Origin of the sequence: Nocardiopsis coralli, assembly GCF_014892575.1 — a bacterium.
Lineage (GTDB): Bacteria > Actinomycetota > Actinomycetes > Streptosporangiales > Streptosporangiaceae > Nocardiopsis > Nocardiopsis coralli.
The window spans coordinates 1-112,772 of the sequence record NZ_JADBGI010000019.1 but is presented as its reverse complement, the minus strand read 5'-3'; the positions used below and the strand labels follow the sequence as shown (position 1 = coordinate 112,772).

The following is a 112,772-nucleotide window of genomic DNA, read 5'->3' as shown; positions in this document are numbered from 1 at the left end:
CGCGGCGGGCACGTCACCGTGGTCGGCGCGTCGATGCTGGTGGACGAACTGCATGCCTCGGGGATGAGGCTCCCCTTCCCCCGGGGAGGCTTCGAGGGGTGGGCGCGCTACAAGGGGCTCCTGGAGTGACTCCCATTTTCCTCCCGGGGATGCACGATTCTCCGAACGTGCGTCAGTAGGGGCGTCGACCACGTCCTGATCGAGAGTTCCGGGGCCGGTGTCGGGGACGGCCTCAGCGGGTGCGTTCGTCGACGTAGTGCTCGACGATGTCGCAGCAGTACTGCATCTCGTCCATGAGCCGGCGGCCCTCGATCAGCAGGATGCTGTACGGCTGCGTGAGGTCGTCGAACGGGGGCGGATCCCCCTGCTCCGGGGGATCGGTGAGGGCATCGAGATGCTCCTGGGCCTTCGACACCGAGCGGCGCAGACTCTCCTCCTGTTTGCCGAACGAGTCCTCGTCCAGCTGGGACAGAGCGCGGGCGAACTCGCCCAGCGCCCCGACCAGCTCGCCGTAGCGGGCGAAGAACCCCTCGTGGGCCGGCCGCTCGTCCTTGTCCGCCCACAGGTGCAGTGCGCGGGCGAGCGACGAGACATGCGACGCGGCCCGGCCGAGCGCTTCCACCAACTGCCCGTAACCCTCGAAGCTCGCGTGGGAACGGTGCTTGCGCAGGAACCGGGCCGGGTTGATCACGAGCGACTCGCGTGCGGCACGCACGGAGACACGCGCCTGCTCGACGCTCGACTGCATGGAGTTGGCCCGGTTCCGCCACGAGGAGGTCTGCCGCTCGCCGAGCTCACCGTCCTCCAACTCCCGGGACAGGTCCCCGAGCAGGTCGCACAGCGAGTGCGAGAGCGCGCTGATCGACCACTCGACACTGCGGTGCCGCATCGGGGGGAATACGACCAGGTTGACCAGGGTGCCGACCACGCACCCCACGGCCACCAGGGCGACGATCTCGCCCAACTGCTCGAGCCGACCGGTGAACCCCGTCGCGGTCAGGAACGTGGAGAACGCGAAGAAGGCCGCGGTGGGCACCTGCGGCCCCTGTGCCCCCAGGAACCGCAGATGCCCGATGGTCAGGGTGATGAGGGCGACGACGGCGAAGGTGAGGACGTCGGGGCCGGCCGTGAACGCGAGGAAGGCCTGGACCCCGACGCCGAGCAGGACCGCCCCGATGTATCGCAGCGACTGCACCGCCGACCGGTAGACGGTGACCTGCATCATCAGCACGGCCGTGAACGGTGCGAACGCCGGCATCTGGGCACCGATCAGTTCCTGCGCGATGTACCAGGAGACCGAGGCGGCCAGCGCACCCTTGAGCACGCCGAGCACGGTGTTGAATTCGTGGCTGCCGGACCGTCGTGCGCGCACCAGCCAGGCTCGTGCGGAGGACGTGCGTTCGGACAGGACTTCCTGCGGGTTCATGGGGAGGTACTGCCCATGAACACCGCCTGTGAATTACCGGAACCTCACGGACGGGCCGCGGTGGCCTCCTCGATGGCCGCCTCCATGATGTCGAGGCCGGCGTGCAGGTCCTCCTCGGCGATCGTCAACGGCGGGGCGATCCGGAAGATCCCGCCCATGCCCGGCAGCTGCACGATGTTCACGTGCAGCCCGCGCTCCAGGCAGGCGGCGGTGACCGCGCGCCCGAGCCCGTCCGCAGGCGCCTTCCCGGTCTTGTCCTCGACCAGCTCGATCCCCTGCAGCAGCCCGCGCCCGCGCACGTCACCGACGTTCTCGAACCGCTTGCGCATCCCCTCCAGACGTTCGGTCATCACCGCTCCGAGGGTGCGTGCGCGCTCCACCAGGCCGTCGCGCTCCAGCACGTCCAGCACGGTCAGCGCGACCGTCGCCGCCTGCGGGTCCGACACGTGGGTGGTGAAGAACAGGAACCCGCGTTCGTGGCACACCGCCTCGATCTCGTCGGTGGTCATCACGGCGGCGACGGGCAGCCCGGCGCCGAGCGTCTTGGACAGCGTGAGCAGGTCGGGCGTGACCCCGTGGTGCTCGAACGCGTACATCGCACCGGTCCGCCCGAGCCCCGTCTGCGCCTCGTCGGCGATGAGCAGCATGCCCCGCGCGCGGCAGTGCTCCTGCAGCCGGGCCAGATAGCCCTCGGGCAGGTCGATGATGCCGCCCGACGACAGGATCGGCTCGATCATGCACGCGGCCAGGCTCCCGGACGACTGCTGGTCCACCATCTGGAACCCGTGGTCGAGCTCGGTCTGCCAGTCGTAGGAACCGTCCGCGTGCCGGAACGGCGACCGGTAGGAGTTGGGCGTCGGCAGCGTCAGGTTCCCGGGCATAGGCGGCCCGTACCCGCGCCGGCCCGCGGAGAAGGTCGCGGCCGCCGCACCCGAGGTCATGCCGTGCCACGAACGGTCGAAGGAGACGACCTCGTACTTGCCCGTGTACAGCTTGGCCATCTTGATCGCGGCCTCGTTGGACTCCGCGCCGGTGCTCAGCAGCAGCATCCGGCTCAGGGGATCCGGGAGGCTGTCGGACAGCCGCCGCGCCAGCTCCACGACGGGTGTGCTGAGCATCCCGGAGTAGAGGTGGTCGAGCGTGGACACCGACTCGGTCACCGCGCGCACGACGTCGGGGTGGGAGTGGCCGAGCAGCGAGCTCATCTGCCCGGACGTGAAGTCGAGGATCGCGCGCCCCTCGGAGTCGTGCACGCGCGCACCCGCGGCGCTCTCGATGCGGCGCGGGCTGAAGGGGTTGCCGTACCGCACCAGGTGTGCGTCGGCCTCGGTCCAGAACGTGCGGTCGTCCATCGTGGCTCCTGTCCGGGGTGGCTGGGACGGCTGCCCCCACAATAGACCTAATGGTTTAGGACAATAACCGCGGGATCAGTGCCCACACCGGTGGGTGCATCCGAGGGCGGTACCATGCCAGTCGTCCGACCGGGGGTGATGCAGATGCCAGGCCGCATACACGTGAGCCACCACTCCGACGTGCCCGTCTATCGGCAGATCGTCGCCCACCTGTCCTTCATGATCGAGGCCGGCGACCTCGCGCCCGGTGAGACCCTGCCCAGCGCGCGCCTGCTCGCCGACAACCTCCGCATCAACCGCAACACCGTCGCCCGCGCCTACGCCGAGCTCGCCTCCCTCGGGCTCGTCGAGAGCCGGGGACGCAGCGGCACCAAGGTGCTGGACCCCGGCCCGGAACGGCGGCGCGCCCCCGAACACACCGAGGCCCGCCGCGTGCTCTCCGACGCCGTCGACCGGTGCCTCGCGCTCGGCGTCTCCCCGGACGCCGTCCGCTCCCTGACCGCCGACCTCCTGGCACGCGCCGAACCCGTCGGCATCGACGTCGCCTTCGTCGAGTGCAACGCCGACCGTGCCGACGCTTTCGCCCGCGACCTGCAGGAACACCTCGGGACCCCGGTCCGCCCGCTCGTGCTCGGCGACCTCGACCCGGAGCAGCACCCGGCCGACCTCGTGCTCACCACGTTCTTCCACCTCGCCGAGGTCCGCGCCCTGTGGAGGGGCACCGGCAGCGAGGTGATCGCCCTCGTCGTCGCGCCGCACGTGCGGACCCTCGTGCAGATCGCGTCCGTGCCCAAGGACCGCACCGTGGGGATCCTCTACTCGACCGAGGACCAGGCAGCGAGCATCCGGGACTCGCTCGCGCAGTCCGGCATCGACAACGTCGCGGTGCTGAGCTCCCCCGACGACCCGGCCCTGGCCTCCACCGACCTCGTCGTGGTGCCCAGCGAGACACCCGAACTCCGGGCCGGTGTCGAGGGCAGGGCCGAGATCATCGAGTTCGGCAACGTCCTGGACGCCGCCTCCCTGCGCACCGTCACGCAGGTGGTTGCTGACCTGCGGTCAGAGCCGGCCCCGACCGCCGGGTCCGCCACCACACCACGGCCGTGATCGCCAGCATCAGCACGCACGGCAGCAGCATCGCCGGGGAGCCCGCGCCCACCGAGCGGTCCATGCCCTCGGCCAGGTCGGTGCGGGTGACGACCACGAGCAGGAACGCGATCGTGTTGTTGACCGCGTGCACGACGACCGCGATCTCGAGCCCGCCGGTCCGCCACGTGATGATCGCCAGGGTCGCGCCGAGCACGAAGTAGTACAGGTTGAGCCACGGGTCGGCGGCCAGGTGGACCAGCATGAACACCAGGCTCGAGACGACCACGCCGAGCGTGAGCGCCGCGCCCGGTCCGCGCCCCCAGCTCGCCGCGATCCGGAACGCCAGGCCGCGGAACCCGTACTCCTCGCCCGCCGACTGGAGCGGGGTGAACACGACGATGACCATGAACATCAGGAACAGGTCGAACGTGGTCCACGGAACCGTGTCGTACGGCATGAGCTGCGTGAACACGCCCATGTAGACCGCCCACACCGGCAGCAGGATCACCAGCGACCGGCCCATCAGGTCGAACCGGAAGAGCGACCGCACCGAGTGCAGGGACGCGCCCTCGACCTTGTAGAGCCAGCGCTGGATCAGCATGCTCCACGGGATGAGCAGCGCGAGGGAGAACAGCCCCGCGCCCAGTTGGACGGGGGTGAGCGCCGCTTCCTGCGGGGTCGCGTCCGGGTCGTCGAGGCCGAACGCCATCTCGATCACGGACGCCACGGCCCCGAGGGCAAGGGCGAAGACGAGCATGCCACCGAGCAGGAGCACGAGGGCGGCGATGCCCCGCCCCACCCGGCGCTTGTCGGAGGCCAGGACCCGGTGGTACTCGACGCCCGGCGGGGGCGGCTGCGGTCCGCGGGGCCGGGGCGGTGCCGGAGGCGGTGTCTGCGGCGGAAGGGGCGGCGGGTGTCCGGGGTCCCCCGGTGTTCCGGCGTATCCCTGGTGGGGCGGCGGGTGCTCAGGGCCTCGCGGGGGAGGGTTCTCGCTGTTCATGCCCCGAACCTACGGTCCCGCGCCCCGACCGCGGCAGTGCCGCGCATCACCGCTTTTCCCTGCACCGCGCACGGACGGGGCGATGACATCTGTCATCCGCGGTCTACGGCGGGCCGTCCTTCGAGTGGACCCCGCCGGGGTGAGGGACCAGGTGGCGGCGTTCGGAGCTGTACCGCCCGGTGCCGGCCACCACGATGTCGACAATCTCCACCACGTGGACGAAGAACATCTGGAGGGCGGCGATCTCCTCGGAGACGTCCGGGAACAGCTCGCGCAGATCACCGAAGGACCGCAGGTGATCGGCCACGTTCTCCGGTGTCACGTGGAGGACGAACGGCGGATCGTGCTCCTGGCCCTTGAACCGGTGCATCAGGATCCCGGCCCGGTCGGGGGAGTACTCCGCTGAGTCCCCGTTGCTGTTGAGCCTGCTCAGGAGCTCGTCGAAGAGCTGCTGGTCGTCCATGGTCGCCTCCCCGCGGTGGTCCATACCCGTCTTCGGCGCCCCCGGAATCCCCGGTCCGGGGGCGCGTCCTCCGGGCCCCGGAGCCTACTGGCGGGTGACGGCCGAAGCACCACCGCGCAGAACGAACTTCTGGATCTTGCCCGTCGCGGTCTTGGGCAGCTGCTCCACGAACTCCACCTGCGTCGGGGCCTTGAAGTGCGCGAGGTTGTCGCGCGCGAAGGCGATGATCTCCTCCTCCGTCGCGGACTCCCCCTCGTGCAGCACCACGCTCGCGCGCGGCGTCTCACCCCACCGCTCGTGCGGCACTCCGACCACGGCGGCCTCCAGCACGGCCGGGTGGCGCAGGAGCACACCCTCGACCTCCACGGACGAGATGTTCTCCCCGCCCGAGATGATCACGTCCTTGATCCGGTCCTGGATCTCCGCGTACCCGTCCGGGTGCACGACGGCGGCGTCACCGGTGCGGAACCACCCGTTGCCCATCGCCTTCTCCGTCGCCTCCGGGTCGTTGTAGTACCCGGCCATGACGACGTTGCCGCGCACGGTGATCTGGCCGACGGTCTCGCCGTCCCACGGCACCTCCGCGCCGTCGTCGCCGACCACGAGCAGCTCCCCGGAGGTGATGAGCTCGACCCCCTGGCGGGCCTTGAGGGTGCCCCGCTCCTTGGCGTCCAGCCCCCGGTGCTCGGGCCGCGGTTCGCACACGGTGATGAACGGCGCCGTCTCGGTCAGCCCGTACACGTGGGTGACGGTCCAGCCGAAGCCGTCCTCCAGGCGTTCGATGGTGTCGGCGGCTGGGGAGGCCCCGGCGGTCACCACCTGCACGCCCGGGGGCACCTCGCCGCGCTGCTCCTCGGAGGCGTTGGAGAGCATGATGAGCACGGTCGGCGCCGCGCACAGCCAGCCCACCTCCTCCTCCCGGATCAGCTCGAACGCCTTGGCCGGGTCCATCGCCGGCAGGCACACGTGCGTGGCGCCCACGGCGGTGACGGTCCAGGTGTAGGTCCACCCGTTGGCGTGGAACATCGGGAGCGTCCACAGGTACCGGTCGCCCACGTCCATGCGCAGGTGCAGCAGCGTGCCCACGGAGTTCATGTACGCAGCGCGGTGGGTGATCATCACACCCTTGGGGCGGGCGGTGGTCCCCGACGTGTAGTTGATGGTGAGCAGGTCGGTCTCGGAGATCTCCGGCGCCGTGTAGTCCGGGGAGGCCTCCGCGACGAGCGCCTCGTAGTCCTCCCACCCCGGCTTGGCGCCCTCCAGCGCCACGAACCGCTCCACGTCCGGCATCCGGTCACGCACGCTGTCGACGGTGTCGAGCTGGTCGGCGTGCGCGCACAGCACCTTCGCGCCCGAGTGGTTGACGATGTAGACGAAGTCGTCCGCGGTGAGCCGGAAGTTCACCGGGACCAGCACCGCCCCCAGCTGCGGGACGGCGTAGAACGACTCCAGCTGCGCGTGGGTGTTCGGGGCGATGTAGGCGACCCGGTCCCCCTTGGCCACACCCATGCCCTGCAGCACGGAGGACCATCGGTCGCAGCGGTCGAAGAACTCCTCGTAGGTCAGCCGTAGGCCGCGGTCGACGACGGCTTCCCGCCGGGGGTGCAGTCGCCGGGTGCGGCGGGCGAACTCCAGGGGCGTCAGTGCCAGCTCCATGGTGCCTTCTCTCTACATCCGCGCTGGTGGCAGGTCGAACAGGCGGGCGCCGTTGTCGTGCAGCACCGCACGCAGCCAGTCCCGCCCCAGGCCGAGGCGGGTGAGTGCGCGCAGTTGGTGCAGGTAGGGGTAGGGGATGTTGGGGTAGTCGGTGCCCAGCAGGACACGGTCGCCGAGCGCGCGCAGCCGGGGGAGCTCGTCCTCGGGGAACGGCGCGGCGCGTTCGGTGAAGTCGGTGAAGACCATCGTGGTGTCGAGGTGCACCCGCTCGTACCGTTCGGCGAGGTCCAGGAACGCGCCGTACTCGGGCGACCCGGCGTGTGCGACGACGGCGGTCAGCCGCGGGTGGCGGCGCAGTACCTCGGCGAAGGGGCCCGGTCCGGTGAAGGGGCCGGCGAGGGGGCCGGAACCGCAGTGCACGACGACCGGGACCCCGGACTCGGCGAGCACACCCCACACCCGGTCCAGGTGCGGGTCGCGGGGGTCGTAGGCGCCGACCTGGAGGTGCGCCTTGAAGACACGCGCGCCGTCGGCGACGGCCTGCTCGGTGTAGTCGCCTGCGCCGGGTTCGGGGTAGAAGGTGGCGCCGCGCAGGCATTCGGGGGTGCGGGCGGCGAAGTCGGCGGCCCACCCGTTGAGCCAGCGGGCCATGCCGGGGCGGTGGGGATAGAAGAGCGAGGTGAAGCGGCGGACCCCGAAGGAGCGCAGGCGTTCGACGCGGGTGTCCTCGTCGTCGCGGTAGGTGATGGGCCAGACGCCGTCGCCGAGGGCGTCGAAGTAGGCCCACACCTTGCGCAGCACGTTGTCCGGCATGAAGTGGGTGTGCACGTCCACGAGCCCGGGCAGCCCGAGGTCCTCCCACACCCCGCGCACGGCGGCGCGTTCTTCGGTGTCGGCGATGACCGTTGAGTGTGTCACGGGCCACACCCTAAAGGCTGCCCCGCCGGTGCGCTACGAGCGGGTAGGGCACTGTGCGGGGTCAGATGGCCAGCAGCAGGACACCCGCGACGACGATCGCGGAGGCGGTCACCCGGACCGCCCCGAAACGCTCCTTGAAGAAGAGCGCGCCGAGGATCGCCGCGAAGATGATGCTGGTCTCGCGCAGGGCCGCGATGCCGGCGACGGCCCCGGAGAGCTGCGCCCACAGCACGAGCCCGTAGGCGGCGGCGCTGATCGCCCCGCCCAGGAGCCCGATGCGCCAGATGGGCCGCATCTGCCCCCACAGATTCCCGCGCCGCCGGGCCAGCGCGACGAGGAAGAAGACCGGTCCCTGCAGCATCATCACCCAGGTGATGTAACCGACCGGGTCCTGGGTCAGGCGCACCCCGTAGGCGTCGATGACCGTGTAGGACGCGATCCCGAGCCCGGTGGCGAAAGCGGCCAGCAGCCCGGGCAGGTGCTGCCTCTTCGGTACGCCCCCGGCCAGGACCAGCGTCATGAGGCCGACCGAGACCACGATGACGCCGGCGAGCTCGTTCGGGGGCAGGCGTTCGCCCAGGAACACCACCCCGATGAGCGCGACGACCCAGGGCGCGGTGCCGCGGGCCAGCGGATAGACCTGCCCGAACTCCCCGGTCCGGTAGGAGAGCATGAGCAGGCCCAGGTACACCAGGTGGGCGGCGACCGACGCGGCCAGTACAGGCCAGGCCTCGCGGGGCGGAAGGCCCACGAACAGCAGCAGGGGAGCGGTGCCCACCATGCCGCCGAGCCCGATGAGGGCGAAGCCGAGCAGGCGGTCGCTGATGGCGTGGGCGACGGCGTTCCAGGCGGCGTGCAGGAGGGCGGCCACGAGCACGGCGGCCACGACGGGTGCGGTCATGGGGCCAATCCGGGAGAGCGGGGGACGATCGGGTGACCAGGCCACCCTAGAGACCCGTGGCCCGACCCGCCCGACCTGCCCCCGCCGGACTCAGTTCCCCCGGCTGCGGGTGTTCGCCGGGGTCACACGGTCGTTGCGCAGGTGTTCGTAGACGATCGAGGCCCGCACGTCGGCGACCTCGGGGCGTTCGGTGAGGCGGTCGACCATGAACGCGTACAGGGCGTTGTTGTCCGGCAGGGCCACGTGCACGAGGAAGTCCTCCTGCCCCGAGGTGACGAAGAGCGCCAGGGTCTCGGGCAGCGACGACACCCAGTCCCGGAAGTCCTCGATGCGGCTCCGCGAGGGGCGGTCGAGACGCACGGTGATGAGCGCCTGCACCGGGCGGCCGATGCGCTCGAGGTCCACGTCCAGGATCGAGCCGCGGATCACACCCTTCTCCCGCAGCGCGCGCGTGCGATCGAGTGTCGTCGTGGGCGAGGCGCCGACCGCGGCGGCCACGTCCCGGTTGGTCTTCCGTGCGTCCGACTGGAGTTCGGCCAGAATCGCCGTATCAAGTTCGTCGAGATCAGGCATGTGCGCATTCTACCCGTACGAAATACGGATGTTTGTGTATACACCCGGAGTGCGTCTAGCATTTACGTGAAAAGGTCGTATTTGGCTCGCCAGGAAGAGACCCTTCCGAGGCAGGCAACGGTGCCGCCGGTCGACCCCGACGTGATGCAACGGAGCATCGACAAACCCAGGGATGTCCGTCGTCGCCATGAGACCTTCCTCCGCTGCGGCCGCCGACCGACCGTCGGCACGGGCCGCCACCGCGAACACCCCGCCGACCACCGCCGCACCGGGAACCCTCCGGGGACGTGTACTCGTCCTCGCCGCCATCGCCTGCGCGGCGCTGAACCTGCGCCTGGTGGTGACGTCGCTGTCGCCGCTGCTGACCACCGTCGGCCGCGAGCTCGGCTTCGGCGCCACCGTCATCGGCGTGTTCGGAACCCTGCCGCTGGTGGCCTTCGCCGTGTTCGGCCTGGTCACTCCGGCCATCATGCGCCGCCTGGGACCCGAGGCCACCGCCGTGCTCAGCATGTCCGTGACCGCCGTGGGCCAGGCGCTGCGTGCCTTCGCACCCGACACCGGGACCCTCCTGGTGCTCACCGGGGTCGCACTGGCCGGCGCCGCCCTCGGCAACGTGGTCCTGCCGCCGCTCATCAAGCAGTACTTCCCCGACCGCCTGGCCGCCCTCAGCACCGTCCAGCTCGTGGCCATCCACATCGGTGCGCTCTTCCCGCCGCTGGTGGCCGTCCCCCTGGCCGAGGCCGTCGGGTGGCGGTTCGCGCTCGGTGTCTGGGCCGTCATCGCGATGGTCGCCGCCGTGCTGTGGACCGCCCAGCGGCGCGGGCCGACCGCGGTCGAACAGCGCTCCGGTGCACGGAAGGTGCCCCCGGCGCCCGCCCTGGCCCGCCCGGTGTGGCGCGTCGGCATGGCCTGGCGCACCGCCCTGCTCTTCGGCATGGTCAGCTGGAACGTCTTCACGCTCTTCACCTGGCTGCCCCGCCTGCTCACGGACGCGGGCCGCACCGAGGCGCACGCCGGCGCGATGGTCTCCCTCATGGTCGGCACGGCACTGCTGTTCGGCCTCGTGGCGCCCACCCTCGTGGTGCGCTCGGCCAACACCTTCCCGATCGTGGCCGTGGGCCTGTTCGGGTTCGCCGCCGGTTACGCGGGCATCGCCCTCGGCCCGGCGTCGCTCACCCCGCTGTGGACGGTCCTGCTCGGCACCGGGTGCGGGCTCTTCGTGGTCACCATGACCATGATCAACACCCGCAGCACCACACCCGGCGGGGCGGCGGCGCTCTCCGGGTTCGTCCAGGGTGCCGGCAGCGCCATGGCCCTGGGCGGTCCGCTCCTGTTCGGCCTGCTCGGAGAGGTCACCGGGACGTGGACGCCGTCCTACGTGCTCGTGGCCGGCGGGTCCCTCGCGGCCGCCGTGGCCGTGGCCTGGGTCGAGCGCACCCCGTGGACGGTGGAGGCCGCCGCGGAGGGGCACGCCCGTCCCCGTTCCTGACGGGGTCCCGGGAAGGACACCGAGGACGTGACGGCGGCAAGGTTCGCTCAGAAGCCCATTGAGCGCATAATGGTCACACAGGCCTTGCCCCTCAGCCATGGTTTCCAGGACCCCTTCCTCCTGGAGCCCCTCCCGGGCCCGTTCCCGCTCAGTGCCCGGTGATCCCTCCTCGTGAGTCGGCGGCCGAGGCGCCGGGGCCTCTCACGGCCGTGTCTCGGCACGCAGGCAGCGGGGGGATTCAGGGATGACCACGGACGGACGGCGACCCCATTTCCACTGGACGGGCCTCGGCCGCCGCCACCCGGCCGCCCCGGACACCGAGCCACCGCTGCTCCGCAACCGCGACTTCCAGGCGCTGTGGGTGAGCCGCTTCTTCGCCGGCCTGGGCAAGGAGAGCGGGGAGGTCGCCTACCCGCTCCTGGTGCTGCTCCTTGTCGGCTCGGCCACCCACGCCGGTGCCATCGGCGCCGCCCAGATCACAGCGGCGATGGTCGCGGCCGTGGCCGGGGGGTCGGTCGCCGACCGCTGCGACCGCCGGTACGTCCTGCTCGTCTGCGACTTCGGCCGTCTCGCGCTGCTGGCCGCGTTCGCGTGCCTGGTCGTCTCCGACACCGCGACCGTGCCCGTCGTGGCGGTCGTCGCGGTGTTCTCGTCCCTGCTCATGGGCGTGGCCAACCCGGTCGCGATGGCCGCGGTCAAGCAGCTCGTCCCGCCCTCCCAGGTGGCCGAGGCGGCCGCGCAGAACCAGATCCGCTTCTTCTCCACCACCGCTCTCGGGCCGCCGGTCGCCGGCGGCCTCTTCGGCCTCGGGCGGGCCTTCCCTTTTGTCGCCGAGGCGCTCAGTTACCTCGTCTCGGCCGTGCTCGTGCTGTGCATCCGCCGCCCCATGCAGGCCCGCACGTCCGGGGGACCGAGCCCCTGGGACGCGTCCTCGGTCGTGGGCGGGTTCGGGGTGATCGCCCGCAACCGGCTCCTGCGACCGCTCATGGCGTGGATCGTCGGCTTCAACCTGGCGTTCACCAGCACGGGGGCGATCCTGGCGATCATCGCGACCGCGGAGAGCAAGGGCGCGGACGACTTCACCATCGGCCTCACGGTGTCCCTGGCCGGTTCCGGAGGGCTCGTGGGCGCTCTCGCCGCCGGGGCCGTGGTGCGGTTCCTGCAGCCCTCGACGGTCTTCCGGCTCGCCGCCTGGGGCGCCCCCGTGTGCGCGGTCGCCCTGGCCCTCACCCCCGGGGTGCTGAGCCTCGGGCTGTTGGTGGGGGCGGTCTTCGCGATCGTGCCCGCGGTCAACGCCGTCTTCTACGGGTACGTCGCCACCTCGGTCCCCGACGGGATGCAGGGGCGTGTCCTGGGCGCGGTGTCGTTCCTGTGCCTGGTGTCCCAGCCGGTGGGGATCCTCGGCGTCGGCGTCGTCTTCGACATGGCCGGCCCGACCGTGGTGTTCCTGTCGATGGCCGGGGTGTCGGGGCTGGCCGCGCTGATCAGCCTCACACCGAGCATGCGGAACCTGCCCCGACCCGAGGACGTCACCCCCGCCTGAGCGACGGGGGTGACGTTCTGTCCGGTCGGTCCGGCCCGGTCAGTCCTGGCCGGGCTCCTCGTCGAAGGGCATCGCCATCATCGGGTCGTCCGTGGGCTGCTCGGAGCCGCCCTCGGGCTCCACGGTCACCGCGACGCCCTCGGTGTCGGGGTCCTCGACCGAGGCGAGCATGGGGGAGACCTCGCCCTCGTCGCCGACGTCCAGCACACCGGCCGAGTACACGGACCCGTCATCGCGGGTGAGCCAGAGCTGGTAGTCCTCGTCCGGGAGTTCCTCCAGGCCGTGGGCGCTGAAGACGACCTCGCCGCTGCTCGGCGAGCTCACCACCGTGGCCGAGACCTCCTCGTTCACCTCCGCGGAGGTGGTCACCGCGTCCGGGGCGGAGAGCACCGCGGCGATCTGGCGCTCGTTCTCCCGCAGCTCCTGCACCTGGCGGACCTGGTCGAAGACCACCCCGCCCAGCGCCAGGATCGCCACCAGGCACGCGGCCAGGGCCAGACTCGTGCCCCAGCCCCAGCGGCGCGGGGGTTCGGCGATCCGGGCCGGCGGCGGGGCGAGCTGGCGGGTCCGGGAGATCTCCGCCATCACCTTGGCGCGCATTTCCTCCGGTGGCGGGCTCGCGGCCGCCGACGCCAACCGCGCCGTGGTCTCGGCGAACCCGCGCACTTCCTGGACACAGGCGTCGCACTCGGCGAGGTGGTCCTCGAAGCGGACGCTCTCCTCGGGGGGCAGGGCGTCCAGGGCATATGCACCCGAGAGTGTGTGCTGGTCCTGGCTCAGTGTCTTCTTCACCAGTCCACCCCCAGGCAGTCTCGAAGTCGGATCAAGCCGTCCCGCATCCTCGTCTTGACGGTACCGAGCGGAGTGGACAGCAGGCGGGACACCTCGCGATAGGTGTAGCCGCCGTAGAAGGCCAGCCGCACGGACTGGCCCTGCAGTTCGGTCAGGGTCTCCAGGCACCGCCGCACACGCTCGCGCTCCATGCGGTCGGTCACCTCCTCGGAGACCTCGTCGTAGGGGCGTGTGCCGTCGGCGGTGGCGGCCCGCTGCTCACGTTCGGCCCCTGCCTGCTCGGAGCGGACGCGGTCCACGGCCCGCCGGTGGGCGAGGGTCATGACCCAGGCCTGGGGACTGCCGCGGCGCTCGTCGTAGCGGCAGGCGGAGCGCCACACCTCGACCAGCACCTCCTGGGACACCTCCTCGGACTGGGCCGGGTCGCGCAGGACCCGCCGCACCAGCCCGTAGACGGTGGGGCTCACCAGGTCGTACACCTTCCCGAACGCGTCCTCGTCGCCGCGGGCGACCAGACGCAGCAGCTCGGTGAGCTGCTGGGCGGGCGGTGCATGAGCCTTCGCCCCGACCCTGTGCGGGGTCACGGCTTCCTCGTCCATCCGTTCTCTTCCTGATCGGCGTGGTGGAGGTCCGGGGCCTGGACCTCTGGGGACCCGGGTGGTCCGGCCTCACCGCACGGGCCACCCGGGCGACTGTGTGCGTCCGGCGCGGGACCTACTCCATGTCCTCGCCGCCTTCTTCCCCGTCACCCGGCATGAGGACGGAGTCGATGATGTAGACGTTGGCGTTCGCGGTCTGCACGTTGCCGCAGACGACCTGGGCCTCACCGTCGACGGTGAAGTCCTCGCCGGCGCCCTCGGTGGTCACGTCCTCGCCCTGGAGCGAGGTGAACGTGCCGTCCTCGAGGTCGGCGGGCTCGTGCTGCCCTTCCACCACGTGGTAGGTCAGCACCTCGGTGAGCTGCTCCTGGTCCTCGAGCAGCGCGTTCAGGTCCTCCTCGGGGATCTCGTCGAACGCGTCGTTGGCGGGCGCGAAGACGGTGATGTCCTCGGCGGAGTTGAGCGTGTCGACCAGGTCGGCCTCCTCGACCGCCTCCACGAGCGTGGACAGCAGCGGGTTGTTGGAGGCGGCGGTCGCCACGGGCTCCTCGGCCATGCCGTCGAAGCTGCCGGCGCCCTCCTCCGGGACGTCCTCGCAGCCGGGACCGAAGTTGACGGCCGCCTCGTCGCCGCCGCCGTTCTCCTCCTGGCCTTCCATCCCGTTCTCTTCGGTCTCCTCGGTACCACCGGTGTTGGTGTCCTCGGCGTCCTCACCACCCATGTCGCCACCACAGGCGCTCAGGCCGAAGGCGAGGGCGGCACTGGCGGCGGTCACGGTCAGTGTGCTCTTGCGGATCATTGTTCTCTCCTTCATCGGTGCTGAACAGCGTTCTCGGTGGTTCGTGTCGGGATCGGCCGCCGACTACTCGGCCGTGAACCGGATGCGGTGCCAACCGGTGGCCCCGTCGGGCAACGGGTCCACACGTTCGGCGGGTTGGGTGAAGCCGGTGCCGTCGGTCGCGCGGACCTCGGCGCTGTGCATGCCCGGCTCCAGGTCGGTCTCGGCGATCCACTGCACCCAGGTGTCCAGTCCTGGAACCCGGGCCAGCTCCGCCTCCTGCCAGTCGCCGTCGTCCACTCGGACCTCGACGGCGTCGATGCCGCGCGTCTGGGCCCAGGCGACGCCGGCGAGCGTCACGTCGCCTGAGTCGACGCGCCCCAGAGGGGCGGGCACGTCGACGCGGGACATGGTCTTGATGGGGGCGCGCACGCCCCAGTCGCGCTGGGCCCAGTACGCCTCCTCGTCGGCGAACCGGGTCAGCTTGATCTCGGTGACCCACTTGGTGGCGCTGACGTAGCCGTACAGGCCGGGCACGACCATGCGCGCGGGAAAACCGTGCTGGTGGGGGAGGGGAACCCCGTCCATGCCCACGGCCAGCAGGGCGTCGCGGCCGTCCATCACCGTCTCGGTGGGTGTGCCGCAGGTCCAGCCGTCCTGGGAGGTGCTGAGGATCTGGTCGGCGCCCGACTGCACCCCGGCCCGGCGCAGCAGGTCGGCCAGGGGGAACCCGAGCCAGCGGGTGTTACCGACCAGGTCGCCGCCGATCTCGTTCGAGACGCAGGTGAGCGTGATGTCGGCTTCCTTGAGCGGCATCGACAGCAGCTCGTCCATATCGATCTCGAAGGGGCGGTCGACCATGCCGTGCACCCGCAGGGTCCACTGGGTGGAGTCGAGCCGCGGCACGGTCAGGGCCGTGTCGATGCGGTAGAAGTCCTGGTTGGGGGTGGTGAAGGGCGACAGCCCGGGGACCTGCAGGTCCACGCCGCGGGGCAGGGCGGGCAGTGGATCCTGGGCGGCCGGGAGGGAGAGGGACTCACGCGATCCGGGCCCCTCCAGGACCGACGGGAGCCAACGGCCGAGGGCACCGGCGGTACCGGACGCGGCCAGCACGCCGGCCGCGGTGAGGACGAAACCACGCCTTCCCTGTCCTCGGTCCGGTCCCGGGGCGGGCACATTCGCCCCGGTCTCCGGCGGTGTCCCCGGTTCTCCCCTCTCCCGGCCCCGCGGCGTCCCGGGCAGGCTCCGAAGGAGCAACCCGAGGGCCGCGGCCCCCGCCGCCACGGCGACGACGACGGGCACGAAGGCCCAGGCGTCGTCGTCACGGCGGAGGAACAGTGCGAGCGCCCCTGCGGCGCCGAACAGGAACAGCCCGGCGAACGCCGCCGGGGGCCGCCGCAGGGACACGACACCGAGAAACGCACCCGCGGCCACCAGTACTGCCACGACACCCGCCATCAGCACGAGCTTGTCGGCGGTGCCGAACAGCTCGATGGCCAGCTCCATCGCGGCCGGGGGACTGTTGTCCACCATGGCGTCCCCGACGGCGACCACGGGGGACGTCGTCCGGGCCAGTGCGGCGGTCAGTTCTGCGGCCCCCAGGGCCGCCCCGACCGTGAGCAGCCCGACGGCGATCCCCGTGGCGGTGGTCCGCCCGGGTGCCTTGGGTGCGCTCTCGCGTGTCTCTGTGCTCACGTGAGGTATTCGCGGCGGCGGGCGGGGCGGATGGGTCCGATCCCGAACTTTTTTCCGCCGACCGCGGACGGCCGCCGATCCGGACGCCCCCTGCCTGGTCGGAGCGCCCGCCTTGTCGTGCTCGTGGCACGGTGGGCCTCTTGTGGCGGCGGGGGGAGCGGTGCCATGTTCCGGTCGCGTGCGCGAGTGCAGGAGGATATGGCAGATACGTCCTCAGACACGATCGGAGTTCCCCCACATGGCGCGGAAGACACCCCTCGCAGTGGTCGCGCTGATGGTCTCGGGCAGCCTCCTGCTGACCGGTTGCACCGCCGTCTCGGACTGGTGGTCGGACACCTTCGAAGACGGCCCGCCGACGGTCAGGGAGGATTTCCCCTACGTCCGCGAGGGCCGCATCTTCCAGGACACCGGACAGGACGTCGAGACGACCTTCTCCGTCACCTCCCTGGAGCGCACCGACGACTACACGGTCATGCGGTACGAGGTCACCTACGACGACGACTTCACCGGGGCCAACCGCAACCTCAGCATGGCGCACACCCTGGTCGACCCCATGTCCGGTCGTGTGTACCGGCAGTTCCTCGACGACGAGGGCCTCAAGTACGGGTCGGAGAGCCCCAACGACGACGGCCTGTACCCGGTGCACGACGGCGTCACCAACGAGTTCATCCGCTACTTCCCCCGCCTGCCCGACAGCGTCGAGCAGGTCACCTTCGTCGGCAGCGGCCTGGGCGCGATGACCGGGATCCCCGTCCAGGACGTGGAGGAGGAGACCCCCGCCCCCGAGAACCCCAACGCCGACGACCACCTCACCCCCGACAGTCCCCCCTCGGGCGGTGAGAACATCACCTTCGAGAACCGCCCGCCGGACGACGACGCCCTCGCCGACGACGGCTGGGTGCAGAGCTTCGTCGACTCCGACGTCGCCTCCACCACGCGCGACGGCGACCGGGAGATCATCTCCCTGCACTCCGACGTGATGTTCGAGTTCGACCGCTCCGACCTCACCGGGGACGCCGAGGACGTCGTGCGCCGCGCCGCCACGACCCTCGCGCAGAACGTCGACCCCGACGAGCCGACCATCACCGTCATCGGCCACACCGACGGCATCGGCGACGACGCCTACAACGACAACCTGTCGGTGGAACGCGCCGAGAGCGTGCGCGACATGCTCGCCGAGGAGCTCGGCACCGACTACGACCTCGAGGTCGAGGGCCGCGGCAAGAGCGAACCCATCGCCCGTGAGGGCGGCGCGGACGACGACGAGGCACGGGCCCGGAACCGGCGCGTGGAGTTCTCCTACGTCTTCGACCCCACCGTGGACGCCTCGGAGGAAGAGGCCTACGACGACGACGGCCTCGGCGCGGCCCAGCGCAACGTCACCTGGCCGGCGCCCTACAGCGACGACCCCGGCCCGGTGGTCGACGAGGGCGAGGCCGACGGCGTGGAACTGGAGATCCACCCGCTGCGCCGCGACGGCGCCTACGTGATCGGCACGTTCACGCTGACCAACACCACCGACGAGCCGACCGTGCCGGAACTGGGCGGGTCGGAGAACATCGCCGGCGGCCCGGAACAGTTCAACAAGGGCACGCTGGGCGGGTTCCAGCTCGCCGAGCCCGACAGCGGGCTGACCCGGTACGTGGCGCAGATGGACTTCGGCGAGGGGCGCCACAGCAGCTTCGCCGAGGAGGTCCACATGCTCCAGCCCGGCAACACCTACGAGCTGGTCGCGGTCTTCCCCGCACCGGCCGTGGAGGTCGAGGAGATGAACCTGCGCGCCGGCCCGTTCGGCGAGTTCGAGGAGATCCCGGTCGAGCACTGAGGCCTCCGCACACAACGCGGCCCCGTCCCTGTGGGACGGGGCCGTTCGCCGTTCGGGCGGGGCGATGTGTCAGGCGCGGGCGTTCTCGGCGGCCTGGAGGACCACGCGCTCGAGGTCCTCGCGGTCGACGTCGGCGCCCGTGACGATCGCCGTCACGTAGAACTCGTCCGGCAGCTCCAGGTACAGGTGCGTGGAGGAACCGTCGACGGCCCCCACGTACTCCAGGTCGCCGCCCAGGTCGTCGGACTCGTCGGTGTGGTAGGTGTCCACGTCCACGTCGATGTCCACGTCCCAGTTCATCTCCTCAGCGTCACCCGGGACCGAGATGACGTCGGGGTTGGCGCTGGGGTCGGCGCCCTCGGTGAAGACGACGGTGAGCGTGCCGGACCCGGCCTCGCCGCCGCTGAGGGTGCAGGCGACTTGCGCGGCGCCGTCGATGTCGTCGATCTCGCCGCTCTCCTCGGACAGATCGGTGCCCGGGGCCAGCGCGCCGGCGGCCCCCGCGACGTCGGCGGCCTCGCAGGACTGCGGGAGGGCGTACCCGGAGGCCTGCTCCTCGTCCTCACCGTCCTCGTCCTCGCCGCCCTCCTCCTCGTCCTCGGGGGAGGGGCTCTCGCTGGGGTCGGGGGACTCCTCGCTCGAGAAGAAGTCGGGGGTGTCGAAGTCGAGGTCGATGTCGCTCCCCTCGCAGCCGGAGAGGAGGACGACGGCGGCGACGGCCGCGCCCAGGGGCGCCAGGGGGGTGGACGGGATCAGTCGCATGGGTGGCCTTCGGGTCGGGAGAGTGCCGGGTGGGGGAAGCCGCCCCGGCGGGGGACACACGTAACTCTAGGCAACGTCGGCCCGTGCGGGGATGCGCCATTGGGCCGGGCGCGTGTGCGGACCGTGCCGAGCTGCGCGCGAAGGGGTCATCGCCTGATCCGTATCCCGAATAGTGCATTCGCCGGAATCCCGCGCCGTTTTTCCTGTTCTGTCGTTCTCCGTGGCCTTCTGATTTCTTTCGTCGGTATCTTGTGTCGGGCGTCGATCCCCTCGCCCCGCCCCCCGCCGCAGCACATTCGCAGGAGCAATGCACATGCTCGACTCGGACGTCCGCCTGGAGTGGTTCGTCTCGTTCCTGGCCGTGATCGAGACCGGCAGTTTCGTCGCGGCGGCGGAGTCCACCCGCAGATCGCAGCCACGCGTGAGCCAGCACGTGGCGGCCCTGGAGAAGTTGATCGGCCAGCCCCTGTTCGACCGCAAGAAGCGCCCCGTCCAGCTCACCGACGCGGGCCGCGCTCTGGCCGTGCAGGCGCGCCACGTCCTGCGGGCGCTGGAGGAGGCCGAGTCGGCCATGGCCCCCTGGCGGGGCGGCACCCGCGGCATCGTCAGCCTGGGCTCCTATCCCAGCGCCAGCGCGGCCTTCGTCCCCGGGCTGCTCAAGGGGCTGGCCGCCACCGACCCCGACATCAAGGTCGTCATCTCGGAGCACGCCACCCTGGAGCTCGACGACCGCCTGGTCTCGGGCGGGGTCGACCTGTACCTGCGTCCGATGGCGCCCCGGCCGGCCTCCGCCTCCGTGGCGAGCCTGCCCCTGTGGCGGGAGCCGCTGGTGGTCCTGCACGCCGAGGGCCATCCGCTGGCGGAGTTGCCCGATCCGGTGCCGTTGGCGGCCGTGGCCGACCACCCGGTCGTGTCGATAGGGCGCCTGGGTGAACCCGAGACGGCCGAGTACGAGGCCCACCAGCTCTTCCAGGAGCACGGGCTGACCCTCGACCCGGTTCAGGCCACCAACCAGCCGCAGACCCTGGTCTCCCTGGTCGCGGAGGACATCGGGGTCGGGGTCACCAACGGGCTGGCAGCGTGGACCTCCGACACCACCGGGGTACGGGTGCGCCCCCTGGACGGGCCCCACGAGCGCAGGGTGGCGGTCTGCTGGGACTCCACCCGGCCGCTCACCCCGGCGGCCCGCAGCATCCTCAGGACCATCGTGGAAAGCGACACCCCGGCCGGAACGACCAGAATTACCCCGAACGGGCATGAACAACCGGACCGAGTATTGGTTCCACGAATAATCGCATAAGAGAATGGCGCTTCACGTGCCGAGTGCGAACCGGTACGGTCACCACCGAAGCCGTGAAGGGTATCCCGGCAGGTTCACGAATGCCGGACCCGTACGCGCATCCCCACACCGTCCCCCCCCCGAGCGGAGCCGACGGGCGTACCGGCGCGTTCACCCCAGGACGCCGACCACCCGCTCGTACGAGGGCAGCCACCCCCGCGTGATCGGAAATACCTGATGTTGCGACACCCCCACAGCACCCTGGCCATGGCCGGAACCGCCCTCCTGTTGCTGCCGGCATGTAGCGGCGGCGCCACCGTCGACGAGGACGTGGAAGGGGCCGAGGGTGCCGCAGGCGGGTCGGTGAACGCCGGGTACGTCTCCGCGATCGACCAGATCGGACTGCCGGTCGGGACCGAGGTCGGTTTCTTCGAGGACGAGAACCTCGACGTCACCCTCGCCGATCCCTTCCCCACCGGGGTGGACGCCATCAACGCCCTCGAATCGGGGGACGTCGACATCATCCAGGTCGGGGTGCCCGCCCTCGCCGCCGCGGAGGAGGGCGTCGACCTGGCCCTCGTCGGCAACTACACCGGCTCGGCCTCCCAACGCAGCATCGACGAGACCGCCGCGATCGTCGCCGCCGACGGTGTCGAGGTCGACCCCGAGGACCTCGGCACCCTGGAGGACCTCACGATCGGCACGACCTTCGGCTCCATCAACCACCTCTACCTCCTCGGCGTCCTCGAGGACGAGCGCATCGACCCCGAGGACATGGACCTGGTCAACACCGACCCGCCGGACATGGCCGTGGCCCTGGAGACCGGCGGCATCGACGCGGCCGTCATCTGGGACCCCTGGCCCATCACCATCACCGACCAGGTCGACGGCGCCGAGGAGGTGCTGCGGGGCGGCAGCTACATCCCCTTCGTCGGATACATCGCCACCAGCCCCGAGTACCTCGAGGAGAACCCCGAGCAGGTCGAGTCCTTCCTCCGCGCCCGCGCCGCCAGCGACCAGTGGATCCGGGACAACCCCCAGGACGCCGCCGACTCGGCCGCGCGCTGGCTCACCGGAACCGAGGAGCAGGTGGCCCGGGACGCCATGGAGTACAACATCGAGCAGCTCGACCCCCGGTTCTCGGCCTGCAACTACCTGGCGATGGACACCGTCGCGCTCCTGCTGGAGTCGCAGGGCGAGCTCGAGTACGACATCGACATCAACGAGCTCTTCGAGCCCGGTCCGATCCTCCAGGTGGAGGAGGACCACCCCGAGCTGTTCGACGGCCTCGAAGAGGTCCCCGACGGCGCGCAGATCGACGGCGACTACACGTTCGTGCGCGAGGTCGCCCAGGAGGACTGCGCCGTATGACGCCCGGGCCGGCGGGCAGTGCTGTGAGGGGCGCTGCCCGCCCCGGCGGGGCCCGGCCCCGATCCGGGCGGACCGGCGGCCGGGCCCGCGCCCTCTTCCGTTTCCTGCTGCCGCTCGCGGTGCTGACCGCCCTGTGGGCGCTGGTGGTCGAGGTCACCGGCGTTCCGATGCGGGTCTTCCCACAGGTCACGGACGTGGCTGCTGCCATCAGGGACATGGCCCTCAGCGGTGAGCTGGTCCAGCACCTGGGTGCGAGCCTGCGCCGGGTCCTGATCGGCAGCGTGATCGCGATCGGCACGGCCCTCCCGTTCGGTATCGCCCTGGGCGCCAGCCGTGCGCTCTCGGCCTTCTTCTCGCCCCTGCTGCGGTTCTCCGTGGCCCTGGCCGGCATCGCGTGGATCCCGATCGCGACCCTGTGGATCGGGTACGGCGACGGTGCGGTCATCTTCATCGTGTGGAACGCGATGTTCTTCGCGCTGGCCTACAACACCATGCTCGGCGTGCGCCGCATCCCGACCTCCCTGCTGCGTTCGGCCCGGTCCCTGGGGGCGGGGCGCTGGCGCATGTTCTGGGAGGTGCTGCTGCCCGGAGCCATGCCCAGCATCGTCAGCGGGCTGCGCGTCGGCCTCGGTTACGGATGGCGCGGGCTCGTCGCCGCCGAGATCATCGCCACCAGCGCCGGCCTCGGGTACGCGCTCTTCCTCGCCCAGTCGACCTTCTCCACCGACGTCATCATCGCCTCGATGGTGATCATCGGGGTTCTGTGGCTGCTCACCGACCGGCTCCTGCTCGCCCCGTTGGAACGCAACACGGTCGAGCGCTGGGGCATGGCGGGGGGTGAGCGCTGATGGCCGTGCGTACGCCCCGGACCCGCCGCCCCGTCCCGGTGCACCGCCGCGTGTGGGCCCGCCTCACACGCAGCCCGGCGTTCCGGACCCTCGGCCCGTTCGTGCCCGTGGTCGCCCTGTGGTGGATCCTGGCCGAGAGCGGACTGTTCCCGCCGGCCTTCTTCGTCGGACCGGACGTCGTGGCGGCCGAGTTCGTCGAGATGGTCCGCAAGGGCGTCCTGCCCGGCTACCTCTCCGACTCCCTGGAACGCCTCGTGTACGGGGTCGGGTTCGGGCTGCTCATCGGCCTGCCCATGGGTTTCCTGACCGCGATGTCGCTGCGCGTGCGCAGGGCGCTCTGGCCGATCCTGCTGTTCTTCCAGGCCATCGCCGACATCGCGTGGCTGCCGATCGTCATCGTCTGGTTCGGCTTCAGCCTCACCGCGGTCACGTTCGTCATCGTCTACACGATCATGTTCCCGCTCATGCTGAGCGTGGTCTCCGGCGTCGAACAGGTGCCCCGGGAACTCGTCCGGGCCGCGCGCAGCCTCGGCGCGGGCCGGACCCGGGTGTTCTTCGAGGTCGTCGTCCCGGGCGCGCTTCCGTCCATCGCCACCGGCATCCGGACCGGCCTGGGGTACGGATGGCGGGCCCTGGTGGCCGCCGAGATCATCGTCGGCACCAGCGGGATCGGCTTCATGATGTTCGACGCCCGCCGGGTGGGCGACGTCAGCCAGGTGTTCCTCGGGATGATCGTGCTCGGGGTCCTCTGGTACATGCTCGACGCGCTGATCCTGGCGCCGTTCGAGAAGGCCACCGTCGAGCGGTGGGGGATGGTGCGCAGCTTGGAGGAGGGCGACAGATGACCGCGCTGGTGATCGAGGGCCTGGAGAAGGTCTACACGGACGCGTACAGCGGCGAGGAGGTCGTCGCGATCGGGGACGTCTCCTTCACCGTGGAGCAGGGCGAGTTCGTGTCCGTCCTGGGCCCCAGTGGCTGCGGGAAGACCACCGTGCTCAACGCGGTCGCGGGGTTCGTGGACCCCACCGGCGGAGAGGTGCGGGTCGACGGGCACGAGGTGCGCGGGCCCGGGCCGGACCGTGGTGTGGTCTTCCAGAGCCACGCCCTGTTCCCCTGGAAGACCGTGCTCGGCAACGTCACCTTCGGGCTGCGCGTCCAGGGCATTCGGCGGCGGGAACGGGAGGAGCGCGGACGCGAGTTCCTCGAACTGGTCGGGCTGGACGGGTTCGAGCGGCGCTACCCGCACGAACTCTCCGGCGGTATGCAGCAGCGCCTGGGCGTGGCCCGGGTGCTGACCAACGAACCGGCCGTGATGCTCATGGACGAACCCTTCGCCAGCATCGACGCCCAGACCCGGCGCAGGCTCCAGGAGGACCTCACGCGCATCTTCGAGAAGCGGCGCCCCACGGTCTTCTTCGTCACCCACGACATCGACGAGGCCGTGTTTCTGTCCGACCGGATCGTCGTGCTCTCCCACCGCCCCAGCAGCGTGCAGGAGATCGTGCCGGTGGACCTGCCCCGGCCCCGCACCTGGCGCGCGGCGGTCGACGCACCCGCCTTCAGGGACACGGTCGCGCGGATCAACGACCTGCTCCGTGTGGACGAGGACCCGGAGGCCGGGGAACCGGAGCCGGCGGGTGGTGGGGCCGGTGCCTGACCGCTCGTTGCTGTCCCGGGCCGTGCGCAGCGCGACCCTGCGGCGGATCGCCGTCGTCGTGCTGCTGGTCCTGCTCTACCAGGCGTGGCTCGGACTGCAGTCCTTCGGCAAGGTCGAACCAGGCGTGGGCGAGGACCCCGACCAGCTCGGCAGGTTCGACGTCGACGTCGTGCTCGGCTTTCCCCCCGAGCGCTACCACCTGCTCAAACTCCAGGACCACGGCCGTATCGCGGGCACCGGCGACACCGTCGTCCACCTCAGGGGTGTCTCGCCCGCTGGGGTGGACGCGCTCACCCGCGAGTACTGGATCGACGGGATCGCCGTCCCCGAGGAACCACGATGACCGCCGCGGTCCGCAGCGCCGCGGACCGGGGACGCCGGCCCGCCCCGGGGCGTCCGTCCGAGACCCCCACGGGTCTCCGCCCCGGGGTGTCCCGGACCCGACGTGAGGAGCCACGTATGGACACAGCAGAGCAGCAGAGCCCCGACGACGGCGGGGTCGGCACCGCGAAGGAGGCCGGGGCCGTCGTGGTGCTCGGCGGTACCAGCGGGATCGGTGCGGCCGTCGCCGCACGTTTCGCCGCATCGGGCGCACGGGTGTGCGCCGCCGGGCTGCTGCCGGGGCAGGGGGAGGGCCCGCCGGACGGGCGCGTGGACGTGACCGAGCTCGACGTGACCGCCGAGGACGCCCTGGAGGACTACCTCGCCGGGATCCCCCGCATCACCGCGCTCGTCAACGCCGTCGGCACGATCCGCCGCCGCGAGGAGTTCGACCCCGCCGTGTTCGCGCACGTGGTCGAGGTCAACCTCACCTCGGTCATGCGCGCCTGTGTGGCGGCACGCCCCGCCCTGGCCGCCGCGGGAGGGAGCGTGGTCAACGTGGCCTCCATGCTGAGCTTCTTCGGCGGCCCCCTCGTGCCCGGCTACAGCGCCAGCAAGGGCGGCGTCACCCAGCTCACCCGCTCCCTGGCGGTCGCGTGGGCGCGCGACGGCGTGCGCGTCAACGCCGTCGCGCCCGGGTGGATCAGCACCGACCTGACCGCGGGCGTCCGTGAGGATCCCGAGGCCGAGGACCGCATCGTCTCCCGCACGCCCATGGGCCGGTGGGGCCGCCCCGAGGAGGTCGCCGGGGCCGTCGAGTTCCTGTGCGGACCCGACGCCGCCTTCGTCACGGGCGCCGTCCTGCCCGTGGACGGCGGCTACCTCGCCGCCTGACCTTCCGTCCGTACCGACCTCTGCCCACGACAGCCACCCGCAAGGAGGAACCCGGTGCCGAACAACGCCCCCGTCATCACCCCGTCGAGCGGTATCCCCGCCGAGATCGCCGTCCCCGCGGTGCCCGACGACCCCCGTGTGTGGGTTCCCCAGGCGCCCGACGTCTGGTTCCGCCCGCTCATGCTCAACACCGTCACCGGCCAGTGGTGCAACCTGCTGAAGGTCACCGCCTCGGGTGTGGTCTCGCGCCACCGCCACCCGGGCGCGGTGTTCGGGTACGTCATCGAGGGCAAGTGGCAGTACCACGAGCACGACTGGGTCGCCGAGGCCGGGCACTTCGTCTACGAGCCGCCGGGGGAGATCCACACCCTGGAGGTGCCCCCGGACTGCGACCACATGGTCACCTTCTTCAACATCACCGGCGCCATGGTCTACGTCGACGACGACGGGGCCCAGACCGGGTACGAGGACGTCTTCACCAAGATCGAGATGGCCCGCGCCCACTACGAGCGCGAGGGGCTCACCGACCTGCTGGACACCCTGATCCGCTGACGGCGAAGGGCCGGGCACGGCCGCGGACGGTCGTGCCCGGCCCCTCGCCGGGTGGTCGGGTCAGAAGTTGATCATGTGCCCGGCCAGGCCGTGCACAGCCTCCTTGACCGCCTCGCTCAGCGTCGGGTGCGCGTGGATGTTGCGCGCGACCTCGTGCACCGTGAGGTCCCACTGCTGGGCCAGCGTCAGCTCCGGCAGCAGCTCAGTGACGTCCGGGCCGATCATGTGCGCGCCGATGATCTCCCCGTAACGCGCGTCCGAGAGCACCTTGACGAACCCGCGGCTGTCGCCGAGCCCGTGCGCCTTGCCGTTGCCCATGAACGGGAACTTCGCGACCTGCACGTCGTACCCGGCCTCGCGCGCCTCGCTCTCGCTGTAACCGAAGGCGGCGATCTGCGGCTGGCAGTAGGTGGCGCGGGGGATGAACCGGTAGTCGATCTCCTGCGTCTCGGCGCCCCCGATGGTCTCGGACGCGACGATGCCCATCGCCTCCGCGGTGTGCGCCAGCATGAGCTTGGCGGTCACGTCGCCGATCGCGTAGATGTGCGGGACGTTGGTGCGGCCCCTGCCGTCGATGGCGATGGCGCCGCGTTCGGTCAGCTCCACCCCGGCGCGGTCCAGGCCGAAGCCCTCGACGTTGGGGGAGAAGCCGATGGCCTGCAGCAGCTTGTCGGCCTCCAGGGTCTGCGACTGGCCGTCGGTCGTGGTGACCTGGACCTTCACCCCGGACCCGGTGTCCTCGACCGATTCCACCCGGGTGGAGGTCATGACCTTGACCCCGAGCTTCTTGAACGAGCGGCCGAGCTCCTTGGAGACCTCCTCGTCCTCCAGCGGCACGATCCGGTCGAGGAACTCCACGACGGTGACGTCCACGCCGTAGTTGGCCATGACGTAGGCGAACTCGACACCGATCGCGCCCGCACCGGCGATGACGATGCTCCCGGGCAGCTTCTCCTCGAGGATCTGCTGCTCGTAGGTGACGACCCGCTCGGACAGCTCGGTCCCGGGAAGGAGCTTGGTGGAGGAGCCCGACGCGATGATCGCGTTGTCGAACGTGACGGTCTCGGTGGACCCGTCCTCGCCGCGCACCTCGACCGTGTGGTCGTCGGTGAACGTGCCGCGGCCGTTCAGCTGGGCGATCTTGTTCTTCTTCATGAGGAAGTGGATGCCCTTGACCCGGCCGTCCGCGACCTCACGGCTGCGGCTGTGCGCCTTGCCGTAGTCGAACCGCACCGACCCGTCGACCTCGATGCCGAAGGTGTCGGCCTCGTTGTGGAACAGGTGCGCGAGCTCGGCGTTGCGCAGCAGCGCCTTGGAGGGGATACAGCCCACGTTGAGGCAGACCCCGCCCCAGTACTTCTCCTCGACGACGGCAACGTTCAGCCCCAGCTGAGCGGCCCGGATCGCCGCGACGTACCCACCCGGCCCAGCACCGAGGACCACCAGATCGAAGTGTCGCTGTCCCATGACGGGATCTCCTTGAGTGTCTGCGTTACGCACCCGGCGCAGCCGACCGGCCCCGGGGTGTCGGATTGCCGGTCCCAGGCTAGTCCGACACCCCTGGCCCGCGAGTGACCATCAGCAGCGGAGGGGTCACTTTCGGTCGAGGCGCTCGGTCTCGGCGTCGTAGGCCTCGGCCGCCTCGGCCAGGGCAGCCGCCTTGCGCCTCTTCGCGTCGCGGGAGGCCAGGTAGCTCGGGAGCATCGCCATCGCGAAGATCAGCGCGACCATGATCCAGGTTGCGTACCGGTCGACCAGGAGCACCAGGTCCACCCCGGTCTGCCCCGACGAGAAACCGATCCAGGCCACCGCCGCCGTCACCATCAGCGCGCCCAGGGCGTCCAGCAGCAGGTAGGTGCGCAGCCGCATCCCGCTGACCCCGGCCATGATGTGCGGGACCCCGCCGGGCACCCCCGGCAGGTAACTGAACAGGATCACCAAGCGCATGACCCAGGGGTTCATGGACTCCATGCGCTCGACGAAGCGCCGGGCCCGCTCACCCTGCACCAGGAACCGCACGATGCCGTGGCCCCAGCGGCGGCCCACCCACCAGAACAGCCAGTCGATCTTGATCTTGCCGATGACCCCGGCCAGCACCACGATCCACAACGTCTCCTGGCCGATGCTCGCGAGCGCACCGCCCGCACCGATGGCCGCGTAACTACCCGTGATCAGGGCCAGTGGTACCGGGTGGTCGGCGATGAAGAGGGGGCGCAGCGGCATCGTGAGCAGGAAGAACGCCGGGATCACCACGGCCAGCCAGAGCAGGACCTTGTCCTGCCGCTGCGCCTTGCCCTTCCAGGGCTTGAGGTCGCGCAGCTTGGCCTGGGCGCGTTCGTTCTCCTCCGCCTGCCACGCCTCCTCGGCCGCGCGCAGGGCCTCGTCGCGGGAGGGGCGGGGGGTGGTGCTCTCCGTCGTCATGTCCACCATCCTGGCTCCGGCCGAGGGGCGCGGAACAGACACCGCCGTCACGACCTGCGCGTGTGTTGTGCGGGGCAGGGACCATGACAGCTGTCATACCGCGCCGGGCGCTCACCGACCGGGAGGCTGCGGCCACCTCCACGACGGGGCCCACGACCAGCTGTCCGCGACACCCTTCGGCAGCGGTGGGAGGAGCGGGGCGCCGGGGGCGTCCTGGGGCTCGGGTTCCGGTTCCGGTACGTTCCGCGCCGCCGGTTCCGGGGCGGGTTCGGGTTCCGTTGCCGACCGGGCCGCCGGGGCCGGAACGGGCTCGGGAAGCGGGGGATCGTCGTCCAGCTCCTCCGGTTCCGCGGGCTCCGTGTGCGCGCCGAAGGGGCCCGGGCCGAACGCGTCGGGGTCGGCCGGCGGGTCGGTCAGCTCCGGCGGTAGGGCCGCGAACTGGGTCGAGATCGGGCCGGAGTCGGCCTCGGCGAAGTGCGCGGCCACACCGAAGTGCAGGGGCGGGTGCGGATCCCCGTCCTCCTCGCGTTCGATACCGGGCGCCTGCGGGTGGCGCACCGACCCGGCCGGGTGCATGCGCGACCACCAGGCCGTCGCCTCGTCCGCGGTGAGCTCGTCGACCACCTCGAGGGAACCGGGGATGCGCGGGTGGCGCCGTCCGGCCCGCCACGAGTGCGACAACGACTGCGGCTCCAACACCAGGACCCGCTCGCCGTCGACCACGGGGATGTCGGCCGGGACCGCGTCGTTGCCGACCCACTCGCCGTTGCCGCCCACCAGGTCCCACTCGCCGGTGACCACGTCGGCCAGCGGGTCGGCCGTGCCGTCCAGGCACGCGGCTGCCCATCTGGGGTCCGGGCGGGTCCCCGGCAGGCGGCGGCCCTCCTTGCCGACGAGCGCGTCCGCGAGCAGGGTGTGCAGCTGGAAGTTGTCGCCCAGGCCGTCGACGCGCACCCGGAACCCGCGCCACGACGCCCGGTCCAGGACCAGCAGGTACTCGACCTCGGCCATGCGCAGGAGCTCGCCCAGCTCGACGAACTCGTGCAGCCGGATGGAGAGCGCGTGCACGATCTGCGTGAGGCCCTCGAGCGCGCCCGCGTCCGCGCGCACGGCCGCGCGCACCCCGGTGTCGCTCAGCATCGCCTTCGCGGCCAGGCCGTAACGCAGGGAGGTCCACCAACCGATGGTGGCCAGGGGCGCGTTCTCGCCCAGGACCTCCTCGACGCGCTTCTCCTGCGTGCCGGAGACCTCCCCGGGCTCGGGCAGGCGTCCGCCCCCGGTCTTGTCCCAGGCGTGCATGAAGGCGACGGCGGCCTGCCCGTAACTGCCCAGCTGGCGCAGGACCTCCAGGCCGACCTGGCCGGCGGGGGCGCCGTTCTCGACGAGGGCACCGGCCAGCACGGACAGGTCCGCGGCGATGCCGGCGGCCTGTTCGCAGTCGCTGAGCACGGGGGCGAGGGCCTCCATCGCGTGGCCCAGCTCTTCGTGCGGCACCTGCGTGGAGAGCCGGAACACGTCGTGCACGGCCTCCGGGAAGTCCGGGGCCTGGGCGGCGGCGGTGTCGAGCACCCGTTGGAACGCGGATCGGAACTCTTCAGTCACGCCGAAATCCTTCCACATCCGGCGCGTCCGTCCGAAGTCGCAGGTACCCCGACGGCCGGAGGAGCCCCAGGTGGTACCGGGTCCCGAGGTCGTGGAGGGCGGAACCGGGAGAGGGCGAGGGGCGTCGGTGCTACCCGAGAACCGCCACCGACCCCCGGCCAGAACGAAGGACCCCCGGCCCCACATGAAGACCGCACCCCTGGCCGCCCTCGCCGTCGCAGCCGTCGCCCTCACCGGCTGCACGACCCTGGGCGGCGGCGAGTACGACCGCATCCCGAACTACAGGGTCGACGCCGAGGTCGGCCCCGACGGCGACGTCGCCATCACCGAGACCATCACCTACGACTTCTCCGACGAACCCAGCCCCGGGCTGTACCGGGAGATGCCGGTGACCTTCCAGGAGGAGGACGGCACCCGGCGCCCCGTGGAGGTGCACGGCGTCGAGGTCGTCAGCCCTTCCGGCGCGCCCACCGGGATCCGGGAGTCGGAGACCAGCAACGGTTGGTACACGCTCCGGGTCGGTGACACCTCCGACCAGGTCACCGGCGAGCAGACCTACGAGCTCTCCTACACCCTCACCGGCGCGGTGACCGAGGACGGCCAGGGCCGGCCCGAGCTGTACTGGGACTTCATCGGCACCGGGTGGTCGGTCCCGATCGACTCCGCGCAGGTCACCGTGGACGCGCCCGGCATCGAGGACGTCCAGTGCGCGGTCGGCGACGAGGAAGAAGGCTGGGAGGAGGACTGCGGGACCTCCGAGCACAGCGGTGAACGGGCCGAGTTCGCCGCCGACGACCTCGGGTCCGGAGCGGCGCTGACCGCGGCGGTGCGGATGCCCGAGGGCGCTGCCGAGACTTCCGACGCGACGACGTCCGCGCCGCTCCCGCGCTGGCTCACGCTCTCCGGTGTCGCCTGGCTCGTCGGGTTCGCCGCCGCCGGTGCCGCGCTGCTCTGGTTCCGAGGGATGCGGGACCGCAGCGTGCGGGAGAAGGCACGGCGCACGTGGCCCGCCGGGGTGCCGCCGCAGCTGTCCGCGGCCGCCGCCGGGTACCTGCTGCGCAACGAGAAGCTCCACCCGGATCACGTGCTGGGCGCGCTCATGGAGATGGAGGAGAAGGGGCTCCTGTTCTCCCGTCCCCACCCGACGCGGCACGGGGACTACACCTTCGAGCCCGGCCACGCGCCGGCCGTGCCGCCCGCCCCCGCCGAGCGGGTGTTGCTCGAGGTGATGTTCCGGCAGGGGTCGGCGCCGGTGGACCTCGACGTGCTCGCCGGACGCCTCGACACCGCGACCGCGCGGAACCTGGGGCGGATGTTGCGGGAAGAGGGGCACCGCCTCGGGCTGTACCGCGACAACGCCAGGTACCAGGTGCACACGCTGGTGATGACGCTGATGCTCTTCGGTGTGTTCCTGACCCCGCCGCTGCTCAACGACACGTTCCACCTGGGCATGGGGCAGCTGACCGCGATCGGGGCGGTCCTGTTCGGGCTGTGCCTCTTCGGTGCGCTGCTGCCGTCGGGTGTGACCCCGTACGGGCACAACGTGACCCGCGACCTGGCCGAGGTGAAGCACAACCCTGCCGGGAACCCGGCGGGACCGGTGGACCCGCGGGCCGCGTGGGCCACGGGCCTGCGGCCGTCGGTGCTGCTGGCCGTGGGCGCGCCGATCCCGGTGCCGCCGGGGATGCAGGCCATGCGGCCGGCGTTCCACCAGGACGAGGCCTACCGCAGGCGGTGGACCTCGCGGCTGCACTCGAAACTGACCCCGTCCTCCGGGCCGTCCGGCGGCGGAGGCTCCTCCGGAGGCGGCTTCTCCGCCGGCGGCGGTGGCGGTGGCGGCGGCGGAGGCCGCGGCTGACCCGACGCCCGTACGGGAGCGGCCTTCGGCCGACGCGGGCGACTGCCCGCGTTCGCACAGGGTTGGTAGCCATGGGGCGGGAGCACCCATGCGCGCAGGGGCCGGTTTCCACTGGGGGACGGGCTGCGCGCATGCGCTCGGGGCCGACGGTCCTCGACGTCTGTACCTTGCCCCGGTCCGGTCCGGGAAGGAGCGCGGTGGACCGGGGCGATGATCCTCGGCCCGCTCTACCCGTCGAACTCCCGCAGCACCCGGAACTCCACCCCGGCGCGGGGCAGCCGGTCGATGAGCGCCTGACCCATCGCGACCGCCGTCGTGACCTGCCCCGAGGTCTCGGGAAGGTTGTCCTGCCACAGGCACAGCGCCGACTCCGCGAGCATCCCCGACGTCGCCCGGTACCCCGGCTCACCACCGGAGACCAGCGTGTGCACCCGGCGTCCGCCACCGGAACCGGCGAAGTGCACCGTGAACCACCCGTCGGTGAGCTGCTCCTCCGTCGGCCCCTCGCCCGGCGCGCGCAACGCACCCAGGCGCTCGCGCAGGGCGGGCACCTGAGCCGCGGCCATCACGCCGGCCGCACCGCCCACGGCCCCGACCGCGCTGGTCAGGTGCCGGAACGCCGCGTAGTGCCCGTACGTGAACTCCGGCCCGTAACGCTCCAGCGCCGCCGCGGACGACACGACCACCTTCGGGTCGAGGGTCGGCAGCGGGGTCGTCCACCCGCGCGCGAGCCTGGTGCGGGGCCGCCCGCTGCGGTCGATCCGCACACGGCGCCCCTCGGGACGCCCTTCCAGCGCACGCCGTTCCTTCGACGCCTCGACCATGTCCTTGGGGTCGCCGAACGCACCCAGGGCCGAGTGCAGCGTTCCACCGGACGCCGTCCCGCGCGCCCGTACGAAACCCTCCACGTGCAGCGGGACGTCCTCGGGCAGGTGCCCGACCGTGAACAGCGTCCCCAGGTCGTGGGGGATCGAGTCGAACCCGCACGCGTGCACGAGCCGCGCCCCGGTCCGCTGCGCCGTGGCGTGGTGCCGCACGTACATGCGGTCCACGAACGCGGGCTCCCCGCACAGGTCGACGTAGTCCGTGCCCTCCTCGGCGCACGCGGCCACCAGGGGCTCCCCGTACTGGCTGTAGGGCCCGACCGTGGTGATGACGACCCGCGCCGAGGCCGCCAACCGGCGGATCGACCCGGGGTCCTCCACGTCGGCCAGCAGCAGGTCGGGCTCGGGCCGGTCCGGCGCGATCGCGGCGAGCTCGGAGCTCAGGGCCTCCAGTTTCGTGCGGTCGCGCCCTGCCAGGGCCCAGCGCAGCTCGCGCGGGGCGTGGGTGGCGAGGTACTCGGCGGTCAGCGCTCCGGTGTACCCGGTGGCGCCGAACAGGACGATGTCGTGACCGCGGTCCACGGTGGTCCAACCTCTCGCGAAGGGGGTGACGTACGCAGGCGCCAGTGTGTCAGGTCCCGCCGTGCCGCCACCGCCCCCGGTGCCCCCGGACCCCTACGCGAACTCGTCGAGCAGCTGGGCGCACCGGATCAGGCCCAGGTGCGAGTACGCCTGCGGGTGGTTGCCGAGCGCCCGCTCGGTCACCGGGTCGTACTCCTCCGGGATCAGCCCCGTCGGCCCGGCCGCGTCGACCAGGTGCTTGAACAGCTCCTCGGCCTCCGCGCGCCGCCCGGTCAACAGGTAGGCCTCGATCAGCCACGTGGTGCACAGGTGGAACCCGCCCTCACCGCCGGGAAGCCCGTCGTCGCGGTGGTAGCGGTACACCGTCGGCCCACTGCGCAGATCCGCCTCGATCGCCGTGACCGTGGCCTGGAAACGCTCGTCGGCGGGGTCGATCAGCCCGGACAGCCCGATGTGCAGCGACGCCGTGTCCAGGTCCTCGCCCTCGTAGGCGGTCGTGTAGGCCTGCGCGGTCTCGTTCCAGCCGTGCTCGAGCACCTGGTCGGCGATCTCCGCGCGCAGCGCCGGCCACGAGGTGTCGGCGTCGCGCCCGTACTGCTCGGCGAGCGTCAGCGCGCGGTCGAGCGTCACCCAGCACATGACCTTGGAGTAGACACGCTGCCGCGGCTCGTCGCGCTCCTCCCAGATGCCGTGGTCGGCCTCGTGCCAACGCCGGGCCACCGCCTCGGCCATGGAACGCACGAGGTCCCAGTCGCGGTCGGTGAGGTGGCCGCGGGCCTGCGAGAGCTTCGAGATGAGCTCGACGACGGGACCGAACACGTCCAGCTGCACCTGGTGGTCGGCGAGGTTGCCCACCCGCACCGGGCGCGAACCGGCGTACCCGGAGAGCGTGTCCACGACCTCCTCCGGGCCCAGGTCGGTGCCGCGCAGCGAGTACAGCGGGCGCAGCATCTCCGGGCCGGGCAGGGAGTCGACGACCCCGTGCACCCACTCCAGGAACGCCTCCGCCTCGTCGGTGGAGCCCAGGCTCACCAGCGCCTGCACGGTCATCGAACCGTCGCGCAGCCAGCAGTACCGGTAGTCCCAGTTGCGCACGCCGCCGATCTCCTCGGGCAGCGACGTGGTCGCCGCGGCCATGACCCCGCCGGTGGGGGTGCACAGCCCGCGCAGGGTGAGCGCGGAACGGGCGGCCAGGCCCTGGGCGGTCCCGGGGAGCGTGAGCGTGTCCAGCCACTCGGACCAGTGCGCCCCGGAACGCTCGCGCCGCTCGGCCTCGGTGGTCACGACCGCGTCCAGGGACTCGGTGCCGCAGCGCATCTCGAGCACGACCGGGCGCTCCGACGACGGGTGCACCACGGCGCGGGCGGTGTCGTTGGCGCCGTCGTGCTCGACGGTCCACTCCACCCCGGGAGAGCGCACGACCAACGGGTACTCGGCGCCCTCGACGCGCAGACCGCCCTCGACGGGGGTGATGCGCACGGACGCGCGCCCGAAGTCGGGGCGCGGCGCGAACTCGACGGAGGCGGGCGTGACGCCGCTGATGACCCGAACGAGGTCGGTGCGGCCGGCGGGGGTGTGGTGGGCGAGGTAGTCGGTGACCTCCAGGCGCGACCAGCGGGTGCGCACGGTCATCGTCCCGTCCAGGTACCGCTGCCCGAGCGGGCGTCCGCCGTGGGTGGGTGTGACGGCGAACCGGCCGGCCTGGCGCCCGCCGATCACCTCGGCGAACAGGGCGTCGGAGTCGGGTTCGGGGTGGCACATCCACAGCAGGCGCGCGTCCGGTCCCACGAGCGCGACCGACGACCGGTTGGACAGCATCGACATGCGCTCGATCGGGGTGGGCCGCTCACCGAAGACCCAGGACCGGCGCTCGTCAGCGAGGGAGGCCAGCAGCGCCGCGGCGGTCCGGGCGTCGGCGACCCGGTGCGCGGCGGCCGTGTACTCGGGGCCCACGCGCACGCCCGCGTCGGCGCCGGTGAGGTTCAGGAAGACGGGCTCCTCGCCCTCGCCGCCGCCGATGTACAGGATCGCGGTGGCCTCGGTCTGCTCGCGCAGGAGCTCCAGGGCCGCGGCCTTGTCGGCGGGCGGGGCGTCGGGGCCCTCACCGGAGTGGTCGGGGTCGATGGTGAGGTCGGTGTCGAACTCGGTCCCGTGCGCGCCGACGAGGCGGACCTCGGAGGGCAGGCGGGAGAGCACGGCCAGGTCGCTCAGGGGCCGTGCGGAGACGACGGCGCACACCGTCCCGGGCAGGTCGGCGAGCTCACGCAGGGCGCGGAGCGCCTCGGGGACGGGACGCCGGCGGTCGTCGTCCACGGGGGCGAGGGCGCCGTCGTAGTCGCAGGCCACGAGCAGCCGGGAGGTGCGGGCCAGCGCGGAGACACGTCGTCGCACGTCGAGCGGCATGGCCTCCGGAGTGGTGCGGGCCGATTCCTCGGTCCGGTTCGGAGCCGTCTCGACCGCCTGGGTGAGCGTCACGTTGCCTCCTCCGTCGGTCCATACTTGACCTGGGGACATGGGTGATCTGTGGGATTGCCGCGCAGATGGTGCCGGTTCGTACGGAACTGGTGTGAAGAACGTAGACCCAGGGCTTGTGGCGCGGGACGTGTACTCCGTGGGACGGCGTTGTGCCGGGAATGGGCCTGTTCCACACGAAGCCAAGGCGAGACTACCCGCGCTTTACGGGTCTCGGGTCCATCGGTGGCCGATGATGCGGATCACGAATAGGGACTGATTTGTCCCCGAAAGTACCGCCGCCCGGCCAGGGCCCACCACACCCCCGGACGCACGACGGCCCCGTCCGCACTCCCCGGCCCGGACGGGGCAGAGAACGTGGACGGGGCCGTCTCACATCGGCAGGGGCCTCAGACGGGCTTGCGCAGGTGGTGGACGAAGGCGGGCGGGACGTTGGCGTAGACCTTGTCCGACCGCACGCCGTAGCGGTCGATCCAGTCCTGCACGACCCAGCTGGTGCGGGCCTGGCGCAGGTAGTCCTCGCGGCGGGCGATGACCGCCTTGACCTCCTTCGTGTACAGGTACCCGTAGAAGGACAGGTAGCCGCCCGGCTCCAGGACGGAGAAGTAGTAGTCCAGGATCCCCTCGACGTCCTCGGCTGCGAAGTTGGCGAACGGCAGCCCCGAGGTGATGACGTCGTAGGTGCGGTCGGTGCCCATCTCGTCGACCATTTTGGCGTGCACCGTCGAGTTGGCCTCGATGCGCGCCAGGTCGGGGTCGGTGGTGAGCAGCTCCTCCAGGTGGGCGGCGAACTCCGGGTTGGACTCGACCAGGTCGGCGGTGTCACCGGGGATCATCGCGTCGGCGAGGCCGCGTGTGATCGCGCCGGTGCCGGCGCCCACCTCGAGGATGCGCAGGGGCTGCCCCGGCACGGGGCGCTCCCTGACGTGCTCGGCCATGGCGTGGGCGAGGGCGGGGCTGCTGGGCACGACCGAGCCGGTCGCCTTGAACGTGCGGAGAGCCTGACTGAAGAAGAGCCTGGTGTCTCGCAGGCGCTCGTCCAACCGGAGGGCGGAGCAGGATCCGGTGGGGCTGTGTGTCTCGGACATACCCGCACGCTAGCGCCTGCCGGGGTCCCGGGGGTAGCGGCGTAGGGCGTGTTCTGCCCGGGAACGGCCTCCCCGGCCTGTGTGAAGGCCCACCGCACCCCCGGGAACCGTCGCCGGTGGGACGGGGCCCGTTCGGTGGAACCCTTCCGCCGTTTCCCTAGGGTGGGCGCATGAGTCAGAGCAGCCCGGCCCCGCCCACCCGCCCCTGCACCGCCCTGGTCACGGGCGCCTCCACCGGGATCGGGGCGGAGTACGCCCGCCGCCTCGCCCAGCGCAGCTACTCGCTCGTCCTGGTCGCGCGCCGGGCCGAACTGCTCGAGGCCCTCGCCGAGGACCTGCGCGCACGCTGCGGGGTGGCCGTGGAGGTCCTGCCGGCCGACCTCGGTTCCGTGGAGGACACCGAACGGGTCGCCGAACGCCTCCGTGTGGAGCCCGGCGGCGACCTCGCCCCCGTCGACCTGCTCGTCAACAACGCGGGGCGCGGCGACGGCGGCCCCTTCACCGAGCAGGACCCTGACGACATGGACGCCATGATCGACATCAACGTGCGCTCGGTGCTGCGCCTGACCCGGGCCGTGCTCCCGGTCCAGATCGCCCGGCGCGCGGCGGGGGAGACCGACGGGCTCGGCGTCATCACCGTGTCCTCCCTGGCCGGCGAACCCGTGGTCAACCCCGGGGGATCGGTCTACGGGGCCGGGAAGAAGTTCCTCACCCTGTGGAGCGAGAGCGTGGCCGCCGAGGTGCGGTCGGCCGGGGTGAGCGTGACCGTGGTCCTGCCCGGGTTCGTGCGCACCGACATGACCCGCGGGGTACAGGAACGCGGTCTCCCCGAGGTCGCGTTCGTGCCGAAGGAACACATCGTGCGCGACTCCCTCATCGCCTGGGCGGCCCGGCGCCCCCGCGTCGTCCCCGGGCTGCAGTACAAGACCGGCGACGGGCTCCTGAAACTGCTGCCCCGGTGGCTCGTGCGCGCCGTCGCGCGGCGTATGGCCTGACGCCGGGCCGGGGACGCGGCGGACCGGTGTCCACATGCCGGGACACCGGGGGGTCGGTGGACACTGCGGTCACCGTGACGTCCTAGGCTGGAGGTGCACTGCCGGTCGAGGAAAGAGACCATGAAGACCTTCGAAGAGCTGTTCGCCGAGCTGTCCGAGAAGGCACGCTCCCGCCCCGAGGGGTCCGGGACCGTCGCCCAACTCGACGCCGGTGTCCATGCCATCGGCAAGAAGGTCGTCGAGGAAGCCGCCGAGGTCTGGATGGCCGCCGAGTACGAGTCGGACGAGCAGGCCGCCGAAGAGATCTCGCAGCTCCTCTACCACCTCCAGGTTCTGATGCTGGCCCGCGGCCTGCGCCTCGAGGACGTCTACAAGCATCTCTAGGCCGGTGCCGTGGGCACCGGCCGAGCGACGTCCCGAACACCGCAGAACCGACCGAGGAAGCACACCGACATGCCCGAGATGCTGCGAATCGCCGTGCCCAACAAGGGCCAGCTCTCCGAACCCGCCGTGGAGATGCTCCGCGAGGCCGGGTACCGCCAGCGCAGGAACAGCCGCGACCTGGTGATGGTCGACCCGGACAACGAGACCGAGTTCTTCTTCCTGCGCCCCAAGGACATCGCCGTCTACGTCGGCGAGGGGATCCTGCAGGCCGGCATCACCGGCCGCGACATGCTCCTGGACTCCCAGGCACCCGTGGACGAGGTCCTCGCGCTGGGCTTCGGCGGGTCCACGTTCCGCTTCGCCGCGCCCGGCGGCGGTGACATGACCATGGAGGACCTCCAGGGCAAGCGCGTGGCGACCTCCTTCGACGAGGTGCTGCGCTCCTTCCTGGCCGAGCGCGACATCGACGCCCGGGTGATCCACCTGGACGGCGCCGTGGAGAGCTCCGTCAAGCTCGGTGTCGCCGACGCCGTCGCCGACGTCGTCTCCACCGGCACCACGCTGCGCCAGGCCGGCATGGAGATCTTCGGGGAGCCCATCCTGCAGTCGGAGGCGGTCGTCATCCGCCCCACCGGCGCGGAGCCGGACCCCAAGGTCGAGACGCTGCTGCGCCGCCTGCGCGGGGTGCTGGTCGCCCGCGACTACGTGATGATGGACTACGACGTCCACGCCGAACAGCTCGAGGACGCCGTCGCCCTCACCCCCGGCATGGAGGGGCCGACCGTCTCGCCTCTGCACCGCGAGGGCTGGGTCGCCGTCCGGTCGATGGTCCCGCGCAAGAAGGCGCAGGCGATCATGGACGACCTCTGGCAGATCGGCGCCCGCGCCATCCTGGTCACCGACATCTACGCCTGCCGCCTCTGAGGCAGCACGCACGTGGAACGGGCCCCGCCGGATTCTCGGCGGGGCCCGTCGTCGTCCACGGGGTCAGGCCTTCGGAGCCTTCGGCCGGGACTGCAGCGCCGCCCAGATCAGCGGGATCTGCAGCGGCACCCGGCCCCAGGCCAGGGCCTTGCTGTCGGCGGGGCCGGGGAGGCGGCCCGAACCGGAGTCCAGGGCCATCTGCACGTTCGCGGGCCACACGGCGAGCAGGAGCGCGGCGCTGGCCGGACCCGCCCACTTCTGCCGGGTGACCAGGCCCGCCCCACAGGCGAGCTCCGCGACACCGCTGCCGTACACCCACGCGCGGGGCTTCGGCAGCTGTCGGGGCATGATCTTCTCGAAGGGCTTGGGCGCCGCGAAGTGCAGCACGCCCGCGGCCAGGAACACGCCGCCCAGGGCCAGGGGTGCGCGCTCGCGCAGGCGGGCCGTGAGGCTCCGCCCGGTCGTCCGTTCCGTCATGGGGACTCCTCTCGTCGGTCGCGCCACGCCCCCAACCTAGGGCCGACCCCTCCGGGGCCCCGACGGCGGGTCACGGACTCCGGTGCGTCACACGCTCCAGGAACGCGGGGTGAGGATCTCGGTGACGACCTGCTCGGTGACGCCCAGCGCCTCGGCGGCGACCTCGGCCTCGTGTTCGTCGAGCGGCTCGTCCTGTGCGGCGGCCGGCGCGGCGGCCAGGGCCAGGGCGGCGGCGGAGACGGTGGTGATCAGGGCGCTGCGGGCGCCACGGGCGCTGCGGAACACGGCATCCTCCATACGTCAAGGCGATAAGACATCACGGAGAGTAATCGTCAGCCCTGTGTCCGGCCAAGGGGAACACCCGTGTCAGCCGGAGCCCGGGACGATGGTGAGGGTGTGCTCGTCGCCGGGTTCGGCGCCGCGGATCTCCACGGAGAGGATCCGCAGCTCCTCGTCCCAGTCCGCGTCCCACTCGGCGTCCGTGCGCAGGTCGAGCTCGCCCTCGTCCGGGACCGCGTCGGCGGGCAGGTACACCTCGGTCGGGCCGTCCACCCCCGCGCGTTCGGCCCAGCTCACCTGCAGGGTCTTGCGGCCGGGGTCGTAGCCGATCTCCTGCGGCTGCCCCGCGACGGCACGGGGGTAGGGGCGGTCCATGACGTCGGCGAGGGGGCCCGGGGTGAGGTCCTCGTCCGCCCACGGGCCCCACCCGTCGTGGTCGTTGGACCAGTAGGCACGCCCCGACGACATCCGCTCGGTCTCCTCGAGCATGCGCTCGACGTAGCGCTCGGCGCCCGGCCCGGACATGTCCAGCCCGAACTCGCCCAGCACGATCGGGGCCTCCAGGCGCTCGGCGGTGGTGCGCACGCTGTCCGACCACACGTCGATCGAGGCGTCGACGGTCTCGCCCGTGCCGCCCTCGTAGGCCTGCCCGAGATCCATGGGGAGCGGGTAGACGTGCGGCGCGTAGACGATGCGCGGCTCGCCCTCGCGCGGGTCCTCCAGGTGCGGCAGCGCCGACGGGAAACCCCAGTTGACGCCGACGGCCTGCCCCTCGACGAAGATCCACGTGTCCTGGTCGACCTCGCGGATCCGCTCCATGCTCCGCCGGTACAGCTCTGCGAGCGGGCCGGCCTCGAAATCGGGGCCCTGCAGACTGCCGCCGAAGGGCTCGTTCATGAGGTCGTAGCCGAGCACGGCGGGTTCGTCCGCGAACCGGTCGGCCAGGTGGCGCCAGGCCTCGGCGTAGTCGTCCATGAGGCCGGGGTTCTCGCCGGTGGTGTTCCAGAAGTGGTCGAAGGCGCGCATCACGCCGGGCTCGAGGTAGACCAGCTCCCACTGCTCCTGCGACTCCACTCGGAGCCCGTCGTTGTGGGTGGCCCACTCGGGGGCCCCGTTGCCGGAGTGCTCCGAGGGGCTGGTGTAGCGCCCGTAGAGGTCCTGGTGCATGTCGATGAGCACGTGGTACCCGAGGTCGGCGTACCAGTCGACACGTTCGGCGACGGCATCCAGGTACTCCTCGTCGTAGGTGCCCCGTTCGGGTTCGAGCGCCTGCCACTGCACGAGGAGGCGCACGAAGTTGGTCCCCATAAGGTCGTACTCGGTGCGCACGTCCTCCTCGGTGATCCACGGCAGCCGGTCCGGGTCGTCCTTGGCCGACCCCGAGGTGTTGAACCCGTGCAGGAACAGCGCCCGGCCCTGTTCGTCGGTGATGTAGCGCGTGTCCGTGTCCGTGTGCTCGCGGGTGAGGACCGCGAGCAGCCCGGGCAGCAGCAGGGCGAGCGCGCACAGGACGGCGGGCAACAACAGGCGGCGCTTCACGGTCGTCCCTTCGGGGGGTGGGACAAGGGGACCTACGCCACTACTCTCCAGAACGTGAAGGTTCTGCGCAACAGCCGTGTCCCCCTCGCCGTCGGAGCCGCAGCCCTCCTCCCGTGTGCGTTCTTCGGCAGCACCGCGTTGGTCACCTGGATCGCCGCCCACGCGGCCTGGCTGACCCTGCCCACCGCCCTGGGCGCGCCCTTCGCCGTGCCCCGGCTCTCCCTCGTGCCCTTCGGTGAGCGCCCCGGGGCCACCGTCGCCGTCGAGCTCCTGGCCGTCGTGGTGCTGGCGGTGGTCGCGGCGGCCTGGACCGCGCGTGCCCTGCGGCGCCGCCCGGACCCCGGCCCGTGGCGCTCCTCGGCATCGGGGTGGTGGGCCTTCACCGTCGGGCTCGCCGCGGCGAACGTGCCGCGGGCGCTCGTGCCCGCCTGGGAGATGGGCCTCGGACCGCTCGGTTGGTACGGCATGCTCCTGGGCGGCCTGCTCGCCGCACTGCTGTGGGGGCTCCTGCTCGGCTGGGTGTGCGTCCTGCCCCGCCTGCTCCTGCGCGCGCCCACGCCCCTACCCGCGCGCGAGCCCTAGCCGGTGCACCACACGGAGCCGGAACAGCCCCGGCGGCGCACGGGGTTCTCGGCAAAACCCGGTAACACCGCGGATCCGGTGCGGGCACGGGCACAATGTGGGGATGGACCAGCCGACGACAGCCACCACGCCCGGCCCCGACGGCGAGACGGTCACTCTCGCGCGGGTCACCGGCGAGACCGGGGGCGACCTCGTGCTCCGGCGCGTGGGTGCGCACTACGAGATCTACAGCAACGGGCTCTTCCTCATGGACACCCGCGACGGCACCTCCGAGCGGGAGATGGTGCGGGCGAGCCTCACGGCCCTGCCCCGCGGCCGCTCCCGCGCCCGGGTCCTCATCGGCGGGCTCGGCGTCGGCTTCTCCGCCCGCGAGGCGCTCGACCATGCCCGAGTCTCCCGTGTGGACGTCGTCGAGCTCGAACCGCAGGTCATCGACTGGCACGAGGGCGAGCTCGGAGAGGCCGCCGGGTACGTGCACCAGGACCCCCGCTGCCGGGTCCACAACGCCGACCTCGTCGCGTGGCTGACCGAGGCCTCCGGCGCCGGGGAGCCGGAACGCTACGACGCCATCTGCCTCGACACCGACAACGGCCCCGACTGGACCGTCGTCGAGGGCAACAACCACCTCTACGGCGCCGACGGCCTCGACCGCCTCACCCGCCTGCTCGCGCCCGGCGGGGTCCTGGCCTTCTGGAGCGCGAACGAGGTGGCCGCCTTCGAGACGGTTCTGCGCGAGCGGTTCGCGACCGTGGACGTGGTCGAGGTCCCCGTCGCCCGGGGTGTGCCCGACGTCGTCTACCTCGCGTCCGACCCGCGCTGAGGCCTCACGCGGGGCTCACGCGCGGGTGCGCCCCATGTAGGCGGTGAACTCCGCCAGGGACACCCGGTCGTCGCCGTCGGTGTCCATATCGCGCACGGCGGCGACGGCCTGCTCCTGCGTCGTCTCCTCGCCCAGGTTCTGCATGAGGGAGAGGAACTCGTCGGCGGAGATCAGGCCGTCACCGTCGGCGTCCACCAGGGAGAAGGTGGCGGCGTAGTCGGTCTTCTCGGGCATCGGTTCGCTCCGGGGATCGGGGGCAGTTCCCGGGCAGAGTACCGCCCCCGGCTCCCGGCCGGGGGCCGTCGGCCCGTCGAAGGCGCCTACTTCTGGATCGAGGCGCGCGAGCCGATCCAGCGGGCCGCGATCGTGAACAGCAGCACCAGCGCGAACAGGCACAGCGCCGCGCCCCAGGCGCGGTCGATGCCGGCCTCGAAGGGCTGGGCCGCGCCCCGGTAGAGCTGCAGCGGCACAGAACCCTGCGGTTCGCCCTGGAAGGACGTCACGATCAGCCCGGACCCGAACGCGGTCAGCATCAGCGGCGCCGTCTCACCGATCCCGCGCGCGATCGCCAGCATCGACCCGGTCGTCAGTCCGGGCGCGGCCGCGGGCAGCACCGTGCGCATGATGGTCTGCCACTTGCGCGCGCCCAGGCCGTAGCTGGCGTTGCGCATCTCGTCGGGCACCAGCCGCAGCATCTCCTCCGCGGACCTCGTCACGATCGGCAACATCATCACGCCGATCGCGACGGCGCCGACGAAGGTGCCGAAGCCCAGTCCGCCCCAGCCGATCACCAGCAGCCCGTACACGAACAGACCCACGAAGATCGAGGGGATCCCGGTCATCACGTCGGTGAAGAACCGGATCGAGGAGGCCAGCCGGTTGGGGCCGTACTCCACGACGTAGACGGCGGTGGCGATGCCGAACGGGATCGACATGAGGATCGCCAGGGCCATGATGTACAGCGTGCCGACGAACCCGGCCACGTACCCGCCGCCGTCGCGGCGCGGGGGAGGCTCGGTCTCGGTGAAGAACTCCAGGTTGACCACGCCGATGCCGCGGTTGACGACCTCGAAGATGATCAGGAACAGCGGGATCATCGCCAGCACCATGGCGCCGGTCAGGACCACGGTCGCGGTGCGGTTCTTGAACCGGCGCAGTCCGGAGCCGGGGGGCAGTTGGCTCAGCGGCGCAGGCGCGGACGGCGCGGGCCGGTCGGTGGTGACGCTCATACGGCGGCGTCTCCCTTCGTCTGCCCCAGACGCCAGACGATGACGCGGGCGAGGATGTTGACGATCATCGTGACCAGGAACAGGGCGACACCGATCGCCATGAGGGCGGTCCGGGTCTCGGGGGTGGCCTCACCGAAGGTCGCGGCGATGTGGGAGGCCATGCTGCTGCCGGTGCCGAAGAGGCTGGCGCCCCAGGCCTGCGATCCGCCGATGAGCATGAGCACCGCGATGGTCTCGCCGAGCGCGCGCCCGAGGCCGAGCATGGCTGCGGCGACGATGCCGGAGAAGCTGGCGGGCAGCACGACCTTGGTGATGACCTCCCAGCGGGTGGAGCCCATCGCGTAGGCGGCCATCTGCTGGTCGAGGGGCTGGACGGCGATGACCTCGCGCACGATCGCGGTCATGATCGGCAGGATCATGATGGCGAGCACGATGCCGGCGGGCAGGTAGCCCACCCCCAGCACGGGCCCCTCGAACAGGAAGAACCACCCGAGGACGCCCTCGAGCCAGTCGAAGAAGGGCCGCATGACGTTCGGCAGGAACCAGTGCAGGCCCCACAGGCCGAAGATGACGCTGGGCACCGCGGCGAGCAGCTCGACGGTGTACGACAGCGGCTTGGCGAGCCGGGGCGGGGCCATGTGGGTCAGGTAGACCGCGACCATGATCGACAGCGGCAGTGCGATGACGATGGCGATGGCGGCGGTGACCAGGGTGCCGTAGATGAACGGCCAGGCCCCGTAGGTGCCGGTGATCTCGGTGCGCGATCCGCCGCTGGTCCACTCGTCGCCGAGGAGGAAGCCGAAGAAGCCCTCCTTGGCGAAGACCGGCCAGGCCTCGGAGGTCGTGCGGATCACCATCAGGGCCAGGATGATCAGGACGAGGGTCCCGCAGCCGGCGACGATCCACTTGAAGATCGGGTCGGCGAGTCGGCCCCGGCCGGAGGTCAGCGTCCCCCTCCGGCGTTCCTCTGGGGCCTGCGGGGCCTCGGGGGCCTCGGTGGGCATGTGCTTCTCCTCAATGGCTTTCGTGGGGAGCGGAGAGCGTGGCGGCGGTGCCCTGCTACCGGGCACCGGGTGCGGGGCCGGGCCGCGCTGCCCGGCCCCGCTGCTGGGGGTGCTTACTGGTCGCCGTTCTCGGCGTCCGCGTCCTCGGAGCCCTCGTCCTCGGAACCGGCGCCGTCCTCGGCGCCGCCCTCGGAGTCGCCGCCCTCACCGGCGCCGTTCTCGGAGTTGGTGCGCTCCAGCTCGGCCACGACGCGCTCGGTGAGCTCGTCGCCGAGGGGCGCGTAACCGAGCTCGCCGGAGATCTCCTGGGCGGACTCGTCGGTCAGGGCCCAGGTCCAGAAGTCGACGAGGGCGTCGGCGGTCTCCTGGTCGTAGCCGCAGGTGTAGGTGAAGATCCAGTTGGTGCCCGCGATCGGGTAACCCTCACCGCCGATGTCGTCGATGTGGAACTGGAAGTTGTCCGGGACCTCGGCCTCCTCGGAGGCGGCGACCGTCGACTCGGTGGTCGGCTCGATGGGCTCGCCGTCGGCGTTGACGACGTGGGCGAGCGCCATGTCCGACTCCTGGGCGAAGGACTGGTTCACGTAACCCAGGCCGCCCGGGTTCTGCGTGATGCCCTGCGCGACGCCGTCGTTCTGCTGGCCGCCGACGAGGCCGGAGGGCCAGTCGAGCTCCTTGCCCTCGCCGAACTCCTCGTCCCAGGACTCGACCTCGTGGGCGAGGTAGTGGGTGAACACGGCGGTGGTGCCGGAGCTGTCGGAGCGGTGGACCGGGACGATCTCGTCGCTCGGCAGGTCCATGTCCGGGTTGAGCTCGGCGATCGCCGGGTCGTCGAATGTGGTGATCTCGCGGGAGTAGATGCCGGCGAGGACCTCGGGGTCCAGCACCAGCCCGTCGAGCTCGGGGTTGTTCATCGCGATGACGACCGAGCCGAAGGTGACGGGGAACTGCAGCGCCTCGCAGCCGCGGCTGTCGGAGGCCTCCTGGAGGGCGTCGTCGTCGAGGAACTCCTCGGAGGAGCCGAAGTCGACGGTCTCCTCCATGAACTGCTCGATCCCGGCCCCGGAGCCCACGCTCTGGTAGTTGATGCTGGTCTCGGGCTGGACGTCGTTGGTGTACGTGTAGATCCAGTCCTGGAAGAGCGGGTCCGGGAAGCTGGCGCCCGCACCGGTCAGGGACCCGGTGAGGGTCTCCGCGCTGGTGTTGGCGTCGTCGGTTTCGTCGCCCCCGTTGCTGCACGCGGCCGCGAGCAGGGGGATGGCCGCCAGAGCGGCGAGCTTGGAACGCCCGTTGCGCATGTCCTGTTTCTCCTCGTCGAATCACCACTGTCGGGGCTGACGTAAAACGACAGTAGAAGTGGAGAACGTCGCCGGACCATCGTTTCGGAGGCGGGGTGGTGGAAAGCCGGTGAATGGGCGGTTAATCGAGGTCACCATCGGATCACGGGCCGTGTGTCGGCGTTTTCTGCGCCGACCTCGATTTTTTCATTGGGGCGGTCTTGAACTGCACGAACGCCGACTGCACCGGCGTTCCCCGCCGGTGTGCGTCCATTCTTCCGCGAGTTTTCCGCGATGGTGTCAGTTCATGTATGCGTTCATCTCGTCGCCGAGGGTGTCCGGAAAGTGAACGGGGTGGACGGGAGGCGCGGAAACACGTTCCTTGCCGCCTCGTGAGAAACGTTCCCCGGGGTTCATCCGCCGCTGCCCGAGTCGAGCCGGTAACCGATCCCGCGCACCGTGTGGATGAAGCGCGGCCGGGACTCGGAGTCGCCGAGCTTGTGCCGCAGCCGCCGGATGTGCACCGCGATCGTGTTGTTCACCGGGGGCAGGGGTTTGTGCCAGACACCGGTCCACAGCTCCTCGCGGCTGACCACCCGGCCGTCGTTGCGCAGCAGGAAGTCCATGATCCCGAACTCGCGCAGCGCCAGGTCCACGGGCGTGCGGTCAACGAACAGCCGGTGACCGAGCGCGTCGAGCTCCAACGCACCCGCCCTCACCACCGCCGGAGCACCGTCGCCGTCACCGTGCTCCCCGGCCGGCAGGGAACCGCGCAGCAGCGCCGCCAACTCCGGGATCCGGTACGGCCGGCTCACGCAGGCCGTCGCACCCGAGGCCAGGGCCCGCACGGCCCGCTGCGAGTCGCCGGTACCCACCCCGATGAGGATCGGGATGTCGGTCACGCGCCGCATCACCCGCACCAGTGTCTCCAGCTCCACCTCCGCCGGGTCCGCGCTGGTCAGCACGGTGTCGGGGCGGGCCATCCCCACACGCAGCAGCGCCTCGGCGCCGTCCGCGCACACGGTGATGTCCACGTCGTGTCCGCTCAGGGACAGCACGAGCTGGTGCGACTGCTCCGACTCCGGTTCCACCAACAGCACCCGGAGCGGTGACCCGGCCGGGTCCGGCACGTCCGGTGCCTCCGCGGGCCGAGGGACCGATGGTGTGAGAGCGGGCATGGGGGGTCCACTTCGTCGAAGGGATGTGCGGGTCCCGGGGCTGGGGCGGCTCAGCCGAAGCGTCCGGCGATGTAGTCCTCGGTGCGCTGGTCGGAAGGCTTGCTGAAGATCGTGGACGTCTCGTCGTACTCCACGAGGTTGCCGAAACGGTCGCCGGCCTCGTCCACGGACGCGGTGAAGAACGCGGTGCGGTCCGAGACGCGCGCCGCCTGCTGCATGTTGTGGGTGACGATGACGATCGTGTACTCGCTCGCGAGCTCGTACATGAGGTCCTCGATCTTGAGGGTCGCGATCGGGTCCAGGGCCGAGCACGGCTCGTCCATGAGGATGACCTCGGGGTTGACCGCGATCGTGCGCGCGATGCACAGGCGCTGCTGCTGGCCGCCGGACAGCGCGAACGCGTTGTCCTTGAGCTTGTCCTTGACCTCGTCCCACAGGGCGGCCTTGGTCAGGCTCTGCTCGACGATCTCGTCCATGTTGCCGCGCATGCCGTTGATGCGGGGGCCGTAGGCGACGTTGTCGTAGATCGACTTGGGGAACGGGTTCGGCTTCTGGAAGACCATCCCGATGCGGCGGCGCACCTCGATGGGGTCGACCTCGGGGGCGTAGAGGTCCTCGCCGTGGTAGGTCACCTTGCCCTCGACGCGGGCGCCGGGGATCAGGTCGTTCATCCGGTTCAGGGTGCGCAGGACCGTGCTCTTGCCGCAGCCGGACGGGCCGATCATCGCCGTGATCTGCTGCGGGCCGACCTTGAGGTCCACGTCGCGCACGGCCCGGTTGGTCCCGTAGACGACGGACAGTCCGGACACGTCGAAGACGGGCTCGCCCAGCTCGGGGGTGGACCGCCCCTTCGCGGCGGTGTCGGGCGCCGTGACACCCGACTCGGGGTCACGGGGGTTCGCGGCGGTGTTGCTGACAGACATGGAGCCACTTCCGGGGTTCGGGCTGCATTCGGGCCGCAGCCGGGAGCTGCGTGGTCGTTATCCATGCAAAGGGGTCGGCGTGAAGCCGTGGTGAACGAGCCCCGTGGCAAAGGTGAACGCGGGAGGTGGACTGGGAGTCCCCGGTCACCGAAGGCGTGCCCGGACGTCACCGCCGCGTCCGACGTCCGTCCCCGGCGCCACCCCGGAAAACACGACGGGACCGGCCCCGCACCTGGCGGGGAACCGGTCCCGTGGAAACCTGCGGGGAGCGTCAGGCCTGCTGCTCGCCCTCCTGGTCGTCCTGCTCGGCGATCTTCTGCCGGACCTCGTCCATGTCCAGCTCCCGGGCCTGGGTGATCAGGCTCTCCAGGGCCTCCGAGGGCAGGGCGCCCGGCTCGTTGTAGATGACGGTGCGGTCGCGCACGATCATCAGGGTCGGGATGGACTGGATCTTGAACTCGAAGGCCAGCTCGCGCTGGGCCTCGGTGTCCACCTTCGCGTGCACGATGTCGGTGTGCTTCTCCGAGGACTGCTCGAAGACGGGCGCGAACTGGCGGCAGGGACCGCACCAGTCCGCCCAGAAGTCGATGAGGACGAACTCGTTGTCCTGCAGCGTCTCCGCGAAGTTGTCCTTGGTGAGCTCGACGGTGGCCACGTGGTCTCCTTGTGCGTTGTGCGTCGCCTACCCGGCCTTACTACCAGGCGTTCTCCGGTCAACACAGCCACCTCCCGACCGCATTCCGGGCAGGCCCCGGGCCCCGTGTCCACGGCCTCCGCACACTGCCTACCGGGTCGGAAGGGAAGGAGGGGGTTGACTGGGGGGTCGGAGAACCGGCCTGACCAGGGAGGCAGACGATGGAGACGGGCACACCGGAACCCGGGGGAGCGACGGTCGAGGGCGGTTCCGGGGACGTCGACTACCGTTTCACCCTCGCCAACGAACGCACGTTCCTGGCGTGGGTCCGCACCGCCCTGGCACTCCTCGCCGGCGCCGTCGCCGTCCTGCACCTGCTGCCGTTGGAGTGGAGCGAGGCGACCCGCACGGCCGTGGGTCTGCTCTTGGCACTTCTGGCCGGGGTCATCACCGTCTACGCGCCGGTGCGGTGGGTGCGGGTGCAGAGGGCGATGAGCCGGGGCGCTCCGCTCAAGCTCAGCCTGCTGCCGCTCATCACCACGTTCGCGGTGGCCCTGGTGTCTCTGCTGGTCCTGTTCGGGAACCTGCTGTGAGCACCCCCGGAGAACGCACCGACCCCGGCCTGCAACCGGAACGCACGCTGCTGTCGTGGCAGCGCACCCTCGCGCTCGTGCTGGTGGTGGGGCTGCTGTACCTGCGGGGCTCGATCGTGCCGGGAGAGGGAGCCGTGCCGGAGGCCCCGCCCCAGCTGCGGATCGCGGTCATGGTGGTGCTGCTCGTGGTCTTCACCGTCATCGGCGCCCACCTGTGGCTGCGGTGGCGCCGGAGCGGCCTGGGCACACACGACCCCGACACCGGCGGCCTGCCCGCCAATGTGGCGCGGCCGTGGGCCATGGTCCTGATCTGCGCCGTGTCGTTCGCGCTGAGCGCGGTCCTCGTCGTGACCGTGCTCGTGCACTGAGGCGGGCCCCGCCGGGGCACTCGTGGGTGCGCCCCGGCAAGGCCGAGGACGGGCCGCTACACGGCCGCCGTGGCTGCCGCCGCCGCGGGCCCGGCCGTCGGGACGGGACGGTCGAGGGCCGCGCCCCTGTGGTCGACGATCGACCTGATGATGGCGTCGAGGTCCCGGGTGGGCTCGTAGCCGATGAGCTCCCCGGCCAGCGAGGTGTCGGGGAACCGGCGCTGCATGTCCTCGTACCCCTCCCCGTAGGCCTGCTCGTAGTCGACGAACGTGATCGCGCTGTCGGATCCGGTGAGCTCCACGACCCGGTCTGCGAGCCCCTTGATGGAGACCTCCTCGCGGCCGCCGAGGTTGACGGCGCGGTTGAAGGACTGCGGGGTGTCCATCAGGCGGGTCATCGCCGGCACCACGTCGAAGACCGAACCGAAGCAGCGGCGCTGGGTCCCGGTCCCGTAGACGGTGATCGGCTCCCCGGCCAGGGCCTGGTCGACGAAGCGCGGCACCACCATCCCGTACCGTCCGGTCTGGCGCGGTCCCACGACGTTGAAGAACCGTGTGATGACGCACGGAACGCCCGACTCCGCGCCGTGCACGTAGGCGACCAGCTCGTCCAGGCCCTTGGCGGCGGCGTAGGACCACCGGCTCTTGGTGGGCGGGCCGTAGATGCGGTCGGCGTCCTCGGTGAGGCCGTCGGCGTCGTTCTTGCCGTAGACCTCGCTGGTGGAGGCCACCATGTAGGGCACGCGGTGGCGGACGGCCGCCTCGACGACGTTCTCGGTGCCGTGCAGGTTGATGCGCAGCGAGCGCAGCGGTTTGTCCACGATGTTGTAGACCCCCACGGCGGCCGCCAGGTGGTACATGGCGTCGGCCTCCGCGACCAGCCCGTCGACGAGCTCGCGGTCCAGGATGTCGCCCTGGACGAAGGTGAAGCGGGGGTCCTCGCCGAGCTGGGCCAGGTTGGCCATGGACCCGGTCGACAGATCGTCGACGACGGTGACGGTGTGCCCCTGGGCGATCAGATGGTCGCACAGGTGCGAGCCGATGAAACCGGCTCCACCGGTGACTACAGCCTTCATTGTTCCCCTCCATGCGGGCGGTGTGGTGTTCTCTCGTGTGTGGTCTGCAGGGGTCGGCCCTGTGCGTGCGCGGTGCGGCTCACACCAGCTGGCGCAGGACGTGGTAACCCTCGCCGTGGGCGACCCCGGCCTGCATGCCGCGGAGCGCGGCGAGGCTGCGCAGGGTCAGCTCCGACCGGGTGTGCGGGTGTTCGTGGCTCTGGGACCCGTACAGCTGCATGCCGGCGAGCTTGGCCTCGAGGTCCTGCTCCCGGAGCCCGACGATCAGGTTGGGCGGCACGACCGCGTCGGTGCGCCACTGGTCGGCGGCCTCCTCGTAGGCCAGCACCAGCCTCGGGTGGTGGCGCAGCCGCAGGTCGGAGGGGCGCAGCGACGTGTGCACGGCCTCGGCGACGACCTGGTGGTCCTGGTTGTAGCTGGTGCGGTGCGGGGCGATGACGACGGTCGGGCGCAGCCGGGAGATCGACAGCGGGCTGTCCCGCTCGATCAGCTGGTTGAGGTCCAGGCGCGCCACGGTGTCCAGGCGCAGGTGGTGCTGGTCGCCGGGCAGCGCCATGTGCCAGTCGTCCCACCGGAAGTGGTCGGCGACCTTCTTGATCTCGGTGTGGCGCTCCTGCGCCGTCGAGAAACCCTTGGGCGACTGGTCTGCGGTGTCGCCCACGGTGATGAACTGGACGTAGACCTCGGCGCCGGCGTCCTTGGCCCTGCTCATGAGGCCGCCGCAGCCGAGGGTCTCGTCGTCGGGATGGGGCGCGAAGATGAGGACGCGCTCTCGGGACCAGTCCGTCGTCATGTCCAGTTTCCGTCCTTTGCTCTGTGGAGGGGGGTTCAGAGCGGTCGCCGGGCGCCCCGGAGCAGCCCGAGCGAGTCCGGTCCCGCGTTGAACAGCAGGTCGATCGCGGCCAGGTGCGAGATGAACCCGTCGGCGCCGCGGTGGTGCTGGCGGTAGACGGGGTGCTCGAAGCCCTGCCACTCGACCTCGACCCCGTGCTCCTTCAGCAGGCCGGTGTCGAGGTAGTCGCGTGCGCCGCTGCCCGAGATCAGCGTGTCGGCCCCGGCGGCGGCGCAGACCTGGGCGATGAGTTCGCTCTTGCGTCCGGGGAACTCACCGAGCCGGCTGGCGCGGACCACGGGTGTGTCGATCCCGAAGGCCTCCAGGGTCAGGCGGGTCGTCGCGATGGACAGTTCCGCCAGGTCGTCCCACCGCTGTTCGTAGATTCGGGATATGCGTTCGCGGTATTCGTCCAGATACGGGGTTCCCCGGTAGCTGTGGTCGAGGATCGCGCGAAGGTGCTTCGATCTCCATTTCTGGGTGTTGTCGATCCGCTTGTCCAGGATCACCTCATGGCGTCCTGCCTGGATGACGGGCACGGTGAGTAGTTGTGTCCCACCGTCCCCGGCTATGTGGTTCCGGTTCTGCCAACCCCGACGTTCGAACTGGACCGTGTCGAGGACGACATACAGGTCGGAACGGTCGATCTTGTCGATCAGGCCCAACCAGGGCATGTAGTGCGGCTGATGGACGCACGCGATGCGTTGGCCTGCGCCTTTGGGTGGAGTCCCCGCGGCGGTGGCCTGGTGCGGCTGTGGCCCGAGGGGAATGCTGGGTGATTTGGGCAGAAAAGCACCTGGCGCGCTGATGATTCTCCTCCGTCGGATCGCACACGTACTCGTCGGCGTCGATTCCGGGCGATCGTGATAAACCGGAGCCGATCGTCACCGTTCGAAGCCCACCGCACATATCTTCTAATGGGTACCAGCAGATACAAGCCCGTGCAGAATATTCGTGTGGCCTCCATAGGCCACGAAAGCTTGTGAACCCATCGGTCGCGAGGGGCGTCAACCCAACGCCGGCTTTGCGGATTCATGTCGGCCCGAAACCCAGAACTTTCGGAGAGGTCCCAGGACTGTGCGAAGCATGCGTTTCATCCTCGGCGTGCTGGTCGGGCTGGTCGCCCTGGCCCTGGCCGCCGCCCTGTTCGTCTACTGGTTCGACTTCGCCACGGGCGTCGCGGCGGCGTCCGGGCTGGGCGCCCTCGGCTACGTCTTCCTGTGGCTGGCCTTCGGCGCGAACCTGCTGCTCTGGACGGTCGTGGGCCTACTGCGCCTGGGCGAGGACTCGGTGCGCTCCGCGGCCTCCCGGCGCCGTGTCGCCAGGGCCGGGCGGGCACAGGTCGAGCCCGAGCTGGAACGGGTACTGGTGGGGGCCGGGGCCGGTTCGGGGCCGCTTCCGGACACCGTGGAGGACGGACCGGAACCCACCGGGAACCCCGTTGCAACCACCGACGCGGACGACGGTCCCGCCGACCCGATCGACCCGGAGGACCTCTCCATCGCGGTGGTGATCCCGGCGCACAACGAGGAACCCGTCATCGAGGCGGCCATCGCCTCGGCCCTGCGCCTCTTCGCGCGGTGGGACGTCTACGTGGTCTCCGACGCCTCCGCCGACACCACCGCCGAGATCGCAGCTGGCACCGGCGTCAACGTGCTGGAACTGCTCAACAACCGCGGCAAGGCCGGCGCGATCGAGGCCGTCGTCGAGGAGTTCGGCCTCACCGATCACTACGACGGCGTGCTCATCCTCGACGCCGACACCGAACTGGACGACCGCTACGTCGAGGGGGCCAGACGCCAGCTCGCCGAGCCCGACGTGGCCGCCGTCGCCGGGTTCGTGGTCTCCGAGTGGAAGCCGGACGAGCGCAGCTTCGTGGGGCGCCTCATCTCCGCCTACCGCGACCGGCTCTACTTCATGCTCCAGTACCTCATGCGGTTCGGGCAGACCTGGCGGCACGCGAACGTGTCCTTCATCGTCCCGGGCTTCGCCAGCGTCTACCGCACCAGCGCCCTGCGCGAGATCGACATCAACCCGCGCGGCCTCGTCATCGAGGACTTCAACATGACCTTCGAGGTGCACCACAAGCGCCTCGGCCGGGTCTCGATGAACCCCGACACCAAGGCCTACAGCCAGGACCCCTTCACCCTGCGGGACTACTACCGCCAGGTCAGCCGCTGGACCCTCGGGTTCTGGCAGACCATCCGCCGGCACAAGCTCTGGCCCAGCAGCTTCTGCGCCGCGCTGGTGCTCTACGTGTTCGAGGTCGTGGTCGTCTCGCTCGTGCTGCTCGCGACCGTGCTGGCGGGTGCGTTCGTCGCGCTGGGCACGTTCGGGGGAGACGCCGTCATGGCGCTGCCCTTCTTCGAGGACGGTTTCACCGCGGTCAGCGCGTTCCTGCCGCTCAGCGCCGTGCTCATCGGGCTGTTCGTACCCGACTACATGCTGACCTGCCTCATGGCGATGGTGCGGCGGCGCCCGTCCTACCTGGTGTACGGGCTGTTCTTCTTCCCGGTGCGCATCGTCGACGCCTTCCTCGCGCTGCGCACGATCCCCAAGGCGTGGACGGCGCGCTCCGACGGCCGCTGGTCCAGCCCCGTGCGTGCGAAGCAGGGCTGACACGTGCCCGCCGAACAGGGGTGACGTGCGCGACCGTGTGAGATGGCGCCGCCTGCAACGGCCCCGGATCGGGGTGGTCGCGGGCGGCGTTTAGCCTCGTGGGGAGAGGCCCCGCCGTCCGCAACGCGGGGCCGTCGGTCGTCATGAAGCGGGGTAACGGTGGACAAGAGTCGCGTGTCGTTCGGTCTCTACAGAGTGCTCGCCTGGGTCACGGGTGTGTTCCTGATCGGGCTGGTCTTCATTGCCATGCCGGCCCGTTACCTCGTGGGCGAGGACTCCATGTTCGCCCTCATGAACGCCCCTCAGGGCTGGGAGCACTGGTTCGGCCCGGACACACCCCTGGTCCTCTACATCACCCTGCCGCACGGCTACGTGTACATGGCCTACGTGCTCGTGGTCATCTGGGTCGCCCTCGACCGCCGCTGGGGTGCGGGCCGCACCCTGGGCGTCGCGCTGTCGGGCACCATCCCGGTCCTGGGCTTCGTCATCGAGCGCCGTGTCGTGGAGCAGGAGCGCGCGAAGGAGGCCGCTGCCGTGGAGGGCGGGGGTCAGGAACCCGCACCCACCACCGGCTGATCCCCGCCGTCACCGTCTCCGGAGGCCCGTTCCCCGTCGTGGGTGCGGGCCTCTTCGCGGTTCCGGACCTCCTCGAGCTCGCGGCGCATGAGGATGATCCAGAAGACGACCGCGGAGACACCGAACATGCCCCACTGGATCGAATAACTGAGGCTGCGCCAGTTGACGGTGACGCCCGTCGGAGGTTCGGGCGGGGGCACCGGGGCGAGGCCGTCGTTGGCCGGGTCCTGTTCCGGAAGGACGATGTAACCCTCGTACATGTCGTCGTGCTCCCACTCCTGCAGCAGCACGGCCGGGGCGATGCGCTCGACCTGGCCCTCGGGCATCTCCATGGGGCGGATGCCGTCCTCGGCGGTCTGGGCCGGCAGGAGCCACCCCGTCACCGAGACCCGGCCGCCGGGCGGGGCGGGAACGTCGTCGGGGTCCTCGGTCCAGCCGCGGTTGACCGTGATGACCGCGCCGGAGTCGGTGACCAGGGGCAGGACCACGTCGTAACCCTCGACGCCGTCCTCGATCCGGGGCACGAGGAGCTGGTCGTCGCCGTCGTAGTGCCCGCCGGCCTGCACGGCGCTGTTGGCGATCTGGTCCGGGTGCATGTACTCGCCCGGCTCGAAGTCCGCCTCGACGGGACGCGCGTCGGCGAGATCCTCGACCGGGTTGGTGATGGTCTCCCGGTCGGGTTCGAAGGAGCGCACGACCTGCCAGCCGGTGCCGGCGACGCACACAACCAGGACGATCAGGGCCGCCAGGTGGATGCCCAGCCAGCGCGGGGTCAGGAGCGGTGATCTCACCGTTCCAGGCTAGGTCCGGTCTGCGAGCGGGCGACCATGACCCCCGGTTGACGATGGCCACACACGCTTGGCTCCTCTCTGTTTCACCATGACAATTACTTTAAGTAGTTCTCTGTGACTCAGGGTTGTTATTCGAGGGTGGGGTGGGTAGTGTTCCTATCAACGCGGAACGACACGATCGCTTCCGCGGAGAGACCTTCAAGGCCGCGACTCCAGGGGGGAGGAGTCGCCGGCCGCTTCCCGAGGCGAGGGTCGCTTCCGTACTTTGAGGGGGGATGCGGAAGCGACCCTCGCCGCTTTTTGTGTGCGGACCCCTGCCCCCGCCCCCGTTCAGCTCGCGCGGCGCTGCGCCGTGCGGCGTTCGCGTTCCCGCCCGGCCTCCGTCCGGCTCCGGTGTCGCGCCGCGTAGACGCGCAGCGCCAGGTTGATCGCCTCCACCTCCGACAGGGCCCCCGAGTACCGCATGGTCTCGCGCAGGGCGTCGGCGTCGATGTCGTCCCAGGTCGGGGTCACGTTCTCCTCCTCGGTGCCGCGGCGGGTCGCCGTGCCACCCATGGTCGCGCACACGGAGAGTGCTGAGTGCATTGCTGAGGGTGTGACTCACGGTCAGGTCGGGCGTGCGCCGCCCTCGGCCGCCGAAGAGCCACCCGATACCCTGGCGGACGAGTCGACCCGGAGGTGCGATGCCCGTGAATCCGCTCCAGTACCGGCTCGACGGGCCCCGCCACGCCCCCGTCGTGCTCCTCGTCCCGCCCTTCGGAGCCCGCATGTCGGTGTGGGAACCACAGATGCCCGAGCTCACCGGGGGCCACCGGGTCCTGCGCATCGACCACCGCGGGCACGGGGGATCGGACGCCCCCGAAGGCCCCTACCGCATCGAGGACCTCGCCCTGGACCTGCTCGGCGTGCTCGACGCCGAAGGCATCACCCGGGTGTCGGCGGTCGGCGCGGGGCTGAGCTCGTCGCTGTTGGTGTGGATCGCCGTGAACTCGCCCCGCACCATCGACCGCATGGCGTTGCTGGCGCCCGCCGCGCGCACCCCGCACACCCTCCGGTGGGACCGCATCGCTGCCCGCGCGAGCACCGCCGGCATGCAGGCCGTCACCGCCGACGTCGTCCTGCCCTGGTTCACCCCCGACATGTACGAGGAACGCCCCGAGGTGGCCACCGCGCTGGCCGAGGACGTCGCCGGGCTCGACCCGGAGGGGTTCGCGTCCGTGTGCGGGGCCGTCGCGGACATGGACCAGCGCCGCCTGATCCCCGAGGTCAGGGTGCCCACGCTCGTCGCTTCGGCCGCGCACGACCCGCTGCTGCCCCCGGGCCACGGGCGGCGCCTGGCCGACGGCCTCGCGGACGTGCGGTTCGAGGTCGTGCCCGGCGCCGCGCACCTGCTCGGTGTGGAGCGGACCGACCGGGTCAACCAGCTCCTGGTGGAGCACCTCGGTTCCTGACGGCCGCGTGCGCGGTCAGTCCCGGACGGGGATCAGCGGGCAGTTGATCTCCAGCAGGTAGCCGTCCGGGTCGCGGAAGTGCGCCGCGCGGATGCCCCACGCCGTCCAGTCGCGCGGTTCCATGACCTGGCGCGCGCCGTCGGCGACGAGCTGTTCAGCGGTCGCGTCGACGTCCTCGACCTCGAAGACCACGGCGAGGCGGTCCTGGTTGGGCAGGTCGGGGTCGGCGGTGTCGGTCTCCAGGGCCTCGGCCATCACCTCGCGCTGGTTGATCGCGAGCTTGGTCGTGGACCCGACGTCGAACTCCGCGTAGCGGCTGCTCTCGTCCCCCCACAGGATCGGGAGTTTGAGCAGGTCGGCGTAGAAGCGAAAGCACGCCTCGTAGTCGTTGACCAGGAGCCGGATGTAGCTGCATCGCATGTGCGGGCCTCCTACGGGAGTGGGGCGACGGCCGTCCAAGCCATTGTCCCGCTTCACGCCGCCGTTGGCCCGTCCTGTTGCGTGCGGCTGTCCTCCCGTGGCCGGATGCGGCCACCTCCCGACACCGCTGACCTGCGGAAGCGTGTCGGGGAATCGATTTCCGACCGAATCGCCCGTAGCGCCTCTGCGGTCAAATGTAGTACACCTACTACAAGACGAACGAAGGGTTGTACGGATCGAAGGAGAGCTGTGGACACCATCCCGGAACAACCCGCGGGACGGGCCGTGGACCCCGCCAGCGGGGTCCCCAAGGACACGGTCGTCGCGGTCGAAGGGCTGCGCATGGAGTACGGGGCCGTCCGGGTCCTGGACGGCGTGGACCTGACCGTGCGCGCCGGCGAGATCATCGCCCTCCTCGGCCCGAACGGGGCGGGCAAGACCACCACCATCGAGATCCTGGAAGGGTTCCGCCACCGCTCGGCCGGCCGTGTGGAAGTCCTCGGCCGGGACCCCGAACACGTGGGAGAAGCCTGGCGAGCCGACCTCGGGGTCGTGCTGCAGTCCTGGCGCGACCACGGCGTGTGGCGTGTGCGCGAACTCCTGCACCACATCGGACGCCACTACGCCGCCTACGCCACGCCCGAGCGCCCGCGCCCGGTGGACACGGACGTGCTCATCGACCGTGTGGGGCTGAACGGGAACGCGCAGAAGCGGGTCAAACAGCTCTCCGGCGGGCAGCGGCGCAGGCTCGACGTCGCCATCGGCCTGGTCGGGCGGCCCCGGTTGCTGTTCCTCGACGAACCGTCCGCGGGGCTGGACCCGCAGGCACGACGGGAGTTCCACGACCTCGTGCACGACGCCGTCGACGAGAACGACACCGCCGTGCTGCTCACCACCCACGACCTGGACGAGGCCGAGAGGCTCGCCGACCGGATCCTCGTGCTGACCGGCGGGCGGATCGTCGCCGACGGCAGCGCCGAGGAGCTCGTGCTGGCCCTCGGTGGGGACAGCGAGGTCGTGTGGAGCGTGGACGGCCGCCGCAACGTGCACAGCACCCGCGAACCGGCGCGCTTCGTCGCCGATCTGTACGCCGAGCACGGTGACGCCGTCGCCGACCTGCGGGTCGGCCGGGCCACGCTCGAGGACGTCTACATGGACCTGGTCCGCCGCCACGAGGCCGGCGACGCCCGGAGCGCTGCCGACGAGTTCGAGAGGAAGACCCGATGAACCCCGTGATGCAGGCCGTCCGTGTCGGGGCGTCCCGTGGCCGGACCGACTTCGTGCGGCTGTCCACGACCCCCGGCGAGCTGTTCGGCTACCTCTTCTACCCCGCGGTCTTCGTCGGGCTCGCGGCGACCCTGAACTTCGACCACAACACGACCGGGGTCGACGGAAGCGGGTACTTCGTCGCCGGAGGAGTGGTGTTCGCCCTGGTCACCACGTCCCTGCTGACCCTCGCCCAGCTCATCGGGACCGAGCGCGAGGACGGCACCCTGCTGCGGGCCAAGGCCCTGCCGCACGGCATGCTCGCCTACACCGTCGGCAAGGCCCTGCAGCTGTTGATGACGTGCACGTTGTCCGTGGGGCTCGTCCTCGTGGCAGCGCTGCTGCTGGTCGACGGGTTCACGCTCCAGGGATGGGGCGGCGCGCTCACACTCGCGTGGGTCTGTGCGCTGGGTGCTCTGGCGCTGATACCCCTGGGGGCGATCCTGGGTTCGCTCACCACCAACCCGCGCGTGACGCTCGCGCTGACCATGGTTGTCCTGCTGGCACTGATGATGGTCTCCGGGGTCTTCTTCCCGACGGACTTCTTTCCCGCCTGGGTGGGTGCGATCGGTATGGCTCTCCCGCTGTACTGGGTCGGCGTGGGGGTGCGCGCCGCGGCGCTGCCGGGCTCCGACGCTGCGTTCGAGGCCTCGGGCGCGTGGGACCTGCCCCAGGCGGCGGGTGTACTCATGGTGTGGGCCGTGGTCGGGTTCCTCGTCGCGCCGTGGGTGCTGCGTGCGATGGCCCGCCGCGAGTCCGGATCACGGGTCGACCGAGCCAGGGAGAGAGCGATGAAGCGTGCCTACTGAGAGCAGGGGCGAGACCGTCCACAACCGGATCGCGATGCTGCGCGCCGAGCGCGGCGTCTCGCGCCGGCAGCTGGCCGAGGCGCTGGGTGTGCACTACCAGACCGTCGGTTACCTGGAGCGCGGCGAGTACAGCCCCAGCCTGCACCTGGCGTTGCGTATCGCCGGGTTCTTCGAGGTCCCGGTGGAGGTCGTCTTCTCCACCGAGCCCTTCCCCCGCATCGGCCGCTGACCCCCGAAGGAGAGTCGATATGGAACCGCAGAACGCAAGCGATCAAGCACGGCTCCGGCAGACGGAGTCACCGCGGCTGCGCCGCATGTGGGGCTCGCGCGCCCGGCGCCGCTCGTCCGTGATCCTGTACCTGGCGCTGGTCCTGGCCGGGGCGCCCCTGCTCTCGGGCGGCATCGTGGTGGACGTGACGGAGGGCCGGGGCATCGCCGCCTTGGGCGCCCTCCTGACGATCTTCGTCGCTGTGGCCGTGCTGTCGACCCGGCTCAGCCGGGCCACCCGGATGTCCCTGCCGCACCGGCTGCTCGACGAACGCCAGCGGGCCGAGCGCGACACCGCTCACCGGGTCGCACACACGACGATGGGCGTGCTGCTCACGGTGGTGTTCGTCGGGGCCGTGTACCCCGTGACCTTCAGCCCGCCGGAGGTCGTGTTCCCGTCGTGGCTCGTGGCACCGATGCTGTGGACGCTGATGATGGTCCACGTCTCGCTGCCGGCCTGCTACCTGGCGTGGACCCAGCCCGACGAGCCCTTCGACGACGAGGACCCCGACGAGCTGCCCTGATCCGGGAAAACCCCTGCGCACAGGTGTATCCCTCCGGCAGAGTGATGCCCATGCGCAGGATCACGGCCGCCGAGGCGGCAGTCACGTTGCCTCAGCTCCTGGACTCCGCCGAGAGGGGCGAGAGCGTGCTCATCACCCGGGCAGGCCGCCCGGTGGCAGTGCTGAAGCCACACCGCGGGTCGCGTGCCGGGGCCTCGGGCGCAGGGCTCCGTGCGGCCATCGAGAAGCTCGAGCCCAAGGAGGGCCGGCTCGGCGGGCGCTGACCCGCGGAGGGCGTGTCCGCCCTCAGAACAGGTCGGGGCCGGCCCAGCCGTAGGTGTCGCGACGGCGCACCTCGGCGAGCTCGTCCTCGGTGAGCACGCGCGGCCGCCCGAGCTGGGCGGCGCGCAGGTAGGCGGCGCACAGCCAGTCGAGCAGGCGCAGGTTCTCCAGCGCGTGCGGGAGGTCGCGGCCCAGCGCCAGTCCGCCGTGGTCGGCCAGCAGCGCGGCGTCGCGGCCCTTGAGCGCCTTGACGGCCTGGTCGGCGATGTCCCCGGTGCCGTAGGTCGTGTACGGGGTGACGGCGATGGCGCCGCCGAGGGAAGCGGCGCGGTGGTGCACCGGCGGCAGCTCGTCCAGGACGCTGGAGACGGCGACGGTGTCGACGGTGGCGGCGTCGATGACCGCGGTGGCGTCGCGGTCGTGGTCGGCGGCCTGGCGGTGCGCGGCCATGTGCAGCGTGGCCTCGGCCGCGGGCTCCCGCCGCCCCTCGAGTACCCGGTCGTCGAGCGACATCACCGGGCAGTCGGCGGGCTGGAGCTGTTCGAGGGCGACGCCGGAGGGCGTGACGACGACGAGGTCACCGCGGCGGACACTCACGGCGCCCGTCTCTCCGGGTGCGGCACCGGAGAGCGCAGCGACGGAGCGCGCGGTCAGGCAGACGTCACGGCGTTCGGGTTCGAGCAGCATGCGTTCCTCGGAAGGTCGCGGACGGGCGGGCGGGTCCCCGCCCTCGGGGCGGCCGTCCCACTTAGGGAAGCCTAACTACAGTTCAGCCTAAATCAACGCCAAAGTCCCGTCCAGGGATCCGTCATGTCCGGATGCCCCGTGGGGCTCCGGATGCCCTGTGGTGCGCTGTCTGCAACGCGTTGCGTGAGTCGTACCACGGGGATCTGCGCCACAATCCGGCATTTTTGCTGGTCATGGTGGGTTATGGGAGCGTTGAGACGTAAGCGTCCTACGAAACGAGGCTGTTTGTGACCACCGACCAAGGGAACACCGCTCCCGTGAACGAACCCGACGAGACCCTGCCGTCGGCGCCGTACCTGTTCCAGCCTGGTTCGACCACCGCCACCAGCCTCTACATCGACGGCCAGTGGCGGGCAGCACGCGAGGGCAAGGTGCGAGAGATCCTCGACCCTGCCGACAACTCCGTGCTGACCGTCGTCAGCGAGGGCACACGCGCCGACGCAGAAGACGCCATCGCAGCCGCCCGACGCGCTTTCGACGCCGGGGACTGGCGCAGCACGCCCGCCGACGAGCGCGGCCGCATCCTGGACCGCATCGCCGACCTGCTCCAGCGGGACCGGCACGAGATCGCCGTCATGGAGTCCTTCGACACCGGCAAGACCATCGAGGAGGGCGGGATCGACGTCGACGACGTCACCAACGTCTTCCGCTACTACGCCGGTCTGGCCGACAAGGACGCCGGACGCATCGTCGCCGCGCCCGAGGGCATCCAGAGCAAGGTCGTGTACGAGCCCGTGGGCGTCTGCGGCATGATCACGCCGTGGAACTACCCGCTGCTCCAGCTCGCCTGGAAGATGGCCCCGGCCATCGCCGCGGGCAACACCATGGTGATCAAGCCCAGCGAGATCACCCCGGTGACCACCGCCAAGCTCGTGGACCTGTCCACCGAGGCCGGCGCGCCCGCTGGTGTGGTCAACATGGTCCTGGGCACCGGCCCCGAGGCCGGCGCGCCGCTGTCCGAGCACCCCGACGTCGACCTGGTCTCCTTCACCGGCGGCCTGATCACCGGGCGCCGGATCATGGCGGCCGCCTCCGACACGGTCAAGAAGATCGCGCTGGAGCTCGGCGGCAAGAACCCGAACATCATCTTCCCGGACACCGACCTCGACACCGCCGTGGACTACGCGCTCAACGCCGCGTTCTTCCACTCCGGTCAGGTCTGCTCCGCAGGTGCGCGCCTCATCGTGCACGAGGACATCCACGACGAGTTCACCGCCGAACTGGCCCGCCGCGCCGAGGCCATCCGCATCGGCCGTGGCCAGGTCGAGGGTGTGCGCTGCGGTCCGCTGGTCTCGGCCGAGCACCGCGCGAAGGTCGAGAAGGCCGTCGCGCGCGGTGTCGAGGAAGGCGCCCGTGTCATTGCCGGCGGCAAGCGCCCCGACGAGCCCGAGCTCCAGGACGGTTACTTCTACCGTCCGACGATCTTCGTCGACTGCGACCGTTCCATGGACATCGTCCAGACCGAGGTCTTCGGCCCGGTCGTGACGGTCGAGCGCTTCAGCACCGAGGAAGAGGCGATCGAGCTCGGCAACGACACCGACTACGGCCTGTCCGGCGGCGTGTGGACCGCCGACACCGGCCGCGGTGAGCGTGTGGCCGCCGGTCTGCGCCACGGCACCGTGTGGGTCAACGACTACGGCCCCTACTTCCCGGGCGCCGAGTGGGGCGGCTTCGGTCAGAGCGGTGTCGGCCGCGAGCTCGGTCTCGCCGGCCTGGACGAGTACCGCGAGGCCAAGCACATCTACCGCAACCTCGCCCCCGAACCGCAGCGCTGGTTCGGCTGAGCACGGTGTGAACGCGGGGCGCCCCGGCGCCCCGCACGACCCCCGCCCCGGCGCGGCTGCGCTGTGCCGGGGCGGACGACTGCTCTGCGACGTGCCCGTCCGACACGTCGCCGGGCACCCCCTCCCGGCCCTGCGGGGGCCCGGGAGGTGCAACGGAAGATCCGGCCACAAGAGAAGAACACGTCGAACCTGACGACACCACAGGTCGGTTTCCCCCCGCATACCCCCCAGGCATGAGAAACGAGAGGAATCAGGCCGTGTCGACACAAGAGAACACGTACGACTACGTCATCGTCGGAGGCGGTACGGCGGGCCCGGTCATCGCCAACCGCCTCACCGAGGACCCGAACACCACCGTCTGTGTCATCGAGGCCGGTCCGGACGACCGCGACCACGAGAACGTGCTGCGCCTCAAGGAGTGGCTGAGCGTTCTCGACAGCGACCTCGACATGAAGTACACGACCACGGAACAGCCGCGCGGCAACTCGCACATCCTGCACTCGCGCGCCCGTGTCCTGGGCGGGTGCTCCTCCCACAACACGCTCATCAGCTTCCGGCCCTTCGCCGAGGACCTCGACGAGTGGGTCGCCGCGGGCGCTGAGGGCTGGGACAACGCGACCGTGCAGTCCTACGCCGACCGGCTCAAGAACAACATCGTCCCGATCGCCGAGAAGGACCGCAACGACATGGTCAAGGACTGGGTGTCCTCGGCCTCGGAAGCGGCGGGCGTCCCGGTCGTGGAGGACTTCAACGCCAAGACCTCCCACGGCGGCGGCTTCGCCGACGGCGCGGGGTTCCTGTCGATCTCCTACGACCCCTACACCGGTTACCGCTCCTCGGCGTCGGTCGCCTACCTGCACCCGATCATGGGCGTGCGCGACAACCTCACCGTGATGCTGGAGACCTGGGTCGACCGGCTCGAGTTCGACGGCGACCGCGCCACCGGTGTCAGCGCCACGACCAAGGACGGCGAGCGCGTCACCGTCAACGCCCGCCAGGAGGTCATCCTGTCCGCCGGTGCGATCGACAGCCCGCGTCTGCTCATGCTCAACGGCATCGGCAACGCCGAGGAACTGTCGTCGGTGGGCATCGACCCCCGCCACGACCTCAAGGGTGTGGGCGAGAACCTCCAGGACCACCCCGAGTCGATCATCATGTGGGAGACCGAGCGCAGGGTCCCCGAGGAGACGGTCATGGACTCCGACGCGGCCCTGTTCGTGCGCCGCGACGAGTCCGACCCGCGCCCGGACCTGATGTTCCACATCTACCAGATCCCCTTCGACGACAATACGAAGCGTCTCGGCTACGACTCGCCCGAGGACGGCTACGCGGTCTGCATGACCCCGAACATCCCGCGGTCCCGTTCGCGCGGCAAGCTGTCCCTGACCAGCTCCGACCCGAAGGTCCACCCGGCGCTGGACTTCCGCTACTTCACCGACCCCGACGGCTACGACGAGCAGACCATCGTCGACGGCCTCAAGGTCGCCCGCGAGGTCGCCGACACCGAGCCGTTCAAGTCCTGGCTCAAGCGCGAGGTCGCCCCCGGCCCGAAGGTGCAGACCGACGCGGAGCTGTCGGAGTACGGCCGCCGCGCCGCGCACACCGTCTACCACCCGGCCGGCACCTGCCGCATGGGCGCAGCGGACGACGACGGCGCCGTCGTCGACCCGCGCCTGCGCGTGCGCGGCCTCAAGGGCCTGCGCGTGGCCGACGCGTCCGTCTTCCCCACCCTTCCCACACCCAACCCGATGGTCATGGTCCTCACTCTGGGCGAGCGTGCCGCGGACCTGATCCGCGAGGACCGCCTGGCCGAGAACGAGGAGGCCCGATGAGCGCCCCGACCACCGAACCCGCCGCAGCGCCGGAGGGCGCCGCGGACGTGATCTTCTCCGTCCGCAACCTGTGGAAGATCTTCGGCAAGAACGCCGACAGTGTCATCGGCACCGACCTGGAGAAGGCCGACCGCGACACCATCAAGCAGGAGACCGGCACCACCGTTGCCGTGCGCGACGTGTCCTTCGACGTGCGCCCCGGTGAGATCTTCGTGGTCATGGGGCTGTCCGGCTCCGGCAAGTCCACGCTGATCCGCTGTCTGACCCGGCTCATCGAGCCCACCTCCGGGCAGGTCCTGCTCGAGGGCGAGGACCTCCGGGACGCGAGCGAGCAGCGGCTGCGCGAACTGCGCCGCCGCAAGATCGCGATGGTCTTCCAGCACTTCGGGCTCCTGCCCAACCGCAAGATCATCGACAACGTCGCCTACGGCCTGGAGATCCGCGGGGTCCCGCGCGCCGAACGCTACGAGCGTGCCCGCGAGATGATCGAGATGGTCGGCCTCAGCGGGTACGAGAACTCGCGCCCCGGCCAGCTCTCCGGCGGTATGCAGCAGCGTGTGGGCCTGGCCCGCGCCCTGGCGGTCGACCCGCAGGTGCTGCTGTTCGACGAGCCTTTCAGCGCCCTGGACCCGCTGATCCGCCGTGACATGCAGAACGAGGTCGTCCGGCTCCAGAAGGAGCTCAACAAGACGTCGGTCTTCATCACCCACGACCTCCAGGAGGCCCTGAAGCTGGGCGACCGCATCGCCATCATGCGCGACGGCGAACTCGTCCAGGTCGGGACCCCGGAGGAGGTCGTGGGCCGCCCCGCCAACTCCTACGTCGCCGACTTCACGTCCGACGTCGCCCGCACCACCGTGCTCACCGCGCGCTGGCTCGTGCGCGACGCCTTCCCGGAGGAGCGCACCGACGGCCCCAGCGTCGAGCCGGGCACCGTGCTCTCGGAGGTCCTGCCGCTGCTCGCGGCGAGCGTCGCCCCGGTCCGCGTCGTCGAGGGGGAGCGGCTCCTCGGATACGTGGGACGCGACGACGTCCTGCGGGCCATCGCCGAGGACCAGCTCGAGGACGCCGAGGCCGTCGCCGCGATCGTCGAGGACAACGCCGAGGACCTCGGGAACGGCGACGAGGACACCGCCCCGGCCGGAAGCGGTGGGTGACGTGGCCGTGACGACACAGACCGCGGCGACCGCCCCGGACGGGGCCGTCGCGGACGACAGCAGAGGGGTGTGGCGGCGCAGCTGGTTCCAGGCCCTGATCGTGCTGGCCGTGCTGCTCGCCGGGTACGCGTCCGCGCGGGTCCTGGGCAACCCCTCCTGGGCGGGCGGTTTCCCGACCGCGGTCGGCGACAGCTTCATGGCCTGGCTCGACGGCGTCTACGCGTGGATCGTCGAGAACCGCAACGACAGCCCTCTGTTCCTCTACTTCTTCAACTACATCTCCGTGGGGCTGGGTTCGGCCGTCGTGCTGATCAACCAGTTCCTGGACTTCCTCACCTGGGCCGGCGTGACGGCCCTCGGCGTGCTCGGCGCCTGGCGTGTGGCCGGGTGGCGCGTGGCGCTGCTGGTGCTCGCCGCCTTCGGCACCTTCGCGCTCACCGGGCTGTGGAACGAGTCCATGACGACGCTGGCGCTGATCATCACCTCGGTGAGCATCGCCCTGCTGTTCGGTGTCCCGCTGGGGATCTTGGCCGGCCGCAGCGACCGGTTCCACCGGGCCCTGCGTCCGGTGCTGGACTTCATGCAGATCATGCCGGCGTTCGCCTACCTGCTGCCGTTCGTGCTGCTGTTCGGCATCAGCAACCCGGCCGCCGCCGTGGTCACCGCGGTGTACGCGCTGCCGCCGGTCGCGCGCATCACCGCGATGGCGATCCGGCAGGTGCCCGAGGGGGCCGTCGAGGCGACCACCTCGCTGGGTTCCACCCCGTGGCAGATCCTGACCAAGGTGCAGATCCCGCTGGCCAAGCGCACGATCCTGCTCGGCGTCAACCAGACCATCATGCTCGCGGTCTCCATGGTCGTGATCGCGTCGGTCATCGGCGCCGGCGGTCTCGGTGACGCCATCTACCAGGCGCTCGCCAAGGTCAACGTGGGCCAGGCGTTCCAGGCCGGCATCGCGATCGTCATGCTCGCCATCGCCATGGACCGCGTCACCGGCGCGGTCGGGCACGGCGCGCACACCCCGCAGATCCCCGAGCGGCTGCGGTGGCAGGTGCTCGGCGGCGGGGTGCTGATCGTGGCAGCGGTTGTGGCCGGGGCCCGGTTCCTCGGCCTCGGCGGGTGGCCGCGCAACGTCGCGGTCGACGTGGCCGCTCCGGTCAACGCGTTCTACGACGCGCTGCAGTCGGCGATCGGCGGGTTCACCGCCTCGCTCAGCACGTGGCTGCTCGACTGGGTCCTCGGCCCGCTCAGCGCACTGCTCACCGGAACGCCCTGGTGGCTGGTGGTCGTTGCGGCCGCCGCCCTCGGGTGGATCTTCGGCGGGCTGCGACCGGCATTGGTCTCCGGCGGGTCCTTCGTCGCCATCGGCCTGCTCGGCGTGTGGAACAACGCGATGGACACCCTCTCCCAGGTGCTCGTGGCCTCGGTCGTCACGATCCTGCTGGGTGTGGTCATCGGTGTGCTGATGTCGCGCAACGACGTGTTCGCGGCGATCCTGCGCCCGATCCTGGACGCCATGCAGACGCTGCCGCCGTTCGTGTACCTGATCCCGGCGGTCGCACTGTTCACGATCGGACGCGTTCCGGCCCTGGTCGCGGCGGTCATCTTCGCCCTGCCGCCGGTGATCCGCCTCGTCAACGACGGGATCCGCGGTGTTCCGGCGGGGATCCGGGAGGCCGCGATCTCGCAGGGTTCCACCAAGTGGCAGATGCTCACCAAGGTGGAACTGCCCATGGCCCGCGCGTCGCTGGGTATGGCCGTCAACCAGGGCATCATTCTTGTGCTCTCCATGGTCGTCATGGGTGCACTCGTCGGCGCCGGCTCGCTCGGCTTCGACGTGGTTTTCGGGCTCGCCCAGAACGAGCTGGGACTGGGGCTGGCCTCCGGTCTGGCGATCCTGTTCCTGGGTCTGTTCCTGGACCGGGTCACGCAGGGAAGGAGGGCACCCAGTGCCTAGATTCGCGAGAAAGGGCGCACTGCTGCGGTACCTGGCCGTCGGCCTCGCCCTCGTGATGGTCAGCTCCTGTGCCGTGCGCACCGACGAGATCGCCCGCGACCCGAACTCGGTCCGGATCGCTCTCAACGGCTGGGTCGGTTACGAGGCCAGCGCCGCCGTGATGGAACACGTGCTGCAGGAGGAGATGGACTACGACGTCCAGCTCGTGCGCGTGGACGAACAGCCCTCGTGGCAGGCCCTGGACCAGGGCGTGCTCGACGTGATCCTGGAGAACTGGGGGCACGACGACCTCTACGAGCTCTACGGTCCCGAGGGAAACGACACCGTCGTGGACGGCGGCTCCACCGGCAACGAGGGCGTGATCGGCTGGTACATGCCCGCCTACCTGGCGGAGGAGCAGCCCGAGCTGCTCACGCCCGAGGGCCTGCGCGAGAACACCGACCTGTTCCGGACCCCGGAGACCGGCGACAAGGGCGAGTTCCTGGGCGGTGCGCCCGGGTTCGCCACGCAGGACGAGGGCATGATCAACGCCTTCGACATGGACCTGGAGATCGTCTACGCCGGTTCCGAGGCCGCGCAGATCACCGAGGTCCAGCGACGGTACGCCAACGAGGAACCGGTGCTGTTCTACTCCAACGAGCCGCACTGGATCCAGGAGGAGCTGGACCTGGTCAAGGTCGACTTCCCCGTCTACTTCGAGGGCTGCGACGACGACCTGGAGTACGTTCCCTGCGACTACCCCCTCTACGATCTCAACAAGATCTTCCGCAAGGGGTTCGCCGAGAACGACGACCTGGCGTACCGGTTCCTGGACAACTGGAACTGGACCAACGCCGACCAGAACGAGGTCGCCGGGATGATCGCCGACGAGGGCATGGACCCCGAGCAGGCCGCCGAGGCGTGGGTCGGCGAGAACCGCGACAAGGTGGAGTCCTGGCTCCCCGAGGGGTACGAGACTCGCACGCAGTGACCGCTACGTGAAAGGGGGCGGGGGCCGTACGCGGCCCCCGCCCTTCTGTGTGTGCGCCCAGGTTCTCAAGTACTACCGGAAGTGCCACCCCTCGCTAACGTGAAGGCATGGCTGTGGAGAAGCTTTCCGTGTCCCTGGAGCCCGAGACCGTCGCCCGCGCACGCCGCGCCGCCGAGAGAGAGGGTGTGCCCCTGTCCAGATGGCTGGACCGGGTTGCGCGCAAGGCTGCCGACCTGGAAGAAGCGCGCCTGGTGCTGGAGGAGCACTTCGCAGAGCGCGGGCAACCGACGGAGGCAGCAGAGACCGCTTCGCGCGCTGCCGCGGTGGAGACCGGTGTTGGGCAACCAGTGCCATGGGAGGACGCCCAAGCCAACCAGGCAGTGCTCGCCCGGCTCGACGAGGATGAAACGGGAGAGACGTGAGGTCCTTCGAACCCCGGGGGTACGTCCTGGATGCCGGGGCGTTGATGCAGGCCGAGGCAGATGCGAACGGCACTGTGTGGTCCTTGTGCCGGGACGAGAACAGGGCCGGACGGCAACCCGTCGTCCCGGCGACCGTACTTGCCCAGGTTTGGCGAGGCGACCCTGAGCAGGTGCTCGTTGCCCGTGTCATCAAGCTCTGCCAGGTCGTCGATCTCGATGAACGTGCGGCCAGGAGGGCAGGCCGGCTGCTGGGGGAGTCCTCCAGCAGTGACGTGGTCGATGCGACGGTAGCGCTGGTCGCCATGGAGCGTGGGGCCGCAGTGGTCACCTCCGATCCCGGTGACATCCACAAGATCGTCGATTCGGTGGGAGGGCGGGTCCCGCTGGTCACGGTCTGACGCGGCTTCCGGTGTCCGGGGGCGCGTGGGTCGGTGACCGAGGGTCGTCGCCCGTGCAGGATGGGTGCGCAATCACCGGTCCCAGCGACGGAAGGCGCCCCATGACCGCGAGCGGAACCCACGTCTCACCCCGGCTCCTCACCCCGGACAACCACGTCCTCATGCTCGTCGACCACGAGAGCCAGATGGGCTTCGCGGTGGCCTCCCACCCCATGGAGGTCGTCATCAACGCCACGCAGGGCCTGGCCGAGACCGCCGTGCTCTTCGACGTCCCCACGATCGTCACCACCGTCATGGAACGCCACTTCAGCGGCCCCTTGTTCAAGGGCGTGCGCGACGCCTTCCCCGACCGCGGTACCTGGATCGACCGCACCACCATGAACCCCTGGGAGGACGACCGGGTCCGCGACCGTGTCCTCGAGAGCGGCCGTCCCAAACTCGTCATCGCCGGCCTGTGGACGGAGGTGTGCGTGGCCCTGCCCGCCCTGTGCGCCATCGACGAGGGTTACGACGTGTACTTCGTCGCCGACGCCTGCGGCGGGGTCAGCACCGAGGCGCACGAGCGCGCCGTCCAGCGCATGGTCCAGGCCGGGGCCGTCCCGCTCACGTGGCTGCAGTACCTGCTCGAACTCCAGCGGGACTGGGCACGGTCGGAGACCTCCTCGCGCGTCGGCGACATCGCGCGCGCCCACGGGGGCACGTACGGGCTCGGCGCCGAGTACATCTACCAGATGCTCGAGTGGGACCGGCAGGAACGCTGACCCGCACGTCCCGTCACCGCCGGGCCGGCTCGGCCACCAGGTGCCGCACCACCGGTTCGGCGGTGCTCAGCGCGTCCGCCGCTCGTTGTGGAGCCGGCTGTTGACCCAGTACACGTTCACGCACGCCGCCAGGAACCCCGCGCCGAGCACGACCACGAGCCACGTCTGGTCGGTCATCGTGAACGCGGCGATCGCCCCGATCAGCAGGACGAGCGCACCGAACACGGCGAGCACCCTGCGGAACCCCAGGGCACTGGCGGGACGGTCCGCGCTGCCGAGCGCACCTTTGAGTCTTCCTGCACGCATGAAGCGGCTCCTTCCTCGACGACGGACGTCTCTCGTTCTACCGCGACCCCCGCCACCGCCGACCGCGACCCCCGCCGCGGCCCTCACCCGCCACATACCCACCCGGAAACCCCCCCCGCTCGCCCCCGCGAGCAAGGGGAAGACGCACCCGAACAAGCTTTGTCAGGCGCAGAAGAAAAATGCCTGACACGTTGGCTCCAAGTGCATAACATCGGAGTATGGAGACAGACCCCGACGAGCAGCGGATCTCCATCAGAGACTTGCAGCGCAACGCCGCGGACGTGTTCGACCGAGCGAAGCAGGGTGAGAGTTTCACCGTCACCCGGAGAGGCATGGCGGTCGGCCGTGTCCTGCCTCCCGACGAGCGCGAGGCGGATCTGATGGATGTCGTCGAGCGCGGTCTGATCGACCTCGACGACCTCGACGGTCTGCCCGGCGCGAGCGAGGCCAAAGACATGGAGCGCGAGCCGTCCGACCCCGGTACCAGGCCCGCGACGGATGCACTGGCGGAGCTGAGGGCCGAGGAGGACCGTTGATGTTCGTCTACCTCGACACCTCGGCAGCGATCAAGCTGCTCAAGGACGAGGTCGAATCGCAAGCCTTGGTCGACTGGCTCGACGAGCACGGCACCGATCGCCAGATCACCAGCCACCTCACGCGCACCGAACTACCGCGGGCACTCCACGCAGCCGGCGTGGACCCCGGAACCATGGACCACGCTCAGGAGTGGCTCGGCCGGGCAGCACACGTACGGATGCCGGCCGAGACCTTCGATGCCGCCGGTGCGCTCGCTCCCGGGGCCCGGCTCCGGTCGCTCGACGCCCTGCACGTCGCGGCCGCGTCGGGGCTCGGATCCTTGGTCAGCGCCTTCGTCGCCTATGACAAGAGGCTCGTCGAGGCCGCAGAAGCAGCTGGCCTCACAGCCGTCTCCCCGTCACCCTGATCGACCGGCGTGCCCCGGACACGACGAAGGGGCGCCCCGACAGTTCGGGACGCCCCTCTCGCAGAGGTCGAACGGGGGTTACACGCCGTCCATGAGCGCGGGCAGCGCCGACTCGTAGGAGGCACGCAGGTCGGTCAGGGCGACCTCGACCGCGCCTTCGGCGTGGGACACCGCCAGGGTGTCGCCGCCGACCGTGCCGAGCTCCGTCACCGGGACCCCGTGCCGCTCGGCCAACTCACGCACCGCCGCGGCGTTCTCGGCGGTGGTCTCCACCAGCGCACGCGCCCCGGACTCGCTGAACAGCGCCGTGAACGCGTCCCCGTCCAGGTCCACCCGCGCGCCCTTGCCGCCGCGCAGCGCCGACTCGGCCAGCGCGACCGCCAGGCCGCCGTCCGACAGGTCGTGCGCCGACTCCGCCAGACCCTGCTCGGCGGCCTCGGCCAGGACCTCGGCCAGCGCGGCCTCCGCGGCCAGGTCCACGTGCGGCGGCAGCCCGCCCAGGTGGCCGTGCACGGTATCGGCCCACGCCGAACCGGAGAACTCCGGCCGGGTCGTACCCAGCAGCAGCACCGTCGCGTTGTCGGTCTCGAACCCGGACCGCAGCCGCTTGCGCACATCGTCGACCACACCCAGCACACCCACGACCGGGCTCGGGTTGATCGGCTTCTCACCGGTCTGGTTGTAGAAGCTGACGTTGCCGCCGGTCACCGGGGTGCCCAGTGTCCGGCACGCGTCGGCGAGCCCACGTGTGGACTCGGCGAACTGCCACATGACACCCGGGTCCTCGGGCGAGCCGAAGTTCAGGCAGTTGGTCACCGCCAGCGGCCGCGCACCGGTCACCGCCACGTTCCGGAACGCCTCCGCGTACGCCAGCTGCGTTCCCGCGTACGGGTCCAGGCGCGTGTGCCGACCGTTGCCGTCGGTCGCCAGCGCCACACCCCGGTAGGAGTCGTCGGAGACCCGGATCATCCCGGAGTCGTGCGGCGCCGACACCACCGTGTCCCCGCGCACGTAACTGTCGTACTGCTGGGTGACCCACGCCGGGTCGCCCACACCCGGTGCGCCCAGCACACGCAGCACCTGCTCGCGCAGCTCGGCGTCGTTCTCCGGGCGCGGGAGCTTGGCGGCGTCGTCGGCCTGGAGGGTGTCCTGCGATTCCGGCCGCGCGTAGGGGCGCTGGTAGACCGGGCCCTCGTCGGAGGCGGTCCGCGGAGGCATGTCCACGACCGTCTCCCCGTTCCAGGTCATCACCAGGCGGCCGCCGCGCTCGGCCTCCTCCTCGGACACGTCGGTGACCTCGCCGATCTCCGCGGCGAGGATGTTCCACTTCTCGCACACGGCCAGGAACGCGTCCATCTTCCCCGGCTCCACGATCGCCATCATGCGCTCCTGCGACTCACTCATGAGGATCTCCTCGGGGGTGAGCCGGTGGTCGCGCAGCGGGACGCGGTCCAGCTGGATGTTCATGCCGCCGGTGCCGCCCGCGGCGAGCTCCGTGGTCGCGCACGAGACACCCGCGGCGCCCAGGTCCTGGATCCCGACGACGAGGTCCTTGCCGAACAGCTCCAGGCTGCACTCGATGAGCAGCTTCTCCATGAACGGGTCGCCGACCTGCACGCTGGGCCGCTTGGTGTGCGACTCGTCGTCGAAGGTGGCGCTGGCCAGCACCGAAGCGCCGCCGATCCCGTCCGGTCCGGTCGTGGCGCCGAACAGCACGACCTTGTTGCCGGGGCCGGGCGCCTCGGCGAGCTTGATGTCCTCGTGCCGCATGACACCCACGCACAGGGCGTTGACCAGCGGGTTGTCGAGGTAGCCGGGGTCGAAGCCCAACTCACCGCCGATGTTGGGCAGCCCCAGGCAGTTGCCGTAGAAGGAGATCCCCGAGACGACGCCGGGCAGCACCCGCTTGGTGTCGTCGGCGTCGGCGGGCCCGAACCGCAGCGCGTCCATGACCGCGACCGGCCGCGCGCCCATCGTCAGGATGTCGCGCACGATGCCGCCCACACCGGTGGCCGCGCCCTGGTGCGGTTCCACGTACGAGGGGTGGTTGTGCGACTCGATCTTGAAGGTCACCGCACGCCCGTCGCCCACGTCGACCACGCCGGCGTTCTCGCCCATGCCCACGAGCAGGGCGTCGCTCTCCGGCGCCTTCTCCCCGAACTGGCGCAGGTGCACCTTCGAGGACTTGTAGGAGCAGTGCTCGCTCCACATCACCGAGTAGATGGCCAGCTCGGCCGCGGTGGGGCGGCGGCCCAGGATCTCGCGGACCCGCGCGTACTCGTCGTCGGCCATGCCGAGCTCGGCGTAGGGCTGCGGCGTGTCCGGGTGGCCGAGAGCCGCGGAGACGGTGTCGAGACCGGGTACTTCAGACATGCGTCGTTCCGTTCGGGGTGTGCGGTTGTGGAGCGGGCCGTGCCGCCCCCGGCCGCGGGCGGGAAGGGCGCCCCGGCCCGGGGTGACGCGCGGATCAGTTGGCGGGCGGGTTCGCGTTGCCGACCATCAGGACGGCGACGGCGCCCTCGGAGTCGTGCTCGGTGGCGTCGGCGACCATGACCTCGCCGTCGGTCATGATCGTCTCGCTCAGGGGGACGTCGTCCGGCTCCTCGGCGCCCTCGGGCAGGAGCTGGCCCCAGTTCTGCTCCAGCAGGCCGTCGTAGACCGCCTCGACCGCCTCGTCGGAGCTGACGTCGGCGTCCTCGTCGGTGGTCATGACCGACACGAGCCGGATGCACTCGGCCGGGGTGCACTCGACGTCGTCGTCCTCGGAGGAGTACTCCAACCCGCTCGGCGCCTGGCCGAGCACGCCGGCCTCCGGGGCCTCCAACGGGTCGGGGCCGCCCTCGCCGCCGCCCTGACCGCCTTGCCCCTGGCCGGGGTCCTGCTCGGTCTGCGCGACGGTGGACATCGACTGCACGAGTCCGATCCCCCCGGAGACCACGAGTCCGACGATGACCACCGCGGCGAGGATGAACATCGTTCTTCGGGAGCGCAGCAGCGCCATCATTGGAAGGATCGTCCCCCAGATCGTTCGTGTGCGCGCCGGGCTAGGCCGGCGCGGGTGTGCGGGAGCCCAGGTGGGTGAGGATCGAGGCGAAGAACCCGAGCCCGTCGGTGGAGGGGCCGGTCAGCGCCTCGACGGCGTGCTCGGGGTGCGGCATGAGCCCCACGACGTTCCCGTGCTCGTTGGTGACACCGGCGATACCGCGGTAGGAACCGTTCGGGTCCTCGCCGACGTAACGGGCCAGGACCCGCCCCTCGGCCTCCAGGCGGTCGAGGGTCTCCTCGTCGGCGACGTAGCACCCCTCGCCGCTCTTGAGCACCACGAGGATCTCCTGGCCCTCGGTGTAACCGTTGGTCCAGGCGGTGCGGGTGTTCTCCACACGCAGTACCTGGTCGCGGTTGACGAACCGCAGGGAGGCGTTGCGGGTCAGCGCTCCGGGCAGCAGGTGGCTCTCGGCCAGGATCTGGAACCCGTTGCAGATGCCCAGCACCGGCAGCGCGCCCGACCGTGCGGCGGGCACGAGCTCGCCCATCAGCGGGGCGAATCGGGCGATGGCGCCGCAGCGCAGGTAGTCGCCGTAGGAGAAACCGCCGGGCAGGACGACCGCGTCCACGCCCTTGAGGTCGGCGTCGCCGTGCCACAGCGGGACGGGGTCGGCCCCCGCCAGCGCGACGGCACGCGCCGCGTCCTTGTCGTCGAGGGAGCCTGGGAAGGTGACGACGCCCACGCGGGCTGTCATGTGCACACTCCGGAAAAGTCGTTCGGCGAGGAGATCGGTCCGGCTCGGGAGGCTCCCCGTGGGGCCTCCCCGCCCCCGTCACGCGGCGGACGGTGCCTTCGGTTGCAGCGTACCCGTTCGCCTGTGCTCGGGTACGACGAAGTCCCCTCCGGGAGCACCCTGGCCTGTGTGATCATCCCAAGGCCGGGGCCCGGAAGGGGCGCCGGGGTGTGCTTCTCGACGAGCGCTCGGCGGCCACCGTGGTGTGCACCACAGATGCCCGCCGACCGGTGGGGACGGCGGCCGCCCGGGCGTCAGAGGAGCGCGTAACGGGTGGAGCGCTCGGGCGGCGGGGAGTCCAGGGGCCGGTCACACGCGGTGCGCCGTTTGCGCAGAGCGACCATCGTGCGCGGCTCGTCCTGGAAGGCGACCTCGTCCATGAGGTAGCGCATCAGAACGATGCCCCTCCCCGATTCTGCTTCCGGACTCGGGAGGGGCACGGGGTCGTTGGCGAAACGTTCGGCCAGATGGGCCTCGTCCGGCGCCCGCCCTGTGTGGGAGATCCGGACCTCGCACCATCTGGGCCCCAGCTCGGCCTCCACGGTGTAGTCGGGGGCGGGGCCGCCGTGTTCGACGGCGTTGGCGCCGGCCTCGGACACCGCCAGGAGGATGTCGTCGACGCATTCGCGGCACAGGCCGCCGCGGCTGAGGAGGGTGTCGAGGATGTCGCGTACAACGGCCACGGTGTACGCCTGTCGGGGGAGCGTGATCGAGAAACCGGCGTCCATAAGTCCACCTCTCGTGCTCCTGGTCGGTCAGGTGCTCGACACGTATGGAGACGTTCCCGACCCCTGGTGAGTAAAACGAACGGCCGTGCCCTGCAGGGCACGGCCGTCCGGTGTCGGACACACCCGGCACTCGTGACGCTCCGGTCCCGGTTCGGGAGGGTTTCGGACCGGCCCGCGGGGGCGGTGGGTCCGTCCGGTGCGCAGTGCCGGCGCATATCAGGAGGCGGGGCGGACCTCGAACTCCTCGATGACGGTGTTGGCGAGCAGGGTCTCGGCCATGCGGCGCACCTCGGCGACGGCGGCGTCGTCGAGCTCACCGTCGATCTCGACCTCGAAACGCTTGCCCTGGCGGACCTCCTTGAGGCCCTCGAACCCGAGCCGGGAGCCGGCCGCTGCGATGGCCTGCCCCTGGGGGTCCAGGATCTCCGGCTTGAGCATGACGTCCACAACGACGCGGGCCATGGGTCCTCCACAGGAAAAAAGTCGACGGGTGTGCCCCTGAGATCCGCCGGGCATCACGGGGACCTCGGAAGGGGGCGACGCCAGCGTACGGCACGGGGGTCCGGCGACGGGCACCCGAGAGGGGGCTCTGACCAGGCTGTGGCCAGGCGGCGCGCCGGGCATTTACCTCCGATGGAGGTGACTTCTAGGGCCCAGTGACCCGTCTCACGGTCATTGGTGTCATCATTGGAGGCGTCGGGTGGCGTCTAACAGGGTGGAAGAGATCGTCCGCGGTCGTCCTGAGGGGGAATCTTGACGACTATCGAATTGGACCAGACTCCCAAGACCGGTGAGGCCCGCGACGGGCGCGCCGAGCAGCAGGAACAGACGCTCGACTTCGCCACCGCGGTCACACCGTTCGCCGACCAGCTCTACCCCACGGCCCTGCGGATGACCCGCAACCCGGCCGACGCAGAAGACCTCGTCCAGGAGACGTTCGCCAAGGCCTTCGCCAATTTCCACCAGTTCCGCGCCGGTACGAACCTGCGCGCGTGGCTGTACCGCATCCTCACCAACACCTTCATCAACGGCTACCGCAAGAAGCAGCGCGAGCCGCGCCAGGAGACCACCGACGAGATCAAGGACTGGCAACTGGCCGCCGCGGAGGCGCACACCTCGAAGGGGATGCGCTCGGCCGAGACCGAGGTGCTGGACCACCTGCCCGACAGCGACATCAAGCAGGCCCTGGCCCGGTTGCCGCTGGACTTCCAGGAGGTCATCTACCTCGTCGACATCGAGGGTTACGCCTACAAGGAGGTCGCCGAGCGGATGGACACCCCGCTGGGCACCGTGATGTCGCGACTGCACCGGGCCCGCCGCCAGCTGCGCGAGATGCTCGCCGACTACGGGCGCGAGCGCGGTATGCGCGTCCCCGCGCAGTGACGCGCCCCCGACGGTGATCCGCCACCGAGCGTGATGGGAGCGCTCCGTGGCCGTCGTGTCTCCGACAAGCGACCACAAAGTTGTCGGAAGACCTTGTACATGCTAGGAAGCCCTGCTAACGAGCCCCTCGAAGGTTCTTGGATCATGGTGACCGGACGGAAAAGGTGACGTCCGGGTCTTGCGCTCTCCGTAGTGAGTTCTGTCACGATATGGGGAGGGCTGTCCGCTGTGCCCACACCCCGGGTGAGCGGACCGTGATCCGGCCGATCGGCGTCACCCGCGCGAATTCGGCCCCGAGAACCCGAGGAGCGACGTGTCGGACACCACCGCGCACGAAGAACCGGAGCTCATCCAGCTCCTGACACCCGAAGGTGAGCTCACGGGCCACCCCGACTACCCCCTGGAGATCAGCGCGGAGGAGATCCGCGCGCTCTACCGGGACCTGGTCCTGGTCCGCCGCGTCGACAGCGAGGCGGTCTCACTCCAACGCCAGGGCGAACTGGGCCTGTGGGCCTCACTGCTCGGCCAGGAGGCCGCCCAGATCGGCTCCGGCCGCGCTCTCACCGAACGCGACATGGCGTTCCCGTCCTACCGCGAACACGGTGTCGCCTGGTGCCGCGGCATCGAACCCAAGGAACTGCTCGGCATGTTCCGCGGTGTCACCAACGGCGGGTGGGACCCCCACGAACACGGACTGCACCTCTACACCATCGTCATCGGCAGCCAGGCCCTGCACGCCACCGGCTACGCCATGGGCCTCCAACGCGACGGCGCCGTCGGCGAGGACGGCAGCGCCGTCATCACCTACTTCGGCGACGGGGCCACCAGCCAGGGCGACACCAACGAGGCCTTCAACTTCGCCTCCGTCAACAACGCGCCCGTCGTCTTCTTCTGCCAGAACAACCAGTGGGCGATCTCCGAGCCCCTGGAACGGCAGTCCCGCATCCCGATCTACCGCCGTGCCGCCGGCTACGGGTTCCCCGGCGTACGCGTGGACGGCAACGACGTCCTGGCCTGCCTGGCCGTGACCCGCGCCGCGCTCGCCAACGCCCGTGAGGGCAACGGCCCCACCCTGGTGGAGGCCTACACCTACCGGATGGGCGCCCACACCACCAACGACGACCCCACCCGCTACCGCGCCTCCGCCGAGCTCGACGAGTGGAAGGCCAAGGACCCGATCCTGCGGGTCCGCCGCCACCTCGAGACGGCCGGGCTGGCCGACGACGCGTTCTTCGCCTCCGTGGACGAGGAGGCCGAGCAGATCGGTGAGCAGGTGCGCACCCAGTGCCGCGCGCTGCCCGACCCCGAGCCGCTCGAGATCTTCGACGAGGTCTACGCCGAACCCAACGTCCACATCGATCAGCAGCGGTCCGAGTTCGCGGAGTACCTGGCCTCCTTCGAGGACGCCAGTACGGAAGGGGGCCGCTAGGCCATGAGCAACAAACTCACCATCGGCAAGGGCATCAACGCCGGCCTGCGAGCCGCCATGGAACACGACCCGAAGGTCCTGGTCATGGGCGAGGACGTCGGCCGGCTCGGCGGGGTCTTCCGTGTCACCGACGGCCTGTACAAGGACTTCGGCGCCGACCGTGTCATCGACACCCCGCTGGCGGAGTCCGGCATCGTCGGCACCGCCATCGGCATGGCCATGCGCGGCTACCGCCCGGTCGTGGAGATCCAGTTCGACGGGTTCTTCTTCCCCGCGACGAACCAGACCTTCACCCAGCTCGCGAAGATGCGCCGCCGCTCGGCCGGCAAGCTCAGCATGCCCGTCGTCATCCGCATCCCCTACGGCGGCGGGATCGGCGCCGTGGAGCACCACAGCGAGTCCCCGGAGGCCTACTTCACGCACACCGCCGGCCTGCGGGTCATGACGGTGGCCACCCCGGAGGACGCCTACTGGGGCATCCAGCAGGCGATCCGCTGCGAGGACCCGGTCATCTTCTTCGAACCCAAGCGGCGGTACTACGAGAAGGCCGAGGTCGACCTCGACGTCGCCTACGAGGACGCCACCCCGATGGGTGCGGCCCGCATCGCCCGCCCGGGCACCGACGCGACCCTGCTCGCCTACGGGCCCATGGTCAAGACCGCCCTGCAGGCAGCCGAGGCCGACACCGAACGGTCGCTGGAGGTCATCGACCTGCGTTCGCTCTCGCCCGTCGACTACCCGACGGTCGTGGAGTCGGTGAAGCGCACCGGCCGCCTGGTCGTCACCCACGAGGCCACCCTCACCGGCGGCCCGGGAGCGGAGCTCGCCGCACGTGTCACCGAGGAGTGCTTCTACCACCTGGAATCGCCCGTCATCCGCGTCGCCGCGTTCGACACCCCGTATCCGCAGTCGCGTCTGGAGGAGCACTACCTTCCGGATCTTGACCGCGTTCTGGACGGTGTGGACCGGGCGTTCGCGTACTAGGGCCTGCTCGGCGGACACCGATTTCCTGCTGCGCGACGCCCCAGCGGCACTCTCACAGCGTTCTCATCAGTCAACGGCACACCCGGCCGACTCCTTCTTCGGCCTTGTGAGAGCACCACTGGATACGCCGCTCGCGACGGAAGGCGTCCACCGAACAGGCCCGCCACCGCGACTCCAGGAACAGGGGAAGAAAGAGAACATGGCGATTCAGAAGAGCGACCCCGCCGTCGACGGCGTGCACGCGTTCAAACTGCCCGACGTCGGCGAGGGCCTGGTCGAGGCCGAACTGCTCACCTGGTACGTGAAACCCGGCGACGAGATCACCGTCAACCAGATGATCTGCGAGATCGAGACGGCCAAGGCGGTCGTGGAGCTGCCCAGCCCCTACGCGGGCACCGTCAAGGAGCTCAGGGCCCAGGAGGGCGAGACCGTCGAGGTCGGCTCGGTCATCATCACCGTCGACGACGGCACCGGCTCCGGCGAATCCGGTGAAGAGGCGCAGGACGGCGGTACGGCCACGCCCGCCGAGGCCCCGGCCCCCGCCGACGACGGTGAGGAGCGGGAGAAACCGCTGGTCGGCTACGGGGAGAAGGCGGCGAGCACCCAGCGCCGCGCCCGCCGCCGTCCGGCCCCCTCCGCGCCTGCTGCCGCTCCCGCGCCCGCGCCTGCGCAGGAGCCCGCACAGGCCGCCGCGCCTGCTGGTGCCGCGGCGCAGAACGGGAGCAACGGGATCCCCGCCCAGGGGCGCCCGCTGGCCAAACCCCCGGTGCGCAAGCTCGCCAAGGACCTCGGTGTGGACCTGGCGTCGGTCACCCCCACGGGGAACGGCGGCGTCGTCACCCGCGAGGACGTGCGTGCGGCGGTCGAGCCCGCCCCCGCAGCGGCCGCACCGGAGACCGCAGCACCCGCCGCACAGGCTCCCCAGGCCGCGCCGGCCGCAGGGGACCGCAGCGCCCGCGAGCGCCGCATCCCCGTCAAGGGCGTGCGCAAGCACACCGCCGCGGCCATGGTCAACAGCGCCTTCACCGCACCGCACGTCACCGAGTTCCTGCAGATCGACATCACCGGGACGATGAACGCGGTCAAACGGCTGCGCGAGCGCCCCGACTTCGCCGACGTCAAGGTCTCGCCGATGCTGCTGGTGGCCAAGGCCCTGCTCATGGCGGTGCGCCGGCACCCCGAGATCAACTCCTCCTGGGACGAGGCCAACCAGGAGATCGTGATCAAGGACTACGTGAACCTGGGCATCGCGGCCGCCACCGACCGCGGCCTGGTCGTGCCCAACATCAAGGAGGCACAGGACCAGCCCCTGCCCGAGCTCGCCGCGTCCCTCAAGGGGCTCACCGAGACGGCGCGGGAAGGCAAGACCAGCCCGGCCGACCTGTCCGGCGGCACCATCACCATCACCAACGTCGGGGTGTTCGGGGTCGACGCCGGGACCCCGATCATCAACCCCGGCGAGGCGGCGATCCTCGCGTTCGGGCAGATCCGCGACATGCCGTGGGTGCACGAGGGCGAACTGGCCGTGCGCAAGGTGACCACCCTGGCGCTCTCCTTCGACCACCGGCTCGTCGACGGCGAACTCGGCTCGAAGGTGCTGCGCGACATCGGCACCGCCCTGGAGGACCCGGAGCTGACCGCTCTGGCCTGGGGCTGACCCGGCGCAGGGAACCCGGAACGAGTGAGGGCCCGGACACCACCGACCGGTGGCGTCCGGGCCCTTCCCGCGAGGCGGGCCCGTCCCCCAAAGGGGGAGGGGGACAGGCCCTTGACGGGATTCTGCCCTCTGGCGGGCCGACCACACCTGAACCGCCGCACCTGCCCGGGATCCGCGCGCCTCGCGGTGGCCGGAACCGGACCGAACCCCGACCGGAACGGGGGCGACCGGAACCGAACCCCCGGCAGCGGAGTCCTACCGCGCATCAGGACGATCGCGAGGAAGGCCCCACATGTCCCCCGAAGACCCCCGAACCGCCCGCCCCCTGGTGGTGGCCGCCGCTGTCCTTGCCGCGGCCACGGCGCTGACCAGCTGCGGCGTGGTCCGTGACCTCACCGGGGACCGGGAGCGCCCCGACGCCGAGAACGCCGCCGAGACCGTCGAGGAACCCCGCGAGGAGGAGGTCGAGGCCGACTTCCCCTACACCCGCGAGGGCCCGATCTTCCTCGACACCGGCCAGGACGTGCCGACCACCTTCTCCATCACCGGCCTGGAACGCACCGAAGAGCACATGGTGCTGCACTACGAGACGACGATCCGCGCGCCCCTGACCGGGAACAACACCACCCTCGGGCTGCCGCCGATCCTCGTCGACCCCGTCAGCGGCGCGACCGCCGGCCCGCTGCTCGACGGCAGCGACGTGCCCTACGGTTCCGTGCCCCCGCGCACCGACGACATGTTCCCCGTCGAGACCGACGCGACCAACGTGCAGCGCCTCTACTTCCCGCGCTTCGCCGACGACGTCACCGAACTGACCTACGTCGGCAGCGGCCTCGGCGCCATGACCGGTATCCCCGTCCAGGACGTCGACGAGGAACAGCCCGACCCCGAGGACCCCAACGGCGCCGAGATGACCGGTAGCCCCGGCGACCCCGTCCCAGAGGCGGGCGACGTGCTCGAGTTCGACAACCGCCGCCCCGACGGCGAGCAGGTGGAGTTCACCGGCGGCCTGGAGAGCTTCGTCGACTCCGAGACCACCTCGACCACCCGCGACGGCGACAAGGAGACCGTCGCCCTCAAGGCCGATGTGATGTTCGAGTTCGACGAGGCCGAGCTCACCGACGAGGCCGAGGAGATCGTGCGCGAGGCCGCCTCCTCCGTCGCCAACAACATCGACCCCGAACAGCGCGAGATCACCGTCATCGGCCACACCGACGGCAAGGGCACCGACGACTACAACGAGACCCTGTCGGAGGAGCGCGCCGAGACCGTGCGCGACGTGCTCGAGGAGGAGCTCGGCGACGACCACGACTTCGAGCTCGAGGGACGCGGCGCCGACGAACCCGTCGCCGAGGAGGGCGGATCCGACGACGAGGAGGCGCGCGCCCGCAACCGCCGCGTCGAGTTCGAGTACCCCGTCGACACCGCCGACATCGACGGCCAGTCCGCCGAACGCGACGAGGGCGTGCTCGGCTCCAGCGACCGCAACGTGTTCCCGCCCGCCGACTTCGTCGAGGAGGCCGACGCCGAGGTCGTGGCCACCGAGACCTACGAGGACATCGAGCTCGAGGTCCACCCGCTGGTGCGCGACGGCGGCTACGTCATCAGCACCGTGTCCCTCACCAACACCAGCGACGACCCCGTCACCCCCGACCTGACCGGCGACGACGGCGTGCTCCCGGGTGCGCCCGCGGACTTCACCGACGGGACCCTGGGCGGGTTCCAGCTCCTGGAGCCCGACAGCGACCTGGCCCGGTACATCACCTACTTCCAGTTCGGCGAGGACGACATGGGCCCGTTCGCCGACGAGGTGCACGAGATGCAGCCGGGCAACACCTACCAGCTCATCGCCGTCTTCTCCGCCCCGCCGGCCGAGGTCACCGACATGACCCTGCGCGCCGGCCCGTTCGGCGAGATCGAGGGTGTGCCCTTCAACAACTAGAGACGGAAACTCGGGCCCGTCCTCCCGGGGGCGGGCCCGACGCACGCGCGGGGGCTCACCCCAGGAGCAACGTCACCCCGAGCAGCACCGGAACCGTCAGGAACGTCGTCACCAGCACGACCTCCCGCACCATCACCTCGGACGTGCGGTACATCGTCGCGTAGTTGAAGACGTTCTGCGCCGTCGGCAGCGCCGCCAGCACCACCACCGAGAACAGGTCCGCGCCCTCGAGGCCGAACACCAACGCACCCAGCGCCCACGCCACCGCCGGCTGCACCAGCGACTTCAACGCCACGGCCAGGAACATCGGGCCCTTCTCCGGACCGCGCCCCGGCATCCGGCTCCCGTTCAGCGACATCCCGAACGCCAACAGCATCGACGGGACCGCCATCCCACCGACCAGTTCGAACGGCTCCATCAACGGCCCCGGCGGGGTCCACCCCGACGCCGACACCGCCACACCCGCCAGCGACCCGATGAGGATCGGGTTGCGCACCGGCGTGCCCAACGACCGCCGTATCACCGGCCCCAGGCCGCGCACCTCGCCCCGGTTCAGGTCCAGCACCGTCAACGCCACCGGCGCCAGCACCAGCAGCTGCAGCAACAGGATCGGCGCCACCAGCGTCGCGTCGCCCAACACGTACGCCGCCACCGGCAACCCCAGGTTCCCGGCGTTGACGTAACTCGACGCGAGCGTGCCCGCCGTCGTGGGGCCCACGCCCCAGCGCCGCACCAGGCCCACCACCAGGAACACCGACGCGACCGCGAACACGCTCAGCAGGCTCACCACGACCGGGCCCGACACCATCAGGGACAGATCGGTGTCGGCCAACAGGGTGAACAGCAGCGCCGGGCTCGCCACGTAGAACGCGAGCCTGCCGAGCACCTCCCGCGCGTGCGGCCCCAGCACCGGCCATCGCCCGATCAGGTACCCCACCGCCACGATGCTCGCGATGACCCCGAACCCCACGATGACCCCGGACAAGAGCCGCCCCCGTCGTTTGCACGTGCCAACAGCGGGAGCACGCTATCCGACACGCGCCCGCGCCGACACGGCCCGGGTCACACAACGGGGGGTGGACCAGGGAGCAAGGCCGGGGGCGGGACTCTTGAGCTCTCGCTGCTCACGCTGAGGCTGGGGAGGGATCAGGACAGGGCATCTTCGATTTGGGGTTCGAGATCGAGGGTGAGTTCGGGTGTTTCATATGCTCGATAACTCTGGGGCTCGGCCTCTGCTCCACCAGAATCCCACTGGAGAAAAGGGGAGTCTGCGCGAGAAAAATCAACATCCGGGTCGCTCAAGAGCAATTTTGCGCCTTGCATGGACATGTGCGGATGGAGGTCGGAGATTCCTCCGACGATGAGTACTTCCGGATATTCATCTCGATTCAGCAGGGGTTCAGAAAAGTATTCTTGGGTGTTGTGACCTTGGAACAGTGGTGGGTGGTGATAGTCGGCCTCGGCGTTCATCCGGGCGTGCGCCAGAGCGTAGGGGACGGAGTTCCCGCTCTTCATGAGTTCGGTGACAACGTCCTCAGGGCTGTCCGGGACGACCGCTGGACTCATGAAGCCGACCTGTGTGGGTTCGGCGTCAGGGTCGACGTCCTCCCAAACCATGCGCCAGAGTTCGTCGGTTCCCCCGCTCGTCCCTTCTGATGCCGACCAGCTGTCCTGGTGGGAGACCACCTGCGACTCTTTGCCGGTCTCGGGGGCATTGCAGCGCAACGAGATGATGAAACTTCGCGGGGCAGGCGTGATGTCCGCTGACCCGCTGGGCTCGCTCGGTTCCGGGCACAATTCGTCGGTGGAGAGGGCCCAGGTGCTCCGGCCGAGCGGCTCTTCAATGTGGCCTAGGGCGTAGGAACTGAGCATGTGCCCGGACTGTTGCAGTACGGCGGCGGAGTTCAAGTGGAGCTCGTCTCCGGTGCTGAAGGTGTTACCCAACCGGGCGCCTCCCTCGATCTCGCCCGTATGACTGTCCAACAGGGTGACGGAGTGGTCTTCTTCACCGATCTGGCCTTGTGTCAAGGCGATGGACTCGTTGGCATTGTCAACAGGAAGGACTTCGACGTCCGTGACGGGATCGTGGTCGAGGTAGCGCCATTGTTCGGGCCAGTGGCCGTCCCGCTGATCGGCCCATTGCTCCCCGCTGAGCGCGACGACGCCGTTGTCCAGGACCAGGAGTGCACCGTGGGCGGTACCGAGGGCGTCGGTGACGGGCTCGCCGTCCATGTGGGTGTGGAGTTCGGCGATCTCGTCGAGTTCGGCCTGAGAGATGGCCATGCTGAGCGCGTCGGGGTTGGTGCGGTGGTCGTCCGGGCCGGGTTCGGGCCACAGGAACCACGCGGCCGACAGGGCGAGCACAATCAAGCCGGCGCCGGTGGCGACGAGCCGGGTGCGGGGAATTCGTTTCAACGCGTTCATGTCGTTTCCGAGACGGGGAGCGTTTCGGCCGGTTTCAGGCGAGCCCAGTGAGCGGGGCGATGCCGGAGGGGCTGTCGCTGGTGTATTGCACGGCGACGATCGCGCCCGGCGTGGGGACGAAATGTTCACCCGGGCCTTGGCTAGATTTTAGGCCGGGAAGGGGGATAGTCGCGGCATTCGGACTGGCTTCGTTTGCGCCGAAGAATAGGGTAGAAAGGTTTTTCGAGTCTCCTGAAGAGTCGCATGTGCTGCGGCACCCGAACGCTAGAATCCCTTGCTCGAGGGGTATGTAAGAGAATCCCCCTGAATAGGAAAAGTCACCAAGAAAATCGTGCTCCGGTCGGCTCTGAAGGTCATGACTCCCGGGGTCTAGGATGATTTCCTCCCCATCTTGTTCTCCGGTGGAGGGGTCTACTGTTGTCACAGGAACTGAATCATCATCTTGGCTAGAGTACCTAGAATAATACAGGTACTCAGTTCCGAAGTAGAAAAGTTTCTGCCCTTCAAGTTGAGTGGTGATGATTTCACCCGTAGAGGTGTCGATGATTGATTCCCCAGTCGGAGCTGAGGCTATAGCCTTCCTCCCGTCGATAGACAGCGTGAATCTCGTGTCGACGTAGGGGCGATCTTTTTGGTTTCGTATAGGCGTCAGGGTGAGGTCGACGGATTCGGGCCAGGCAGGCTCACCTGTGCGTGTGTCCAGGGCTGTGAGTTGGCCTGGTGCCTTCTCGGGCAGTTCGTCCGGGTCATGGTCCAGAGCGTCACGTATTTCATCGGTGGGGCATGAGAGGGGGAGCAGGTAGGTGTCGACTGTGGTGCCGATGACGGGGCCGTCGAATCTGCGGTTGTCGCTGTGGTGTGTGAGTTCGCAGTTGTCGGGCGGGTTGTAGGTCCAGGCGGTTTGGCCGTCGTTGATGGAGCGTGCGCGGAGTCCGTCCTGGTGGGGTTCGAGCCAGGTGTCGCCGGCGAGGTTCTGCAGGTCGGATAGGGGGTCTTCGTCGGTGTAGGTGTAGCGGTCCTGCAGTTCTCCGGTTCGGGAGTCGATGACGGCGACCTCGGTCTCGAAGGGTCCGCCGGTGGCCCCGCCGCTCGCGCTGCCGTGCTCTTCGGTGGCGGGTTCGCCTTCGGCCTGGGCGATGAGTGTGTGTTCGCCTCCGGGGGTGGTGCCGGTCTCGATGCGTGTGCCGTCGCGTTCGGTGAGGGCGTAGTTCCAGAGCTCGTCGCCGGTGGAGCCGGATAGTGCGATGGCCCCGGTGTCGGTGAGGACGAGGGGGCCGGCGGGGCCCGGGTGGACGCGCTCGACGATGGTTTCCTCGTCGGGTTCCCATTGCCAGGCGACCTCGTCCACGGAGGTGGGGACGGGTTCAATGGTGGGGTCGTCGTCGTGCACGGTGTGGTCGCGGCCCAGGGGGAGTACCACGATCAACGCGGTCACGACGAGAACTGCCGCGCCCATGGAGCCGAGCACGAGCACCGGTCTTCTACTCATTTTTGCCTTCACAACCACTGCGGGGGAACGCGGCCCGGGCGTGCATGCCCCGGGCCGAGGGCGATACAACCACGCGCGCTACCAGCCTGGGTCGGCGGGCCCTCGGGACCGCGGAGCGCGCGCAACAAAGGACCGGCGCCCCACGGCACCGGCCCATCGACGGAAACTGGGCGCTCAGTCCTCGAAGACGGCCTCTTCCTCGGCCCGCTGCACCTCGAGCTTCTTGCGCCGCCGCGCCTCACGCACCGACACCGCCACGATGCGCGTGACCGCCACCGCCGTGATCGCCGCCAGCGGCAGCGCGAGCCTGGTCGCCGGCTGGCGGATCGCACGGAACTCCGCGCCCTCACCGTTCAGCACGATGAACCCCGACGGCCGGGCCCGAGTCACGCCGACCCCGCCCGCGCCGTCGCCGCCGAGCATCATCGCGCGGCTCACCCCGCCGCCCATGGAACCGAAGAACCCGACCCGGGCCACGGGGATCACCGTGGTTCCACCCGAGGACACCGGTTCGCCGAACACCGTCGACGCCCGCGCGGTCTCGCGGACCCCGTCGACGAGGCGGCCGAGGACGGACAACGTGGGGCTGGTCTGGTCGGACATGGGCGATCCTTTCGGGAAGCACGGTCGGCCGATGTCACGCTATAGCCGCAACCGACCGCCGGGAGGGCCCTGCGCCCGGTGTGTCCGTTACCGGTCAGTCGCCCGATCCGCCCGAGGAACCGGATCCGCCGCTGCCGGAGCCTCCGGACCCGGAATCGTCGGAGCCCGAGCCCCCGCCACCCGAACCGGAGCTGTCGTCCTCGTCCTCCTCGCCGTCAGCGGCGTCCTCGTCCTCTTCTTCCTCGCGCTCTTCTTCGGCCTCTTCCTCCGCCTGACGCTCGGCCTCGGCGCGGTCGGCCGCACGGGTCGTGCAGACCTCGTCCGCGGGAGCGGCGGTTCCGTCGACCGCGATCACGGTGAAGCAGTATTCGGAGTTCGGAACCTCGGTGTTGACCTGCGTCGTCACAGCCCCGGGACCGGTACGGGCCAGCGTCGACGGGTCATGGTCCTGCTGTCCGCCCAGCACGAAGTAGGAAGCGGTCCCACCGCTGTTGTCCGACCAGTTGAGGGTCACCGAGTTCCCGTTGTCGTCGAGCACGACCTCGGTCGGTTCGTCGATGGCCGGAGGGGGTGAGGGTTCGACCGGCACGGGGTCTTCGGTGTTTTCCTGGTCCGCCGCTTCTTCTTCGGTCGGTTCCGCCACGGAGGCCAGCGCCGACCCGTCGATGTCCGGCTGCGCGGCCATCACGATTCCGACCGCGCCGGTGAAGAGCAGCACCCCGCTCGCGGCGACCGCGATGTTCAGATGCTTGCGCCACCGGGGCTCTTCGTCGAGGTCGTTCCAGACAGGGTCATCCTGGCGAGCGTCAGCCTGTCCGGGCCCACCACCTGGCAGTCGTGTACCCGAGTCACCGCTCCACCCTTCGAGCGCCTTCCACTGCGCAGGGACCGGACCGATGGTCGAAGTAGATGAGGATGTGGCTACCGAGGCCTCGACCGCGTCGTCGGCCCTCAGCTCGGGGCCATCATCCGTCGTTGTGTTCGGCCTCGCGTCGGACCAGCCGACGGTCTCGTTGTGCCTGACCGTGGCAGGGGCATGGTCCGGCCTGGGCTCCGGCGGCGCTTCACGAGCCGGTGTCTTCTCGGATGACTCGGGCTCGGGGAACCGTTCCCGCTGTTCACGTCGGGAAACCGGGCCTGGTCCCTGCTCCACTTGCTGCTCGGGCACAGGGGCAGGAGGCACTACCGGTGATGGGGGAGCTTCGGACGGACGCGTGCTCAAGGAAACCGGCGAACCACCGGTGCCCGTCGTCCCTGTGCGAGCGCGCTCCAACGCGTGCGCGAACTCCCCGGCGTTCTGGTAGCGGTCCTCCGGGGCCTTGGCCATGGCCCGGGTGAGGATTCGTGAGAGTACTCGTGAAACGTCCTGGTGGTCCACGCGTGGGGCGTCCATGGACGCAACACGTTCCATGTAGGCCGCGTTGTCCAGAGGGGCGCCGTTCTCCCTGGAGAAGGGTGTTCGCCCCATCAGCATGGTCCACAGGGTGGAAGCTAGGCGGTACACGTCCGACGACGGCACGAGGCGCTCGCCCCGGAACGCTTCAGGTGGAGCGTGCAGGAAGCTTTCGGTGCTGCGTACCGGAACCCCGTCGTCGCCGGCGCGGATCACCGCCGAGAACCCTGTCAGCAGGCTGGTGCTGCCGGCCAGGATGTTCTCCGGGGCCACAGCGTTGTGCAGCAGCCCCTTGCTGTGCAGGTTCGCAAGGGCCGCCCCCACGCTCCGCCCGACGGCAACGGTCTGCCGGAGGGAGCTCGGACCGTTGCGGCCGAGCACCTGCCCGAGTGAGCCGTCCGGGTACAGGGGGAGGACGAGGAACTCGTGACCCATGGTGGTCCGCCCCGCATCCATCAGGGGGACCACGCCCGGGGCGTCCGCGAGGGTACGGAGCGTGCTGATCTCTCGACGGGCACGTTCAGGTTTGGCGATGACCTTGACAGCGGCGTCGATACCGCTCGTCTCCCGAACCGCAGCGAAGATTTGAGTGGCGTCACTTCTGTGCAACGAACGAATAACTCGGTATCCGGGCGCCCAGGTGCCGTTCGTCCGATTGCTCGGTGAATGATCTAGGTCCATCGAACCACCAGCGGATATCCGTTCATGGAACTGTCATGAGGAGACGTGAACAATTCGACGGCTTCCGTCGGTTCTTGCCCTTCCACATCAGACTGGTACCAGGTCGAGTCCGCCTGCAGGAGAACTGATTCCCGGTCTTCGTCGGGAACGTATTGTTCCAGGTGACCCTCTTCTTCCGGCAGGAGAGGGTGGCTCGTGTGTCCTCCCTCGCCGTCGGAGGGAGCGATGAATCGCGCCCCACCGGAATCTTCGCCCTCGGGGCGCACGATGACACTCTCGCCACCCCAGACAGGGGCCGTGTCGAGGTTCTGCCACTGCTCACTCTCCGCAGTGAGCGTGGCATTGATCACGTGCTCCCCCGTCTGGCGCACCACGAGCGATTCCCCGCCCTCCATGGGTGCCGGCTCGGTCTGGACCTGCTCACGGACGTGAAGGGTCCCTGCCGGGGTCAGGGTCCAATCGCTCGGGCGGCCGTTCTCACCCGCCGGGAGTACCTGTTCCTCGCGCGGACTGCCCTCTTCCCCCAGAGGGGCGGACATGACCTGGGGCGTCTCGGCCTCTCCGCCGTCCTGCGGCATCGAAGCGAACCAGACGCGGTCATCGTGGATGACCGGTTGCCCGGCCAGGCCCTCGCCCTCGGCCGGGAGGCTCGTGGACGGCTCGTAGAACTCGTTGCCGTCATCGTCCTCGGTCAGCGTGGCCAGGTTGACGGCGGGGGAATCCGTGGCCACGTAGGCGAAGTGCTGCCAGTCTTCGGAGAACTGCCCGTGAACGGCCAGGTCGGGGGAGTGCGGGTCCACGGAGCCGTCCGGCAGCTCCACGGTGTGCTCGACCTCCGCCGTCTCGGGGTCGTGGAAGACCAGGAACTGGTCCTCCTCGGGGTCTCCTCCCTCATAGCCCCGATGGACCAGAGCCAACCCTTCGAAGGACGAGTCGTCCTGGTCCTCGTCGTTGCTGCTGCCCGAACCGGCCCCCGACGTCGAGGAGCACGCGGTGAGCGTCAGGCATGCGAGGACAGGGCAGAGGAGCTGCGCTCGGGCTCCGGGGGACATCGTCCGTCCTTCCACTGATGCAACGTGCACGGACCTGAGAGCGGGATGGGGCCGATCAGGCCTTTGGTCCCATCGAGGGAACTCATGGTCCGGGGGAATGGCAGTCGCCCACGGTGAACCACCGTTCACGGAAACTCCGGTCGCTCACCTCGTGTTCTAACCGCACTCCCCAGTGTGGTGGTACCGGGCGGTGGGTTTGGTGACCGTCAGTGTCCGGATGCGGCCACCATGCACGGTATCACTGGGTTGTACCATCGACTGGCTGCAAGGTCAGATGGTTGTTCACAACAGGTTGTTCGCAACTACCGACAACCTGACTCTGGCCGAATCGTCAATGACCGTACCGACAGAAAGAAAGCAGCCTCATTGGGTGGGTACAGTCGTGTCACGGTTTCCGGCCCCGAACGCTGGGCGGACCTCGCACTTCCTGACACGGTCCCGGTTGCCGCGCTCATGCCGCGGGTTCTCGAGGCCTGTGTTCCAGAAAAGGAGGGCAACGAGGCAGCCGGCTGGTCGCTGACCACGGCACAGGAGGAAGCGCTCCCCCTGGAGGGCTCCCTCAGCGCCGCAGGGGTGGCCGACGGGGACGTTCTGACGCTCAAACGTGAGGTGGCGGCCGCCAGACCCCATTTCGTCGATGACGTCAGAGGAGCGGTCGAGGACCGCGTCGACGACTCGTCAGGTTTTTGGACCCACTCGACCACGTTCGGGTTCGGGCTGTTGCTGTCCTCGTTGCTGCCTCTCCTGGTCCTCATGACCATGAGCTGGCTCGAACCGTCGGTGGCCTACACGGCCATCGCAGCGGTGGGTCTGATCATGGTGCTGCCATTGGTGGTGGTGGCCCGTCGGCGGAGCATGCACACCGTTGCGCATCTACTGTCGGCAAGTACGGCCCTGTGGGGAGCTGTCGCAGGCGCACTCACCGTGTTCTTCGTGACCGGTTCCTTCCAACTGCAGAACCTCGTGCTGTTCGGTCTGGTCGGGGCTCTGGTCGCGGCAGCGGTCGCTTGGACCCTCGACGAAGCCGGCCTCCCCACCCTCACGGCGCTTGCTTTCATCTGCTTGGCCGGCGGCGTCCTCATGGCAGGGGCCTTTTTCCTCGACATCCAACAGGGAGCGCGGGTGCTGTCCCTCGCCATGGTCCTGTGTGTCGGAGGGCTGCCACGCGTGGCCCTGGTGATGGGTGGTCTCTCCGCCCTGGACTATCGCGTGGTGAACACCGGCGGTGTCCCTACCGAACGCTTCGAGGAGACGCTGGAGACGAGCGACAGACTGCTCCTTGGGGTCGTTCTCGGGGCTGCCGCCGCCGGAACCGCGACCGTTCCGATCCTGCTGTGGTTCGCCGAAGGACCGGCGGACCGATTGCTCGCTCTGGCGATCTCGGTGCTCCTCATCCTTCGCTCGCGACTGTTCGCCCGTGTCCGGCACGTCCTCGCTCTGCGTCTGGGAGGCGTACTCGGTCTCGCACTGTGCCTGATCGAAGTGACGCAGGTGTTCCCTTCTTTGACGGCATGGGCGCCCGCCTTCGCCCTGTTGGCCGGCGCAGTGGTCGCCTCACTGAGCTGGATCAAGCTGGGTGATGTGGCACAGGCGTCTCTCAGCAGGGTCCTCAACTGGGTCGAGATCGTCGTTGTCGTAGGAGCTTTCGCCTCCGCCGCTTGGGGCGCGGGGGTCTTCGACCTCGTCTCCGAGATGACCTCTTGACGTCCCGCCCTTCCCCGGCCCGTGCTGTGAGGACGGGCTTCCCCCGATGAGCTACGCACAGGAGTAACCGAAGTGTCGGTCAAGCTGCTGGAACGGCCCGCACGCCAGGTCCCCGATGACCCGGGTGAGGATCCCCTGGTCATCGCGTCCCCGCCGCAGTTGCCCGACAACCCGCCCTCCGGGGCGTCATCGGCGATGATCATCATGCCGATCATCACGGGCTCCGGCTCACTGATGATGTCCATCACCCTCGGCCACAGGCCGCTCATGGCCGCGGTCGGCGCCATCGTGATGCTCGCGAGCGTGGTGGTCGGGATCATCATGTTCGTCTCCCAGCACAACGGGCCGCGGCGGCAGATCAGGGACCAGCGCGAGCGCTACATCGACTACCTGGACCAGCTCCGCGACAAGGTCCGGGATGTGGCCGCCACCCAACGCGCCGGAAACCTCTTCAAGTACCCGGCCCCGCACCTGCTCACGGACACTGCCAGGCTCCCGGCCCGGCGGTGGGAACGCCGTTCTTCCGACCCGGACTTCCTCCACGTACGTGTCGGGGAAGGCACCCGGCCCTTGGCGCGGCGGCTGACCCTGAAGGTCGACAAGTCCTCTCCGCTGGTGGTCTACGACCCCATCTGTGAGGGGATGGCCCAACAACTGGTCGACCTGTACGCGCAGGTCCCGGAGGAACCTCTGGTGGTTCCGCTTCGTGATATCGGGGTCCTGTCCATCAGCGGGGACCGTGCACAGACCCGGGACCTGGCCAGGTCGATGGTGGCCCAGATCGCCACATTCTCCGCAGCCGAGGACGTCTGTGTGGGTGTGGTGCGGAACGAACGCCTGGTCGACGAGTGGGACTGGACGAAATGGCTCCCCCACAACTCGACCGAGGGGTTCGACGACGAACCGACCGACGGCCCCCTGCCTGCCCGGCTCGTCACCAAGAACACCGTCCAGATGCAGGACATGCTCGAGGCGGAGATCGAGAAGCGCACCGTCGACATGCAGCGTCGCCGCGGTGCTGCCCCGGGGCCTGGGACCCAGCGGATCGTGGTCGTGGTGGACGGCGAGTACCAGTCCACCCTCGCCGGCCTCGCTGCCGAGCCCCCCGTGGAGAGCCTGGCCCAGATCGGTATCCACGTGATCCTGCTCGTCGGGGACCAGCGTGAGGAACCCGAGGTGGTCAACATGCGGTTGACGGTCTCGGAGGATCGTGTCCAGGAGGACACGGACAAGCCCGTGCGGAGCCCGAGGTCGAGGGAGAAAGCCACGCCGGTCGAAGGGCGTCCGGATTCGCTGAGCGTGGCGCGTATGACCGTGCTCGCACGCATCCTCGCGCCCTACCGGCTCTCGGCCGCTGACAGCGCAGACACGTTGTACGCCAGTGTGGACCTGCCCGAGATCATCGGGGTCCCCGACGTCGCCCAACTGGACGTACGGAGTACGTGGAAGCCCCGGAACAGCGGCGACTTCCTCCGAGTACCGATCGGTGTAGGGCCCTCCAACAACCTCGTACTGCTCGACCTCAAGGAATCGGCCTTCGGCGGGATGGGGCCCCACGGCTTGGTGGTGGGCGCGACCGGCTCCGGTAAGTCCGAGATGCTGCGGACCCTGGTGACATCCCTGGTCGTCGCGCATCCGCCTGAGCGCCTGGCGATGCTGTTGGTGGACTTCAAGGGCGGCGCGACTTTCGCCGACACCGACAGGCTCCCGCACAGCGCCGGCATCATCACCAACCTGGCCGATGACGAGAGCATGGTGGCCCGGTTCAGGGAAGCCATGTACGGCGAGCTCAGCCGCCGCCAGCAGGTCCTGAAGGAAGCCGGGAACCTGCCGAACGTGCATGCCTACGAGGAGCTGCGCGCCGACGGTCGCGAGGACCTCGAACCCCTGCCGCACCTGCTGGTGATCATCGACGAGTTCTCAGAGCTCCTGACCGCGCATCCGGACTTCGCGGAACTCTTCCTGGCCATCGGCCGGATCGGCCGGTCCATCGGGGTGCACCTGATGCTGGCCACCCAGAAGCTGGAATCGGGCAAGATCAAGGGCCTCGAGAGCCACTTGTCGTTCCGGATCAGCCTGAGGACCTTCTCCGAGCAGGAGAGCCGCGAGGCCATCGGTGTGGGGGACGCGTATCACCTTCCCCCGGAACCCGGTTCCGGGTACCTGAAGGTCGACACCTCCGTCTTCGAGCGGTTCAAGGCCGCCATGGTCTCCTCCCCTTACACACCACCCGACGAGAACGTCGAACAGGAAGACCCTGTTCTGCCACTCATCTCCTACAACGGTGTCGCCAACGCCGACCCGACCGCCCTGACCGAGCGCATCAAGGAGTTCTTCGACTCGCGGGCTGGAAGCAAGGGGCAGAACCCCAAGGCCAAGAGCGTGCTCCAGGTCGCCGTCGACCGGATCGTCGAGTCGGGCGCTGAACAGGTGCGGCCGGTCTGGCTTCCGCCTCTGGAGACCGCCCTCCCCTTGGACACGGTGCTGGACTGGAACGGTTCTCAGACCGGCGCGAACGACGAGGTGGTCGAACCTCCGCCCGAAGAGCTGAAGGCCCAGGTCGGTATCAAGGACCTGCCGAGGGAACAAGCCCAGGAAACGGCCGAGCTGGACTTCACGGGTGCCGGCGGCAACATGATCGTGCTCGGCGGTCCTCGGTCAGGCAAGTCTCTGTTCCTCCGGACGCTCATCGCCTCGCTGGCTTGGCGTTACCCGCCCGGTCGTGTGGCCGTCTACGCCATCGACTTCGGTGGTGGCGGTCTCTCAGTCATGGAGGACCTGCCGCATGTCGCGGGTGTCGCAGGACGGGCCGACCCCGAGAAGGTGCGCCGGGTCATGACCGATGTGCGCACCCAGCTGGACCGCCGGGAGCGCGTTTTCCGACGGTACAAACTGGAGTCCCCGGAGGCACTGCGGCGTGCTCGCGCGGAAGGCAAGATCCCGAACAACGTGCCGGGCGACGTGTTCCTGATGATCGACGGCTGGTCGCAGGTGCGCGAACTGCTCGGAGATACCGACGACGAGCTCCTGGACATCCTGAACCGGGGTTCGGCCCTCGGAGTGCACACCCTCGTCACGGGGACCCACGGCAACCAGGTTCGGTCCAAACTCCAGTCCCTCTTCGGGGCGAGGTTGGAGTTCCGACTGACCGAACCCAACAACTCCGGAATCGATCGGCACGCAGCCCGGGACATGCCCAAGGACCTTCCCGGCAGGGCTCTGATGGAAGACCTCAGCCTGAGCCAAGTGGCCCTCCCGCGGCTTGATGGCACAGCGAGCCTCGAGAGCCTGTCCGACGGGCACAAGGCCTTGGTGGAGCGCATCCGGGAACGGTGGCCCGAGGGTGCGGTGTCCGAGGTGAGGACTCTGCCGAATGAGGTGAAACTGGAGGAGGTGCTCCGAGGGGGCAGGCCTTCGAAGAACATGGATCTTGTTCTGGGCCTCGGAGAACAGGAGCTGGCTCCTGCGCTCCTCCGTGCGGAGAAGGACCCCCACCTGGTGGTCTTCGGGGATCCGGAGACAGGGAAATCGACCCTGTTGCGGGGGCTCATCAAACAGCTGGCCAAACGCCCGGCCAAGAAGGTCGGCGTGATTATGGTCGACTACCGCAGGACACACCTGGGACTGTTGCAGGACGAAAGATCGCTCGCGTACTGCACGACGCCCGATCACACCAAGGCGATCGCTTCACAGCTCGCTGAACAGCTGAAGGAGCGGATCCCCGGACCCGATGTCACGCCCAAGCAGCTCAGGGCGCGGAGCTGGTGGCAGGGGCGCGAGATCTTCATGATCGTCGACGACCTCGACATGCTGGGGAGCCGACAAGCCAACCCCCTCCTGCCCCTGGTGCCCTTGATTCCTCAGGGGAGAGACTTGGGCTTCCACCTGATCGTCGCTCGGCGGACAGGTGGTTCGGGGCGAGCGATGTTCGAGCCCCCTCTTCAGACCCTCAACGACATGGCGAGTACCGCTGTCATGTTCTCCGGTGACCGTAGGGAAGGCCGCCTGGCCAACGGCGTCGCGTCGCGTCAACTGCAACCGGGGCGTGCGCTTCTGGTTCGACGCGGAACGCCGGCGGAACAGCTCCAAGCCCCGTGGAGTGAACCGCCGGCCTGAGCGATATCCGGGGATCGCTCAGGACCATGAAGGAAAAACTAGTGTTACTCGATTTTTCCTTCATGGTCTGAATGCCCTGGACCGGAGCTGCCCGGCGACACACCTGGCGCCCTTCGGTCAGGCGGCTTACCTGACTGCGTACTCGAGAGGAGATTTGAACGCGATGGGGTCCGGGTCATCCCTGTTGGTGTTGATTTCGAAGGTGGCCCCGTCCTCTTCTTTGTGTAAGCTTTCGGAGTCCTCGTGGGTGAAGTCGATGTAGGGGTCGTTGACGAGCATTTTGGCTGCCTGGAACAACATGTGGGGCTCCACGTCGTTGTTTTCGCCGACGACGAGCACCTCGGGGTGATCGGCCTGGTCGACCCCCAACTGGGCTGGGGCGGTACCGTGATGTCGCTGACGGGGCCGTCGTCGAGGTAGCGCCATTCTTCGGGCCAGCGGGACAGGTCGGGGCAGAATTTTAGCTTGATTAGGATATACTTGAGCACCCGAGGTTGCCCCGACTGGCGCCCACACAGAATTTTTAACTCCGGTTGTGAGCATCTTAAGATATTCGTGGTGATGAAACTCAACCCTCTTTTCTAATTGAATTACGGGAGGGTTTGTTGGATCAGGTGGTTGGCTCCGAAGCGGAAATTCATCGAGTTGAAGGCGCGGTAGGTCTCGGGTTCCACCCATGCACCGTCGACGCGCCGTTGGAGGCGGGTGTTCTCGCGGTCGAAGTCGACTTCGGGGTCGGCCTCGACGGTCTTCGCGCTCTGCATGGACACGTGGGCGTCCACATCGAGGCTCTCGGCGATGACGAGGGCCTCGGGGTACTCGCCCTCGTCCAGGAGTGGTTCGGTGAAGTATCCGTCGGGGTCCCAGTCCTGGAACAGGCTCGGTTCGAAGAGCACGGGGTCGTCCGGGCGCTCGTGCGCGTTCAGTCTGGCTTCCAGTGCCAGGGCATAGGGGGTGGTGTTGTCGGCGTCTAGGAGGTCGGTGACGACGTCGTCTGGGCTGTCGGGGATGATCGCTGGGCTCATGTAGTGGACCTGCATGCGGGGGGTCTCGGGGGCCAGGTATTGCCAGGTGTGGCTCCAGTCCTCCGGGTGTTCCAAGAGGTGGTGGCCGGGGGAGACCATGTCGTGCAGGTGGGAGAGCACGTGTGTCTGTGGCCCGTCGTCCTGTTCGGCGCAGCGTTGGGAGACCATGAACCCCTGGACGGTGGGGACGATGCCGGGTGCGGTGCTGGTGTCGGCGGGTTCTGTTACGGAGGGGCAGAGTTCGTCGGTGGTCACGCTCCAGGTGGGCTTCTCGTCCGGTGGGAGGGTCTGGCCGTCCTCTCCGACGGGGTGGGCGGTCAGGGTTTGACCGGACTGTTGGAGCACGGCTCTGGTTGAGATGTGGAGCTCGTCGTCGGCAGCGAAACTGTCGCCCAGCTCGGTACTTCCCTCGATTGCACCGGTTCGGCCGTCCAACAGCGTGATGGTGTGCTCGTCCTCGCCCGGTCGGCCGTGGACCAGGGCCGTGAGGTGTCCCCCGGGAAGGACATGCACGCCGGTGAGGGGGCTGTCGTCGAGGTAGCGCCATTGTTCGGGCCAGTCGCCCTTGCGCTGATCTTCCCATTGTTCGTCGCTGACGGCGACGACGCCGTTGTCCAGGACCAGGAGTGCACCGTGGGCGGTGCCCACGACGTCGGTGACGGGTTTGCCTTCCACGTGGGTGTGGAGTCCGGGAATCTCGTCGAGTTCGTCCTGAGAGATGGCCATGCTGAGCGCGTCGGGGTTGGTGCGGTGGTCGTCCGGGCCGGGTTCGGGCCACAGGAACCACGCGGCCGACAGGGCAAGCACGGTCAGGCCGGCAGCGGTAGCGACGAGCCGGGTGCGGGGGATGCGTTTCAACGCCTTCATGTCGTTTCCGAGGCGGGGAGCCTTTCGGTTTCAGGCGAGCCCAGTGAGCGGGGCGATGCCGGAGGGGCTGTCGCTGGTGTATTGCACGGCGACGATCGCGCCCGGCGTGGGGACGAGGTGTTCTTGGTTCGGTCCTTGGCTGGCCTCGAAGCCGGGGAGGTCGATCTCGGTCGCTTCAGGTTCTTTCTCTCCCGTAGGGAAGTAGAGGCCGGAGAGCGGTGTGGTTTCCTCATCGGGGTGGTCGGGGGATTCGGGGCAGGCGTTCGTGCATCCGAAGGTGAGCATTCCGTCGTCCAGGGGCAGGAGGGAGAAGGCTCGGTCGTAGCTGTTCTGGCCGAGGAAGTCGTGTCCCGCGCCGCCCTGGAGTTCGTGTCCACTGGGGTCCAGTGTTGTCTGTTCACCGATTTGGTTGCCGGTTTCGACGTCTGTTTCGGTCACTTGGAGGATCTCGCGACCGTCCCCTGTGGTCCTGGAGCTGTGGAGCGCGCCGGAGGAGAAGAAGTGGGTTCTTCCCTGGTGTGCTTCGGTGGTCAATACCTGGCCGGAAGCGACATCGACGACGCTGTCACCGTCAGGTGTGGGGGCGAGTGCGTGCTGCTCGTCGGGCGAAGGAAGAAAACCTGCGGGTACGTAGTGGTATTCGGGCGGGTGGTGGACGCGGATGAGGGTGAGGTCAACGGGTTCGGGCCAGACAGGATCACCTGTGCGTGTGTCCAGGGCTGTGAGTTGGCCCGGTGCCTTCTCGGGCAGTTCGTCCGGGTCATGGTCCAGAGCGGCACGTATTTTATCGGTGGGGCATGAGAGGGGGAGCAGGTAGGTGTCGGCAGTCGTTCCGACGACTGGGCCGTCGAATCTGCGGTTTTCGCTGTGGTGTGTGAGTTCGCAGTTCTCAGGTGGTTCGTAGGTCCAGGCGGTTTGGCCGTCGTTGATGGAGCGTGCGCGGAGCCCGTCCTGGTCGGGTTCGAGCCAAGTGTCGCCTGCGAGGTTGTGCAGGTCGGATAGGGGGTCTTCGTCGGTGTAGGTGTAGCGGTCCTGCAGCTCCCCGGTGAGGGAGTCGATGACGGCGACCTCGGTCTCGAAGGGTCCGCCGGTGGCCCCGCCGCTCGCGCTCCCGTCCTCTTCATGCGGGGGTTCGCCTTCGGCCTGGGCGATGAGTGTGTGTTCGCCGCCGGGCGTCGTGCCGGTCTCGATGCGTGTTCCGTCGCGTTCGGTGATCGTGTGGCTCCAGAGTTCGTCGCCGGTGGAGCCGGATAGTGCGATGGCCCCGGTGTCGGTGAGGACGAGGGGGCCGGCGGGGCCCGGGTGGACGCGCTCGACGATGGTGTCCTCGTCGGGCTCCCATTGCCAGGCGACCTCGTCCACGGAGGTGGGGACGGGTTCGATGGCGGGGTCCGCGTCATGGACGGTGTGATCACGGCTCAGGGGGAGCACCACGATCAGCACGGCCATGAGGAGAGCCGCCGCCCCCACGGAAGCTATCTGTAGCGACCGTCTTCTAGTAAGCCGATCCATTAGTCGTCATCCTTGTCCAATTCTTCTCCCCCAGGGATATTTCCAGACAATTGATCCCGCAAAACTTCACGCCGACCATCGTAAGCACCCGTGAACTCGTCGAATTGAGTTGCGCCAATTCTATCGTTTTTTTGCCAAGACATTGGGCGATCGATTGTAACTCCATCCAAGGCACCGATTGTCGTATCTGACCCTTCATCGGGACTATTAATAACTTCGTGAAGTTTGTTCCTATCAAAGACGATTCCCTCGAGGTCTTCTAGTTGGATATCCTTGGGATTCTGCTCGAGCAAATCACTGTCAATCCCGGTGATGATGCCATCGCTCTCAAGCTGAGAAAGATGTTCAAGTTCTATCTCTCCGCTATCGGACATGAAGGGATGTTGCTGGACTTCCGGATCATTTTCGTGCTCCTCGAGCATGCGCTCCAGCATATGAATTTGAGATTCAATCTTGATTGAGGACAGATCCAAGCTTCCGTTGGGATCAGAGTAGGGGTTATGCTCCTCATCTGTGTTCAGTAGCTGGTCCTTCAAAATATCATCAAAAACGCTCAGCGTTGGTCCTACGAAAGGCACAAACCTAGAAGGAAGATCGTCGGCCCCGGACGCAGAATTAGTGATCGCGCCCGCAGCAAAATCCCACATATTCTCTTTATCCTGTTGCAGATCCTCGTCAGACAAATTTCTGTGGTCGGCTTCGTTTTCGAGTGCTGATTCGACAATAGCTGCCAAGTTTCCCGAGGGAAGTGAACTGGATCCGAGGTCCCCCGAATCGACTGAGTTTACCGCTTCGCCATGAACAAATCTGATTGTGTCAGAATGGATGTCAACAGCAGCACTCTGATCGGTCATAATGATTTCTAGGAATCGAGTTCGTTCTTCCGGAGGGATGAACGCAAACTCACCATCAGAATCAAGTTCAACGTTTCTACGGTTTTGATAGCCATCCGCAGAAACCACATCCCCTTTACCATTTATTCCGACGTCAGATGAAAATGTATGAATATGCGCAGCGAAAGCATCCGATAGACTGTCAGCAGCATCTCTACTTATCGAGCTGGGCACAGTACCCATGAGTGGCCCATGCTCTTCAGGGTCGGCCATGAAAAGTGTCAGAGCGCCCATTGACTCAGCGGCGAGTGCACGGGTTTCGGGGTTACTGTTCACTTCTTCATCTGAAAGCCAATCAAATAGTGCGGTAAGACCTCCAGGTGTGCGATTGTAGCTTTCGAAAGAATCCTCATCTTCCGCAATGTCTGACTGATCGAAAGACTCACCGAAAGTGAGAAACCCCCGGAGAGATTCGTCGATCAGTTTACTGTACTCTTCGTGTGACAGTTCGTCCGTTTCGTATTGCCCGGTAAATATGGCACGGTTGGCTTCGTCGTTCTCGGTAGATATATCGAGAAGCGTTTCTAGGGCTTCAAGACCACCAGCGGCTTCGAGTGATGTTCTCATTTCATCAGTGTCCGAATGAGTATGAAAACTTTCCAGTAGACCCCCTAGAGACATCGTTATATTCTGCGAAAACTTCACGCCACCTTCTGTTTCTTCCGAAGATTGTTCCAGCAGATCAGCGAGATTAGCTAGGTCAGATCCATAAATCTCGTCATCTTGTCTATAACCTTCAAATCCGTTCTCATGGCGCGCTAGCGTCGGCCCCATTGCTGCGTTCCTGACGCTTTCAGGGAGTTTTTCTTCACTTCCTCCGATAGATTCATTCGAAAGTGTTAGAAGTCCGTCCCCCAGTTTTTGCAAAAGTTCGGATCTTTGGGATTCATCTCCTATATTCTCTTCAATGAGACTAGGCAGGGAAATTACACCATCAGATCCCTCATAATCGTCTGGTGAATCTATATCTTCCAGACTTTCAAAAAATGCCTCCAAATATTTCACTTCATGGGGATTGAGTTCTAGATCTTCTTCGTCCTCATTCGCATGCTCTGCGCGTTCTTTCAGATACTCTGCGCGTCCAGTAAGTGCCGTGAGGGTCGCCATCAGAGCATCGTAACGCTCTTGACTAATTTCTCCGGATTCGAGCATCTCTTGGAGCTCTTCGCCATCAAGGTCACCCTGGTCGGCATCGACCGGAACCGGCATTGACGCACCCATGATGTTGTTAGGAAGCCAGTCGAGGCGTCCACCCATCAAAGATGAGACATTATCTGGATCAGTTCCGCCCTTGATGTGGTCCGAGCATTCTTCGGCCTCGTCCTCCAGATCGTCCCAGGCCTCATCCGCTAGTCTCTGTAGCTCCTTTAGGTATTGCTGGCGGGGGGGTGGAGAATCAGCCGCATACGGGACTTGGACTTCGTTGCTGAGCGTAGGGGCGACATTCTCTACAAGGTATTGGAGGCCGGAGATTTTTTCTTCGTATGTGTTTAGACTTTCGGACCATTGTTCTGTGGCTTCTGCTGCAACCACGCACGCCATGCATGCTTCTTTCCAATGTGCGTAATTGATATCGCCCGATGATTTAATGTCGTCGGCCAGCATGTCGGAGAAACTCGTCGATGTCTTTGAGAACTCTTCTAGCTGTTCTTCACTCTGGCCCGTAAGCCGCTCCAGAAGCGAATGATACTCGTCGGCTTTTGAGCTGACGCTCTCCGAGTCGGCAGAGGGGATTCGGGGATCGAAGCTCATTTATACTCCTCGGTAGATTAGTCGATGGGGGGAAGGTGGGGGTAGCACCTGAGGTCATCTTGATTCTCTTCGTCGGTACCGCCGATCTCGCCGGCAGCGCCGTGAATGTTATCGGCGATATCGTCTGCCTGGCTCTGGACGCTGTCCATGTAACTCTTGTACTCCACTTGGAAGTCGTTCATGCCAGTGACCTCAGGCTCACCTGACAGCAGAGTATGCGTCTCCTCACACAGGGTATCGAAGTCGTCTGCAAGGTCGCGTAGCCCATCAGCCACTTCCAGGGCGGCGTCAGCCCCAGTCTGTGCTTCAGGGACATTGGCTCCGGTCGTCACCGGTCTACTCCTGTTTCTGCAGGTCAGAGATTATAAGTGAGAATGCGGCCGCAGTCCTCGCCGACTATCGGGGGGAGCCACCGTTGACTGGGTTATGCCGATCCTTATAGGATTTTGACTCTTGGTCAAGCCTTGCGCGCGACCACCGTTGGCCACTTCCACTTATGTGAAGGTGCTGTTTACCAGGTGGTTGTTGCTGGCTGGCCAGCTTGATCGGCGAAGTCAATAGTGAGGTGCACCACATGCTTGACGATCTCGGTATGGAGCACTCGACATCCTTGCAGGATGCTGGGCAGGCCCTAGGAGAAGAGGCCTCGCAGTTGCTGGGGAATGCTCAGGCGTTGTTCTCCACTATGGAGATGGACGTTCGGGGAGCCATGAATGGTGGGGCTCCGAGTTCGTTCATGGAGGCTCATGGTTCCCTCAATACTAGTTTCGGCTCGATGATGGGCTGGTTGGACCGCATGGGTATCAGCCTCGCGGATGTCAATATGAGCATGATTCAGGTGGACGAAGACAACGTGTCCGACTTCGATGCCTCGGGCAGTGAGGTCGACGGGTTGCCCCCCATCAACGTTTAGTTGTTCGAGGTATAGATTATGGATATTTCTGGAAGCCCTGGCAAGATCATGGATCTTGCCGACTCTGAGCGTACATATAAAGGGCACCTGGAGACCGTGCTCGATCAGGTCGAGGACTCAGTGAAGAAGTCCCTGACCGAATGGTATGGTTCCTCTTCTGATGACTTCGAGGCTCGGTATGAGGAGTTTCGAGAGTACAGGGAGAGTGTGTCATCATCTTTTGATGGACTGATTCATTCGACTGAAATTGCAGCCGAGAATTGGTCCGTCACCAGCGCCTCGGCCCGTACCCGGTTCCAGGCCTGATTAGCCGAAACACTCCTCTGTGAATTCCCCTGTTCAAGACAAGCGTGAGGAGACCCAGGACGACCTCATGCCTGAGGCGTTCCGGGTCACCTCCAACGCTGAAAAGTATGTCCTCGAGGCCGATGCACTCCGCCGGCGCCAGCTGCGGTCTGCCCTCCTGTACGGTTCCAGCCGGTTCTGGCGTCGCAAGCAGAGAGTCTGGCCGGCGGTCGTCTTCGGGGTCATCATCGTCGCCGTCGTGTGTGCGGTGATCGCCCTGATCGGGGCCTTCGAGCGTCAGCAGGAGGTCAACGAGGAGCGCGGCCGGACGCCCATGGGTGTCTCGCAGACGGAACAAGGTAACGGAGCATCCTGAAGCGCGCCCCTTACGTGCAGCGTTCGATGGTTCGCCTTATGGCCTCAGCGGTGGCTGGGGCCTTTTGGCTGCCATGGGGCGGCAAGGTGACCGATTTCGTGCATACCGGACCCGCGGTACCGGGTGGATGGCTCAGTTGAACTGATGGGTGTCGGTCAACGTGTCCGGGTCGAGGAAGATCAAGGTCGTCTCCTCCACGCTGGAATCCGCGACCACGAGTGTCTCCCTCTCCGGGTGCAGCGTCGGCTGCTCGTAGATGAGCGTGTTCCCCGATTCCACCTCCTCACCGGTCTCCAGGTCCCACTGTGAACCCCCGACGGGGCTGGTCGCTCTGGTGACGGCGCCGGTGAACAGGTAGGTCCCGTCGTTGTCGAAGGTCATGCCGTTGACGAGACCCCTGGGCGTCAGCTCGTGCAGGACCTCGTCTTCCTCCAAGTCGTACACGAGAACGCGCTCTCCGCCCTCCGCGATGGCGACGAGTGAGCCGTCCGGGGAGAAGGCCACGTCGTAGAGACCGGCTCCTACGCTCTCCTCTCCCTCCTCGGGGAAGCGCAGCACGGTGTCCTCGCTGTCGGTGTCGACGACGCTCACATAATCCGCGCTGCCCTCTGTCTGCGTGTGCTCGCTTTCGGCAGGCGCGTCCGGGTCGTCCATCTCGCCGGCTCCATGGGTGATGGCCAGGTGCGTTCCGCTCGGGCTGTGGTCGAGGGCATGTACCGGAGCATCGAGTTCGCGGTCCGTGGTCTCGTCACTGCGCCAGTCCCATTCGCGCAGGAGGTACTCGTCGTGTTCCACGGTCCGCTGTACGGCGAGGATGGTCCCGTCCGGTGTAGCGGTCACCGCCTCGTAGAAGCGGAAGTTGTCCATGTTGTCGGGTTCGTCGACGAGCAGATCGGCGACCTGCTCCTGGTTCTGATCCAGGACCACGATGAGGTCCCCGGAAACCCCCACGGCCTCGCCCGATGGCGTGGTGGTGAAGTTGAGGGATGCGTCGCCCAGGTTCCTTGTCGCTTCACTTTCCCGCCAGTCCCACAGGGTGAGGCCCTGGGCGGTCTGAACGAAGAGGCTGTCCCCGTCCTCGGTGAATTCCAGGCCGTACAGCGTTCCTTCGATCGAGTCCGGGAGGTTCTCCTGCTCGGTGGTGGATTCTTCGGCCGCGTCGGTCCCGTCGTCGGCGGCGTTCCCCCAGGGCCCGTGGAGCACGGTGCCCAACCCTGCAACCAAGCCCAACGCCATGGTGGCGGCGCCGGCCACGAGCCAGGTTCGTGCGCGGCGGCCCGTAGCAGTTGTTTGGGGCAAGGAGGCGCCGAGAGTGGGCACGGTGCTGCTGACGGTGTGGAGTTCGTGTTGGTGGAAGTCGATGGAGCGGTGGACATTGGCCGGGAGCCATCCGTGCTCGGCGGGTGGGAGTGGTTCGGCGGAGAGGACTCGGACGAGTTCGTCGGCGGTGGGCCGGTCCGCGGGGTCTTTGGCCAGGCAACGGGTGATGAGCTCGCGCAGGCTGCCCGGCGGAAGGTTGCTCAGGTCGGGTTCGGAGCTGACCACCCGGGTGAGCACATCTGCGGCGGGCTTGGTGCCGAAGGGTGGGTGTCCTTGGGCTGCGTAGAGCACGACGCCGGCGAGGGAGAACAGGTCGCTGGCGGGGGTCTGTTCTCGGCCGAGCACGGTTTCGGGTGAGGCGTAGGCGGGGGTGCCGAAGGCCTGCCCCGTCTTGGTGAGGACGGTGCCTTCGACGGCGCGGGCGATGCCGAAGTCGATCACCTGCGGGCCGCGCGGGGAGAGCAGCACGTTGCCGGGTTTGAGGTCGCGGTGCATGAGCCCGGCAGCGTGGACCGACTGCAGAGCCTGAGCCAGGCCCAGTGCCAGTACCCGAAGGGAGGTCTCGGGGAAGGGGCCGTTGGCGGTGACAGCCGCCTTGAGCGTGGGACCCGGTACGTATTCGGTCGCCATCCACGGTGTGGGGCCGTAAGGCTCAGCGGCGATCACGGCGGGGGTGTAGGGGCCGCGGACCATCTGTGCGGTGCGGACCTCACGGCCGAAACGTGCCTGGAAATCAGAGCTCGCCGCGAGCTCGCGGTGGATGACCTTGAGCGCAGCCAGGCGCCGGTCGGGGGTACGCGCCAGGTAGACCGCTCCCATGCCTCCCGCCCCCAGACGACCCAGAACCTGATGGGGGCCGATCTCGGTGGGGTCAGTGGAGGTCAGAGGCTGCATCGTCAAGTCCTGGCACGTCGTCGGGGGTCGCGGGGGTCAGGGGAGCGTGTCGATCACGTCGAGGGTGTCCGGGTCGAGCAGGTCGATACCGCGTTCATCGTTGATGGCGGCGATGACCTCCTGCTCGGGGTGGAAGGCGATGTTGCGCACGAGGTAGTCGTCGCCCTCGTTCTCAGTGATGTTCTCGCCGGTCTCCAGGTCCCAGAGGTACGAGTGTTCCTCGACCTCGTCGTCCTCGATGACATCGCCCTGTTCCTCCGGCGGGGGCAGTTCGTACCACCAGAAGTGGAGGAGGTCCCCCTCCGGTGACACGGAGATCTCGCCCCACTGGCCGTACTCGTCCTCCGGCTCGGTCTTCTCGTAGTACTCCTGCACCGAATACCGGGACACTTCGGATTCGGATTCGAGGTCCCAGTGCACGAGGTCGCCCTCGCTCAAGAAGAAGACCTCGGTTCGGTCGTGCGAGAGCGTGAACTTGCCTGTCGCGTTCCGGATGGTCTGTTCGACCTCGTCGTTCTCCACGGATCGCACTTCGAGCACCAAGTCGCCTTCAGTGATGATCCGTTCCTCGTCGACGAACTGGGCGTCGTGGACCAGGTCACCCAACTCGCCACCCAGGGTGTGTGTGAGCTCCCCGGTGTCCATGTCGATCACGCCCACAGCGGCGAGGCGGTTCTCCAGACTGTGGTCGGGCTCGAGCACCACGAGTAGCTGGTCGCCCGAGGGCGAGAAGTCCGATCCGATGGACCGGCGGGGCCGTTCGAGCTCGTCGAGAGCGCGTTCGGATTGCGGTCCGTGGTGTTCGGTGATCTCGCCCGACGGGACGTCGAGTGTGTTGAGGGTGTTGTATTCGCGATCGCCCGGGAACTCGTGCACGCTCACTGCGGTCAACAGACATCCGACAGGGGCGAAGTTGGGTCCCCCGCTGCCCTTCTCGTCGCCGAAGACGCGGGCGATCTCCCCGCCGTCCTGCCAGTCCCAGAGGGAGAGCCCGATCTCCTCGGTCTCCACCGCGATGACGTCGCCGTCGGGGGAGAAGTCCAGCTGGACGGCTCCGAGGTCTTCCACCGTGGCCGGAGGTGAGGCGAGCTGTGTGTCCTGGTCCAAGCAGCCGGCGTCGGTGATGAGCGAGGGGAACTCGTCCGTTGCTGCGTCGAGGCCGTCGTCCCGGGTGAGCCACACGGCCCCGAGTCCGGCGATGAGTGCCAGGGTGAGGCCGCCGGCGGTCAGGGCGATGGGGGCGGTGCGGTCCTTCTTGGGGCGGTGTTGGCCGGCTTGGAGGGCCCTGTTCGCTGGTTCTTGGGCTCGGGCCAGGGTCGCGGCGAGGTCGGGTGCCCAGGGGGTGGGCATCGCGGGTCCGCCGAGCATCTGGACCAGGTCGGCCGCGGCCGGGCGCATCGCGGGGTCTTCCTGCAGGCACGCCTCGATCAGGTCGCGCAGCTGGAGTGGAAGACGGTCGGGGTCGCGCTCGTGGGCGGTGGTGCCCGCGGCCCAGCACAGGGTGGCGGCCCAGGCGTGGATGTCGGTGGCGGGTGCGGCCCCGTCCTCGGGCGCGGCGAAGTCTGGGTGGGGCGGTTCCTCTTGGATCTGGGTCAGGGCCCATTCGAACCCGGGGTCGGCCAGGACGGCCCCGTGGGCGGGGAGCACGACCCCTTCGGGTGACAGAGAAGCATGCGTTCGGTGGCCGGTGTGCAGGTCGGCCAGGGCCTGGGCTGTGGCCAGGGCCAGGGGGTGCAGGGCGCTCGCGGGCAGGGGTCCGTGTGCGCGCACGGTGGAGGCCAGGGTCGGGCCGGCGGGGTATTGGAGGGCGGCCCAGGGTGCGGCGTGTTCCAGGTCGTGGTCGAGCAGGGCGGGGGCGTGGTTGCTGCGTACGTCGTAGGCGGTCTCGACCCGGTGCGCGAACGCCGAGCGGAAAGCGGGCGAGGAGGCCAGGTTGGAACGCACCACACGCAGGTCCACCGCCGGATGCTCGGCAGAGGTGGCGAGGTAGGAGCGGGTGCAGGTGTCTTCGCCGAGCCGTCCCAGGAGTCGGAAGGGTCCGATGTGGGGCGGGTCGTGGGGATGGAGGGGGATCATGTGGTCCTGCTCGCGCGTGGATCTACCGGGGATCGGGAGGATGCGGGTGGGCGCCTGGTGTGGCTTTGCGGTGGTTGGCCGTCTTGGCTCCCGCGAACGAGGTTAACGCCCCAAGGGCGGGAACGGGCGACCCGGGGCGGGGTGCGTAGGGTCGCGGTATGCGGTTGTTTCCCCCGGTTCTGGTGTCTTCGGTCGTGTTGTTGAGCGGTTGTGCGTTGGTTGGTGACGGTGTTGATCACCGTGTGTATGAGGGGCAGGTTGCTGAGTACGGTCCGCTGGACTCGGTGTCGGGGGTGGCGTGGGAGTGGGAGCCGGAGTATCCGCACGAATTCTCCGCTGTGCGGTCCGGTGTGGCTGGACCGGTGCTGGAGTTGGACGACGGCGTGGTCGCTCTGGACGCCGAGAGCGGTGAGGAGTTGTGGCACTACCGGGTCGAGGATCGGCAGTTGAGTCAGGCGGCCACGACGGTATGACACCACCCCTGGGTCATCGGATGGAGGTGATAATGGCGTTAATTATAGCGACCAGTTCTGGACTCATTACAATAATAGAAGGGAGGAGATGAAGGATTCTTTGACCCCTGTCATCAGGGACCGAAAATCTATTTTTTTAGCGCGTAAGTAGTGATTGCTTAGACGAATTGATCTTATCGATTAAATGACTTCCGAATTTCGAGTGTGGCCATAGCGATTCCACGCAAAGTAGTCGCTAGAGGGGGCCTTCAGTGGCTCCTTGCGAGGAAGTATGAGGTCACGAGAGAGGGAAATCGGAAAACCTTGGGATATTTTGGCTTTGAGGGAAAGTTGGAAAAGAATGGTATATATATGGGGAGTCGAGGAGATCTTATCGGACGGATATTTTTTTATGAACAGCGCTTGAAAAAAGTTCTTACAGCAGGTTTGGTCACAATACTCATATCGGCGACAGGTTGTGGTTTGCAGAGGGAGATGGGGAACGCGCTGAGTAGTGAGAAGGAGGCGGAGCAGGTATCGATCTCGAGGGAGAGGGTGGAACGACACCTCATGCTATCGATCCTGGACCGAATGTTCGTGGAACAAGACTCGGGGGGTGTGCTGGAGGGAAGCAGAGAGCATAAAAATGAACTTTTGAGATCTGGCGTGATAAAGGGAGATCCGGGCGAATTTTATGTCGAGTACGATTTTGGTGAGTGGGACGTACAGCCTGGACCGGGATCCGGAAGTATTACTAAAGTAGATAGCGCCCTAAATTATGCAATGAGGGCAAATTATGTTACATGGTGCGACCAGGAGGAGAGTGGAATGTCATTCTTTTCATCATATTCACCCTTGGATTTCGAGTATTACGATTCTCATGCAGAATACTATGAGAGTATTTCTGATTACGTTGACTGTGGGTCCGGGTTTATCTGACGATCCTGATTGGGCGGCCTTCGGTTCGATTCCCGTTTTTCAGTGGAGGTGCTTGCTGGAGAAGGGGTGGAAGTTCAAATTAATCTTTTCGATGTTGAGAGAAGGAAGTGGGTGAAGGGTGCATAATTCTTGATGGTTGGTGGAATCCTTGAGTGTAGGAAAAATGAGCATAAGAAGGTTGAGCTGCCGTTCCTGAGGTTTGGGTTCGAATCTCGATGGCAACCGAATTTGGTGATTTGTCGAGCGCTTTGAGTGTGGGGTGGAATTTGCTCGTTCTGATTTTGCTAGACGCGGAAAGTTATTAGACACGCGAGGAGTGTCTGCTCACATGGAGGATCACTTCACGTGCGACGTGAAATGACCATTCGTGCGTGGGGCGGCTTCAGGTTTTCTGTAGGATCAGTTGAACTGATGGGTGTCGGTCAACGTGTCCGGGTCGAGGAAAATGAGCGTCGTCTCCTCCACGCTGGAATCCGCGACGACGAGGGTCTCGCTCTCGGGGTGCAGCGTTGGCTGCTCGTAGATGAGCGTGTTCCCCAGCTCGACCTCTTCACCGGTCTCCAGGTCCCACTGGAACCCCCGACCGGGCTGGCCGCTCTGTAGCAGCGCCGGCGAACAGGTAGGTCCCGTCCCGGTCGAAGGTCATGCCGTTGACGAGGCCTCGGGGTGTCAGCTCGTGCAGGACCTCGTCCTCTTCCAGGTCGTACACGAGAACGCTCTCTGAGCCCTCCGCGATGGCGACGAGCGAGCCGTCCTGGGAGAAGGCGACCTGATAGTTCATCGCCTCTGCGCTCTCCTCACCCTCCTCTGGGAAGCGCAGGACGGTGTCCTCACTTTCGGTGTCCACGACGCTCACATAATCCGCGCCGGTCCGGATGTGGAGCAGTTCCTGGTTGACGTGGAGTCGGGCGAACGCTTCGAGGGCGAGGCTTTTGAGGGCGACTTGACACCGGATGAGCGTGTGACGCTGACGGATGAGGGCAGTGTGTCGGCCGATTGGTTGCCCGATGATGATGCGGTGGAGTACCGGCACGTGTCCTTCGAGGGGGACAAACTCGAAGAAGCGCTGGTGCCGGCCCGGCCCTCCGAGATGAAGAGTGATCCCGGTGTGTTGCTGGGCGATGGTGTTCTGCGGTTGTCGCACTTGACGGTGCCGGATCTGGATCGGGGGCCGGTGGAGGCCGAGTTCGTGGAGTGGGGGTCTGAGGGGGAGCCTGCTCCGATCGAGGTCGGTCTGATTGAGAACAGCGATGAGTGGCGTCAGGCTGAGTACGAGGAGAACAGGTCTGTGAGGTGATCTGCTGGAGGAGTACATCGAGCAGTATGTTCGAAGTTTCGATCCTGTTTCATGAGAGGTAGAGTCAGAATATCAGTGACATGAAAATAAAAGTATCAATCATCCTGGCTATTATTTGTCTTGCGGGTACAGCCTTTGGCATGTTCTATTTGTGGCCAGACAGAGAATCACTCAATATAGTACATGAAACCTCTGAAAATGACGAAATAAAGCCAGAAAAGGGGGAGAATTCTAGCCGCGTCCATGACGTTTCCCCCGACCCGGATCTCGATGTACAGGAGATACTAAATGTGAGCCATATGCCAATCGCAGTATTGGACGATGGGGTGGCTGGCCTGAATTATCCGGAGGGGACTGTTGGGTGGGCGTACCGTGTTCCCGGGGGGGAAGTCGATATTGAGATCACCACAAATTCACTCGTGGCTGTCACTCATTCTGTTCCTGGGCGCTGGTTCACGAATAAGACCCGAGAAATCATCCTAAAACCTGAAACTGGTGAGGTGCTGTCTCGGGAGGACTTCTCGTCCGGAAGTAATATTGTTCCTGAAGTTGCCTCAGGCGATGTGCGTGTTTTCTTTGATGATCACCTAAAAGGTCAGCTTCGCAGTTCTGAAGATGACGACTATGCTTGGGAATTAGATCCATCATCTTGGTGTAGTGAGAAATCTGACCCAGAGGTCGAGGCAGCTGGAGACAGAAATGGTATCTACTTGGCCATTGACTGTACCGGCGGTGAAGGTCACCTTGTTCAGTTCGACCCTCTCACTGAGGTGATCTCAGTGACTGGGAATCAGTAGAAAAC

109 protein-coding genes (1 of these 109 running past the window's edge) are annotated in these 112,772 nt (G+C 68.7%); 53 read left to right on the top strand and 56 right to left on the bottom strand.

Going from position 1 to position 112,772, the window contains the following annotated elements; genetic code table 11:
• Positions 1-129, top strand: the 3' end of a protein-coding gene (locus IDM40_RS28295; protein ID WP_235997769.1) for a hypothetical protein. 216 nt of this gene lie to the left of the window's left edge; 129 of the gene's 345 nt are visible here — the last part of the coding sequence; the start codon falls outside the window, past its left edge; it ends in the stop codon at positions 127-129.
• Between the two features lie 103 nt (positions 130-232).
• Here IDM40_RS28295 and IDM40_RS20285 read toward each other — a convergent pair whose 3' ends face one another.
• Both IDM40_RS20285 and IDM40_RS20280 read right to left on the bottom strand, forming a co-directional pair.
• On the bottom strand, positions 233-1,426 hold the full coding sequence (locus IDM40_RS20285; protein WP_193123611.1) for an FUSC family protein: 1,194 nt from the start codon (positions 1,424-1,426) through the stop codon (positions 233-235).
• A 44-nt stretch (positions 1,427-1,470) separates the two neighbouring features.
• Positions 1,471-2,778 (bottom strand): aspartate aminotransferase family protein, encoded by a 1,308-nt coding sequence (locus IDM40_RS20280; RefSeq protein WP_193123610.1) that lies wholly within the window; start codon positions 2,776-2,778, stop codon positions 1,471-1,473.
• A 144-nt stretch (positions 2,779-2,922) separates the two neighbouring features.
• On the opposite strand from IDM40_RS20280, the gene IDM40_RS20275 reads away from it, so the two are divergent.
• Positions 2,923-3,885, top strand: a complete 963-nt coding sequence (locus IDM40_RS20275) for a GntR family transcriptional regulator (protein ID WP_193123609.1) — start codon at positions 2,923-2,925, stop codon at positions 3,883-3,885.
• Here IDM40_RS20275 and IDM40_RS20270 read toward each other — a convergent pair.
• The 6 genes from IDM40_RS20270 to IDM40_RS20245 all read right to left on the bottom strand — a co-directional run bounded on the left by IDM40_RS20270 (position 3,812) and on the right by IDM40_RS20245 (position 9,378).
• Complete coding sequence (locus IDM40_RS20270) at positions 3,812-4,867, bottom strand: CPBP family intramembrane glutamic endopeptidase (protein ID WP_193123608.1); 1,056 nt, start codon at positions 4,865-4,867, stop codon at positions 3,812-3,814. The two genes, IDM40_RS20275 and IDM40_RS20270, sit on opposite strands and share 74 nt — an antisense overlap.
• Positions 4,868-4,970: 103 nt before the next feature.
• Entirely contained in the window at positions 4,971-5,330 is a 360-nt protein-coding gene (locus tag IDM40_RS20265; protein WP_193123607.1) for a hypothetical protein, read from the bottom strand.
• Positions 5,331-5,414: 84 nt separating this feature from the next.
• Positions 5,415-6,986 carry a long-chain-fatty-acid--CoA ligase gene (locus IDM40_RS20260; RefSeq protein ID WP_193123606.1) on the bottom strand — a complete coding sequence of 524 codons (1,572 nt, stop codon included), beginning with the start codon at positions 6,984-6,986 and terminating at the stop codon, positions 5,415-5,417.
• Positions 6,987-6,998: 12 nt separating this feature from the next.
• A complete protein-coding gene (locus tag IDM40_RS20255; protein ID WP_193123605.1) occupies positions 6,999-7,904 on the bottom strand; it encodes an amidohydrolase family protein in 906 nt (301 codons plus the stop codon).
• Positions 7,905-7,965: 61 nt separating this feature from the next.
• Positions 7,966-8,805: a DMT family transporter gene (locus IDM40_RS20250; protein ID WP_193123604.1), complete on the bottom strand. Its 840-nt coding sequence runs from the start codon at positions 8,803-8,805 to the stop codon at positions 7,966-7,968.
• 90 nt (positions 8,806-8,895) lie between these two features.
• Positions 8,896-9,378, bottom strand: coding sequence for an Lrp/AsnC family transcriptional regulator (locus IDM40_RS20245; protein WP_193123603.1), 483 nt, complete (start codon positions 9,376-9,378; stop codon positions 8,896-8,898).
• Positions 9,379-9,550: 172 nt separating this feature from the next.
• On the opposite strand from IDM40_RS20245, the gene IDM40_RS20240 reads away from it, so the two are divergent.
• Together IDM40_RS20240 and IDM40_RS20235 are read left to right on the top strand one after the other, a co-directional pair.
• Positions 9,551-10,867, top strand: a complete 1,317-nt coding sequence (locus IDM40_RS20240; RefSeq protein ID WP_193123602.1) for an MFS transporter — start codon at positions 9,551-9,553, stop codon at positions 10,865-10,867.
• A gap of 244 nt (positions 10,868-11,111) precedes the next feature.
• Positions 11,112-12,410 (top strand): MFS transporter, encoded by a 1,299-nt coding sequence (locus IDM40_RS20235; RefSeq protein WP_193123601.1) that lies wholly within the window; start codon positions 11,112-11,114, stop codon positions 12,408-12,410.
• A gap of 39 nt (positions 12,411-12,449) precedes the next feature.
• Here the strand turns inward: IDM40_RS20235 and IDM40_RS20230 are convergent, their stop codons facing one another.
• The 4 genes from IDM40_RS20230 to IDM40_RS20215 all read right to left on the bottom strand — a co-directional run bounded on the left by IDM40_RS20230 (position 12,450) and on the right by IDM40_RS20215 (position 16,274).
• Positions 12,450-13,202, bottom strand: a complete 753-nt coding sequence (locus IDM40_RS20230; RefSeq protein ID WP_193123600.1) for an anti-sigma factor — start codon at positions 13,200-13,202, stop codon at positions 12,450-12,452.
• Complete coding sequence (locus tag IDM40_RS20225; protein WP_216631053.1) at positions 13,199-13,801, bottom strand: sigma-70 family RNA polymerase sigma factor; 603 nt, start codon at positions 13,799-13,801, stop codon at positions 13,199-13,201. The genes IDM40_RS20230 and IDM40_RS20225 overlap by 4 nt, the downstream gene beginning before the upstream one ends.
• A gap of 115 nt (positions 13,802-13,916) precedes the next feature.
• Positions 13,917-14,600 carry a fasciclin domain-containing protein gene (locus IDM40_RS20220; protein WP_193123599.1) on the bottom strand — a complete coding sequence of 228 codons (684 nt, stop codon included), beginning with the start codon at positions 14,598-14,600 and terminating at the stop codon, positions 13,917-13,919.
• Positions 14,601-14,663: 63 nt separating this feature from the next.
• On the bottom strand, positions 14,664-16,274 hold the full coding sequence (locus IDM40_RS20215; RefSeq protein WP_193123598.1) for a molybdopterin-dependent oxidoreductase: 1,611 nt from the start codon (positions 16,272-16,274) through the stop codon (positions 14,664-14,666).
• 238 nt (positions 16,275-16,512) lie between these two features.
• On the opposite strand from IDM40_RS20215, the gene IDM40_RS20210 reads away from it, so the two are divergent.
• A complete protein-coding gene (locus tag IDM40_RS20210; protein WP_193123597.1) occupies positions 16,513-18,099 on the top strand; it encodes an OmpA family protein in 1,587 nt (528 codons plus the stop codon).
• A 69-nt stretch (positions 18,100-18,168) separates the two neighbouring features.
• On the opposite strand, the gene IDM40_RS20205 is transcribed toward IDM40_RS20210, so the two are convergent.
• Positions 18,169-18,861, bottom strand: coding sequence for a hypothetical protein (locus tag IDM40_RS20205; protein ID WP_193123596.1), 693 nt, complete (start codon positions 18,859-18,861; stop codon positions 18,169-18,171).
• 313 nt (positions 18,862-19,174) lie between these two features.
• On the opposite strand from IDM40_RS20205, the gene IDM40_RS20200 reads away from it, so the two are divergent.
• The 8 genes from IDM40_RS20200 to IDM40_RS20165 all read left to right on the top strand — a co-directional run bounded on the left by IDM40_RS20200 (position 19,175) and on the right by IDM40_RS20165 (position 25,783).
• Complete coding sequence (locus IDM40_RS20200; protein WP_193123595.1) at positions 19,175-20,161, top strand: LysR family transcriptional regulator; 987 nt, start codon at positions 19,175-19,177, stop codon at positions 20,159-20,161.
• Between the two features lie 216 nt (positions 20,162-20,377).
• A complete protein-coding gene (locus IDM40_RS20195) occupies positions 20,378-21,511 on the top strand; it encodes an ABC transporter substrate-binding protein (protein WP_193123594.1) in 1,134 nt (377 codons plus the stop codon).
• On the top strand, positions 21,508-22,359 hold the full coding sequence (locus IDM40_RS20190; RefSeq protein WP_193123593.1) for an ABC transporter permease: 852 nt from the start codon (positions 21,508-21,510) through the stop codon (positions 22,357-22,359). Before IDM40_RS20195 ends, IDM40_RS20190 begins: the two co-directional genes overlap by 4 nt.
• On the top strand, positions 22,359-23,204 hold the full coding sequence (locus IDM40_RS20185; RefSeq protein ID WP_193123592.1) for an ABC transporter permease: 846 nt from the start codon (positions 22,359-22,361) through the stop codon (positions 23,202-23,204). Before IDM40_RS20190 ends, IDM40_RS20185 begins: the two co-directional genes overlap by 1 nt.
• Positions 23,201-24,016: an ABC transporter ATP-binding protein gene (locus tag IDM40_RS20180; RefSeq protein WP_193123591.1), complete on the top strand. Its 816-nt coding sequence runs from the start codon at positions 23,201-23,203 to the stop codon at positions 24,014-24,016. Before IDM40_RS20185 ends, IDM40_RS20180 begins: the two co-directional genes overlap by 4 nt.
• Positions 24,009-24,359 carry a hypothetical protein gene (locus tag IDM40_RS20175; RefSeq protein ID WP_193123590.1) on the top strand — a complete coding sequence of 117 codons (351 nt, stop codon included), beginning with the start codon at positions 24,009-24,011 and terminating at the stop codon, positions 24,357-24,359. Before IDM40_RS20180 ends, IDM40_RS20175 begins: the two co-directional genes overlap by 8 nt.
• Before the next feature lie 116 nt (positions 24,360-24,475).
• Complete coding sequence (locus IDM40_RS20170) at positions 24,476-25,231, top strand: SDR family NAD(P)-dependent oxidoreductase (protein ID WP_193123589.1); 756 nt, start codon at positions 24,476-24,478, stop codon at positions 25,229-25,231.
• Between the two features lie 54 nt (positions 25,232-25,285).
• Positions 25,286-25,783 (top strand): 2,4'-dihydroxyacetophenone dioxygenase family protein, encoded by a 498-nt coding sequence (locus tag IDM40_RS20165; protein WP_193123588.1) that lies wholly within the window; start codon positions 25,286-25,288, stop codon positions 25,781-25,783.
• Positions 25,784-25,843: 60 nt separating this feature from the next.
• On the opposite strand, the gene lpdA is transcribed toward IDM40_RS20165, so the two are convergent.
• The 3 genes from lpdA to IDM40_RS20150 form a co-directional block, all read right to left on the bottom strand.
• Entirely contained in the window at positions 25,844-27,250 is a 1,407-nt protein-coding gene (gene lpdA / locus IDM40_RS20160; protein ID WP_193123587.1) for a dihydrolipoyl dehydrogenase, read from the bottom strand.
• Positions 27,251-27,376: 126 nt separating this feature from the next.
• Positions 27,377-28,204 carry a DedA family protein gene (locus tag IDM40_RS20155; RefSeq protein ID WP_193123586.1) on the bottom strand — a complete coding sequence of 276 codons (828 nt, stop codon included), beginning with the start codon at positions 28,202-28,204 and terminating at the stop codon, positions 27,377-27,379.
• 111 nt (positions 28,205-28,315) lie between these two features.
• Positions 28,316-29,824, bottom strand: coding sequence for a hypothetical protein (locus IDM40_RS20150; protein ID WP_216631052.1), 1,509 nt, complete (start codon positions 29,822-29,824; stop codon positions 28,316-28,318).
• A 166-nt stretch (positions 29,825-29,990) separates the two neighbouring features.
• On the opposite strand from IDM40_RS20150, the gene IDM40_RS20145 reads away from it, so the two are divergent.
• Positions 29,991-31,664, top strand: coding sequence for a DUF2207 domain-containing protein (locus IDM40_RS20145; protein ID WP_193123584.1), 1,674 nt, complete (start codon positions 29,991-29,993; stop codon positions 31,662-31,664).
• A 227-nt stretch (positions 31,665-31,891) separates the two neighbouring features.
• Here the strand turns inward: IDM40_RS20145 and IDM40_RS20140 are convergent, their stop codons facing one another.
• From IDM40_RS20140 to IDM40_RS20130, 3 genes are all read right to left on the bottom strand, one after another.
• Positions 31,892-33,070: a saccharopine dehydrogenase family protein gene (locus IDM40_RS20140; RefSeq protein ID WP_193123583.1), complete on the bottom strand. Its 1,179-nt coding sequence runs from the start codon at positions 33,068-33,070 to the stop codon at positions 31,892-31,894.
• A 93-nt stretch (positions 33,071-33,163) separates the two neighbouring features.
• Positions 33,164-35,545 (bottom strand): trehalase-like domain-containing protein, encoded by a 2,382-nt coding sequence (locus tag IDM40_RS20135; protein ID WP_193123582.1) that lies wholly within the window; start codon positions 35,543-35,545, stop codon positions 33,164-33,166.
• Between the two features lie 386 nt (positions 35,546-35,931).
• Entirely contained in the window at positions 35,932-36,630 is a 699-nt protein-coding gene (locus IDM40_RS20130; protein ID WP_193123581.1) for a class I SAM-dependent methyltransferase, read from the bottom strand.
• 170 nt (positions 36,631-36,800) lie between these two features.
• On the opposite strand from IDM40_RS20130, the gene IDM40_RS20125 reads away from it, so the two are divergent.
• The 3 genes from IDM40_RS20125 to hisG all read left to right on the top strand — a co-directional run bounded on the left by IDM40_RS20125 (position 36,801) and on the right by hisG (position 38,933).
• Complete coding sequence (locus tag IDM40_RS20125) at positions 36,801-37,625, top strand: SDR family NAD(P)-dependent oxidoreductase (RefSeq protein ID WP_193123580.1); 825 nt, start codon at positions 36,801-36,803, stop codon at positions 37,623-37,625.
• A 120-nt stretch (positions 37,626-37,745) separates the two neighbouring features.
• Positions 37,746-38,009 (top strand): phosphoribosyl-ATP diphosphatase, encoded by a 264-nt coding sequence (locus IDM40_RS20120; RefSeq protein WP_014913038.1) that lies wholly within the window; start codon positions 37,746-37,748, stop codon positions 38,007-38,009.
• Between the two features lie 69 nt (positions 38,010-38,078).
• On the top strand, positions 38,079-38,933 hold the full coding sequence (hisG, locus tag IDM40_RS20115; protein WP_193123579.1) for an ATP phosphoribosyltransferase: 855 nt from the start codon (positions 38,079-38,081) through the stop codon (positions 38,931-38,933).
• A gap of 63 nt (positions 38,934-38,996) precedes the next feature.
• On the opposite strand, the gene IDM40_RS20110 is transcribed toward hisG, so the two are convergent.
• The 3 genes from IDM40_RS20110 to IDM40_RS20100 form a co-directional block, all read right to left on the bottom strand.
• Positions 38,997-39,410, bottom strand: a complete 414-nt coding sequence (locus IDM40_RS20110; RefSeq protein ID WP_193123578.1) for a DoxX family protein — start codon at positions 39,408-39,410, stop codon at positions 38,997-38,999.
• A gap of 87 nt (positions 39,411-39,497) precedes the next feature.
• Complete coding sequence (locus tag IDM40_RS20105; protein WP_193123577.1) at positions 39,498-39,707, bottom strand: hypothetical protein; 210 nt, start codon at positions 39,705-39,707, stop codon at positions 39,498-39,500.
• 69 nt (positions 39,708-39,776) lie between these two features.
• Entirely contained in the window at positions 39,777-41,228 is a 1,452-nt protein-coding gene (locus IDM40_RS20100) for a cellulase family glycosylhydrolase (protein ID WP_193123576.1), read from the bottom strand.
• A 54-nt stretch (positions 41,229-41,282) separates the two neighbouring features.
• Between IDM40_RS20100 and IDM40_RS20095 the strand changes: the two genes are divergently transcribed.
• Both IDM40_RS20095 and IDM40_RS20090 read left to right on the top strand, forming a co-directional pair.
• Entirely contained in the window at positions 41,283-41,810 is a 528-nt protein-coding gene (locus IDM40_RS20095; RefSeq protein ID WP_193123575.1) for a hypothetical protein, read from the top strand.
• A gap of 103 nt (positions 41,811-41,913) precedes the next feature.
• The gene (locus tag IDM40_RS20090; protein ID WP_193123574.1) at positions 41,914-42,630 is read left to right on the top strand and encodes a spermine/spermidine synthase domain-containing protein; all 717 of its coding nucleotides are present in this window, start codon (positions 41,914-41,916) and stop codon (positions 42,628-42,630) included.
• A gap of 15 nt (positions 42,631-42,645) precedes the next feature.
• On the opposite strand, the gene IDM40_RS20085 is transcribed toward IDM40_RS20090, so the two are convergent.
• The 7 genes from IDM40_RS20085 to trxA form a co-directional block, all read right to left on the bottom strand.
• Positions 42,646-42,864: an EF-hand domain-containing protein gene (locus tag IDM40_RS20085; RefSeq protein ID WP_193123573.1), complete on the bottom strand. Its 219-nt coding sequence runs from the start codon at positions 42,862-42,864 to the stop codon at positions 42,646-42,648.
• Between the two features lie 86 nt (positions 42,865-42,950).
• Positions 42,951-43,859 (bottom strand): phosphate ABC transporter permease PstA, encoded by a 909-nt coding sequence (gene pstA / locus IDM40_RS20080; protein WP_193123572.1) that lies wholly within the window; start codon positions 43,857-43,859, stop codon positions 42,951-42,953.
• Positions 43,856-44,863, bottom strand: coding sequence for a phosphate ABC transporter permease subunit PstC (gene pstC / locus IDM40_RS20075; protein ID WP_193123571.1), 1,008 nt, complete (start codon positions 44,861-44,863; stop codon positions 43,856-43,858). Before pstC ends, pstA begins: the two co-directional genes overlap by 4 nt.
• Positions 44,864-44,976: 113 nt before the next feature.
• Complete coding sequence (gene pstS / locus IDM40_RS20070) at positions 44,977-46,161, bottom strand: phosphate ABC transporter substrate-binding protein PstS (RefSeq protein ID WP_193123570.1); 1,185 nt, start codon at positions 46,159-46,161, stop codon at positions 44,977-44,979.
• A 392-nt stretch (positions 46,162-46,553) separates the two neighbouring features.
• A complete protein-coding gene (locus tag IDM40_RS20065; protein WP_193123569.1) occupies positions 46,554-47,318 on the bottom strand; it encodes a response regulator transcription factor in 765 nt (254 codons plus the stop codon).
• Between the two features lie 50 nt (positions 47,319-47,368).
• Positions 47,369-48,241: a phosphate ABC transporter ATP-binding protein PstB gene (gene pstB / locus IDM40_RS20060; RefSeq protein ID WP_193123568.1), complete on the bottom strand. Its 873-nt coding sequence runs from the start codon at positions 48,239-48,241 to the stop codon at positions 47,369-47,371.
• 271 nt (positions 48,242-48,512) lie between these two features.
• On the bottom strand, positions 48,513-48,896 hold the full coding sequence (trxA, locus tag IDM40_RS20055) for a thioredoxin (RefSeq protein WP_193123567.1): 384 nt from the start codon (positions 48,894-48,896) through the stop codon (positions 48,513-48,515).
• Between the two features lie 200 nt (positions 48,897-49,096).
• Here trxA and IDM40_RS20050 point away from each other — a divergent pair, with 200 nt between their 5' ends.
• Positions 49,097-49,468 carry a YidH family protein gene (locus tag IDM40_RS20050; protein ID WP_193123566.1) on the top strand — a complete coding sequence of 124 codons (372 nt, stop codon included), beginning with the start codon at positions 49,097-49,099 and terminating at the stop codon, positions 49,466-49,468.
• Positions 49,465-49,836 carry a DUF202 domain-containing protein gene (locus IDM40_RS20045; protein WP_193123565.1) on the top strand — a complete coding sequence of 124 codons (372 nt, stop codon included), beginning with the start codon at positions 49,465-49,467 and terminating at the stop codon, positions 49,834-49,836. Before IDM40_RS20050 ends, IDM40_RS20045 begins: the two co-directional genes overlap by 4 nt.
• Before the next feature lie 56 nt (positions 49,837-49,892).
• Here the strand turns inward: IDM40_RS20045 and IDM40_RS20040 are convergent, their stop codons facing one another.
• The 3 genes from IDM40_RS20040 to IDM40_RS20030 form a co-directional block, all read right to left on the bottom strand.
• A complete protein-coding gene (locus IDM40_RS20040) occupies positions 49,893-50,912 on the bottom strand; it encodes an NAD-dependent epimerase/dehydratase family protein (protein WP_193123564.1) in 1,020 nt (339 codons plus the stop codon).
• A gap of 79 nt (positions 50,913-50,991) precedes the next feature.
• Positions 50,992-51,705, bottom strand: coding sequence for a PIG-L deacetylase family protein (locus tag IDM40_RS20035; RefSeq protein ID WP_193123563.1), 714 nt, complete (start codon positions 51,703-51,705; stop codon positions 50,992-50,994).
• Positions 51,706-51,740: 35 nt separating this feature from the next.
• Complete coding sequence (locus IDM40_RS20030; RefSeq protein WP_193123562.1) at positions 51,741-52,418, bottom strand: WbqC family protein; 678 nt, start codon at positions 52,416-52,418, stop codon at positions 51,741-51,743.
• A gap of 412 nt (positions 52,419-52,830) precedes the next feature.
• Between IDM40_RS20030 and IDM40_RS20025 the strand changes: the two genes are divergently transcribed.
• Positions 52,831-54,363, top strand: a complete 1,533-nt coding sequence (locus tag IDM40_RS20025; protein ID WP_216631050.1) for a glycosyltransferase family 2 protein — start codon at positions 52,831-52,833, stop codon at positions 54,361-54,363.
• 159 nt (positions 54,364-54,522) lie between these two features.
• Positions 54,523-54,939, top strand: coding sequence for a DUF3817 domain-containing protein (locus IDM40_RS20020; protein ID WP_193123560.1), 417 nt, complete (start codon positions 54,523-54,525; stop codon positions 54,937-54,939).
• Here the strand turns inward: IDM40_RS20020 and IDM40_RS20015 are convergent.
• Both IDM40_RS20015 and IDM40_RS20010 read right to left on the bottom strand, forming a co-directional pair.
• Entirely contained in the window at positions 54,912-55,730 is an 819-nt protein-coding gene (locus tag IDM40_RS20015; protein ID WP_193123559.1) for an SURF1 family protein, read from the bottom strand. The genes IDM40_RS20020 and IDM40_RS20015 overlap by 28 nt on opposite strands.
• Positions 55,731-56,060: 330 nt before the next feature.
• Positions 56,061-56,243 (bottom strand): type II toxin-antitoxin system VapB family antitoxin, encoded by a 183-nt coding sequence (locus tag IDM40_RS20010; protein WP_193123620.1) that lies wholly within the window; start codon positions 56,241-56,243, stop codon positions 56,061-56,063.
• 170 nt (positions 56,244-56,413) lie between these two features.
• Between IDM40_RS20010 and IDM40_RS20005 the strand changes: the two genes are divergently transcribed.
• Complete coding sequence (locus IDM40_RS20005) at positions 56,414-57,181, top strand: alpha/beta fold hydrolase (protein ID WP_193123558.1); 768 nt, start codon at positions 56,414-56,416, stop codon at positions 57,179-57,181.
• A gap of 15 nt (positions 57,182-57,196) precedes the next feature.
• Here the strand turns inward: IDM40_RS20005 and IDM40_RS20000 are convergent, their stop codons facing one another.
• Positions 57,197-57,601, bottom strand: coding sequence for a VOC family protein (locus IDM40_RS20000; RefSeq protein ID WP_193123557.1), 405 nt, complete (start codon positions 57,599-57,601; stop codon positions 57,197-57,199).
• A 249-nt stretch (positions 57,602-57,850) separates the two neighbouring features.
• On the opposite strand from IDM40_RS20000, the gene IDM40_RS19995 reads away from it, so the two are divergent.
• Genes IDM40_RS19995 through IDM40_RS19975 form a run of 5 tightly spaced genes read left to right on the top strand, consistent with a single transcriptional unit; the run spans position 57,851 to position 60,730 of the window.
• Positions 57,851-58,828 (top strand): ABC transporter ATP-binding protein, encoded by a 978-nt coding sequence (locus tag IDM40_RS19995; protein WP_328807079.1) that lies wholly within the window; start codon positions 57,851-57,853, stop codon positions 58,826-58,828.
• Positions 58,825-59,676 (top strand): ABC transporter permease, encoded by an 852-nt coding sequence (locus IDM40_RS19990; RefSeq protein ID WP_193123556.1) that lies wholly within the window; start codon positions 58,825-58,827, stop codon positions 59,674-59,676. Before IDM40_RS19995 ends, IDM40_RS19990 begins: the two co-directional genes overlap by 4 nt.
• 34 nt (positions 59,677-59,710) lie before the next feature.
• Positions 59,711-59,905 carry a helix-turn-helix transcriptional regulator gene (locus IDM40_RS19985; protein ID WP_216631058.1) on the top strand — a complete coding sequence of 65 codons (195 nt, stop codon included), beginning with the start codon at positions 59,711-59,713 and terminating at the stop codon, positions 59,903-59,905.
• 19 nt (positions 59,906-59,924) lie between these two features.
• Entirely contained in the window at positions 59,925-60,467 is a 543-nt protein-coding gene (locus tag IDM40_RS19980) for a hypothetical protein (protein ID WP_193123554.1), read from the top strand.
• Between the two features lie 50 nt (positions 60,468-60,517).
• A complete protein-coding gene (locus tag IDM40_RS19975; protein WP_193123553.1) occupies positions 60,518-60,730 on the top strand; it encodes a type II toxin-antitoxin system Phd/YefM family antitoxin in 213 nt (70 codons plus the stop codon).
• A gap of 22 nt (positions 60,731-60,752) precedes the next feature.
• On the opposite strand, the gene IDM40_RS19970 is transcribed toward IDM40_RS19975, so the two are convergent.
• Entirely contained in the window at positions 60,753-61,415 is a 663-nt protein-coding gene (locus IDM40_RS19970) for a class II aldolase/adducin family protein (protein ID WP_193123552.1), read from the bottom strand.
• A 317-nt stretch (positions 61,416-61,732) separates the two neighbouring features.
• On the opposite strand from IDM40_RS19970, the gene IDM40_RS19965 reads away from it, so the two are divergent.
• The 8 genes from IDM40_RS19965 to IDM40_RS19930 all read left to right on the top strand — a co-directional run bounded on the left by IDM40_RS19965 (position 61,733) and on the right by IDM40_RS19930 (position 70,756).
• A complete protein-coding gene (locus tag IDM40_RS19965) occupies positions 61,733-63,259 on the top strand; it encodes an aldehyde dehydrogenase family protein (protein ID WP_193123551.1) in 1,527 nt (508 codons plus the stop codon).
• A 257-nt stretch (positions 63,260-63,516) separates the two neighbouring features.
• The gene (locus IDM40_RS19960) at positions 63,517-65,091 is read left to right on the top strand and encodes a GMC family oxidoreductase (RefSeq protein ID WP_193123550.1); all 1,575 of its coding nucleotides are present in this window, start codon (positions 63,517-63,519) and stop codon (positions 65,089-65,091) included.
• The gene (locus IDM40_RS19955) at positions 65,088-66,248 is read left to right on the top strand and encodes a quaternary amine ABC transporter ATP-binding protein (RefSeq protein ID WP_193123549.1); all 1,161 of its coding nucleotides are present in this window, start codon (positions 65,088-65,090) and stop codon (positions 66,246-66,248) included. The genes IDM40_RS19960 and IDM40_RS19955 overlap by 4 nt, the downstream gene beginning before the upstream one ends.
• A complete protein-coding gene (locus IDM40_RS19950) occupies positions 66,241-68,205 on the top strand; it encodes an ABC transporter permease (RefSeq protein ID WP_193123548.1) in 1,965 nt (654 codons plus the stop codon). Before IDM40_RS19955 ends, IDM40_RS19950 begins: the two co-directional genes overlap by 8 nt.
• A gap of 55 nt (positions 68,206-68,260) precedes the next feature.
• On the top strand, positions 68,261-69,175 hold the full coding sequence (locus IDM40_RS19945; RefSeq protein WP_235997773.1) for a glycine betaine ABC transporter substrate-binding protein: 915 nt from the start codon (positions 68,261-68,263) through the stop codon (positions 69,173-69,175).
• Between the two features lie 107 nt (positions 69,176-69,282).
• The gene (locus IDM40_RS19940) at positions 69,283-69,597 is read left to right on the top strand and encodes a hypothetical protein (RefSeq protein WP_193123547.1); all 315 of its coding nucleotides are present in this window, start codon (positions 69,283-69,285) and stop codon (positions 69,595-69,597) included.
• A complete protein-coding gene (locus tag IDM40_RS19935; protein WP_328807077.1) occupies positions 69,594-69,995 on the top strand; it encodes a PIN domain-containing protein in 402 nt (133 codons plus the stop codon). Before IDM40_RS19940 ends, IDM40_RS19935 begins: the two co-directional genes overlap by 4 nt.
• 101 nt (positions 69,996-70,096) lie before the next feature.
• Positions 70,097-70,756, top strand: coding sequence for a hydrolase (locus tag IDM40_RS19930; RefSeq protein ID WP_193123546.1), 660 nt, complete (start codon positions 70,097-70,099; stop codon positions 70,754-70,756).
• 66 nt (positions 70,757-70,822) lie between these two features.
• Here IDM40_RS19930 and IDM40_RS19925 read toward each other — a convergent pair whose 3' ends face one another.
• The gene (locus tag IDM40_RS19925) at positions 70,823-71,062 is read right to left on the bottom strand and encodes a hypothetical protein (RefSeq protein WP_193123545.1); all 240 of its coding nucleotides are present in this window, start codon (positions 71,060-71,062) and stop codon (positions 70,823-70,825) included.
• A gap of 218 nt (positions 71,063-71,280) precedes the next feature.
• On the opposite strand from IDM40_RS19925, the gene IDM40_RS19920 reads away from it, so the two are divergent.
• On the top strand, positions 71,281-71,598 hold the full coding sequence (locus IDM40_RS19920) for a type II toxin-antitoxin system Phd/YefM family antitoxin (protein ID WP_193123544.1): 318 nt from the start codon (positions 71,281-71,283) through the stop codon (positions 71,596-71,598).
• On the top strand, positions 71,598-72,005 hold the full coding sequence (locus tag IDM40_RS19915) for a type II toxin-antitoxin system VapC family toxin (protein WP_193123543.1): 408 nt from the start codon (positions 71,598-71,600) through the stop codon (positions 72,003-72,005). Before IDM40_RS19920 ends, IDM40_RS19915 begins: the two co-directional genes overlap by 1 nt.
• A 78-nt stretch (positions 72,006-72,083) precedes the next feature.
• Here IDM40_RS19915 and purL read toward each other — a convergent pair whose 3' ends face one another.
• The 5 genes from purL to purS all read right to left on the bottom strand — a co-directional run bounded on the left by purL (position 72,084) and on the right by purS (position 76,974).
• Positions 72,084-74,378: a phosphoribosylformylglycinamidine synthase subunit PurL gene (gene purL / locus IDM40_RS19910; protein WP_193123542.1), complete on the bottom strand. Its 2,295-nt coding sequence runs from the start codon at positions 74,376-74,378 to the stop codon at positions 72,084-72,086.
• A gap of 94 nt (positions 74,379-74,472) precedes the next feature.
• Positions 74,473-75,006 carry a hypothetical protein gene (locus IDM40_RS19905; RefSeq protein WP_328807076.1) on the bottom strand — a complete coding sequence of 178 codons (534 nt, stop codon included), beginning with the start codon at positions 75,004-75,006 and terminating at the stop codon, positions 74,473-74,475.
• A gap of 43 nt (positions 75,007-75,049) precedes the next feature.
• Positions 75,050-75,745 (bottom strand): phosphoribosylformylglycinamidine synthase subunit PurQ, encoded by a 696-nt coding sequence (gene purQ, locus IDM40_RS19900; RefSeq protein ID WP_193123540.1) that lies wholly within the window; start codon positions 75,743-75,745, stop codon positions 75,050-75,052.
• 293 nt (positions 75,746-76,038) lie between these two features.
• On the bottom strand, positions 76,039-76,512 hold the full coding sequence (locus tag IDM40_RS19895) for an ATP-binding protein (RefSeq protein ID WP_193123539.1): 474 nt from the start codon (positions 76,510-76,512) through the stop codon (positions 76,039-76,041).
• A gap of 216 nt (positions 76,513-76,728) precedes the next feature.
• A complete protein-coding gene (purS, locus tag IDM40_RS19890; protein WP_193123538.1) occupies positions 76,729-76,974 on the bottom strand; it encodes a phosphoribosylformylglycinamidine synthase subunit PurS in 246 nt (81 codons plus the stop codon).
• Positions 76,975-77,265: 291 nt separating this feature from the next.
• On the opposite strand from purS, the gene IDM40_RS19885 reads away from it, so the two are divergent.
• The 5 genes from IDM40_RS19885 to IDM40_RS19865 all read left to right on the top strand — a co-directional run bounded on the left by IDM40_RS19885 (position 77,266) and on the right by IDM40_RS19865 (position 83,907).
• Positions 77,266-77,895, top strand: a complete 630-nt coding sequence (locus tag IDM40_RS19885; protein ID WP_407940023.1) for a sigma-70 family RNA polymerase sigma factor — start codon at positions 77,266-77,268, stop codon at positions 77,893-77,895.
• 313 nt (positions 77,896-78,208) lie between these two features.
• Positions 78,209-79,324, top strand: a complete 1,116-nt coding sequence (gene pdhA / locus IDM40_RS19880; protein WP_193123537.1) for a pyruvate dehydrogenase (acetyl-transferring) E1 component subunit alpha — start codon at positions 78,209-78,211, stop codon at positions 79,322-79,324.
• A 3-nt stretch (positions 79,325-79,327) separates the two neighbouring features.
• Positions 79,328-80,308 carry an alpha-ketoacid dehydrogenase subunit beta gene (locus IDM40_RS19875; RefSeq protein ID WP_193123536.1) on the top strand — a complete coding sequence of 327 codons (981 nt, stop codon included), beginning with the start codon at positions 79,328-79,330 and terminating at the stop codon, positions 80,306-80,308.
• A 199-nt stretch (positions 80,309-80,507) separates the two neighbouring features.
• Positions 80,508-81,965: a dihydrolipoamide acetyltransferase family protein gene (locus tag IDM40_RS19870; protein WP_193123535.1), complete on the top strand. Its 1,458-nt coding sequence runs from the start codon at positions 80,508-80,510 to the stop codon at positions 81,963-81,965.
• Between the two features lie 292 nt (positions 81,966-82,257).
• Positions 82,258-83,907 carry an OmpA family protein gene (locus IDM40_RS19865; RefSeq protein WP_193123534.1) on the top strand — a complete coding sequence of 550 codons (1,650 nt, stop codon included), beginning with the start codon at positions 82,258-82,260 and terminating at the stop codon, positions 83,905-83,907.
• 55 nt (positions 83,908-83,962) lie between these two features.
• On the opposite strand, the gene IDM40_RS19860 is transcribed toward IDM40_RS19865, so the two are convergent.
• From IDM40_RS19860 to IDM40_RS19835, 6 genes are all read right to left on the bottom strand, one after another.
• Positions 83,963-84,892 (bottom strand): AEC family transporter, encoded by a 930-nt coding sequence (locus IDM40_RS19860; RefSeq protein ID WP_193123533.1) that lies wholly within the window; start codon positions 84,890-84,892, stop codon positions 83,963-83,965.
• Between the two features lie 161 nt (positions 84,893-85,053).
• Positions 85,054-86,331: a hypothetical protein gene (locus IDM40_RS19855; RefSeq protein ID WP_193123532.1), complete on the bottom strand. Its 1,278-nt coding sequence runs from the start codon at positions 86,329-86,331 to the stop codon at positions 85,054-85,056.
• 34 nt (positions 86,332-86,365) lie between these two features.
• Positions 86,366-87,838 (bottom strand): hypothetical protein, encoded by a 1,473-nt coding sequence (locus IDM40_RS19850; protein WP_193123531.1) that lies wholly within the window; start codon positions 87,836-87,838, stop codon positions 86,366-86,368.
• A gap of 156 nt (positions 87,839-87,994) precedes the next feature.
• On the bottom strand, positions 87,995-88,423 hold the full coding sequence (locus tag IDM40_RS19845; RefSeq protein WP_193123530.1) for a GerW family sporulation protein: 429 nt from the start codon (positions 88,421-88,423) through the stop codon (positions 87,995-87,997).
• A gap of 94 nt (positions 88,424-88,517) precedes the next feature.
• A complete protein-coding gene (locus IDM40_RS19840) occupies positions 88,518-90,497 on the bottom strand; it encodes a serine/threonine protein kinase (RefSeq protein WP_235997768.1) in 1,980 nt (659 codons plus the stop codon).
• Entirely contained in the window at positions 90,488-91,549 is a 1,062-nt protein-coding gene (locus IDM40_RS19835; RefSeq protein ID WP_193123528.1) for a hypothetical protein, read from the bottom strand. Before IDM40_RS19835 ends, IDM40_RS19840 begins: the two co-directional genes overlap by 10 nt.
• A 228-nt stretch (positions 91,550-91,777) precedes the next feature.
• Between IDM40_RS19835 and eccD the strand changes: the two genes are divergently transcribed.
• The gene (gene eccD, locus IDM40_RS19830) at positions 91,778-93,253 is read left to right on the top strand and encodes a type VII secretion integral membrane protein EccD (RefSeq protein WP_193123527.1); all 1,476 of its coding nucleotides are present in this window, start codon (positions 91,778-91,780) and stop codon (positions 93,251-93,253) included.
• A 141-nt stretch (positions 93,254-93,394) separates the two neighbouring features.
• Complete coding sequence (eccCa, locus tag IDM40_RS19825) at positions 93,395-97,369, top strand: type VII secretion protein EccCa (RefSeq protein WP_407940024.1); 3,975 nt, start codon at positions 93,395-93,397, stop codon at positions 97,367-97,369.
• 126 nt (positions 97,370-97,495) lie between these two features.
• Here eccCa and IDM40_RS19820 read toward each other — a convergent pair whose 3' ends face one another.
• From IDM40_RS19820 to IDM40_RS19800, 5 genes are all read right to left on the bottom strand, one after another.
• Entirely contained in the window at positions 97,496-97,738 is a 243-nt protein-coding gene (locus IDM40_RS19820) for a hypothetical protein (protein WP_193123526.1), read from the bottom strand.
• 221 nt (positions 97,739-97,959) lie between these two features.
• Entirely contained in the window at positions 97,960-99,261 is a 1,302-nt protein-coding gene (locus IDM40_RS19815) for a hypothetical protein (RefSeq protein WP_193123525.1), read from the bottom strand.
• Between the two features lie 30 nt (positions 99,262-99,291).
• Positions 99,292-100,731 (bottom strand): hypothetical protein, encoded by a 1,440-nt coding sequence (locus IDM40_RS19810; RefSeq protein WP_193123524.1) that lies wholly within the window; start codon positions 100,729-100,731, stop codon positions 99,292-99,294.
• 41 nt (positions 100,732-100,772) lie between these two features.
• On the bottom strand, positions 100,773-103,418 hold the full coding sequence (locus tag IDM40_RS19805; RefSeq protein WP_193123523.1) for a TPR repeat region-containing protein: 2,646 nt from the start codon (positions 103,416-103,418) through the stop codon (positions 100,773-100,775).
• Between the two features lie 17 nt (positions 103,419-103,435).
• Positions 103,436-103,750 carry a hypothetical protein gene (locus IDM40_RS19800; protein ID WP_193123522.1) on the bottom strand — a complete coding sequence of 105 codons (315 nt, stop codon included), beginning with the start codon at positions 103,748-103,750 and terminating at the stop codon, positions 103,436-103,438.
• Positions 103,751-103,992: 242 nt separating this feature from the next.
• On the opposite strand from IDM40_RS19800, the gene IDM40_RS19795 reads away from it, so the two are divergent.
• From IDM40_RS19795 to IDM40_RS19785, 3 genes are all read left to right on the top strand, one after another.
• Positions 103,993-104,331 carry a hypothetical protein gene (locus IDM40_RS19795; RefSeq protein ID WP_193123521.1) on the top strand — a complete coding sequence of 113 codons (339 nt, stop codon included), beginning with the start codon at positions 103,993-103,995 and terminating at the stop codon, positions 104,329-104,331.
• A gap of 18 nt (positions 104,332-104,349) precedes the next feature.
• Entirely contained in the window at positions 104,350-104,637 is a 288-nt protein-coding gene (locus IDM40_RS19790; RefSeq protein ID WP_193123520.1) for a WXG100 family type VII secretion target, read from the top strand.
• A 67-nt stretch (positions 104,638-104,704) separates the two neighbouring features.
• Positions 104,705-104,992, top strand: coding sequence for a hypothetical protein (locus tag IDM40_RS19785; RefSeq protein WP_193123614.1), 288 nt, complete (start codon positions 104,705-104,707; stop codon positions 104,990-104,992).
• A 132-nt stretch (positions 104,993-105,124) separates the two neighbouring features.
• On the opposite strand, the gene IDM40_RS19780 is transcribed toward IDM40_RS19785, so the two are convergent.
• Positions 105,125-107,206, bottom strand: a complete 2,082-nt coding sequence (locus tag IDM40_RS19780) for a WD40 repeat domain-containing serine/threonine protein kinase (RefSeq protein WP_193123519.1) — start codon at positions 107,204-107,206, stop codon at positions 105,125-105,127.
• A 36-nt stretch (positions 107,207-107,242) separates the two neighbouring features.
• Positions 107,243-109,282 (bottom strand): protein kinase family protein, encoded by a 2,040-nt coding sequence (locus IDM40_RS19775; RefSeq protein ID WP_193123518.1) that lies wholly within the window; start codon positions 109,280-109,282, stop codon positions 107,243-107,245.
• A 158-nt stretch (positions 109,283-109,440) separates the two neighbouring features.
• On the opposite strand from IDM40_RS19775, the gene IDM40_RS19770 reads away from it, so the two are divergent.
• Both IDM40_RS19770 and IDM40_RS19765 read left to right on the top strand, forming a co-directional pair.
• The gene (locus IDM40_RS19770) at positions 109,441-109,755 is read left to right on the top strand and encodes a PQQ-binding-like beta-propeller repeat protein (RefSeq protein WP_193123517.1); all 315 of its coding nucleotides are present in this window, start codon (positions 109,441-109,443) and stop codon (positions 109,753-109,755) included.
• Between the two features lie 204 nt (positions 109,756-109,959).
• On the top strand, positions 109,960-110,673 hold the full coding sequence (locus tag IDM40_RS19765; protein ID WP_193123516.1) for a hypothetical protein: 714 nt from the start codon (positions 109,960-109,962) through the stop codon (positions 110,671-110,673).
• A gap of 550 nt (positions 110,674-111,223) precedes the next feature.
• Here IDM40_RS19765 and IDM40_RS19760 read toward each other — a convergent pair.
• Positions 111,224-111,520: a hypothetical protein gene (locus IDM40_RS19760; protein WP_193123515.1), complete on the bottom strand. Its 297-nt coding sequence runs from the start codon at positions 111,518-111,520 to the stop codon at positions 111,224-111,226.
• A 30-nt stretch (positions 111,521-111,550) separates the two neighbouring features.
• Between IDM40_RS19760 and IDM40_RS19755 the strand changes: the two genes are divergently transcribed.
• On the top strand, positions 111,551-111,970 hold the full coding sequence (locus tag IDM40_RS19755) for a hypothetical protein (RefSeq protein WP_193123514.1): 420 nt from the start codon (positions 111,551-111,553) through the stop codon (positions 111,968-111,970).
• An 80-nt stretch (positions 111,971-112,050) separates the two neighbouring features.
• On the top strand, positions 112,051-112,767 hold the full coding sequence (locus IDM40_RS19750) for a hypothetical protein (protein ID WP_193123513.1): 717 nt from the start codon (positions 112,051-112,053) through the stop codon (positions 112,765-112,767).
• Positions 112,768-112,772 lie beyond the last annotated feature (5 nt).

What these genes read in the sequence shown, in the direction of transcription:
- IDM40_RS19955 (WP_193123549.1), top strand. Translation starts at nt 65,088, where the DNA reads ATGAGCGCCCCGACCACCGAACCCGCCGCAGCGCCGGAGGGCGCCGCG.
- IDM40_RS20185 (WP_193123592.1), top strand. Translation starts at nt 22,359, where the DNA reads ATGGCCGTGCGTACGCCCCGGACCCGCCGCCCCGTCCCGGTGCACCGC.
- IDM40_RS20285 (WP_193123611.1), bottom strand. Translation starts at nt 1,426, where the DNA reads ATGAACCCGCAGGAAGTCCTGTCCGAACGCACGTCCTCCGCACGAGCC.
- IDM40_RS20040 (WP_193123564.1), bottom strand. Translation starts at nt 50,912, where the DNA reads ATGAAGGCTGTAGTCACCGGTGGAGCCGGTTTCATCGGCTCGCACCTG.
- IDM40_RS20205 (WP_193123596.1), bottom strand. Translation starts at nt 18,861, where the DNA reads ATGCGACTGATCCCGTCCACCCCCCTGGCGCCCCTGGGCGCGGCCGTC.
- IDM40_RS19990 (WP_193123556.1), top strand. Translation starts at nt 58,825, where the DNA reads ATGAACCCCGTGATGCAGGCCGTCCGTGTCGGGGCGTCCCGTGGCCGG.
- IDM40_RS20120 (WP_014913038.1), top strand. Translation starts at nt 37,746, where the DNA reads ATGAAGACCTTCGAAGAGCTGTTCGCCGAGCTGTCCGAGAAGGCACGC.
- IDM40_RS20245 (WP_193123603.1), bottom strand. Translation starts at nt 9,378, where the DNA reads ATGCCTGATCTCGACGAACTTGATACGGCGATTCTGGCCGAACTCCAG.
- IDM40_RS20050 (WP_193123566.1), top strand. Translation starts at nt 49,097, where the DNA reads ATGGAGACGGGCACACCGGAACCCGGGGGAGCGACGGTCGAGGGCGGT.
- IDM40_RS19980 (WP_193123554.1), top strand. Translation starts at nt 59,925, where the DNA reads ATGGAACCGCAGAACGCAAGCGATCAAGCACGGCTCCGGCAGACGGAG.
- IDM40_RS19925 (WP_193123545.1), bottom strand. Translation starts at nt 71,062, where the DNA reads ATGCGTGCAGGAAGACTCAAAGGTGCGCTCGGCAGCGCGGACCGTCCC.
- IDM40_RS20145 (WP_193123584.1), top strand. Translation starts at nt 29,991, where the DNA reads ATGAAGACCGCACCCCTGGCCGCCCTCGCCGTCGCAGCCGTCGCCCTC.
- IDM40_RS19905 (WP_328807076.1), bottom strand. Translation starts at nt 75,006, where the DNA reads ATGGCGCTGCTGCGCTCCCGAAGAACGATGTTCATCCTCGCCGCGGTG.
- IDM40_RS20105 (WP_193123577.1), bottom strand. Translation starts at nt 39,707, where the DNA reads ATGGAGGATGCCGTGTTCCGCAGCGCCCGTGGCGCCCGCAGCGCCCTG.
- IDM40_RS19870 (WP_193123535.1), top strand. Translation starts at nt 80,508, where the DNA reads ATGGCGATTCAGAAGAGCGACCCCGCCGTCGACGGCGTGCACGCGTTC.
- IDM40_RS20065 (WP_193123569.1), bottom strand. Translation starts at nt 47,318, where the DNA reads ATGCCCGCTCTCACACCATCGGTCCCTCGGCCCGCGGAGGCACCGGAC.
- IDM40_RS20240 (WP_193123602.1), top strand. Translation starts at nt 9,551, where the DNA reads ATGTCCGTCGTCGCCATGAGACCTTCCTCCGCTGCGGCCGCCGACCGA.
- IDM40_RS19750 (WP_193123513.1), top strand. Translation starts at nt 112,051, where the DNA reads ATGAAAATAAAAGTATCAATCATCCTGGCTATTATTTGTCTTGCGGGT.
- IDM40_RS20110 (WP_193123578.1), bottom strand. Translation starts at nt 39,410, where the DNA reads ATGACGGAACGGACGACCGGGCGGAGCCTCACGGCCCGCCTGCGCGAG.
- IDM40_RS19805 (WP_193123523.1), bottom strand. Translation starts at nt 103,418, where the DNA reads ATGAGCTTCGATCCCCGAATCCCCTCTGCCGACTCGGAGAGCGTCAGC.
- IDM40_RS20275 (WP_193123609.1), top strand. Translation starts at nt 2,923, where the DNA reads ATGCCAGGCCGCATACACGTGAGCCACCACTCCGACGTGCCCGTCTAT.
- IDM40_RS20130 (WP_193123581.1), bottom strand. Translation starts at nt 36,630, where the DNA reads ATGTCCGAGACACACAGCCCCACCGGATCCTGCTCCGCCCTCCGGTTG.
- purQ (WP_193123540.1), bottom strand. Translation starts at nt 75,745, where the DNA reads ATGACAGCCCGCGTGGGCGTCGTCACCTTCCCAGGCTCCCTCGACGAC.
- IDM40_RS20220 (WP_193123599.1), bottom strand. Translation starts at nt 14,600, where the DNA reads ATGATCCGCAAGAGCACACTGACCGTGACCGCCGCCAGTGCCGCCCTC.
- IDM40_RS19815 (WP_193123525.1), bottom strand. Translation starts at nt 99,261, where the DNA reads ATGAAGGCGTTGAAACGCATCCCCCGCACCCGGCTCGTCGCTACCGCT.
- IDM40_RS19855 (WP_193123532.1), bottom strand. Translation starts at nt 86,331, where the DNA reads ATGAACGCGTTGAAACGAATTCCCCGCACCCGGCTCGTCGCCACCGGC.
- IDM40_RS19915 (WP_193123543.1), top strand. Translation starts at nt 71,598, where the DNA reads ATGTTCGTCTACCTCGACACCTCGGCAGCGATCAAGCTGCTCAAGGAC.
- IDM40_RS20180 (WP_193123591.1), top strand. Translation starts at nt 23,201, where the DNA reads ATGACCGCGCTGGTGATCGAGGGCCTGGAGAAGGTCTACACGGACGCG.
- IDM40_RS19795 (WP_193123521.1), top strand. Translation starts at nt 103,993, where the DNA reads ATGCTTGACGATCTCGGTATGGAGCACTCGACATCCTTGCAGGATGCT.
- IDM40_RS19780 (WP_193123519.1), bottom strand. Translation starts at nt 107,206, where the DNA reads ATGCAGCCTCTGACCTCCACTGACCCCACCGAGATCGGCCCCCATCAG.
- IDM40_RS20260 (WP_193123606.1), bottom strand. Translation starts at nt 6,986, where the DNA reads ATGGAGCTGGCACTGACGCCCCTGGAGTTCGCCCGCCGCACCCGGCGA.
- lpdA (WP_193123587.1), bottom strand. Translation starts at nt 27,250, where the DNA reads ATGGGACAGCGACACTTCGATCTGGTGGTCCTCGGTGCTGGGCCGGGT.
- IDM40_RS20030 (WP_193123562.1), bottom strand. Translation starts at nt 52,418, where the DNA reads ATGCCCTGGTTGGGCCTGATCGACAAGATCGACCGTTCCGACCTGTAT.
- IDM40_RS20155 (WP_193123586.1), bottom strand. Translation starts at nt 28,204, where the DNA reads ATGACGACGGAGAGCACCACCCCCCGCCCCTCCCGCGACGAGGCCCTG.
- pstS (WP_193123570.1), bottom strand. Translation starts at nt 46,161, where the DNA reads ATGCGCAACGGGCGTTCCAAGCTCGCCGCTCTGGCGGCCATCCCCCTG.
- IDM40_RS19895 (WP_193123539.1), bottom strand. Translation starts at nt 76,512, where the DNA reads ATGGACGCCGGTTTCTCGATCACGCTCCCCCGACAGGCGTACACCGTG.
- purL (WP_193123542.1), bottom strand. Translation starts at nt 74,378, where the DNA reads ATGTCTGAAGTACCCGGTCTCGACACCGTCTCCGCGGCTCTCGGCCAC.
- IDM40_RS20235 (WP_193123601.1), top strand. Translation starts at nt 11,112, where the DNA reads ATGACCACGGACGGACGGCGACCCCATTTCCACTGGACGGGCCTCGGC.
- IDM40_RS19790 (WP_193123520.1), top strand. Translation starts at nt 104,350, where the DNA reads ATGGATATTTCTGGAAGCCCTGGCAAGATCATGGATCTTGCCGACTCT.
- IDM40_RS20195 (WP_193123594.1), top strand. Translation starts at nt 20,378, where the DNA reads ATGTTGCGACACCCCCACAGCACCCTGGCCATGGCCGGAACCGCCCTC.
- IDM40_RS20225 (WP_216631053.1), bottom strand. Translation starts at nt 13,801, where the DNA reads ATGGACGAGGAAGCCGTGACCCCGCACAGGGTCGGGGCGAAGGCTCAT.
- IDM40_RS20150 (WP_216631052.1), bottom strand. Translation starts at nt 29,824, where the DNA reads ATGTGGAAGGATTTCGGCGTGACTGAAGAGTTCCGATCCGCGTTCCAA.
- eccD (WP_193123527.1), top strand. Translation starts at nt 91,778, where the DNA reads ATGCACGGTATCACTGGGTTGTACCATCGACTGGCTGCAAGGTCAGAT.
- IDM40_RS19985 (WP_216631058.1), top strand. Translation starts at nt 59,711, where the DNA reads ATGCTGCGCGCCGAGCGCGGCGTCTCGCGCCGGCAGCTGGCCGAGGCG.
- IDM40_RS20035 (WP_193123563.1), bottom strand. Translation starts at nt 51,705, where the DNA reads ATGACGACGGACTGGTCCCGAGAGCGCGTCCTCATCTTCGCGCCCCAT.
- IDM40_RS20265 (WP_193123607.1), bottom strand. Translation starts at nt 5,330, where the DNA reads ATGGACGACCAGCAGCTCTTCGACGAGCTCCTGAGCAGGCTCAACAGC.
- IDM40_RS20270 (WP_193123608.1), bottom strand. Translation starts at nt 4,867, where the DNA reads ATGAACAGCGAGAACCCTCCCCCGCGAGGCCCTGAGCACCCGCCGCCC.
- IDM40_RS20085 (WP_193123573.1), bottom strand. Translation starts at nt 42,864, where the DNA reads ATGCCCGAGAAGACCGACTACGCCGCCACCTTCTCCCTGGTGGACGCC.
- IDM40_RS19840 (WP_235997768.1), bottom strand. Translation starts at nt 90,497, where the DNA reads ATGGACCTAGATCATTCACCGAGCAATCGGACGAACGGCACCTGGGCG.
- IDM40_RS19970 (WP_193123552.1), bottom strand. Translation starts at nt 61,415, where the DNA reads ATGCTGCTCGAACCCGAACGCCGTGACGTCTGCCTGACCGCGCGCTCC.
- IDM40_RS19940 (WP_193123547.1), top strand. Translation starts at nt 69,283, where the DNA reads ATGGCTGTGGAGAAGCTTTCCGTGTCCCTGGAGCCCGAGACCGTCGCC.
- IDM40_RS19920 (WP_193123544.1), top strand. Translation starts at nt 71,281, where the DNA reads ATGGAGACAGACCCCGACGAGCAGCGGATCTCCATCAGAGACTTGCAG.
- IDM40_RS20005 (WP_193123558.1), top strand. Translation starts at nt 56,414, where the DNA reads ATGCCCGTGAATCCGCTCCAGTACCGGCTCGACGGGCCCCGCCACGCC.
- IDM40_RS19875 (WP_193123536.1), top strand. Translation starts at nt 79,328, where the DNA reads ATGAGCAACAAACTCACCATCGGCAAGGGCATCAACGCCGGCCTGCGA.
- IDM40_RS19775 (WP_193123518.1), bottom strand. Translation starts at nt 109,282, where the DNA reads ATGATCCCCCTCCATCCCCACGACCCGCCCCACATCGGACCCTTCCGA.
- purS (WP_193123538.1), bottom strand. Translation starts at nt 76,974, where the DNA reads ATGGCCCGCGTCGTTGTGGACGTCATGCTCAAGCCGGAGATCCTGGAC.
- IDM40_RS19865 (WP_193123534.1), top strand. Translation starts at nt 82,258, where the DNA reads ATGTCCCCCGAAGACCCCCGAACCGCCCGCCCCCTGGTGGTGGCCGCC.
- pstC (WP_193123571.1), bottom strand. Translation starts at nt 44,863, where the DNA reads ATGCCCACCGAGGCCCCCGAGGCCCCGCAGGCCCCAGAGGAACGCCGG.
- IDM40_RS20000 (WP_193123557.1), bottom strand. Translation starts at nt 57,601, where the DNA reads ATGCGATGCAGCTACATCCGGCTCCTGGTCAACGACTACGAGGCGTGC.
- IDM40_RS20280 (WP_193123610.1), bottom strand. Translation starts at nt 2,778, where the DNA reads ATGGACGACCGCACGTTCTGGACCGAGGCCGACGCACACCTGGTGCGG.
- IDM40_RS19975 (WP_193123553.1), top strand. Translation starts at nt 60,518, where the DNA reads ATGCGCAGGATCACGGCCGCCGAGGCGGCAGTCACGTTGCCTCAGCTC.
- pstA (WP_193123572.1), bottom strand. Translation starts at nt 43,859, where the DNA reads ATGAGCGTCACCACCGACCGGCCCGCGCCGTCCGCGCCTGCGCCGCTG.
- IDM40_RS20210 (WP_193123597.1), top strand. Translation starts at nt 16,513, where the DNA reads ATGGCGCGGAAGACACCCCTCGCAGTGGTCGCGCTGATGGTCTCGGGC.
- IDM40_RS20250 (WP_193123604.1), bottom strand. Translation starts at nt 8,805, where the DNA reads ATGACCGCACCCGTCGTGGCCGCCGTGCTCGTGGCCGCCCTCCTGCAC.
- IDM40_RS19945 (WP_235997773.1), top strand. Translation starts at nt 68,261, where the DNA reads ATGGTCAGCTCCTGTGCCGTGCGCACCGACGAGATCGCCCGCGACCCG.
- IDM40_RS20200 (WP_193123595.1), top strand. Translation starts at nt 19,175, where the DNA reads ATGCTCGACTCGGACGTCCGCCTGGAGTGGTTCGTCTCGTTCCTGGCC.
- IDM40_RS20190 (WP_193123593.1), top strand. Translation starts at nt 21,508, where the DNA reads ATGACGCCCGGGCCGGCGGGCAGTGCTGTGAGGGGCGCTGCCCGCCCC.
- IDM40_RS20090 (WP_193123574.1), top strand. Translation starts at nt 41,914, where the DNA reads ATGGACCAGCCGACGACAGCCACCACGCCCGGCCCCGACGGCGAGACG.
- IDM40_RS19770 (WP_193123517.1), top strand. Translation starts at nt 109,441, where the DNA reads ATGCGGTTGTTTCCCCCGGTTCTGGTGTCTTCGGTCGTGTTGTTGAGC.
- IDM40_RS20170 (WP_193123589.1), top strand. Translation starts at nt 24,476, where the DNA reads ATGGACACAGCAGAGCAGCAGAGCCCCGACGACGGCGGGGTCGGCACC.
- pstB (WP_193123568.1), bottom strand. Translation starts at nt 48,241, where the DNA reads ATGTCTGTCAGCAACACCGCCGCGAACCCCCGTGACCCCGAGTCGGGT.
- IDM40_RS19930 (WP_193123546.1), top strand. Translation starts at nt 70,097, where the DNA reads ATGACCGCGAGCGGAACCCACGTCTCACCCCGGCTCCTCACCCCGGAC.
- IDM40_RS19785 (WP_193123614.1), top strand. Translation starts at nt 104,705, where the DNA reads ATGCCTGAGGCGTTCCGGGTCACCTCCAACGCTGAAAAGTATGTCCTC.
- IDM40_RS19845 (WP_193123530.1), bottom strand. Translation starts at nt 88,423, where the DNA reads ATGTCCGACCAGACCAGCCCCACGTTGTCCGTCCTCGGCCGCCTCGTC.
- IDM40_RS20125 (WP_193123580.1), top strand. Translation starts at nt 36,801, where the DNA reads ATGAGTCAGAGCAGCCCGGCCCCGCCCACCCGCCCCTGCACCGCCCTG.
- IDM40_RS20025 (WP_216631050.1), top strand. Translation starts at nt 52,831, where the DNA reads ATGCGTTTCATCCTCGGCGTGCTGGTCGGGCTGGTCGCCCTGGCCCTG.
- IDM40_RS19835 (WP_193123528.1), bottom strand. Translation starts at nt 91,549, where the DNA reads ATGTCCCCCGGAGCCCGAGCGCAGCTCCTCTGCCCTGTCCTCGCATGC.
- hisG (WP_193123579.1), top strand. Translation starts at nt 38,079, where the DNA reads ATGCCCGAGATGCTGCGAATCGCCGTGCCCAACAAGGGCCAGCTCTCC.